95 protein-coding genes, 1 pseudogene and 1 riboswitch (1 of these 97 running past the window's edge) are annotated in these 112,912 nt (G+C 72.1%); of the genes and pseudogenes, 40 read left to right on the top strand and 56 right to left on the bottom strand.

All coding sequences use genetic code 11. The features are described from left to right. Both ACFYYF_RS12245 and ACFYYF_RS12240 read right to left on the bottom strand, forming a co-directional pair. Nucleotides 1–2,222, bottom strand: partial view of an FHA domain-containing protein gene (locus ACFYYF_RS12245; RefSeq protein WP_388774222.1) — the 5' portion only. 121 nt of this gene lie to the left of the window's left edge; only the first 2,222 of its 2,343 coding nucleotides appear in the window; its start codon is at nt 2,220–2,222; its stop codon lies beyond the left edge, outside the window. Between the two features lie 68 nt (nt 2,223–2,290). Beyond that, nucleotides 2,291–2,701 (bottom strand): hypothetical protein, encoded by a 411-nt coding sequence (locus ACFYYF_RS12240; protein WP_361682420.1) that lies wholly within the window; start codon nt 2,699–2,701, stop codon nt 2,291–2,293. Nucleotides 2,702–3,069: 368 nt separating this feature from the next. Here ACFYYF_RS12240 and ACFYYF_RS12235 point away from each other — a divergent pair, with 368 nt between their 5' ends. Further along, the gene (locus tag ACFYYF_RS12235; RefSeq protein WP_388774386.1) at nt 3,070–3,447 is read left to right on the top strand and encodes a nuclear transport factor 2 family protein; all 378 of its coding nucleotides are present in this window, start codon (nt 3,070–3,072) and stop codon (nt 3,445–3,447) included. Between the two features lie 79 nt (nt 3,448–3,526). Here the strand turns inward: ACFYYF_RS12235 and mgrA are convergent, their stop codons facing one another. After that, a complete protein-coding gene (mgrA, locus tag ACFYYF_RS12230; RefSeq protein ID WP_365485062.1) occupies nt 3,527–4,519 on the bottom strand; it encodes an L-glyceraldehyde 3-phosphate reductase in 993 nt (330 codons plus the stop codon). Between the two features lie 146 nt (nt 4,520–4,665). Here mgrA and ACFYYF_RS12225 point away from each other — a divergent pair, with 146 nt between their 5' ends. Further along, the gene (locus ACFYYF_RS12225) at nt 4,666–5,559 is read left to right on the top strand and encodes a LysR family transcriptional regulator (RefSeq protein ID WP_388774219.1); all 894 of its coding nucleotides are present in this window, start codon (nt 4,666–4,668) and stop codon (nt 5,557–5,559) included. A gap of 152 nt (nt 5,560–5,711) precedes the next feature. Next, nucleotides 5,712–6,221, top strand: a complete 510-nt coding sequence (locus ACFYYF_RS12220) for a DUF664 domain-containing protein (RefSeq protein WP_388774217.1) — start codon at nt 5,712–5,714, stop codon at nt 6,219–6,221. On the opposite strand, the gene ACFYYF_RS12215 is transcribed toward ACFYYF_RS12220, so the two are convergent. Together ACFYYF_RS12215 and ACFYYF_RS12210 are read right to left on the bottom strand one after the other, a co-directional pair. Next, nucleotides 6,209–7,273 (bottom strand): adenosine deaminase, encoded by a 1,065-nt coding sequence (locus ACFYYF_RS12215; protein ID WP_388774214.1) that lies wholly within the window; start codon nt 7,271–7,273, stop codon nt 6,209–6,211. The genes ACFYYF_RS12220 and ACFYYF_RS12215 overlap by 13 nt on opposite strands. 122 nt (nt 7,274–7,395) lie before the next feature. Continuing rightward, nucleotides 7,396–7,791 carry a VOC family protein gene (locus ACFYYF_RS12210; protein ID WP_388774211.1) on the bottom strand — a complete coding sequence of 132 codons (396 nt, stop codon included), beginning with the start codon at nt 7,789–7,791 and terminating at the stop codon, nt 7,396–7,398. Between the two features lie 418 nt (nt 7,792–8,209). On the opposite strand from ACFYYF_RS12210, the gene ACFYYF_RS12205 reads away from it, so the two are divergent. Together ACFYYF_RS12205 and ACFYYF_RS12200 are read left to right on the top strand one after the other, a co-directional pair. Then, nucleotides 8,210–8,902 carry a phosphatase PAP2 family protein gene (locus ACFYYF_RS12205; protein ID WP_388774209.1) on the top strand — a complete coding sequence of 231 codons (693 nt, stop codon included), beginning with the start codon at nt 8,210–8,212 and terminating at the stop codon, nt 8,900–8,902. Between the two features lie 8 nt (nt 8,903–8,910). Then, complete coding sequence (locus tag ACFYYF_RS12200) at nt 8,911–9,369, top strand: hypothetical protein (RefSeq protein WP_388774206.1); 459 nt, start codon at nt 8,911–8,913, stop codon at nt 9,367–9,369. A gap of 85 nt (nt 9,370–9,454) precedes the next feature. Here ACFYYF_RS12200 and ACFYYF_RS12195 read toward each other — a convergent pair whose 3' ends face one another. Then, nucleotides 9,455–10,132, bottom strand: a complete 678-nt coding sequence (locus ACFYYF_RS12195; protein WP_388774204.1) for a DUF4232 domain-containing protein — start codon at nt 10,130–10,132, stop codon at nt 9,455–9,457. Nucleotides 10,133–10,370: 238 nt separating this feature from the next. Here ACFYYF_RS12195 and ACFYYF_RS12190 point away from each other — a divergent pair, with 238 nt between their 5' ends. Beyond that, a complete protein-coding gene (locus ACFYYF_RS12190) occupies nt 10,371–10,559 on the top strand; it encodes a hypothetical protein (RefSeq protein WP_388774201.1) in 189 nt (62 codons plus the stop codon). Nucleotides 10,560–10,611: 52 nt separating this feature from the next. Here the strand turns inward: ACFYYF_RS12190 and ACFYYF_RS12185 are convergent, their stop codons facing one another. Continuing rightward, entirely contained in the window at nt 10,612–11,106 is a 495-nt protein-coding gene (locus ACFYYF_RS12185) for a hypothetical protein (protein WP_388774199.1), read from the bottom strand. A gap of 232 nt (nt 11,107–11,338) precedes the next feature. Between ACFYYF_RS12185 and ACFYYF_RS12180 the strand changes: the two genes are divergently transcribed. Further along, complete coding sequence (locus tag ACFYYF_RS12180; protein ID WP_388774197.1) at nt 11,339–11,713, top strand: hypothetical protein; 375 nt, start codon at nt 11,339–11,341, stop codon at nt 11,711–11,713. A gap of 22 nt (nt 11,714–11,735) precedes the next feature. Here ACFYYF_RS12180 and ACFYYF_RS12175 read toward each other — a convergent pair whose 3' ends face one another. The 3 genes from ACFYYF_RS12175 to ACFYYF_RS12165 form a co-directional block, all read right to left on the bottom strand. After that, nucleotides 11,736–12,344 carry a hypothetical protein gene (locus ACFYYF_RS12175; protein WP_388774195.1) on the bottom strand — a complete coding sequence of 203 codons (609 nt, stop codon included), beginning with the start codon at nt 12,342–12,344 and terminating at the stop codon, nt 11,736–11,738. Nucleotides 12,345–12,492: 148 nt separating this feature from the next. Then, nucleotides 12,493–13,860: an RICIN domain-containing protein gene (locus ACFYYF_RS12170; RefSeq protein ID WP_388774193.1), complete on the bottom strand. Its 1,368-nt coding sequence runs from the start codon at nt 13,858–13,860 to the stop codon at nt 12,493–12,495. Between the two features lie 280 nt (nt 13,861–14,140). Continuing rightward, nucleotides 14,141–14,974, bottom strand: coding sequence for an alpha/beta fold hydrolase (locus ACFYYF_RS12165; protein WP_388774191.1), 834 nt, complete (start codon nt 14,972–14,974; stop codon nt 14,141–14,143). Nucleotides 14,975–15,322: 348 nt separating this feature from the next. After that, nucleotides 15,323–15,417, top strand: a riboswitch (TPP riboswitch). On the opposite strand from ACFYYF_RS12165, the gene ACFYYF_RS12160 reads away from it, so the two are divergent. From ACFYYF_RS12160 to gndA, 3 genes are all read left to right on the top strand, one after another. Further along, nucleotides 15,409–16,809: a purine-cytosine permease family protein gene (locus ACFYYF_RS12160; protein WP_388774189.1), complete on the top strand. Its 1,401-nt coding sequence runs from the start codon at nt 15,409–15,411 to the stop codon at nt 16,807–16,809. Its footprint overlaps the riboswitch before it by 9 nt. A gap of 66 nt (nt 16,810–16,875) precedes the next feature. Continuing rightward, the gene (gene thiD / locus ACFYYF_RS12155; RefSeq protein ID WP_388774187.1) at nt 16,876–17,673 is read left to right on the top strand and encodes a bifunctional hydroxymethylpyrimidine kinase/phosphomethylpyrimidine kinase; all 798 of its coding nucleotides are present in this window, start codon (nt 16,876–16,878) and stop codon (nt 17,671–17,673) included. Nucleotides 17,674–17,845: 172 nt separating this feature from the next. Beyond that, nucleotides 17,846–19,288, top strand: coding sequence for an NADP-dependent phosphogluconate dehydrogenase (gndA, locus tag ACFYYF_RS12150; RefSeq protein ID WP_388774185.1), 1,443 nt, complete (start codon nt 17,846–17,848; stop codon nt 19,286–19,288). Nucleotides 19,289–19,383: 95 nt separating this feature from the next. Here the strand turns inward: gndA and ACFYYF_RS12145 are convergent, their stop codons facing one another. The 5 genes from ACFYYF_RS12145 to ACFYYF_RS12125 form a co-directional block, all read right to left on the bottom strand. Next, nucleotides 19,384–20,925: a hypothetical protein gene (locus ACFYYF_RS12145; RefSeq protein WP_388774183.1), complete on the bottom strand. Its 1,542-nt coding sequence runs from the start codon at nt 20,923–20,925 to the stop codon at nt 19,384–19,386. Nucleotides 20,926–20,983: 58 nt separating this feature from the next. After that, entirely contained in the window at nt 20,984–21,721 is a 738-nt protein-coding gene (gene pflA, locus ACFYYF_RS12140) for a pyruvate formate-lyase-activating protein (protein WP_388774180.1), read from the bottom strand. Further along, nucleotides 21,718–23,976, bottom strand: a complete 2,259-nt coding sequence (gene pflB, locus ACFYYF_RS12135; protein WP_388774177.1) for a formate C-acetyltransferase — start codon at nt 23,974–23,976, stop codon at nt 21,718–21,720. Before pflB ends, pflA begins: the two co-directional genes overlap by 4 nt. A gap of 156 nt (nt 23,977–24,132) precedes the next feature. Then, nucleotides 24,133–24,573: a pyridoxamine 5'-phosphate oxidase family protein gene (locus ACFYYF_RS12130; RefSeq protein ID WP_388774175.1), complete on the bottom strand. Its 441-nt coding sequence runs from the start codon at nt 24,571–24,573 to the stop codon at nt 24,133–24,135. A 71-nt stretch (nt 24,574–24,644) separates the two neighbouring features. Further along, the gene (locus tag ACFYYF_RS12125; RefSeq protein ID WP_388774173.1) at nt 24,645–25,337 is read right to left on the bottom strand and encodes a helix-turn-helix domain-containing protein; all 693 of its coding nucleotides are present in this window, start codon (nt 25,335–25,337) and stop codon (nt 24,645–24,647) included. A gap of 276 nt (nt 25,338–25,613) precedes the next feature. Here ACFYYF_RS12125 and ACFYYF_RS12120 point away from each other — a divergent pair, with 276 nt between their 5' ends. Next, nucleotides 25,614–26,198 carry a hypothetical protein gene (locus ACFYYF_RS12120; protein WP_388774171.1) on the top strand — a complete coding sequence of 195 codons (585 nt, stop codon included), beginning with the start codon at nt 25,614–25,616 and terminating at the stop codon, nt 26,196–26,198. A 94-nt stretch (nt 26,199–26,292) separates the two neighbouring features. On the opposite strand, the gene ACFYYF_RS12115 is transcribed toward ACFYYF_RS12120, so the two are convergent. Together ACFYYF_RS12115 and ACFYYF_RS12110 are read right to left on the bottom strand one after the other, a co-directional pair. Beyond that, nucleotides 26,293–27,180 (bottom strand): universal stress protein, encoded by an 888-nt coding sequence (locus tag ACFYYF_RS12115; RefSeq protein ID WP_388774168.1) that lies wholly within the window; start codon nt 27,178–27,180, stop codon nt 26,293–26,295. A gap of 390 nt (nt 27,181–27,570) precedes the next feature. Further along, a complete protein-coding gene (locus ACFYYF_RS12110; protein ID WP_388774166.1) occupies nt 27,571–28,191 on the bottom strand; it encodes a hypothetical protein in 621 nt (206 codons plus the stop codon). A 262-nt stretch (nt 28,192–28,453) separates the two neighbouring features. Between ACFYYF_RS12110 and ACFYYF_RS12105 the strand changes: the two genes are divergently transcribed. Both ACFYYF_RS12105 and ACFYYF_RS12100 read left to right on the top strand, forming a co-directional pair. Further along, a complete protein-coding gene (locus ACFYYF_RS12105; protein WP_388774163.1) occupies nt 28,454–28,918 on the top strand; it encodes a cyclic nucleotide-binding domain-containing protein in 465 nt (154 codons plus the stop codon). Between the two features lie 161 nt (nt 28,919–29,079). Continuing rightward, entirely contained in the window at nt 29,080–29,784 is a 705-nt protein-coding gene (locus tag ACFYYF_RS12100) for a response regulator transcription factor (protein ID WP_361682473.1), read from the top strand. 66 nt (nt 29,785–29,850) lie between these two features. On the opposite strand, the gene ACFYYF_RS12095 is transcribed toward ACFYYF_RS12100, so the two are convergent. Further along, nucleotides 29,851–32,235: a glycoside hydrolase family 65 protein gene (locus tag ACFYYF_RS12095; protein ID WP_388774160.1), complete on the bottom strand. Its 2,385-nt coding sequence runs from the start codon at nt 32,233–32,235 to the stop codon at nt 29,851–29,853. Nucleotides 32,236–32,370: 135 nt separating this feature from the next. Next, nucleotides 32,371–34,755, bottom strand: coding sequence for a phosphoketolase (locus tag ACFYYF_RS12090; protein WP_388774158.1), 2,385 nt, complete (start codon nt 34,753–34,755; stop codon nt 32,371–32,373). A gap of 88 nt (nt 34,756–34,843) precedes the next feature. Here ACFYYF_RS12090 and ppk2 point away from each other — a divergent pair, with 88 nt between their 5' ends. Then, nucleotides 34,844–35,647: a polyphosphate kinase 2 gene (gene ppk2 / locus ACFYYF_RS12085; protein WP_388774156.1), complete on the top strand. Its 804-nt coding sequence runs from the start codon at nt 34,844–34,846 to the stop codon at nt 35,645–35,647. Nucleotides 35,648–35,652: 5 nt separating this feature from the next. Here the strand turns inward: ppk2 and ACFYYF_RS12080 are convergent, their stop codons facing one another. The 4 genes from ACFYYF_RS12080 to ACFYYF_RS12065 all read right to left on the bottom strand — a co-directional run bounded on the left by ACFYYF_RS12080 (nt 35,653) and on the right by ACFYYF_RS12065 (nt 39,661). Then, a complete protein-coding gene (locus ACFYYF_RS12080; RefSeq protein WP_388774153.1) occupies nt 35,653–36,687 on the bottom strand; it encodes a zinc-dependent alcohol dehydrogenase in 1,035 nt (344 codons plus the stop codon). A 64-nt stretch (nt 36,688–36,751) separates the two neighbouring features. Beyond that, complete coding sequence (locus ACFYYF_RS12075) at nt 36,752–37,657, bottom strand: universal stress protein (RefSeq protein ID WP_388774151.1); 906 nt, start codon at nt 37,655–37,657, stop codon at nt 36,752–36,754. 451 nt (nt 37,658–38,108) lie between these two features. Next, the gene (locus tag ACFYYF_RS12070) at nt 38,109–39,308 is read right to left on the bottom strand and encodes an RNA polymerase sigma factor (RefSeq protein WP_388774149.1); all 1,200 of its coding nucleotides are present in this window, start codon (nt 39,306–39,308) and stop codon (nt 38,109–38,111) included. Beyond that, nucleotides 39,308–39,661, bottom strand: coding sequence for a YciI family protein (locus ACFYYF_RS12065; RefSeq protein ID WP_361682487.1), 354 nt, complete (start codon nt 39,659–39,661; stop codon nt 39,308–39,310). Before ACFYYF_RS12065 ends, ACFYYF_RS12070 begins: the two co-directional genes overlap by 1 nt. Nucleotides 39,662–39,762: 101 nt before the next feature. Here ACFYYF_RS12065 and ACFYYF_RS12060 point away from each other — a divergent pair, with 101 nt between their 5' ends. After that, nucleotides 39,763–40,836: an acyl-CoA dehydrogenase family protein gene (locus ACFYYF_RS12060; protein ID WP_388774147.1), complete on the top strand. Its 1,074-nt coding sequence runs from the start codon at nt 39,763–39,765 to the stop codon at nt 40,834–40,836. Here the strand turns inward: ACFYYF_RS12060 and ACFYYF_RS12055 are convergent. From ACFYYF_RS12055 to ACFYYF_RS12045, 3 genes are all read right to left on the bottom strand, one after another. Continuing rightward, the gene (locus ACFYYF_RS12055; protein ID WP_388774145.1) at nt 40,826–41,968 is read right to left on the bottom strand and encodes an LLM class flavin-dependent oxidoreductase; all 1,143 of its coding nucleotides are present in this window, start codon (nt 41,966–41,968) and stop codon (nt 40,826–40,828) included. The genes ACFYYF_RS12060 and ACFYYF_RS12055 overlap by 11 nt on opposite strands. A gap of 139 nt (nt 41,969–42,107) precedes the next feature. After that, complete coding sequence (gene ssuE, locus ACFYYF_RS12050) at nt 42,108–42,662, bottom strand: NADPH-dependent FMN reductase (protein WP_361682493.1); 555 nt, start codon at nt 42,660–42,662, stop codon at nt 42,108–42,110. 688 nt (nt 42,663–43,350) lie between these two features. Beyond that, on the bottom strand, nt 43,351–43,833 hold the full coding sequence (locus tag ACFYYF_RS12045) for a hypothetical protein (protein ID WP_388774143.1): 483 nt from the start codon (nt 43,831–43,833) through the stop codon (nt 43,351–43,353). A 319-nt stretch (nt 43,834–44,152) separates the two neighbouring features. Here ACFYYF_RS12045 and ACFYYF_RS12040 point away from each other — a divergent pair, with 319 nt between their 5' ends. Continuing rightward, nucleotides 44,153–44,320 carry a hypothetical protein gene (locus ACFYYF_RS12040; RefSeq protein ID WP_361682497.1) on the top strand — a complete coding sequence of 56 codons (168 nt, stop codon included), beginning with the start codon at nt 44,153–44,155 and terminating at the stop codon, nt 44,318–44,320. Between the two features lie 79 nt (nt 44,321–44,399). Here the strand turns inward: ACFYYF_RS12040 and ACFYYF_RS12035 are convergent, their stop codons facing one another. Both ACFYYF_RS12035 and ACFYYF_RS12030 read right to left on the bottom strand, forming a co-directional pair. Further along, the gene (locus tag ACFYYF_RS12035) at nt 44,400–46,535 is read right to left on the bottom strand and encodes an MMPL family transporter (RefSeq protein ID WP_388774140.1); all 2,136 of its coding nucleotides are present in this window, start codon (nt 46,533–46,535) and stop codon (nt 44,400–44,402) included. A gap of 168 nt (nt 46,536–46,703) precedes the next feature. Beyond that, nucleotides 46,704–47,225: a MarR family winged helix-turn-helix transcriptional regulator gene (locus ACFYYF_RS12030; RefSeq protein WP_388774137.1), complete on the bottom strand. Its 522-nt coding sequence runs from the start codon at nt 47,223–47,225 to the stop codon at nt 46,704–46,706. 156 nt (nt 47,226–47,381) lie between these two features. Between ACFYYF_RS12030 and ACFYYF_RS12025 the strand changes: the two genes are divergently transcribed. The 3 genes from ACFYYF_RS12025 to ACFYYF_RS12015 all read left to right on the top strand — a co-directional run bounded on the left by ACFYYF_RS12025 (nt 47,382) and on the right by ACFYYF_RS12015 (nt 51,987). Further along, complete coding sequence (locus ACFYYF_RS12025) at nt 47,382–48,908, top strand: SDR family oxidoreductase (RefSeq protein ID WP_388774135.1); 1,527 nt, start codon at nt 47,382–47,384, stop codon at nt 48,906–48,908. 723 nt (nt 48,909–49,631) lie between these two features. After that, nucleotides 49,632–51,005, top strand: a complete 1,374-nt coding sequence (locus tag ACFYYF_RS12020) for a cryptochrome/photolyase family protein (protein ID WP_388774132.1) — start codon at nt 49,632–49,634, stop codon at nt 51,003–51,005. Between the two features lie 211 nt (nt 51,006–51,216). Next, nucleotides 51,217–51,987, top strand: a complete 771-nt coding sequence (locus ACFYYF_RS12015) for a DUF4142 domain-containing protein (protein WP_365494331.1) — start codon at nt 51,217–51,219, stop codon at nt 51,985–51,987. 65 nt (nt 51,988–52,052) lie between these two features. Here the strand turns inward: ACFYYF_RS12015 and ACFYYF_RS12010 are convergent, their stop codons facing one another. Next, nucleotides 52,053–53,051, bottom strand: a complete 999-nt coding sequence (locus ACFYYF_RS12010; protein ID WP_388774128.1) for a MerR family transcriptional regulator — start codon at nt 53,049–53,051, stop codon at nt 52,053–52,055. Between the two features lie 110 nt (nt 53,052–53,161). Here ACFYYF_RS12010 and ACFYYF_RS12005 point away from each other — a divergent pair, with 110 nt between their 5' ends. From ACFYYF_RS12005 to ACFYYF_RS11995, 3 genes are all read left to right on the top strand, one after another. Next, nucleotides 53,162–53,755 carry a sigma-70 family RNA polymerase sigma factor gene (locus ACFYYF_RS12005; protein WP_388774126.1) on the top strand — a complete coding sequence of 198 codons (594 nt, stop codon included), beginning with the start codon at nt 53,162–53,164 and terminating at the stop codon, nt 53,753–53,755. Nucleotides 53,756–53,888: 133 nt separating this feature from the next. Continuing rightward, complete coding sequence (locus tag ACFYYF_RS12000; RefSeq protein ID WP_388774124.1) at nt 53,889–54,473, top strand: sigma-70 family RNA polymerase sigma factor; 585 nt, start codon at nt 53,889–53,891, stop codon at nt 54,471–54,473. Then, entirely contained in the window at nt 54,470–55,222 is a 753-nt protein-coding gene (locus tag ACFYYF_RS11995) for an anti-sigma factor domain-containing protein (RefSeq protein ID WP_388774121.1), read from the top strand. The genes ACFYYF_RS12000 and ACFYYF_RS11995 overlap by 4 nt, the downstream gene beginning before the upstream one ends. Before the next feature lie 85 nt (nt 55,223–55,307). Here ACFYYF_RS11995 and ACFYYF_RS11990 read toward each other — a convergent pair whose 3' ends face one another. The 5 genes from ACFYYF_RS11990 to ACFYYF_RS11970 all read right to left on the bottom strand — a co-directional run bounded on the left by ACFYYF_RS11990 (nt 55,308) and on the right by ACFYYF_RS11970 (nt 61,256). Next, nucleotides 55,308–56,114, bottom strand: coding sequence for a DUF1295 domain-containing protein (locus tag ACFYYF_RS11990; RefSeq protein WP_388774118.1), 807 nt, complete (start codon nt 56,112–56,114; stop codon nt 55,308–55,310). Beyond that, the gene (locus ACFYYF_RS11985) at nt 56,111–57,457 is read right to left on the bottom strand and encodes a class I SAM-dependent methyltransferase (protein ID WP_388774115.1); all 1,347 of its coding nucleotides are present in this window, start codon (nt 57,455–57,457) and stop codon (nt 56,111–56,113) included. Before ACFYYF_RS11985 ends, ACFYYF_RS11990 begins: the two co-directional genes overlap by 4 nt. After that, the gene (locus ACFYYF_RS11980; RefSeq protein ID WP_388774113.1) at nt 57,454–58,185 is read right to left on the bottom strand and encodes a DUF1365 domain-containing protein; all 732 of its coding nucleotides are present in this window, start codon (nt 58,183–58,185) and stop codon (nt 57,454–57,456) included. Before ACFYYF_RS11980 ends, ACFYYF_RS11985 begins: the two co-directional genes overlap by 4 nt. After that, the gene (locus ACFYYF_RS11975; RefSeq protein ID WP_388774110.1) at nt 58,182–59,513 is read right to left on the bottom strand and encodes an NAD(P)/FAD-dependent oxidoreductase; all 1,332 of its coding nucleotides are present in this window, start codon (nt 59,511–59,513) and stop codon (nt 58,182–58,184) included. Before ACFYYF_RS11975 ends, ACFYYF_RS11980 begins: the two co-directional genes overlap by 4 nt. A 207-nt stretch (nt 59,514–59,720) precedes the next feature. Continuing rightward, nucleotides 59,721–61,256 carry an AMP-binding protein gene (locus ACFYYF_RS11970; RefSeq protein WP_388774108.1) on the bottom strand — a complete coding sequence of 512 codons (1,536 nt, stop codon included), beginning with the start codon at nt 61,254–61,256 and terminating at the stop codon, nt 59,721–59,723. Nucleotides 61,257–61,414: 158 nt separating this feature from the next. Here ACFYYF_RS11970 and ACFYYF_RS11965 point away from each other — a divergent pair, with 158 nt between their 5' ends. Next, nucleotides 61,415–61,987 (top strand): GNAT family N-acetyltransferase, encoded by a 573-nt coding sequence (locus tag ACFYYF_RS11965; protein WP_388774105.1) that lies wholly within the window; start codon nt 61,415–61,417, stop codon nt 61,985–61,987. A gap of 111 nt (nt 61,988–62,098) precedes the next feature. On the opposite strand, the gene ACFYYF_RS11960 is transcribed toward ACFYYF_RS11965, so the two are convergent. Beyond that, complete coding sequence (locus ACFYYF_RS11960; RefSeq protein WP_388774102.1) at nt 62,099–63,541, bottom strand: hydrolase; 1,443 nt, start codon at nt 63,539–63,541, stop codon at nt 62,099–62,101. A gap of 254 nt (nt 63,542–63,795) precedes the next feature. On the opposite strand from ACFYYF_RS11960, the gene ACFYYF_RS11955 reads away from it, so the two are divergent. Both ACFYYF_RS11955 and ACFYYF_RS11950 read left to right on the top strand, forming a co-directional pair. Further along, nucleotides 63,796–64,059 carry a GlsB/YeaQ/YmgE family stress response membrane protein gene (locus ACFYYF_RS11955; protein WP_361682528.1) on the top strand — a complete coding sequence of 88 codons (264 nt, stop codon included), beginning with the start codon at nt 63,796–63,798 and terminating at the stop codon, nt 64,057–64,059. A 722-nt stretch (nt 64,060–64,781) separates the two neighbouring features. After that, on the top strand, nt 64,782–65,663 hold the full coding sequence (locus ACFYYF_RS11950) for a GNAT family N-acetyltransferase (protein ID WP_388774100.1): 882 nt from the start codon (nt 64,782–64,784) through the stop codon (nt 65,661–65,663). A 48-nt stretch (nt 65,664–65,711) separates the two neighbouring features. Here the strand turns inward: ACFYYF_RS11950 and ACFYYF_RS11945 are convergent, their stop codons facing one another. The 7 genes from ACFYYF_RS11945 to ACFYYF_RS11915 form a co-directional block, all read right to left on the bottom strand. Further along, nucleotides 65,712–66,488: a GNAT family N-acetyltransferase gene (locus ACFYYF_RS11945; RefSeq protein ID WP_361682532.1), complete on the bottom strand. Its 777-nt coding sequence runs from the start codon at nt 66,486–66,488 to the stop codon at nt 65,712–65,714. Nucleotides 66,489–66,613: 125 nt separating this feature from the next. Next, nucleotides 66,614–67,942, bottom strand: coding sequence for an MFS transporter (locus ACFYYF_RS11940; protein ID WP_388774097.1), 1,329 nt, complete (start codon nt 67,940–67,942; stop codon nt 66,614–66,616). A gap of 300 nt (nt 67,943–68,242) precedes the next feature. Further along, nucleotides 68,243–69,193: a catechol 2,3-dioxygenase gene (locus ACFYYF_RS11935; RefSeq protein WP_388774094.1), complete on the bottom strand. Its 951-nt coding sequence runs from the start codon at nt 69,191–69,193 to the stop codon at nt 68,243–68,245. A gap of 9 nt (nt 69,194–69,202) precedes the next feature. Then, on the bottom strand, nt 69,203–70,264 hold the full coding sequence (locus ACFYYF_RS11930) for a 4-oxalomesaconate tautomerase (protein WP_388774384.1): 1,062 nt from the start codon (nt 70,262–70,264) through the stop codon (nt 69,203–69,205). Between the two features lie 58 nt (nt 70,265–70,322). Next, nucleotides 70,323–71,033: a 4-carboxy-4-hydroxy-2-oxoadipate aldolase/oxaloacetate decarboxylase gene (locus ACFYYF_RS11925; protein ID WP_388774091.1), complete on the bottom strand. Its 711-nt coding sequence runs from the start codon at nt 71,031–71,033 to the stop codon at nt 70,323–70,325. After that, entirely contained in the window at nt 71,030–71,812 is a 783-nt protein-coding gene (locus ACFYYF_RS11920; RefSeq protein ID WP_361682546.1) for a PIG-L deacetylase family protein, read from the bottom strand. The genes ACFYYF_RS11925 and ACFYYF_RS11920 overlap by 4 nt, the downstream gene beginning before the upstream one ends. A 65-nt stretch (nt 71,813–71,877) precedes the next feature. Then, on the bottom strand, nt 71,878–72,528 hold the full coding sequence (locus tag ACFYYF_RS11915; RefSeq protein WP_388774088.1) for a GntR family transcriptional regulator: 651 nt from the start codon (nt 72,526–72,528) through the stop codon (nt 71,878–71,880). 247 nt (nt 72,529–72,775) lie between these two features. Here ACFYYF_RS11915 and ACFYYF_RS11910 point away from each other — a divergent pair, with 247 nt between their 5' ends. After that, nucleotides 72,776–73,210, top strand: coding sequence for a cupin domain-containing protein (locus ACFYYF_RS11910; RefSeq protein WP_388774085.1), 435 nt, complete (start codon nt 72,776–72,778; stop codon nt 73,208–73,210). Between the two features lie 120 nt (nt 73,211–73,330). Here ACFYYF_RS11910 and ACFYYF_RS11905 read toward each other — a convergent pair whose 3' ends face one another. The 4 genes and pseudogenes from ACFYYF_RS11905 to ACFYYF_RS11890 form a co-directional block, all read right to left on the bottom strand. Continuing rightward, entirely contained in the window at nt 73,331–74,404 is a 1,074-nt protein-coding gene (locus tag ACFYYF_RS11905; protein ID WP_388774082.1) for an Ldh family oxidoreductase, read from the bottom strand. Nucleotides 74,405–74,424: 20 nt separating this feature from the next. Further along, the gene (locus ACFYYF_RS11900) at nt 74,425–74,880 is read right to left on the bottom strand and encodes a thiamine pyrophosphate-dependent enzyme (protein WP_388774079.1); all 456 of its coding nucleotides are present in this window, start codon (nt 74,878–74,880) and stop codon (nt 74,425–74,427) included. 353 nt (nt 74,881–75,233) lie between these two features. Continuing rightward, a pseudogene (locus tag ACFYYF_RS11895) lies at nt 75,234–76,286 on the bottom strand (ATP-binding cassette domain-containing protein); the annotation flags it as partial. Nucleotides 76,287–76,384: 98 nt separating this feature from the next. Then, the gene (locus tag ACFYYF_RS11890; protein ID WP_388774382.1) at nt 76,385–76,945 is read right to left on the bottom strand and encodes a carboxymuconolactone decarboxylase family protein; all 561 of its coding nucleotides are present in this window, start codon (nt 76,943–76,945) and stop codon (nt 76,385–76,387) included. Between the two features lie 233 nt (nt 76,946–77,178). Between ACFYYF_RS11890 and ACFYYF_RS11885 the strand changes: the two genes are divergently transcribed. Beyond that, nucleotides 77,179–77,583: a cupin domain-containing protein gene (locus tag ACFYYF_RS11885; RefSeq protein WP_388774077.1), complete on the top strand. Its 405-nt coding sequence runs from the start codon at nt 77,179–77,181 to the stop codon at nt 77,581–77,583. 99 nt (nt 77,584–77,682) lie between these two features. Here the strand turns inward: ACFYYF_RS11885 and fusA are convergent, their stop codons facing one another. Next, nucleotides 77,683–79,785: an elongation factor G gene (fusA, locus tag ACFYYF_RS11880; protein ID WP_388774074.1), complete on the bottom strand. Its 2,103-nt coding sequence runs from the start codon at nt 79,783–79,785 to the stop codon at nt 77,683–77,685. A gap of 498 nt (nt 79,786–80,283) precedes the next feature. Here fusA and ACFYYF_RS11875 point away from each other — a divergent pair, with 498 nt between their 5' ends. Together ACFYYF_RS11875 and galE are read left to right on the top strand one after the other, a co-directional pair. Then, nucleotides 80,284–81,033 carry an MBL fold metallo-hydrolase gene (locus ACFYYF_RS11875; protein ID WP_388774072.1) on the top strand — a complete coding sequence of 250 codons (750 nt, stop codon included), beginning with the start codon at nt 80,284–80,286 and terminating at the stop codon, nt 81,031–81,033. 171 nt (nt 81,034–81,204) lie between these two features. Next, nucleotides 81,205–82,260 (top strand): UDP-glucose 4-epimerase GalE, encoded by a 1,056-nt coding sequence (gene galE / locus ACFYYF_RS11870; RefSeq protein WP_388774068.1) that lies wholly within the window; start codon nt 81,205–81,207, stop codon nt 82,258–82,260. A 171-nt stretch (nt 82,261–82,431) separates the two neighbouring features. On the opposite strand, the gene ACFYYF_RS11865 is transcribed toward galE, so the two are convergent. The 4 genes from ACFYYF_RS11865 to ACFYYF_RS11850 form a co-directional block, all read right to left on the bottom strand. After that, nucleotides 82,432–84,222 (bottom strand): glycoside hydrolase family 15 protein, encoded by a 1,791-nt coding sequence (locus ACFYYF_RS11865; RefSeq protein ID WP_388774065.1) that lies wholly within the window; start codon nt 84,220–84,222, stop codon nt 82,432–82,434. A gap of 78 nt (nt 84,223–84,300) precedes the next feature. Continuing rightward, complete coding sequence (locus ACFYYF_RS11860) at nt 84,301–85,278, bottom strand: UDP-glucuronic acid decarboxylase family protein (protein WP_388774062.1); 978 nt, start codon at nt 85,276–85,278, stop codon at nt 84,301–84,303. Between the two features lie 18 nt (nt 85,279–85,296). After that, nucleotides 85,297–86,628, bottom strand: coding sequence for a UDP-glucose dehydrogenase family protein (locus ACFYYF_RS11855; RefSeq protein ID WP_388774059.1), 1,332 nt, complete (start codon nt 86,626–86,628; stop codon nt 85,297–85,299). A gap of 72 nt (nt 86,629–86,700) precedes the next feature. Then, the gene (locus tag ACFYYF_RS11850) at nt 86,701–88,215 is read right to left on the bottom strand and encodes a glycosyltransferase (RefSeq protein ID WP_388774056.1); all 1,515 of its coding nucleotides are present in this window, start codon (nt 88,213–88,215) and stop codon (nt 86,701–86,703) included. Nucleotides 88,216–88,418: 203 nt separating this feature from the next. Here ACFYYF_RS11850 and ACFYYF_RS11845 point away from each other — a divergent pair, with 203 nt between their 5' ends. The 3 genes from ACFYYF_RS11845 to ACFYYF_RS11835 all read left to right on the top strand — a co-directional run bounded on the left by ACFYYF_RS11845 (nt 88,419) and on the right by ACFYYF_RS11835 (nt 94,596). Then, nucleotides 88,419–89,165 carry a TetR/AcrR family transcriptional regulator gene (locus ACFYYF_RS11845; protein WP_388774053.1) on the top strand — a complete coding sequence of 249 codons (747 nt, stop codon included), beginning with the start codon at nt 88,419–88,421 and terminating at the stop codon, nt 89,163–89,165. Nucleotides 89,166–89,351: 186 nt separating this feature from the next. Continuing rightward, a complete protein-coding gene (locus ACFYYF_RS11840) occupies nt 89,352–93,860 on the top strand; it encodes an aminotransferase class I/II-fold pyridoxal phosphate-dependent enzyme (protein ID WP_388774379.1) in 4,509 nt (1,502 codons plus the stop codon). After that, the gene (locus tag ACFYYF_RS11835; protein WP_388774050.1) at nt 93,844–94,596 is read left to right on the top strand and encodes a class I SAM-dependent methyltransferase; all 753 of its coding nucleotides are present in this window, start codon (nt 93,844–93,846) and stop codon (nt 94,594–94,596) included. The genes ACFYYF_RS11840 and ACFYYF_RS11835 overlap by 17 nt, the downstream gene beginning before the upstream one ends. Here the strand turns inward: ACFYYF_RS11835 and ACFYYF_RS11830 are convergent. Together ACFYYF_RS11830 and ACFYYF_RS11825 are read right to left on the bottom strand one after the other, a co-directional pair. Continuing rightward, nucleotides 94,579–95,436: a GNAT family N-acetyltransferase gene (locus tag ACFYYF_RS11830; protein ID WP_388774047.1), complete on the bottom strand. Its 858-nt coding sequence runs from the start codon at nt 95,434–95,436 to the stop codon at nt 94,579–94,581. The two genes, ACFYYF_RS11835 and ACFYYF_RS11830, sit on opposite strands and share 18 nt — an antisense overlap. A 249-nt stretch (nt 95,437–95,685) precedes the next feature. Next, a complete protein-coding gene (locus ACFYYF_RS11825; protein WP_388774045.1) occupies nt 95,686–96,435 on the bottom strand; it encodes a chaplin family protein in 750 nt (249 codons plus the stop codon). Between the two features lie 265 nt (nt 96,436–96,700). Between ACFYYF_RS11825 and ACFYYF_RS11820 the strand changes: the two genes are divergently transcribed. Beyond that, a complete protein-coding gene (locus tag ACFYYF_RS11820) occupies nt 96,701–98,281 on the top strand; it encodes an alpha/beta hydrolase (protein WP_388774042.1) in 1,581 nt (526 codons plus the stop codon). 92 nt (nt 98,282–98,373) lie between these two features. After that, a complete protein-coding gene (locus tag ACFYYF_RS11815) occupies nt 98,374–99,951 on the top strand; it encodes an FMN-binding glutamate synthase family protein (RefSeq protein ID WP_388774040.1) in 1,578 nt (525 codons plus the stop codon). Nucleotides 99,952–100,021: 70 nt separating this feature from the next. Here ACFYYF_RS11815 and ACFYYF_RS11810 read toward each other — a convergent pair whose 3' ends face one another. Continuing rightward, nucleotides 100,022–101,284 carry an arginine deiminase gene (locus ACFYYF_RS11810; protein WP_388774037.1) on the bottom strand — a complete coding sequence of 421 codons (1,263 nt, stop codon included), beginning with the start codon at nt 101,282–101,284 and terminating at the stop codon, nt 100,022–100,024. Between the two features lie 33 nt (nt 101,285–101,317). Next, nucleotides 101,318–102,736 carry a basic amino acid/polyamine antiporter gene (locus ACFYYF_RS11805; protein ID WP_388774035.1) on the bottom strand — a complete coding sequence of 473 codons (1,419 nt, stop codon included), beginning with the start codon at nt 102,734–102,736 and terminating at the stop codon, nt 101,318–101,320. Between the two features lie 203 nt (nt 102,737–102,939). Between ACFYYF_RS11805 and ACFYYF_RS11800 the strand changes: the two genes are divergently transcribed. From ACFYYF_RS11800 to ACFYYF_RS11790, 3 genes are all read left to right on the top strand, one after another. Beyond that, on the top strand, nt 102,940–103,953 hold the full coding sequence (locus tag ACFYYF_RS11800) for a Gfo/Idh/MocA family protein (protein WP_388774033.1): 1,014 nt from the start codon (nt 102,940–102,942) through the stop codon (nt 103,951–103,953). Nucleotides 103,954–104,172: 219 nt separating this feature from the next. Then, nucleotides 104,173–104,853, top strand: coding sequence for a TetR/AcrR family transcriptional regulator (locus tag ACFYYF_RS11795; protein ID WP_388774030.1), 681 nt, complete (start codon nt 104,173–104,175; stop codon nt 104,851–104,853). A gap of 281 nt (nt 104,854–105,134) precedes the next feature. Next, nucleotides 105,135–106,601, top strand: a complete 1,467-nt coding sequence (locus tag ACFYYF_RS11790) for a PP2C family protein-serine/threonine phosphatase (RefSeq protein ID WP_388774028.1) — start codon at nt 105,135–105,137, stop codon at nt 106,599–106,601. A 202-nt stretch (nt 106,602–106,803) separates the two neighbouring features. On the opposite strand, the gene ACFYYF_RS11785 is transcribed toward ACFYYF_RS11790, so the two are convergent. After that, a complete protein-coding gene (locus ACFYYF_RS11785) occupies nt 106,804–108,306 on the bottom strand; it encodes a hypothetical protein (RefSeq protein ID WP_361682619.1) in 1,503 nt (500 codons plus the stop codon). 230 nt (nt 108,307–108,536) lie between these two features. On the opposite strand from ACFYYF_RS11785, the gene ACFYYF_RS11780 reads away from it, so the two are divergent. The 3 genes from ACFYYF_RS11780 to ACFYYF_RS11770 form a co-directional block, all read left to right on the top strand. Further along, on the top strand, nt 108,537–109,676 hold the full coding sequence (locus tag ACFYYF_RS11780) for an aminoglycoside phosphotransferase family protein (RefSeq protein ID WP_388774026.1): 1,140 nt from the start codon (nt 108,537–108,539) through the stop codon (nt 109,674–109,676). Nucleotides 109,677–109,939: 263 nt separating this feature from the next. Then, nucleotides 109,940–111,910 (top strand): N-acetylmuramoyl-L-alanine amidase, encoded by a 1,971-nt coding sequence (locus tag ACFYYF_RS11775; RefSeq protein ID WP_388774023.1) that lies wholly within the window; start codon nt 109,940–109,942, stop codon nt 111,908–111,910. A gap of 352 nt (nt 111,911–112,262) precedes the next feature. Beyond that, nucleotides 112,263–112,912, top strand: a 650-nt coding sequence (locus ACFYYF_RS11770) for a PAS domain-containing protein (RefSeq protein ID WP_388774021.1), incomplete at its 3' end; no start/stop codon positions are given.

The following is a 112,912-nucleotide window of genomic DNA, read 5'->3' as shown; positions in this document are numbered from 1 at the left end:
AACATCGGGTCGCCGGTCAGTTCGCCGGGCACGATCCGGGCGAGTCCGATGGTCCCGGCCATCGCGCCCAGGGCCCAGCGGGAGGGCACGAGCCAGGAGAGCTGTTCGAGGCCGGGCACGCCGTGCAGCTTCAGCAGGGCGCCGCAGAACACCACCTGGACGATGGCCAGCAGCACCAGCAGCGGCATCGTCACCTCCTCCTTGCGCACCACGGCGGAGACGAGGAGGCCGAGCATCATCGCGGTGAAGGCGAGCAGGGCCACGGCCAGCGTGATCTCGAGCAGCGGTGGCATCAGAACGCCTTCGCCGCCGGGGGCGTTGAGGTCGACGCCGAACAGGGCCACGAGGGTGAGCACGACGGCCTGGAGCACGGTGATGGTGCCGAGGACGACGACCTTGGACATCAGGTACGCCGATCTGGACAGACCGACGGCCCGTTCTCGCTGGTAGATCGTCCGTTCCTTGACGAGTTCGCGCACGGCGTTGGCCGCGCCGGTCAGCACGCCGCCGACGCACAGGATGAGCAGCGCGTTCATCGCCGTCTCCTGGGTCAGCTTGCCGCCGGCCAGCGCCCGCGCCATCACACCCATCACGAACGGCAGGGCGATCATGATGGCGAGGAAGGTCCGGTCGGCCCCGAGCGCGGCGGCGTAGCGGCGGACCAGGGTGCGGAGCTGGGAGCCCCAGCTCTGGGCCTTCGGAGGCGGTCCGACGAGCGCTCCGGTGGCCGTGTCCGGCATGTGCGGCTGCGAGGTCGATTTGTCGATGTACTGACGGTGGAAGGGCGAGTCCTGGTACTCCCCCGCCCAGTCCCGGTCCGTGTCGCGCTCGAAGGCCTCGAACGCCTCGGGCCACTGCCGGTATCCGAAGAAGGGCAGGGTGTCGTCGGGCGGCCCGTAGTAGGCGACCTTGCCGCCGGGCGCGAGGACCAGCAGCCGGTCGCAGACGTCCAGGCTGAGCACGCTGTGGGTGACGACGATGACGGTGCGGCCGTCGTCGGCGAGGCCGCGCAGCATGTGCATCACCGAGCGGTCCATGCCCGGGTCGAGTCCGGAGGTCGGCTCGTCCAGGAAGAGCAGGGACGGCTTGGTGAGCAGTTCCAGGGCCACGCTGACGCGCTTGCGCTGTCCGCCCGACAGGCTGTGGATGGGCTGGTCGACGCGTTGCTCCAGGCCCAGCTCGCCGATCACCTCGTCCACCCGCGCCCGGCGCTCCGCCTTCGCGGTGTCCTGCGGGAAGCGCAGTTCGGCGGCGTAGGTCAGGGCCCGGCGGACGGTGAGCTGGGAGTGCAGGATGTCGTCCTGCGGGACGAGACCGATGCGCTGGCGCAGTTCGGCGTAGTCGCGGTAGAGGTCACGGCCGTCGTAGAGGACCGTGCCGTGGTCGGCGGGCCGCTGTCCGGTGAGCGCGTTCAGGAGGGTGGACTTCCCGGCGCCGCTCGGACCGACGACGGCGAGCAGACATTTCTCGCCGACGGGAAAGGACACCTGGTCCAGCAGCGTCTTGCGGCCACCGTCCACCTGGACGACGAGGTCCTGCACGTCGAGGGAGACCTCGCCGCTGTCGACGTACTCCTGGAGCTGGTCCCCGACGAGGCAGAACGCGGAGTGCCCGATGCCGACGATGTCACCCGGCGTGACCAGGGCCCGCTCGACGGGCTGTCCGTTGAGGAACGTGCCGTTGTGGCTGCCGAGGTCGACGATCTCGTACGTCCCGTCGGGCCGGGCGAGCAGTTCGGCGTGGTTCCGGGAGACGATCAGGTCGTCGATGACGAGGTCGTTGTCGGGGCCGCGGCCGATGCGCACGGTGCGGGAAGGCAGCGGCCGTACGGTGGTCGGCTGTCTGAACGTGCTGGTGGCGGCCGGCATGGAGACGGCCGAGGGGCGCTCCGCGACCGGCGGCGGGCGGCTGACGAGGACGGCGCGCGGGCCGTCGGCGGGACTCCCGAAGCGGATCACGCTGCCGGGTCCGACGCCCCATTCGTGGACGCGGCGGCCGTCGGCGTACGTTCCGTTCGTGCTGTTCTCGTCCTCGAGCGTCCAGTGATCGGCGTGCGGCCGCAGCACCGCGTGGTGCCACGAGACCCGGACGTCGTCGATCACGACGTCGCACAGCGGATCACGCCCGACGTGGTAATCGTGGTTCGGAGTCATCACCGTAGAGCCCGTCTCGGTTTCGAGGACGAGCTCGGGTGCGGTTGCCGCGACAGGCCTCTCTGCCATGCCAGAATTCTAACGATTCGCCCTCGTACGCGCCTGATCAGCGTCCGGCGGCCGGGGCGCCCGGACGGTCAGGCGGCGGAGATCCCGAGCACCGCGGCGGTACGGTGCATGCGCAGCGCGTCCACCGATTCGGCGAGCAGTTCGTATTCGGTGGTGTCGTCGCTGGTGGAGATCCGGACCAGCTTGCCCGCGGCCAACTCCTCGGCGACCAGCTCCTGTTGCTCCGAGTCACCGCACCACGCGCGCAGCATCGTCGGGACGTCGGGGACGCCTTCGCCCACCGGGGCGATCGAGTTGGGCGGAAAGGCGGGGTCCTCGGGCTGCGGATCGAGCCGTTCGGCCATCCAGGCCGCGCGGTCCCGCATCCACCACAGGGCCAGCGCCAGGGTCGGCGCACGATAGGTGCCGAGGGGTACGCCGACTCGCTGACCGCCGCACATGCCGTACGCGGTGACGTGGCACAGGAATTCGTCGTGCACGATCTTCCCCCATTGGCGTCGCTCGTCGCCGGTTCCGGCCTCGCTTTCCGTGCGGCTCTTGGGCGTTGCTCCGTGCAATTGCACGGGCTTGGTTGAATTGCCCTACTGATTGAGTATCGCCACTACTGACACACTGTCACCATGTGAATCCAGCCAGTCTCTTGGCATATTCACCGCCGCGGGTGGCCGAAAGGGCGACGACAGCTTTTCCGGCCTCCGGGAGCACCCCGGCTCCGGCATGACCCGCCAGGTAATCGACGCTTCGCGCGGCGCCCGCCAGGGTTGGCGTATCGCGTCCCGGCGGCCGACACCGGCCCGGGACACGGACCTTGACCATGGATACGTTCCCCGACGGAGGCTGGTTCACCATGTCCGCGAACACCCACCGCTACGAGACCGCCGTCAACCGCTACTTCGAGGCCTGGAACGCGAGCGGGCCGGACGCCCTGTCGAAGGCGGTGGCCGCCGCCTGGATCCCGGACGGCACCTACACCGACCCGCTGGCCGAGGTCCGCGGGCACGAACAGATCACGGCTCTGATCGCCTCGGCGCACGAGCGGTTCCCCGGCTTCGTCTTCCGTCCGCTCGGCGCCGTCGACGGCCACCACGACATCGCCCGCTTCGGCTGGGAGCTGGCCGACGGCACGGACGGCCCGGCGCCCGTCGCCGGCTTCGACGTGATCGTCCTGGACGGCGAGGGCCGGATCCGGAGCGTGCACGGATTCCTGGACCGCGTCCCGGCCTGACACGCGACCGAGGTCCCCGGCGCGGTCGCGCGCCGGGGACCTCGGTGTGCCGTCGTGGCGGCGCCGGGTGCCGTGGACGCTAGGCCTTGACCACCGCGTCGATCCGGGCGAGTTCGTCCTCGGTGAAGTCCAGGTTGCCGATGGCGGCGACGCTGTCCTCCAGCTGCCGCGGGCTGCTGGCGCCGACCAGGGCCGAGGTGACCCGGCCGCGGCGCAGCACCCAGGCCAGCGCGAGCTGGGCCAGCGACTGGCCGCGCGACTTGGCGATCTCGTCGAGGGTCCGCAGCCGGCCCACGAGGTCCTCGGTGACCGTGTCCGCGCTCAGGAACGGGCTGTCGCTCGCTGCCCGGGAGTCCTCCGGGATGCCGTCCAGGTAGCGGCCGGTGAGCAGGCCCTGCTCCAGCGGCGAGTAGGCGATGGAGCCCACCTGGAGCTCGTCCAGCGTGTCCAGCAGACCCTCGTCCTCGGGACGGCGGTCGAGCATCGAGTAGCGCGGCTGGTGGATGAGCAGCGGGGTGCCCAGCTCGGCCAGGATCCGGGCGGCTTCACGGGTCTGCTCGGCGGAGTAGTTCGAGACGCCGACGTACAGCGCCTTGCCCTGCTGGACCGCCGAGTGCAGGGCGCCCATCGTCTCCTCCAGCGGAGTCTCCGGGTCGGGGCGGTGCGAGTAGAAGATGTCGACGTAGTCGAGGCCCAGCCGGCCGAGGCTCTGGTCGAGCGAGGACAGCAGGTACTTCCGCGAGCCCCACTCGCCGTACGGGCCCGGCCACATCAGATAGCCGGCCTTGGTGGAGACGACCAGCTCGTCGCGGTGGTGCGCGAAGTCCGCCTTCAGGGCGTCACCGAGGGCGGACTCGGCGGCGCCGGGCGGCGGGCCGTAGTTGTTCGCCAGATCGAAGTGGGTGACGCCGAGGTCGAAGGCACGGCGCAGGATCGCGCGCTGGACGTCCACGGGCCGGTCAGGGCCGAAGTTGTGCCACAGGCCGAGCGACAGCGCGGGGAGCTTCAGGCCGCTGCGTCCGGTACGCCGGTAGGGCATGTCCGCGTAACGATCGGGGTGCGGGGTGTACAACGCGTACTCCTGTGAGGCCGGGGAAACAGGCTTCCACTCTCGCGCGCCCGGTGGGCGGCGGTCCAACGGGAGGATCGGATGGCATTGAGCGATCCCGCTTCTCAATCGGTCGGGGCGCCGCCGATCGCCCCTTACTCTTGCCTGTCATGGAACTGCGTCATCTTCAGCACTTCGTCGCCGTCGCCGAGGACCGGCACTTCACCCGGGCGGCGGAGCGACTGATGGTGTCGCAGTCGGGCCTCTCCTCGTCGATCCGGGCGCTGGAGCGGGAGCTGCAGGCGCCGCTCTTCGTCCGTACGACCCGCCGGGTGACCCTCACGGAGGCCGGGCGCGCCCTGTTCGTCGAGGCGGAACGAATACTCGCCCAGGTGCGGTCGGCGCACGACGCCGTGGCCGCCGTGCAGGGGGTGCTGCGCGGCACGCTGTCCCTGGGCACCGAACAATGCATCGCCGGCGTGCACTGTGCCACGCTGCTCGCCGCTTTCCGGCGGCGCCATCCGGACGTGGAGATCCGGCTGCGCCAGGCGGGTTCCGAGGCGCTGGCGGAGGAGGTCGCGGCGGGTCGTCTCGACCTGGCCTTCGCGGTGCGGACCCGTGCCGACTCCGAGCATCTGCGGTCGGTGCCGCTGGCCAGTGAGCCGATGACCGTGCTGTGCCACCCGGACCACCCGCTCGCGGCCGCCGCCGTGGTCACGCCCGGGGAACTGGGCGAGGAGGCGTTCGTCGACTTCCACCCCGACTGGGGGCCGCGGCGCACCACCGACGCGGCGTTCGCGGCGGCGGGCGTGCAGCGGACGGTGGCCCTGGAGGTCAACGACGTCCACAGCCTCCTGGAGCTCGTCCACGAGGGGCTGGGGGTCGCCGTCGTACCGCGCCACTTCGGTCACAAGCCGGAGGCCCGCGCTCTCACCGCGCTGCCCTTCAAGGGGGTCTCGGACGGGTCGTACGAGACCGTCGCGATGCTGCCGCCGGAGGAGGCCACGAGCCCGGCCGCACGGGCCCTGATGGCACTGCTCGACGCCTCCCATGACGACGTCTGAGCCGTCGCGGGCGCCTACGGTCCCGGATGCCGGGGCCGGTGGTTCCGCATTGCCGGGGTAGGTGGTTACGCATCGCCGGGGCCAGTGGTTCCGCATGGCCGGCGTAGGTGGTTCCGGACGCAGGGACCGGCGCGATGCGCGATGGTGGTCCCATGCTTGCCAAGGACATCCTCATCGACGGGTTCGGCCGCATCCGGGAAGAAGTCCATGCCGCTGTCGGCGGCCTCGCGCCGGAGGCCCTCAACGCCCGCCCCGCGGAGACGGCGAACTCGGTCTCCTGGCTGGTCTGGCACCTCACCCGGATCCAGGACGACCACGTCGCGGACGCGGCCGGCACGGAGCAGCTGTGGCTCACCGACGACTGGGCGAAGCGCTTCGCGCTCGACCTGCCGCGGGGCGACACCGGGTACGGCCACACGTCCGCGAAGGTCGCCCGGGTCCGGGTGGAGTCGGGCGACCTGCTGCTCGGCTACTACGACGCGGTCCACGCACGGACCCTCGACTACCTCGGCGGGCTGGCCGCCCACGACTTCGAGCGCGTCGTGGACGAACGCTGGGACCCGCCGGTCACGCTGGGCGTCCGCCTGGTCAGCGTCCTGTCCGACGATCTCCAGCACGTCGGACAGGCCGCCTACGTACGCGGGCTGGTTCAGATGTCGTAACCGGGAAGGACGACGTCCTCGATGAGGGCCTTGCGCTCGTCGAAGGGGATGAACGCGCTCTTGACCGCGTTCACCGTCACGGTGCGCAGGTCCTCCACGCCCCAGCCCGCCTCCTCGACGAGCAGAGACATCTCCCGGGTCATCGTCGTCCCCGACACCAGACGGTTGTCGGTGTTGAGGGTGACGCGGAAGCCCAGGTCCCGCAGGGCGGTGATGGGGTGCTCGGCGACGGACGTCGCCGCGCCGGTCTGGAGGTTGGAGGTCGGGCACATCTCCAGGGCGATCCGGCGGTCGCGCACCCAGCCGGCGAGGCGGCCGAGCTTGCCGTCCACGATGTCCTCGGTGATGCGGACGCCGTGACCGATGCGCTGGGCGCCGCACACCTGGAGCGCCTGGTGGATGCTGGGCAGACCGTGGGCCTCGCCGGCGTGGATGGTGAACGGGACGTTCTCGCGGCGCAGGTGCTCGAAGGCGTCCAGGTGGTCGGCGGGCGGGAAGCCGTCCTCGGCGCCCGCGATGTCGAAGCCGACGACCCCGGCGTCCCGGAACGCCACCGCGAGGTCGGCGGTCTCGCGGGTCCGGTCGAACATCCGCATGCCGCACAGCAGGGTGCCGACGCGCACGGGGGTGCCCGCGGCGGCCGCCTTGGCCATACCGGCGGCAAGGCCCTCCTGCACGGCCTCGACGACCTCGGGCAGGGCCAGCCCGCCGTTGACCATGAGCTCGGGCGCGTAGCGCACCTCGCCGTAGACGACACCGTCCTCGGCCAGGTCGAGGACGTACTCCTCGGCCGTGCGCAGCAGGCCCTCGCGGGACTGCATCACGGCGAGGGTGTGCTCGAAGGTGGCTATGTAGCGGACCAGGTCGCCGGAGTTGGCGGCCTCGTAGTACCAGGCGGCCAATTCCTGCGGGTCCGTGGTGGGCAGGGTGTGGCCGACGGTCTCCGCCAGCTCGACCAGGGTGGCCGGGCGGAGGCCGCCGTCGAGGTGGTCGTGCAGGACCGCCTTCGGCAGGCGGCGGATGGTGTCGGCGTCGATGCGGGGCGCGGTCATGTGCGGTGTTCCTCGTGAGGTCGTTCGGAGCGGGAGGGAGCGGAGGAGCGTGGGGGTGTGCCGGTGCGGCGGCGCCCGCGGAGTGCGGGCCCGCCGGGGCACGGGGGGTGCGGGAGGCCGGGTCAGTCCGCGGGCTGGAGAAGGTCCCAGCGGTTGCCGTACAGGTCCTGGAAGACGACGACCGAGCCGTACGCCTCGTGGCGCGGCTCCTCCAGGAAGGTCACGCCGGCCGCGCGCATCCTGGCGTGGTCGCGGGCGAAGTCGTCGGTGTGGAGGAAGAAGCCGACGCGTCCGCCGGTCTGGTCGCCGATCCGGCCGCGCTGTGCCTCGTTCTTGGCCCGGGCGAGCAGCAGTCCGGTTCCGCCGCCGTCCGCGCCGCCCGGCTCGACCACGACCCAGCGGGAGCCGTCGGGCCGCGGGGTGTCCTCGACGAGGCGGAAACCGAGGGCTTCGGTGTAGTGGCGGATGGCCTCGTCGTAGTCGTCGACGACGAGGGTGACCAGGGCGATGCGTCTCATCGGGGCTCTCCAGGGTTATACGTAACACGTAGGGTACGGCATTCCCTGTGGGACGCCAGGGGCCGCCGTCGACGGCCGCCGGGAGCGCGACCCCGTCCGCACCGGAGAGCCGCGGCTCCGCCTGACGGTGGGGGCCGCGCGGTACCCCGCCCCCTTGCCGGACGGCACCCGGCTCTTGCCGGGCGGCGGCAGGGCGCCGGGCACCGCAGGCTGAGAGGAAGCCGATCTCCGCGGGACGATCCGGGAACGATCCCGGGCGCCGTTCGTCTACAGTTATGTAGACGAAATCGCCGAGGGAGAACGGGTGCGGGCGAGGTGTCCTGCCGCGTGCGCGCCCGACGAGGAAAGGGGCCACATCCATGTCCGCCGCCCCGGGCGTCGCAGCCGCGCGCAAGGCCCACGCCGTCCTGGCCCGGCCGTGAAGCGCGAGGACACCGGCAGGCTCGCCGCGGCGACCGCGCTGGGGAGCCTGATCGCCTTCGTGGTGCTGACGCTGGTCGTGTCCTCGCACGAGGGCGCTCCGTTGCCGGGCGACAGAGGGCTCGCCTCCTGGTCGCTCGGGCACCGCCCGTACGTGGCGCTCGCCGTGGCGCGCGGCGTGACGTACACGGGCACCGGGGTCGTCCCGTACGCGCTGGTCGTCCTGGCCGGTCTCCTCCTCGGCCGGACGGCGCGGCAGCGGGTCGCCGCCGTCACGGCCTGCGTGTGCGCTCTGGCGGCCGCGCAGGCCGTGCGGTTCGCGGTGATGTCACTCGTCGCCCGTCCCCGGCCCCCTGTGGCGAACTGGGCCACCCATGCCTCGGGCTGGTCGTTCCCCTCCGGTCACACCACGACCTCGGCCGTCGCGGGCGGAATCCTCGTCCTCGCGGTACTGGCCCGCGCCCCGCAGTCCAGGAGAGTGCTCGTCCTGCTGATCGGCTGCTGGGCCGTACTCGTCGGCCTGTCCCGCGTCTACCTGGGCGTTCACTGGTTCTCCGACATAGTCGGCGGCTGGCTGTTCGCCCTCTGCTGGCTGAGCCTGCTCGTGTACGCGGCCACGCGACTCCTCCCCGACCCGCGAGGACCCGAGGACGGCCGGGCTGTAGGCTGCGCCCCCGCTCGGATCACTTGAGGAAGGTCATGGAGGAGAGGCTGTCGACCCGTAACCGTCTGGCCAACAGTGGGATCGGAGTCGTTCCGGGGGTTGCCGGGGTCGGGTATGCCGTGCAGGCCGACGGCGGGGTGCATCGGGTGCTCGCGGTGTCGGTCGTGGTCGGGTTCGCCGTGCTGGCCGTCCGTGGGTACCGGCTCGGTGTGACGTACGACCACGCGCGGATCACCATTCGCGGCTACCTGCGCACGCGGGTCATCGACCGAGGGGACATCACCGAGGTCACCGACTTCCCGGCCGTGCGGTGGACGTCCCGCAACGGTCGCGGGCGATGGACTCCGTTGACGGTATTCGTCACGAGCGGCGGCGAGTTCTCCTCGACACGGATGCACAAGGAGCGCGCCGTCGTGAAGGTGCGGCAGTGGGCGCGGCGAGGAGGAAGAGGCGGCGGCGAACGCGGTCGTTCGCCGGGCTCCGTTCCTCGTTGACGTACGACGGACGGCCGCCACCGGCGCGGCCGGACGTCGTGCGTCACGACGGGCTGCTGCCGGTGGCGGCCGGATCCGGCGGGGATCAGTACGTCAGCGCGTCCTCGGCGGTACCGAAGAAGCTGGTGACCTGACCGTCGTTGACGGTGACGGGGCCACCGTTGATCGGAACGGTCGTCGGGCTCTCGGCAGCGGTGAGTGCCACCTCCACCTTGTCGGCGCTCTTGCCGCCCGCGGTGTCGGCGCGCGAGAACAGGATCCCGGCGTACGCGCTCTCGCCGGGCTTCAGGATCCAGTCCTTGCCCTCGGGGCCCATGTGCTCGGCGGCGCCGTCGAGCCCCGGAATCGTGATCACCAGCTCGTTGGCCGACAGCAGGCAGGGGTCGCTGCCCTTGTTGCTCGCGGCCAGCAAGGCGTGGTTGACCGGCCTGGACGCGACGGTGACCTTGTAGGTGAGGTCGGCCGTCTCGCACATGCCGACGCCTCCGTCCTGATCGTCGTCGGAGCCGGGCTCCGGCGACGACGCCGGGGTGCTGGGGCTGGGGCTGGCTGAGGACTTCCCGCTGCCGCCGCCGTCGCCCGGTGCGGCCGACGAGGGCGTGTCGGTGCCCTTGCCCTTGCCCGTCGCGGAAGGGCTCGCTTGCTTGCCCGGGGCGGCCACGTCGTTGTCGGCGTCGCCGTTGCATGCGGTCAGGGCGAGCATGCCGATCGACAGAGCGGCGAGCGCGGCGGCGGTACGGCGTGAACGAACTGAGTGAGCCATGAGAAGTCCCCCGGGATTCGGAATGTCCCGGTGATCGTGCCCTATGGAAGGCGCGCTGCCGACTGATCGCACGGAGCGGGAGCGGTCTTCGAACAGGTTCGTGACATTGTGACGGCGGGGATGTCGGTGTCCGTGCCGGTGGCGGGTGGCTGTATCCGTGGCGGTGGCGACCGGGGGCCTTGGCGATGTCGCAGGGGATGCGTCGTCCACGCTGTACGGTCCGCGCGAGGGAGGGTGCATGTCTGACGACGGCTCAGCACGGGGCAGGCTGCGCGAGGCGGTCACCTGGTCGGCGCGGAGACTTGTGACCATCGTGCTGATCATCCTCGTGACGCTTGCCCTGCTCGACCTGCTGGGCGCCACTCTCGGCGCCGCCGAAGCCGCGCTCTTCATCGTGCTGGGGGGCTTCACCAGTGACGTGGTGTGAGGCCCGGCTGCCCTCCGTGTCCTCACCGAAGCCCGCCCCGGCAGAGCGGGCTTCAGTCGTTGAAGCAGCCGAAGTCCTCGTTGTCCCTGTCCTCGTACGACGTTCGTGATTCCTCGTCGCCGTCGCTGAAGACGACCCGGCCGGCGGCCAGTTGGCGCGGCTGGAAGGTCAGGAATCCCGAGACGAGATCGTCCGACGACATGTTGGCGCGCAGCGCGTACGTGGAGGTGGGCTCCAGCTCGACGGCCAGGGGGTGCCGGGTCGTGAAGCCCTGCGGGGCGATCCCGAGGCGTATGCGGTGGAGGGCGACCCCGTCGGATGCCTTGATGTGCCACAGCAGTTCGCCCGGATCGTCGGCGGTGCCGTCGCGATCCCACCGGTACAGGGCGACCTCGGTGATGCCGTCGTACTTCGCGCCCGGGCACTCACGCCAGCCGATCACCGGACCGGAACTCCCGCTCGCGACGAACAGCGGAGTGAACTGCGCACCGCACGCGCTCAGCAGGAGCGCGAGAACGACGACTCCGATGGAACGCCCCCACTTCATCCTGCGGAGTCTAGGAGGAAAGGCGCACGGCGACACCCCGGCGACCGTCTCGACCTGATACCGATGGACAACCGGTGTCCGCTGCCGTCTCGTCGGGCTCCCGCCTCCACGGCCGCCTGAGAGGTGCCGCACGGTCGCTATCATCGGCCCATGACGTCATATGAGGCCGATGCCGCGTAGAGCCCCGCGTGGGCTTCGGGCCGGGATGTCCCGCCGTCAAAGCGATGCCGCGGTGAGCACCCTGCTGATCGGCACGTGCCCCGGGCCGCCGGCCTGCGCCGATGTGCACACGTACCTCTTCGTCGACGGACTCGACCTCGTGACGCGCAGCGACGGCGGCGCGCTCGGCCTGCACCCCCGTCGGCTCCTCCGCCCGGGCGGACCGCTCCACCCGACGGACGCGCCGCGTGAGGTGAGGATCGCGGACCTCGGCGGGCCCGGGCCGGACCGGGCCGGACTCACCATCACCGTGCGGCTCCGGGGCGAGACGGTCGTCTGGTCCGGTCTGATGTACCCGGACCGCGAACACGGGGTCGTCGAGGAAGTTCGCTTCCAACTGGCGCAGTACCTCGGCGAGGTGCAGCGGGTCCACGGAACCTGGCGCTGACCCGGGTCGGGCGACGGTCCGGTCATTCGACACCTGGGGGCAGCCCGTGGACACCGTCGGCCACGGGTGCCCCTTCCGGGATCTCCAGAGGGCAGATTCCCCAGTTCCGGGCGATGGCCATGACGTTCTGCTCGTTCGGCATGGCGGCGTGCCAGTCGTCCCATTCGGCGTTGCCCCAGTTCTCCCGTCCTTCCTCCAGCCCCCTGTGTCCGACGCCGAGCCGGCTCTCGATCTCGGTGGGCTCGCCAAGTCGCAGCGGCACGTCACCGGTGCAGCCGTTGTAGGAGTAGGCCCGGACGACCCGGCCGGCCTCGACTCTCGCCCAGGCGTGACACTCGCCGATGCGGTCCGTCCTGAAGTACTGAAGGTCGCCCAGGCGCCGGCCGAGCGACCCGAGCCAGTCCAGGACGGCGGGACCGTCGTCCTCGCGTCCGTGGTCGAGGTGGATCCGGCCGTGGGCGAACGTCCAGCCGTCCACGGGGGACGCCACGAACACACCCCGCCTGTACGCCGTTTCCGTTCCCGTCTCCCAGTCCATCGCCACGCGCCCGACCAGTCCGAGCGCGTCGGCGACCGCCCCGCTGCCGGCGCCGGGCACGGCGAGCCAGGACGTCTTGTAACCCATACCCATGACTGATCCCCTCTCCTGTCCGGAGGTGGATCCTGCCTCAGGGCACTGACATCCGCCTTCGGGCCGTGCCCCCGTCGCGACCCGCGAGCCCCGCCTCGGCGGTCCCTCCCCGGGCGAGGCCTCCGCGCGGCCCGCGGGTCGCGTGCGGCTACGGATACACGTACGTGTTCAGGGTGTTCACCGCGGAAGCGGGATCGCCCAGGTCGTAACGGTCCACGGCCAGGAAGTTCGGCTTCTTGCGGGCGGCCGGCTCGCAGAAGCGGCGGGCCCGGTCGGCGAGTTTGGTGTTGTCCGTACCGGCGGTCCCCGAGATGGTGACGTCACGGAAGTGGTTCATGACGAAGAGGGGCCGGAACGCAGGCTCGGTGCGGGTGAGCGGGACGTTCGTGTCCGCGCCGTACCAACGGCTGTAGCAGGACCAGTCGGAGGAGCCGAGGCCCGAACCCATGGACCAGTAGTTCTCCACGGTCCACTCGCGCTGGTACATGACACCGAAGCTGTCCCGGGTCAGTCCCGCGGACTCGTCGGACGAACGGCTGTGGTCGGTGAAGATGAGCAGGCGGTGTCCGGCCGCGGTGAGATCGGCGAGCTTCGGCCAGCCGTGCTCGCGCACGCCGGTGAGATCGGGACGGTAGAGGACGTCGGACAGGCCGTTCACCCGGGCGAGTTCGGCGCGCAGGACGCCCGGGTCGACGTAGTCCTCCAGGAACACGGTGACGAACTGGTCGGGGTGCTGCTTGAGGAAGTCGACCATGCGTTGGAGGTCGACCCACAGCGCGACCGGCCGGCTGACGAGGGTGCAGCTGTTGTGACAGAGGATCGCGCCGTCCGGGGTCTGGTGCAGGTCGAGCATGAACCCCCGGACGCCGTCGGCGAGTTGCTGGTTGATGCCGCGCTTCTGATTGGGCACGAGGTTGACGAAGGGCGGGGCGAAGCCGCCGTCGACCCCGTTCGCGTAGGCGTTGTGCGTGGTGAGGAACGTGACCTGGTCCAGGGTGCGTTGGTCCTGGGACGGCATCGGCCGGGTCGCGGGCGAGACCGGGGTGAGGTACCAGGAGGCGAGGGCGCCCGGCGCGCCGACCGCCAACTGGGCCGGGTAGTTGGCGCCCGACGACTTGTCGGTGACGGTCAAGTACCTGTCCGTTCCGGGGGCTTTGAGGGCGTACCGGTCGGTGCCGCTCGGCGTCACCTCCCAGGTGGCGTCCGTGCTCGTACACGCGACGGTCCGGGCCTGGTCGCCCGAGCGGCCCAGGCAGCTTCCGGCCGCGTCGGCGCTTTCGAGCACGAAGGAGGTGCCGGTCTGGCGCAGGGTCCACTGCTGGTGGTCCTCGTTGCCCTTGGGGTTGTGCTGGACGACCGCTCCCGCACTGTCGGCGGCGTTCAGCCCCGTGACGGCACTCTGGACGTAGAAGGAGCCCGCGGTGGGCACTTCGGCGGCGTCCGCGGGCGCGGGGGCGGCGACAACGGATCCCAGTACGGCGGTGGCGGCGAGCAGGGAGCGTCGGCTCGGTCTCATGGCACGTGATCCCTTCCTGTGGGGAGCATGAGCATGCCATGGGGAGACCTGTCGGCGAGGTGGTGACGGTACGGATCGCGTCATGGACGGTGGCCGGGGGCCGGGGATCGCGCTCGTGGCCGCGTACCGACGGATCGCGGTCCCTGCCGTGGGCCGACGGTCCGTGGGCCGACGGAGCGCGGTCGCTGCCAGGGACCGGCGGATCGCGATCGCTGCCAGGGACCGGCGGATCGCGGTCGCCGCGTGGATCGGTGGTGCTGCGTGCGCCCGCCGGCCGGGGTCAGGCGCCGCCCGGTCGCGTGCCGGGGTGCTCGATCCGCGTGACGAACGCGGTGATGTCGGCGACCACGCGTTCGGGCTGTTCCCAGTGGACGGAGTGCCCGGTCCCCGGATAGGCGAGGAAGTCGGCGCCGTGGACGGCGTCCAGGATCGTCTGCTGGTCCTCGCGCGGCAGGAATTCGTCCTGTTCACCCCAGATGACGAGTGTGGGCACGAGGATGCCCCCGAGGGTGGCGCGGAGATCGGCGTCGAGGAGACCGCGGGCGGTGTCCTTCCAGACCTGCGCGGGAAGTTTCAGGTTCTCCTCCACCATCGTCTCGACGAACCCCCGGGCGATCGGGCGGGCCACGGTGCCGGCGAGGAAGTCCTCGACGAACGCCCGCGGCACCGGATCGGCCAGGTCCTCCATGGCCGTCACCATGTCGGTCACCGCCGGTTTGTCCGCGAGGGTGCCGGGGACGCCGAGCAGTACCAGGCCCGCGATGCGGTCGGGGTGGCTGCCGGCGACGATCCGGGCCGGGACGCCGCCGCTGGACGCCCCGACCAGGACGGCCCGGGGGATGTCGACCGCGTTCAGGAAGGCCACCAGGTCGGCGGCGAAGTCGTCGGGGGTGTAGCCCTCCGGGGGCCGGTCGGCGTCGCCGTGCCCGCGCTGTGTGGGGGCGTATCCGTGCAGGGACGCCGGAAGGCGCCTCAGCAGGGGCTCGAAGGACCACCATGAGTCGGCCAGACCGTGCACGAAGACGACCGGCGTACCACTGGGGTAGCCGGCTTCGGCGTACGGGAGGGTGAGACCTTCCCGCAGCTGCGCGGACTTCAGGGAGATCACGGTCACGGCACCCTGCCTCCTTCCGCCCTGCCACCGGGGTCCGGGCACCCGGGCGCGGAGAGCGAGCGGCGATCACCTCCGACAGTACCGAGGGGCGGCACGCGCCGCGCTGCGAACCGGTCCGCCCGCGCCGTTCGAATGAACCGGAGCGCGCGCGGGCGCGTGCCGGCCCCGGCGATTGAACCCCTGGCGAGACGCGAGCGGAGGGGCCCGGGGCTCCTGGCCCCGAGAGGCTTCCGGAGGGTCCGGTGTGTACCCCTCCGGCGGCGCGGACGTCGTACAGCGAGCTGAGCTCGGGTTCTGACGGCGGGACCCACTCCCGCTCCGTCGCCGGGAGCGGTTAGTGTGTCCGTCGTACCGGACACGGGGTGCCCCGTCCGAGGGCTGAGATCACACCCGTCGAACCTGAACCAGTTCATACTGGCGGAGGGATGTCTTCCATGCCATTGGCGCATGTTTCCGGCGGGCTGCCCGCCGACAGCCGGCCCGCCGTCTTCGACGGACGGATGCCGGCCGCACCCGGCGACCTCCGCGTGGAGGGTCACGGCATCGAGCCCGTCCCCGAGGGCAACCGCTACGGCGGGGCGGGGCGCCTGTTCACCGTGTGGTTCGCCCCGAACCTGACGATGACGGGCGTGTTCACCGGCACGATCGGCATCGCGCTCGGCCTGGACTTCACCACCGCGCTCGCCGCGGTCGTCCTCGGGACCGTGCTCGGCGCTCTGCCCACCGCCTATCTGAGCACCTGGGGCGGCCTCACCGGCACCGGCCAACTCCCCCTCGCACGGCTCGCGTTCGGCCGGTCCGTGGTGCTGCCCGGCGCGCTCCAGTGGCTGTCCTCGGTCGCCTGGGACGCGTTGATCGGCCTGTTCGGCGGGGACGCGCTGGCGCGGCTGTGCGGCTGGCCGTTCTGGCTCGGGGTCCTGGTCATGATGGCCGCCCAGGGGGCGCTCGGCGTCCTCGGCTACGAAGCCGTCCACCGCCTCCAGATCGTCATGACGTTCGTGCTCGCCGTGGCCTTCGCGGTGATCGCCTGGCGCATGCTCGACGGCGTCCATCCGGCCGCGACCGGGTCCGCGACCGGCGCCGACCGGGCGGGCGCGTTCGTCCTCACCAGCACCATCGCGCTGAGCCTGTCGCTGTCCTGGGCGCCGTACGCCGGTGACTTCAGCCGCTATCTGCCCCGCACGACGTCCCGCCCGCGCATGTTCTGGTGCACCCTGCTCGGGCTCGTCGCGTCCTTCGTCGCCGTGCAGGTCCTCGGGCTGTGGGGCGCGTCGGTGCTGACCGACCAGACGGCGGCGGGTGTGGACGCGCTGCTGGGCGGCGGCGCGCCGGGCGCGTTCGGGCTGCTGGCCGTGGCAGTGGCGGCGGTGTGCAGCAACGCGATGAACGACTACAGCGGTTCGCTGGCCCTGCAGACCCTGGGCGTGCGGATACCGCGACCGGTCGCCGCCGCCCTGGCCGCGGTGCTCGGTTTCCCGCTGGTGCTCTGGATGCACGCCGCCGACACCACGGCACGCTTCCAGAACGTGCTGCTGTTCGTGGGCTGTTGGATCCCCGGGTTCGTCGCGATCGTCGTCGTCGACTGGATCGCCCGGGGGCGGGAGCGCGCGGGCGCCCCGGTCGACGTCGCCGCCGAGATGTCCCGTCCGCTCCCCGGATGGCCGTCACTGGTGGCCTTCGTCGCGGCGTTCGGCGCGGCCGTGCCGTTCATGGACACGAGCCTGTACGTCGGTCCGGTGGCCGAGGCGCTGCACGGCGCCGATCTCTCCTACTACGTGGCGTTCCTCGTCGCCCTCGCCCTCTACGCCCCGCTGCGGCTGCGCCGCCGCGCCTGAGGGCCGACCGTCGCTCCGCCGGTCCCGGCCTTCGTGCCGGGAGCCGTATCCGAGAGGAACAGCACCATGCCCACCCCGCCCCGCGTCCTGACGATCGCCGGATCCGATTCCGGCGGCGGCGCAGGAATCCAGGCCGACCTCAAGACCATGCTCGCGCTGGGCGCCCACGGGATGAGCGTGCTCACCGCCGTGACCGCGCAGAACTCCGTGGGTGTGCAGGGGGCTTGGGAACTGTCCGAGGAGGCGGTACGGGCCCAGTACCGCAGTGTGGTCGACGACATCGGCGTGCAGGCCGTGAAGACGGGGATGCTCTCCTCGCCCGGACTCGTCGCCACCGTCGCCGAGTTGCTGTCCGACGTGGGCGCGCCAGTCGTCGTGGACCCGGTGAGCGTCTCCAAGCACGGGGACCGGCTGCTGGCCGACGACGCGCTGGACGCCGTACGGACCCGGCTGCTGCCGCGGGCGACCGTGGCCACCCCGAATCTCGACGAGGTCGCGCAGCTCACCGGTGTGAAGGTGGACGGCGAGGCGGACATGCGCCGGGCCGCCGGTCTGCTGCTCGCGTTCGGTCCCCGCTGGGTGCTCGTGAAGGGCGGTCATCTGCCGGGTCAGGCAGTCGATCTGCTCACCGACGGAACGGCCGAGCACTGGCTGCGCGCGCCGCGCCACGACAACCGGCACACGCACGGCACGGGGTGCACGCTCGCCTCGGCCGTCGCGGTGGGCCTGGCCGAGGGCCTCGATGTGCCGGAGGCGGTACGCCGGGCCAAGGCGTACGTGACCGGCGCGATCGAGGCCGGTTTCTCCCTCGGTGCCGGTATCGGACCGGTGGACCACGGATGGCGGCTGCGCAGGGACGGCTGACCTCGGCGCGGCCCGGCACCCCGCGCCCGGCACCCGTTCCGGCGTCCCGGACACGTCCTGCCCCGAAAGGTGAACACCCGGGCTCCTGGCGGCGTACTGATCGGCACAGCGACAGTCGTCTGCCCGCCCGTCAGGTACGCGGACCGGCAGATCCGGATCCAAGGAGCACACCATGAAGGCGACCGCACAGATCGGCGTCACAGGGCTCGCCGTGATGGGCCGCAATCTGGCCCGCAACTTCGCCCGGAACGGCTACACCGTCGCCGTCCACAACCGCACCCCCGCACGCACCAAGGCACTGGTCGAGGAGTTCGGGCACGAGGGCGCCTTCGTGGCGGCCGAGTCGGCCGAGGACTTCGTGGCGGCGCTGGAGCGTCCCCGCCGCCTCATGATCATGGTGCAGGCGGGTGCCGCGACCGACGCCGTCATCGAGGAGTTCGCGCCGCTGCTCGAAACCGGCGACATGATCATCGACGGGGGCAACGCCCACTTCTCCGACACCCGCCGGCGTGAACAGTCGCTGCGCGAGCGCGGCATCCACTTCGTCGGCGCGGGTGTGTCCGGCGGCGAGGAGGGCGCGCTCAACGGGCCGAGCATCATGCCCGGCGGCTCCCCCGAGTCGTACGCCTCGCTGGGCCCGATGTTCGAGTCGATCAGTGCCAAGGTGGACGGCGAGCCCTGCGCCACGCACATCGGCACCGACGGCGCCGGTCACTTCGTCAAGATGGTCCACAACGGCATCGAGTACGCCGACATGCAGCTGATCGGCGAGGCCTACGACCTGCTCCGGCGCGTCGGGGGCTACACCCCGCCGCAGATAGCGGAGATCTTCCGGCGCTGGAACAAGGGCCGCCTCGACTCGTACCTCATCGAGATCACCGCCGAGGTGCTGGCGCACACGGACGCCGCCACCGGGCAGCCGTTCGTCGACGTCGTGGTGGACGCCGCGGGACAGAAGGGCACCGGCCGCTGGACCGTGCAGACCGCCCTGGACCTGGGCTCCCCGGTCACCGCCATCGCGCAGGCCACCTTCGCGCGCGCCGCCTCCAGCCAGGACGGACTGCGCTCCGCCTACCGCGGTCTGCCCGGCGGCACCCATTGGGACCTGTCGGGGACCGAGGCCGAGCGTTTCACCAGCCAGGTCGAACACGCCCTGTACGCATCGAAGCTGATCGCCTACGACCAGGGCTGGAAGATGATCCTGGACGCCGCCGCCGAGTACGGCTGGGACATCGACCTCGGCGAGGTGGCGAAGATCTGGCGCGGCGGCTGCATCATCCGCGCGGCGTTCCTCGACCGTATCCGTGCCGCGTACGCCGTCGACCCGGGCCTGGTGAGCCTGCTGTCCGACGCCGGGTTCGCCACCGAGATCAAGGACGCCCAGGTCCCGTGGCGCGAGGTCGTCTCCATCGCCACCCGCAGAGGCGTCCCGGTACCCGCGTTCTCCGCGGCGCTGTCCTACTACGACACCCTGCGCGCCGACCGGCTGCCGGCCGCCCTCACCCAGGGCCAGCGCGACTTCTTCGGTGCCCACACCTACCGGCGCACCGACCGCAAGGGCAGCTTCCACACGCTGTGGGGCGAGGCGTCCCGCGGTGAGACCGAGATGCTGTGATCTCTGCCCCCTGACGGGCGACGAGTGAGCGCGGGGCGGGCCGCACATCCGTGGTGACGGATGTGCGGCCCGCTTCGTCGTGACGGCCTGGCGTCTCAACCCGCGCTCGTGCGGGACCCGTCGAGCCCGGTGACGAGCCGTGCCATCTCCGCGGCCGGCAGCGAGGGGTCGGCGGCCGCCGCCTCCGCCACCTGCCGGTCGGGGTCGGAGAGCAGTTCCACGATCACCTTCGGCGGGAGGGCCGGGTGAGCAGCTGTCACGCGCCTCGCCCGGTCGTCCGCGAGGCAGGCCGACAGGGCCCGGGCCGTCGCGTTGCGGTGCCCGGCGATCTCCCGGAGGGCCTTCCGCACCGGCGGTGCCTGGCGCGTCAGGTGTTCCAACAACCCGTGAGTCGCACCGGGGTTGGCCGCCACCCGGGCCAGGACCTGACGTCCGTGCCGGTCGACCATGGCCCTCAACTGCCCCTCGGTGAGGCCCGGGTGCGGCGCGACGGCCTTGACCACCCTCGCGTCGGGGTCACTTGCCAGCGCGTCGCGCGTCCCGGGCGGCAGATCACGGCGTTGGGCCGCGAGCACGCGGGCCGCCGGGTCCGGCGACCGGGCCAGGTCCTCGATCTCGGCGGGAGTCGCGGCGGCGACACGGGGAAGCTGCGTGGCCCCGACCTTGGCGGTCCGGGCCAGTTCGGTGAGCACGTCGAGCGGGACACGGGGATGCCGGGCGAGGCTACGGCGCACCGCGATGTCCGGGTCCCGCGCCAGGACGCGGATGACGTCCTCGCCGGTCGCGGGGTTCTCGGCGAGGTCGGCACGGACGCCGGGAACGGGGTCCGCGGCGAGCCGGGCGCACACCTGCGGGGGCAGATCCTCACGGGCGGCGATCGTCCAGCGCAGCAGCGTCGAAGGGTGGTCCGCGAAACGCACGACCGCTTCGACGGGGGTGCCCGGGTTGCCGAGTGCCGCGACCCGCAGCACGTGGACGGTGGACTCGTGGGAGCCGTCGCAGGAGGCGCCCGGTCCCGGATCGCAGTCCGTCCGGGAGCACTCGGGATCGTGGGTGAAGGGGGTCGCCTCGCGGTCGCAGACCAGGCAGTGCCGCGCGGGCGGCAGTCCCTCGCCGGTGATGAGCGCGGCCAGGACGTCCGGGGGTGTCGCCTCGTTGCACGCCACCGCGCGGCGTACCTCGGCGTGCGGATGCACCGCGAGCCTCGCGGCCGTCTCCGGTGTGGTCCACAGGGCGAGTTCCGCGACGACCGTCGGATCCGGGTCCGTGGCGAGCCTGTCCACCACGTCGGCCGGGAGGCCGGGGCAGGCGGCCAGCTTCTCCCGGCGTCGCGCCACCGGGTCCGCCGCGAGGAGGCGCGCCCACTCCGGGCTGCCGGACCCCTCGTCGAGCAGGGCGAGGGCGATGTCCGGCCGCGTCACGGGATCGACGTCCGCGGCTGTCAGCCTCCCGGCGCGGGCGAGCCGCACGCCGCACTCGGGGGCGTGCTGGAGGAGGGCGACCGCCTGCGCGTGGCTGAGGTCCTCCCGGTCCGCGAGGTCATCGGCGAGGTCGGTGTCCGCGACAGCGATCAGCCGGTCGACCAGTTCGGTCGGCAAAGCCGAGTTGGCGGCGAGACCGCTCAGGGCGTGGTTCACAGGAGGCATCCTGCCTCGGGCCGCGGTGGAGCGGCCCGGGGTTTTCCCGGCGCGGGGATCACTGCGCGGCGAGTCCGTGGGCCCTGAACTGGTTGCGGACGCGTTCGGTCAGCGACGGTTCGGGCACGGGGGTGTCGCGCAGGAGGAAGGGGATGCCCAGGGCTTCGTACTTGGGGGCGCCCATCGTGTGGAAGGGGAGGACGTCCACGCGGTCGACGTTCCCGAGCCCGGAGAGGAACCGGGCGAGTCCGTCGATGGGCCCGGGGGCGTCGGTGCGGCCCGGGACGAGGACATAGCGGATCCACACCGGGATGCCGAGCCGGTCGAGCCTGGTGGCGAAGTCGAGCGTCGGGGCGAGTTCGCCGCCGGTGAGCTCGCGGTAGGCGGCGACGTCGAAGGACTTGATGTCGAGCAGCACCAGGTCGGTGTCCGCGAGGAGTTCGTCGTCCGCGCGGGCGCCGAGGAAACCGGAGGTGTCCAGGGCGGTGTGCAGTCCCGCCTCCTTGCAGCGGCGCAGCACCGCACCGGTGAAGGCGGGCTGGAGCAGGGGCTCGCCACCGGTGACGGTCACCCCTCCCCCGGCGGCGGTGACGAACGACCGGTACTTCCCGATCTCCGCCATCACCTCGTCGACGGTGACCTCCCGGCCGTCGCGCAGGTGCCAGGTGTCGGGATTGGCGCAGTAGAGACAGCGCAGCGGGCAGCCGTTGACGAAGAGGACGAACCGGGTCCCTGGGCCGTCCACGCCGGTGGACAGGTCCCAGGAGTGGATGCGGCCCGTGGTGGCGGTCCTCACAGCGTTCCGTGGAAGGTGCGGCTGATCACGTCGAGCTGCTGCTCGCGGGTCAGGCGGACGAAGTTGACGGCGTAGCCGGAGACCCGGATGGTCAGCTCCGGGTACTTCTCCGGGTGCTCCATCGCGTCCTCCAGGGTCGCCCGGTCCAGGACGTTGACGTTCATGTGGAAGCCGCCGGCGGCCGTGTAGGCGTCGAGGATGCCGACCAGATGGCCGGCGCGCTCGCCGGGCACGTGTCCGAGGCCCTCCGGGGTGATCGTCGTCGTCAGCGAGATGCCGTCGCGGGCGTGCTCGTAGGGCAGTTTGGCGACGGAGAGCGCCGAGGCGGCCACCCCGTGCCGGTCACGGCCGTTCATCGGGTTCGCGCCGGGCGCGAAGGGCGCCCCCGCGCGGCGGCCGTCGGGCGTGTTGCCGGTGTGCTTGCCGTAGACGACGTTCGAGGTGATCGTCAGCACCGACTGCGTGTGTTCGGCGTCCCGGTAGGTGGGGTGCTCGCGCACCTTCGTCATGAAGGAGTCCACGAGGGCGACCGCGATGGCGTCGGCGCGGTCGTCGTTGTTGCCGTACGCCGGGTACGCGCCCTCGGTCTCGTAGTCGACGGCGAGACCGCTCTCGTCGCGGATCACCCTGACCCGGGCGTACTTGACGGCCGAGAGGCTGTCGACGGCCACGGAGAGGCCCGCGATGCCGCAGGCCATGAAGCGGTGCACCGGATGGTCGTGGAGCGCCATCTCGACACGCTCGTAGGCGTACTTGTCGTGCATGTAGTGGATGACGTTGAGCGCGTTGACGTAGGTCTCCGCCAGCCAGTCCAGCGTGACGTCGTACGCCTTCCACAGCTCCTCGTACTCCAGGTACTCCCCCGTCAGCGCCGGGGTCTCGGGGGCGATCCGCTCGCCGGTCATCTCGTCCCGGCCGCCATTGACGGCATACAGCAGTGCCTTGGCGAGGTTGACGCGCGCGCCGAAGAACTGCATCTGCCGGCCGACCGTCATCGCGGAGACGCAGCAGGCGATCGCGGTGTCGTCTCCGGTGCGGGGGCGCGTCAGTTCGTCGGACTCGTACTGGACGGCGCTGGTGTCGATCGAGACCTGGGCGCAGAACTCCTTGAACCCGGACGGGAGTCGGGGCGACCAGAGGACGGTGAGGTTGGGCTCGGGGGCCGGTCCCAGGTTGTAGAGGGTCTGCAGGAAGCGGAACGAGGTGCGGGTGACGAGCGGGCGGCCGTCCTCGCCGATGCCGCCGATGGACTCCGTGACCCAGGTCGGGTCGCCGGAAAACAGCGCGTCGTACTCGGGGGTGCGCAGGAACCGTACGATCCGCAGCTTGATCACGAAGTCGTCGATCAGTTCCTGGGCACGGGTCTCGTCCAGGAGCCCGGCGGCCAGGTCGCGCTGGAGGTAGACGTCCAGGAACGTCGAGGTGCGGCCCAGGGACATGGCGGCGCCGTTCTGCTCCTTCACGGCGGCGAGATAGCCCAGGTAGAGCCACTGCACGGCCTCGTGCGCGGTCGCGGCGGGACGCGCGACGTCGCAGCCGTACGTGGCGGCCATCCGGGTCAGTTCGCCCAACGCCCTGATCTGCTCGGCGAGTTCCTCGCGGTCGCGGATGATGTGCTCGGTGGACGGCGCGGCGTCGAGTACGGCACGTTCGGCCCTCTTGGCGGCGATGAGCCGGTCGGTGCCGTACAGCGCCACACGCCGGTAGTCGCCGATGATCCGGCCCCGGCCGTACGCGTCCGGCAGGCCGGTGATGATGCCGGCCTTGCGGGCGGCGCGCATGGCGGGGGTGTACGCGTCGAAGACGCCGTCGTTGTGGGTCTTGCGGTAGGTGCCGAAGACGCGGGTGACGAAGGCGTCGGGCTCGTAGCCGTACGCCTTCAGTCCGTTCTCGACCATGCGCAGACCGCCGTTCGGCATGATGGCGCGCTTCAGCGGCGCGTCGGTCTGGAGGCCGACGATCAACTCCCGCTCGCGGTCGATGTATCCGGGGGCGTGCGAGGTGATCGTGGACGGGGTCGCCGTGTCGACGTCGAGGATTCCCCTGGCACGCTCCTCGGGGAAGAGCGCACCGAGCTTGCCCCAGACCGCCCGGGTGCGCTCCGTCGGCCCGGTCAGGAAGGCCGCGTCGCCCTCGTACGGGGTGTAGTTGGCCTGGATGAAGTCGCGCACGTCGATCCGCTCGCGCCACGGCGTTCCCCCGAAGCCCTGCCAAGCCTCCGCCGTCCGGCTGTCGGCCGTCACCGTTGTGGTCATCGCCGGTCTCCCTCGCACAGTGTCGGATGGTCTGCGCTCTGCGCACGTTCCGCACCTTCGATGCTTGTCCTGCGCGGTGGTTCCGGCGAGGGCCGGAGAGTACCTGCGAGGGCGCCGAAGGCCCCCGGTCCGGGGGCCGTTCGGCCCCCGCTCACCTCAGGTGGGCAGGTCGACGCCGTACAGTGTGCGCCCTGCGACGAGCTCGCGTCCGGTGACGAGTTCGGACGCGATCCGGATGAAGACGTCGTGGGGCGAGGCCGCCCAGGACCGGGGTCCGGTCCGGGTGAGGCGGTCGTGTTCGGCGGGATCGCTCACCACCAGGGCGCGGCCCGTCACGACCACGCTCCAGCCGGAGTGCGCGGCCGCGTCCACCGAGTCGGCCTCGAACGCCACCACGACACCGTCGATGGACCGCGCCAGCTCCGAGTCGGCCGCCGTCCGCAGCACGACGGCGGACTCGCCGTCGAGACGGAAGTTGACCGGCAGGACCGCGGGCAGGGCGTCCCGCGTGTGGACGACCCGTCCGATCGGCGCGCCGCCGAGCCGGTCCAGGCACTCCTGCCGGCCGAGTTCACGAAAGCCGTCGTCGGGATTCATCACCGGAGCCAACTCTCACCCTTCGGAGCGACACAGCAGTACGGCGACCTGCGGTTCAGGGCCGGGCGACGTCAGTGTGCGGCGATCCGGCGGCCGGAGATCCTTTCCTCGTCGACGCGCACCCACAGGTCGCGTTCCGCGCCGCCGGCCCAGGGACGGCTGTAGGCGAGGGCGTCGAGCCGCCGGACGGCGTCGGCATCGATCACGGCACGGGCACGTCCCTGGACGAGGACGCTCCAGCCCTGGCTGAGGGCCTCGTCGACGTGATCCACCTCGAAGGCGACCCGGGCCCCGACCGCCGTGGCGAGTACCGAACCGGGCGCCGTCCGGAACATGACCGACCCGTCGGCGACGCTGTAGTTGACAGGTAGGACGACCAGCCCGTCGGCACCGTGGGCGGCGACCCTTCCGACGCCGTGCGTCGACAGCCGGGCCCGGCACTCCGCGGGATCGAGTTCGATCAGCTCCGAGTGATCCGCCGCCCGGCCGACGCCCGGCGGCAGACCGGCCCCGCCCCCCTGCAGTGCGGCGACGCCGGTGTCGAGGGCGTCCGCGATCCTGATCAGGGCGCTCGTCCCCGGGGCCGCGCTGGGCTGCTGCTCCACGTACTGGAGATAGCCGGCGTCGATGCCCGCGCGGGCGGCCACGTCCTGCCGGGTCATACCGAGTTCCGCGCGCCGCGCGGCGATACGCCTCCCGACATCGCCGGCCCCGGTCGCCCGTCGAGCCTCTTCGGCCATGACGCTTCGTGTCTGCTCGGACATGACCAGCACCATCCTTCCGGCGGGGCGTCCCGGCGGGCGGAGGGCTCCACGCGAGGGTGTCCCGACGAGTGGGGCGTCCCGACGGCCAAGACGGACATCGCCCCGTCAACGGCTTGTTCGGTACACGAATCAACCTCGTACATCCACCCTGACCGGGGAAGACGCTCGGCGCATGGGCCGATCGGGCCCCGTCGACGGACCGAACGACCTCTGCCACCGCTCGCGCGCACAGCGATCCCCTTGCACTGTTGGGGTGTAACGAGGAGGTGCGGTGCCATGCGCGGAGCACAGGGTGCGAGGCAGTGGTGCTGGCGCTGGCGGAGGAATCCGCTGCGTCGCCGTGACGACGTCTTCGAGGCGTGGATCGTGCTGATCGTCTGGACGGTGATGGTGCTGGGCGGCACCCTCGCCGGTCTGGTGACGGCCCACGCCGCCGACGAGTCCTTCACGCGGCTGCGCCACGACCGGCACGCCGTCCCGGCCGTCCTGGTCGGCGCCACGGGATCGGCGGTCCCGGCCGGTGAGGGGGCGGCGTACGACCATGTCCGGGCGACGGTCAGATGGACGGCGGCGGACGGGGCACCGCGCGTCGGCACGGCCCTGGTGGAATCCGGGCACAAGGCCGGAGCGCACGTGGTGATCTGGCTGGACGCGCTCGGCCGCCCCACCACGGAACCGCCGACCACGAGCGCCGCGGCGACCGAGTCCACACTGCTGGGCGTCGGCGCCGCCGTGGCCCTCGGCGGTCTGGTCTTCGGCGTCGGCGGCGTCGTCCGGTGGCGGCTCGACCAGCGGCGCTACAACCGGTGGGAGCGCGAGTGGGAACGGCTCGGACCGCAGTGGGGGCACAAGACGCCCTGACCACCGGTCCACCCGCTCGGCGTCCTGGACGCGGGAACGCCAAGGGCCCCGGGAGATTCCCGGGGCCCTTCGGCAGGTGACGGTGTTCGGACCCTCAGTCGTGCGGGACGACCGCCACCGGTGCCGCGGAGTGGTGCAGGACCGCCTGTGTCACGGGGCCGACGTGGCTGCCCACCGGGGACTGCCGGTTGCGGCGGCCGACCACGACCAGCGCGGCGTTCCGCGATGCCTCCACGAGATGGGGCCCCGCGCTGCCGATCACGGCCTGCCGGCGCACCTCGACGGCCGGGAACTTCTCCAGCCAGGGGGTCAGTGTCTCGGTGAGCCGGCGCTGCGCCTCGGTGAGCAGCTCCGCGTTGACGCCCGCGTCGAAGGCTCCGCCGTAGCCGTAGTACGGCGGCAGGCTCCAGCCGTGGATGACGTGCAGGTCCGTGACCCTGTGGGCCGCCGCCCGGAAGGCGAACCCGATGACGGAGGCGTCCGGGTGCTCCAGGTCGAGCCCGAGTACGACCTCCTCGCGCCCCGGCGCTTCCTCCGCGGGCCGCGCGTCGGCTCGTACGAGAACGATCGGCGTGCGGCTGCGGGCCACCACGGCCTGCGCGACCGACCCGGTGAGGAAGCCGGCGACCTGGCCGAGGCCCCTGGACCCGAGCACCAGCAGTCCGGCGTCCTCGGCGGCGTCCAGCAGCGCGGTGACCGGCTGCTCCGCGACGCGCTCGGCCGTGACGGACAGGCCGGGGTGGTCCGCGACGAGCTTGTCCGCCGTCTCGTGCGGCAGACGTTCGGCCCACTCGCGCTGCGGGTCCTCCGCGGGCGGCGGTACCGCGACGCCGGCCGACGGGCCGTACACGTAGGGATGCCACAACCAGGCGTGCACGAGGTGCAGCCGGGCGTCCGTGCGCCGGGCCTCACCGGCTGCCCACTCGGCTGCGGCGAGGCTTTCGGGCGAGCCGTCGAGACCGACGACGATGGTGCGGGACATCTGGGGACCTCCTTGGGGATGCGGGACGAGTCTCGCGTTCGCGCGGGCTCCGGAGGAGGGGCCGCTGGTCCCTGGCAGGGACCAACCGGCCCCTGTGGCAGGCGACTTCACGCCTCCCGGCCGTCGACGCCGCCGCCGTCCGGCCCCGCGGCCGAGCGGGTGCCCGCCGCCGGTCCGCCGGAACCCCGCACCCACGACGAATCGGCCCGGAACGGTGAAACGGCGGAGCACCCGCGAGGTGGCTAGGAACTTCGCAGTGGGTCGGGGCACTTCGCAGTGCGGGCACGGTGAAGGGGCGGGGCACTTCGAAGGGGGCGCGCGGCGAAGGGGCGGGGCACGGTGCGGCGCCCTCGCGCACTCACGAGGGCGCCGCACCGGATGCGGTCGTGGTCAGCGCAGCCAGGGGCTCCGGCTCACGACGGGAAGCCGCTCCCAGAGCCGGCCCAGACCCCAGGTGGCACCGGCGCCCGCGGCGGCGAGGGCCACGAGGACGACCGCGTAGATCACGTGGTAGTCGACGAAGGGATGGGGCGACATGCTCGGCGAACCGTCGGACAGGTGCCGGGCGGGCGGCCATTCGGCGAGCCACATGAACGCCATCATCACGGTGCCGGCGACCGCGGCGAGCCGCAGGGCGACACCGGCGACGAGGGCGATGCCGACGCCGAGCAGACCCGCCATGAACAGCCAGTCGGCCCAGGCGGCGCCGGCCCAGGAGTGGAACGTCGACTCCATCGGTCCCGCGGCGACTCCGCCGAGGAATCCCTTGGTGGGCGAGCCGCCGTCGATCCAGCCCTTGCCGGACGGGGTGGCGTAGCCGAACCCGAAGGTCTTGTCGAGGAAGGCCCACAGGAAGACGAACCCCGTCAGCAGACGCAGGCCCGCGAAGACGTACGAGCGGAGCGTCGTGGCCGAGACGTTCGCCGCCTCGCCCGATGCCTGTGCCGAACGGGTCCCACGCGAAGCAAGGCGGAACCCGGCGTGCCGGCGCGGTTGCTCGTGGACTGCCATGATGCTGATCCCTCCCAGGGGTGTTCGACATGGTCATGGTCTTGTTCTCGTTGCGCCTTCAATGTCCCGCCGGCGCAAGGGAGTTCGGAGGGGCCGCGAGTCCCCGGCCGCGGGGCCGAAGGTCCCTGTTCGGTGCGGCACGGCGTTGCCGGCCCCGGCCCGTGCCAGGTGGCCCGCGACCGGGGCCGGACGGCCCATGGCGGCCGGCGGACGGCGGGCGGAGATTTGAGGCGGAAGGATCGCGCGCCAGAAGGGCAGGATCATGAGCACTTCCACCACATCCACCATGCTGCGGGCGCTGCCCGCCGCTCACCGGGAGCAGCTGCTGCGGCTGGCCCGCGAGGTGTCGTTCCCCGAGGGCACCCGGCTGTTCGAGGAGGGACGTCACGCGGACCGGTTCTGGATCATCCGGACCGGGACGGTGGCCCTCGACCTGCGGGTCCCCGGCCGCCGCGCGGCGGTCATCGAGATCCTCGGGCACAACGAACTCGTCGGCTGGTCCTGGCTGTTCGCGCCGCACACCTGGCATCTGGGCGCGGAGGCGACGAGCCCCGTGCGCGCCTACGAGTTCGACGCCGAGGACGTCCGGGCGCTGTGCCACGACGATCCCGCGCTGGGCATGGCCGTGACCCAGTGGGTCGGGGAGATCGTCGCCCACCGGCTCCAGTCGGCCCGGACCCGGCTGCTCGACCTGTACGCCCCCTACGGGAGCGGCAGCGCGCGCTGAGATCGGGCGCCGCGCCGACGGCAGCGGAAGGCGCAACGGCACGCGAGGACCTCCGCGGGCCCGGATGGGGCCGGTCGGCCCTAGTGCGCCGGGGCCGCAGGCGTGATGATCGAGGTGAGCGGATCCACGGTCCGTGGTCCGTCACTGAACAAGGGGTCGTCATGGCCGAGGCGCGTACGTTCTCCGAGCGCAACCCGATCAGGGTCTTCCTGCTCGACGACCACGAGGTGGTACGCCGTGGGCTGACCGACCTCCTCGACGCCGAACCGGACATCTCCGTGGTCGGCGACGCGGACAGCGTGGAGCACGCCCTCGTACGCGGCCCCGCGCTGCGCCCCGACGTGGCGGTTCTCGACGTACGCCTCCCGGACGGCGACGGCATCACCGTCTGCCGGGAGCTGCGCAGCCAGATGCCCGAGCTGTCCTGTCTGATGCTGACGTCGTTCGACGACGAGGAAGCGCTGCTCGACGCGATCATGGCCGGGGCCGCGGGCTACGTACTGAAGCAGATCAAGGGTTCCGACCTGATCTCGGCGGTCCGTACCGTCGCGTCCGGCCAGTCGATGCTGGACCCGACGACGACCGCCCGGCTGATGCGCAAGCTGCGCACGGACCCGGCCGAGGAGCCGCCGGTCTCGCAGGAGCTCGCCGGTCTCTCGCCGCGCGAGCGGGACATCCTGGCGCTGATCGGGGACGGGCTCACGAACCGTGAGATCGGCAAGGAGCTGTATCTGTCCGAGAAGACGGTGAAGAACCACATCTCCCGGCTGCTGGCCAAGCTCGGTGTCCAGCGCCGCGTCCAGGCCGCGGTTCTCGCCAACCAGCTCGAACACCCGGAAGCGGCCGGCCACCACTCCTCCCGCTGAGTCCGGCCCCGGTCCGGGCCGGGCGCACCCCCGCAGGTCCCACGTGCCCCCGGTCCCGGTCTCCCGTCACGGGCTCCGGTCCGGCAGGGTGAGGGTGCAGGACTCTCCCGGCGCCACGGTCACCGTGCGGTCCGCCAGGGTGATGTCGACCGGCGGCTCGTCCGACGCCGGGACACTGACGTTCAGCCGTCCCGCGCTCAGGTGCACCTGCACACCGCGGTGACCGCGGTAGCGGATCGAGAGACCGTACTCGGAAAGCTCCGGCAGCGGGACCGGGTCGAACCGGAGCGCCCCGCCGCGGGTCTCCATGCCGGTGAGCCCGCGCTGGACGAGATCGAGGGTGCCCGCCATCGCGCCGAGGTGGATGCCCTCCCCCGTCGTACCGCCCTGGAGGTCGGCGATGTCGCCCTGCAGCGCCTCGTGGATGTACGTCCAGGCCTCGGCGCGCCTGGCCCGGCCCAGCACCCAGCCGTGCACCAGGCTGCTCAGCGTCGACCCGTGGCTCGTACGGCTCAGGTAGTGGTCGACGGTGCGCCGCCAGAGGGTGTCGTCGACCTCGTGGCCGAGCCTGCGGAACAGGGCGCCGAGTTCGGCGGGCGCGAAGAGATAGCCCAGCATCAGCACGTCCGCCTGCTTCGACGCCTGGTAGCGGTTGACGCTGTCGCCCTCCGCCTCCAGGATCCGGTCGAGCCGCCGGATGTCGCCGTACCGCTTCCGGTAGCCCTCCCAGTCGAGTTCCGCGAGGTCTCCGTAACCCTCGAACTGGCTGATGACACCGGCGTGGAAGGGCACGTGCAGTCCGTTCGACACCTCGTGCCAGAGGTCGAGCTCGGCGGGGGCGAGGCCGGTCCGCTCGACGAGGTCCCGGCGCAGCAGCTCGGGCATGTCGCCCAGCACGTCGAGCGTGCGGCAGAGCACCCAGGCGGCGGTGACGTTGGTGTACGCGTTGTCGTCGAGCCCGGGCCGGGCGGCGCCCGGGTAGGCGTCGTGGTACTCGTCGGGGCCGACGACACCGCGGATCCGGTAGCGGCCGAGGGCGGCGTCGTGCACGGCGAAGTCCGCCCAGAAGCGGGAGATCTGCACGAGCATCTCGATGCCCTTGGTGTGCAGGAACTCGGCGTCGCCGCTCGCCTCGCAGTACTGCCACACGTTGTACGCGATCGCCGATCCGACGTGGTGCTGGAGGTGCGAGTGGTCGGGCAGCCAGCGCCCGGAACGCGGGTTCAGGTGCAGCCGCTGGGTCTCCTCGCGTCCGTCGCTGCCGCTCTGCCACGGGTACATCGCGCCGGTGCGGCCGACGTCCCGGGCCGACCGGCAGGCCCGCTCCAGACGGCGGTGGCGGTAGGTGAGCAGGGAGCGGGAGACCTCGGGGAAGTGGAGGTTCAGATACGGCAGCACGAACAGTTCGTCCCAGAAGACGTGCCCCCGGTACGCCTCGCCGTGCAGTCCGCGCGCGGGGACGCCGACGTCGAGCTCGGCGGTGTGCGGGGAGAGCGTCTGGAGCACGTGGAACTGGTGCAGGCGCAGGATCGAGCCCACGCTGTCGCGCACGTCCAGTTCGGCGTTGCGCCACAGTCGCCGCCAGGCGGTGCGGTGGGTGTCCAGGAGCGTCTCGAAGTCCGCGGCCTGGCCGACCCGGTCCAGGGCCGCGCTCAGCGGGTCCTTGATCGCCGGGTCGTGGGAGGTGTGCAGGGCCACGGTCTTGTCCACGGTCACCGTCAGGCCGTCGGTCAGCGTGATCCTGAGCGACTGGACGGCGCGTCCGGGGGTGTGCGCGTCCGTGGTGTCGGCGGGCGCGTCCGTGACGGTCCGGGCGGCCAGTCCGATGCCGACCTCCGAGGTGGTGGTGCGGCAGCGCAGCCAGACCGTGTCCGGTTTCCCGGTGCCGGTCCTGACGTCCGTCAGGTGGCGGGAGGCGAGGGAGCGGTAGCGCTCGACCCCGCTGTTGGTGGCCGTCCCGTCGAGTGCCGATTCGATCTCGACGCGGCCGGACCAGCCCTCGGCCGTCACCTCCGTGCGCAGCAGGGCGAGGTGCGGGTCGGCCATGTGGACGAGGCGGAGCTGGCGCACGGCGAGGCGCCGGCCCTCCTCGTCCTCGTAGCGCACGGTGCGTTCCAGGGTGCCCCCGACGAGGTCCAGGCTCATCCGGTGGTCGAGGAGCCGGTGGGAGTCGGGGGTGAGCCAGGTCCCGGTGGCGGTCCGTAGGCGCAGGGGAAGCCAGTTGGGGAGGTTGACCACGTCCTCGTTCTCGACCTGCTGCCCGGCGATCTGTGAGGTGAGACGGTTGTAGCAGCCCGCCGCGTACGTGCCCGGGTAGTGGACGGAGTCGGCGGCGCACTCCGGGGCCGCTCCCCGGGTCGCGAAGTACCCGTTGCCGAGGGTGCACAGCGATTCACGCAGGCGTTCCTGCGCCGGGTGGTAGCCCTCGTAGTCCCAGGTGAGGTCGTCCATGCCTCCATCCTCCGGTACGGGCGGCCCGCCGTCCTCGCGGCACGCGCGCGGCGACGGCGGGCCTCTCCCGTGAGCGCCGGCCGCCGTCCCTCACGTCCGGACGGCGGCACCGTGCCGCTGACGCGGCCCGGCCCCTCAGCCGGTCCAGGTCCAGTCCGCGACCTCGGGGAGGTCGGTTCCGTGCTCGCGGATCCAGGTGTCGTGGCGGGAGCGGGCGTCGGCCATCCTCTGACGCAGGGCGGCGGCGCGGACGCCGAGGCCGGGGACGCGGTCGATGACGTCCATGACCAGGCGGTAGCGGTCCATGTCGTTGCGGACGACCATGTCGAAGGGGGTCGTGGTGGTGCCCATCTCCTTGTAGCCGCGCACGTGCAGGTTCCGGTGGCCGGCGCGGCGGTAGGCGAGACGGTGGATGAGCCAGGGATAGCCGTGGTAGGCGAAGATCACCGGCTTGTCCGCGGTGAACAGTCCGTCGTACTCGAAGTCGCTCATCCCGTGGGGGTGTTCCTCCCTGGGCAGCAGCCGGGTCATGTCGACGACGTTGACGACCCGGACGGCGAGCCCGGGCAGATGGCGGCGCAGCAGGTCGGAGGCGGCCAGGATCTCCTGGGTGGGGACGTCGCCCGCGCAGGCGAGGACGACGTCGGGTTCGCGGTCTCCGTCGGCCGTTCCCGCCCAGTCCCAGATGCCGGCGCCGCGGGCGCAGTGGGCGCGGGCCTGGTCCATGGACAGCCAGTCGAAGCAGGGCTGTTTGCCGGCGACGACGACGTTGACGTAGTCGCGGCTGCGCAGCGCGTGGTCCATCACGGACAGCAGGGTGTTGGCGTCCGGCGGGAGGTAGACGCGTACGACCTCGGGGCTCTTGTTCAGGACGTGGTCGACGAAGCCGGGGTCCTGGTGCGAGAAGCCGTTGTGGTCCTGGCGCCAGACGTGCGAGGTGAGCAGGTAGTTGAGGGAGGCGATCGGGGCGCGCCAGGGGAGCCGGCGGGCGGTCCTCAGCCATTTGATGTGCTGGTTGACCATGGAGTCGACGATGTGCACGAACGCCTCGTAGCAGGAGAACAGCCCGTGCCGGCCGGTGAGGAGGTAGCCCTCGAGCCAGCCCTGGCAGGTGTGTTCGGAGAGGATCTCCAGCACCCGGCCGTGCCGGTCGAGGTGTTCGTCGACCGGCAGTGTCTCCGCCTGCCATGCCTTGCCGCTGGCGCCGAAGACGGCGTCCAGGCGGTTGGAGGCGGTCTCGTCGGGGCCGACCAGCCTGAAGTCGCGTCGGCCCGAGGTCTCGCGCATGACGTGTTCGAGGAGACCGCCGAGGACCCGGGTCGGTTCGTGCACGGTGGCCCCCGGCTTGTCGACGGGGACGGCGAAGCGGTCCAGCGGCGGGAGCGGCAGATCGCGCAGGAGGAGGCCGCCGTTGGCGTGCGGGGTGGCGCCCAGGCGCCGGGCGCCCTCGGGCACGCAGGCGAGGACGTCGGCGACGGGCCGGCCCTGGTCGTCGAAGAGTTCGCCGGGGCGGTAGGAGCGCAGCCAGGTCTCCAGCTGCCGCAGGTGTTCGGGGTTTTCGCGGACCTGGGCGAGGGGGACCTGGTGGGCGCGCCAGGTTCCCTCGACGGGCTCGCCGTCGACCTCCGCGGGCCCGGTCCAGCCCTTGGGGGTGCGCAGCACGATCATCGGCCAGTGGACGCGCTCGCTCACCCCCTCCTCACGGGCCGTCTGCTGCATGACGGCGATGCGGTCGAGGGCGTCGTCCATCGCGGCGGCCATGGCCCGGTGCACCTGGGCGGGGTCGTCACCGGTGACGTGGATGGGTTCGTGGCCGTATCCGCGCAGCAGGGCGTCGAGTTCGGCCTCCGGGAGCCGGGAGAGCACGGTGGGGTTGGCGATCTTGTAGCCGTTGAGGTGCAGGATCGGCAGGACGGCGCCGTCGTGGACCGGGTCGAGGAACTTGTCGGAGTGCCAGGACGCGGCGAGCGGTCCGGTCTCCGCCTCGCCGTCGCCGATCACGCAGGCGACCAGCAGTCCGGGGTTGTCGAAGGCGGCTCCGTAGGCGTGGGAGAGGGAGTAGCCGAGTTCGCCTCCCTCGTGGATGGAGCCGGGCGTCTCGGGAGCCACGTGGCTGGGGACTCCGCCGGGGAAGGAGAACTGCCGGAACAGCTTCTCCATGCCGTCGAGGTCCCGGGGCACGGAGGGGTACGTCTGGCTGTACGTGCCCTCCAGCCAGGAGTTCGCCAGCACGGCCGGGCCGCCGTGCCCGGGGCCCCAGACGCACAGGGCGTCGAGTCCGCGGGCCTTGATCACCCGGTTGAGGTGGGTGTGGACCAGGTTGAGGCCGGGCGAGGTGCCCCAGTGGCCGAGCAGCCGGGGCTTGATGTGCGCGGGAGTCAGGGGCTCGGTGAGCAGCGGGTTGGACATCAGATAGATCTGGCCCACGGCAAGGTAGTTGGCGGCCCGCCAGTGGGCGTCCAGCGTGCGCAGTTCGTCGTCGGTCAGTACCGTGCTGTCCTGGTGTTCGGCCTTGGGCATGGTGTGACTCCGTAGGTCATCGGGGTATGTCGACGAGGCGGGTCATCGCGGCGCTTCACGGGAGGCGTCATCGGGCGGAGGAGGCCGCATGGCCGGCGGGAAGACGGCGAAGGTGCCGCTCGCGGCGTACGAGCGGGAGCTGCTGCGTCTGCAGACGGAGCTGGTGAAGCTCCAGGAGTGGGTGCGGACCGAGGGTGCCCGTGTGGTGGTGGTCTTCGAGGGCCGGGACGCCGCGGGCAAGGGCGGCACGATCAAGCGGGTTGCGGAACATCTGAACCCGCGTGTGGCGCGGATCGCGGCGCTGCCCAAGCCGACCGAACGTGAGCGCACCCAGTGGTACTTCCAGCGGTACGTGGAGCATCTGCCGGCCGCCGGGGAGATCGTGCTGTTCGACCGGAGCTGGTACAACCGCGCCGGGGTGGAGCACGTCATGGGTTTCTGCACGAAGGAGGAGCACCAGCTGTTCCTGCGGCAGTGCCCGATCTTCGAGCGGATGCTGGTCGAGGCGGGTGTCCTGCTGCGCAAGTACTGGTTCTCGGTGAGCGACGCGGAGCAGCAGAAGCGGTTCCGGCGCCGGCTGAAGGATCCCACGCGGCGCTGGAAGCTGTCCCCCATGGACCTGGAGTCGATCACCCGCTGGGAGGCGTACTCCCGGGCGAAGGACGAGATGCTGGTCCACACGGACATCATCGAGGCGCCGTGGTTCGTGGTCGAGAGCGACGACAAGCGCCGCGCCAGGCTGAACATGATCGCCCATCTGCTGTCCACCGTCCCGTATCACGAGGTGCCGCCGCCGGTGCTGGAGCTGCCCGAGCGGCCGCCGTCGACGGGGTACGTGCGCCCGCCGCGCGATCTGCAGACGTTCGTCCCGGACCACGCGGCGAGCCTCTGAGACCTTCACGCCGGGGGTCGGTTCCCTTCGCCGAAGTCGAAGACGATGCGGGCCTGGACGCGGCCGTGCAGCACCTCGTCGATGGACTCGTTGACCGATGCGAGGGGCCGGGACTCGCGGATGACCCGGGTCCGGCCCGCGGCGTGCAGCTCGAACACCTCGGTCAGGTCCTGCCGGGTGCCGACGATGGAGCCGATCACGGAGGTGCCGTTCAGCACGGTCTCGAAGATCGGGACCTGGATGGTGCCGTGCGCCGGCATCGCGACCATGACGAGCTTCCCGCCGCGCCGCAGCCCGGTGTACGCCGCCGCGAACGCCTCCTCGTTGACGGCGAGCGCGAGCACGGCGTGCGCTCCGCCGTGGCTCCGCAGGACCTCGCCCGGGTCCTCCTTGCGGGCGTCGATCACGATGTCGGCGCCGAGTTCCGCGGCGAGTTCGAGCTTGTCGTCGGTGACGTCGATCGCCGCCACGGTCGCTCCGGCGATCTTCGCGTACTGCACGGCCAGATGGCCGAGTCCGCCCACCCCGGAGATGGCGACGAGCTGGCTGGGCCGGACGTCGGCGACCTTCAGGGCCTTGTACGTGGTGACGCCGGCGCAGGTGAGCGGGGCCGCGTCGAGCGGGGAGATCCCCTCGGGCACGGGCTGCGCGAAGTCGGCCCAGGCGAGCATCTTCTCGGCGTAGCCGCCGTCGTATCCGTAGCCGGTGTTGAGCTGCTGCTCGCACAGGGTCTCCCAGCCGGAGAGGCAGTGCTCGCAGCGTCCGCACGCCCTGCCGAGCCAGGGCACGGCGACGCGCTGTCCCAGGGCGAGATGGGTGACGCCGTCGCCCAGCGCCTCGACCAGGCCGACGCCCTCGTGTCCCGGCACGAACGGCGGGCTCGGCTTGACCGGCCAGTCGCCGTTGGCCGCGTGGATGTCGGTGTGGCACAGTCCCGAGGCCTCCAGCCGGATACGGACCTGGCCGGGTCCCGGCTCGGGGTCGGGGCGCTCCTCGATGACCAGCGGCTCACCGAACGCTCGTACGACTGCTGCTTTCATCAGGTGTCTCTCCTTGCGCGATCGGGCGGGGACGGGCATCGGGCCCGGGTGCGGCCCGTGGCGATCACGGGTGCGGTACGACGGCCACGGGCGCGCCCGCGTGGTGGAGCACGGCGTGCGTGACGGGCCCGATGTGGGCGCCGAGCGCGGCATGGCGGATCCTGCGGCCCACGACCACGAGCGAGGCCTCGCGGGAGGCGTCCACGAGGTGGTTGGCCGGCTTCCCGGACAGGGAGTCCTCGATGATCTCGACGGCCGGGTACTTCTCCCGCCAGGTCCGCAGTGCCGCGGTCATGGCGGCGGCGTCCTCGGCGGCCAGCCGGGCGTTCATCTTCAGGTCCGGCGGCAGCCCGTACGCGATGTAGGGCGGCTCGTTCCAGGAGTGCACGACCCTGAGCGCCGTGTCGCGCAGGAGGGCCGCCTCGAAGGCGAAGCCGATCAGCGCGTCGTCCGGGGCGCCCGTGTCGAGGCCGAGGACGACGGGGCGGAAGGGCGCGACGGCGGACGGGATGCCCGTCGGGTCCGACTCGTGTTCGTCGGCGGCCTGCTCACCGGCCCGTACGAACACCACGGGCCGCTCGGCGTGGGCGACGACGGCCAGCCCGACGGAGCCGACCATGAAGCCGCCGGCCCCGCTGAGCCCGCGCGTGCCGAGGACCAGGAGTTCGGCGTCGTCCGCGGCCTTCAGCAGCGCCTCGGCGGGCCGGCCCGTGAGCTGCTGCGTGACGACCTCGACTCCCGGGTGGCGGGCCCGGACCCCTTCGGCCGCCTCGCGCGGGATCCGCTCGCTCCAGTGCTGCTGGGTCTCGGCTCCGAGCAGCGGAGCCTGGGCCAGCGGGTCCGGGGCCGGTTCCCATACGTTGACCAGCCTGACCGGCACACCGCGCAGCCGCGCCTCGCGGGCGGCCCATTCGGCGGCGGCGAGACTCTCGGGAGAACCGTCGAGGCCCACGGTGACGGTGCGGGGCATGATGTCCACCTCCTGAATCGGCGGCCCGGTCGGGCTCCGATTCCAGCGTCGTGTCGAACGGTCGGGCGGGGGCAGGGGCCGCAGGTCCCCGATGCGGGCCGTTCGGCCCATGCGGACGTACGGCGGCGCGGACCCACCGGGGACGGGGTGGTGGTCGAGAACGGTGTGCCGGCATGCCCGGCGAGCCGTCCGGCCGGTGCCGGGCGCGCCCGCTCGCGGCCCCCGCCGCCCCGTCTTTACGATGCCCGCGACCGCGGACATCCGCAGCGCGACGGCGCCGATCAGGGCGAGCCCGGGCAGGCACGGACCTCCTTGGCCGGCGCGTACGACCTCGCGCACGGCCAGGGCGGTGCTCCTCCGAGGACACCGAGGACACCGAGGACACCGAGGACACCGGGAACACCGGGAACACCGCGCATGGCATGCCGCAGGAGCGGGCTCCGCCGGGCCGTCAGTCCCCCGCGAGGGCGGCCCTGGACCGTTCGAGAAGGGCCCGTTCCGGCGCGCTCGCGGTCAGCGCGACGGCCGCGTCGTACGCCCGCAGCGCCTCGGCGTCGCGTCCGAGCCGGCGCAGCAGTTCGGCCCGTACCGCGTGGAAGGCGTGGTACCCCTCCAGGTCGAGCTCCTCCACGAGAGCGAGGGCGCGCTCCGGTCCCTGCGTCTCGGCCACGGCGACGGCGCGGTTGAGGGCCACGACCGGGCTGGGGGCGATCGCCATGAGCTGGTCGTACAGCGCGAGGATCTGGCCCCAGTCCGTGGCGGCGGCGGTCGGGGCGTCGCTGTGGACGGCGTTGACCGCGGCCTGGATCTGGAAGGGCCCCGGCCGGTCCCGGCGCAGACAGCGGCGTACGAGGGCCTGGCCCTCGGCGATCAGGTCCCGGTCCCACAGGGCCCGGTCCTGTTCGGCGAGGAGCACCAGGTCGCCGTCCGCCGTCGTCCGGGCCGGCCGGCGGGCCTCGACGAGCAGCATCAGCGCGAGCAGACCGAGCGCCTCGGGTTCGTCCGGCATGAGTTCGACGAGGAGGCGTCCGAGGCGCAGTGCCTCGGCGGTGAGGTCCGCGCGGCCCCCGTACCCCTCGTTGAAGACGAGGTAGACGACGGCGAGGACGCCCCTGACACGGTCGGGCAGGTCCGCGTCGCGCGGGACCCGGTAGGGGATGCCCGCGTCGCGGATCTTGGCCTTCGCGCGGACGATCCGCTGGGCCATGGTGGGTTCGGGGACGAGGAAGGCGCGTGCGATCTGCGCGGTGCTCAGGCCGCCGAGGAGGCGCAGCGTGAGGGCTACCTGGGCCTGGGGGGCCAGCGCGGGGTGGCAGCAGGTGAAGATCAGCCGGAGCCGGTCGTCGCGCACGGGGCCCTCCTCCACGGGGTCGTCCGGGACGTGCAGCCGGGCCGCCTCGGCCTGCCGGGCGGCGCGGGTGGACTCGCGGCGCAGCCGGTCGACGGCATGGTTGCGGGCGGTCGTGATGATCCAGCCGGCCGGGCTCGGCGGTACGCCGGTCTCCGGCCACTTCGCCACGGCCGTGGTGAACGCCTCCTGGACCGCTTCCTCGGCGAGGTCGATGTCGCCGAGGAAGCGGATCAGGACGGCGACGGCCCGGCCGTACTCGGCGCGGAAGACGGCCTCGACGTCGTCGGCGCCGACGGTCATCAGTCCTCGGTCTCGTCGGTGAAGGGGCGCACCTCGATCGGGAGTGTCGTCGCGAGGGCCGCCTTGCGCCCCCACGTCAGCGCCGCGTCGAGGTCGGGCGCCTTGATCAGGCAGATCCCGCCCAGGTACTCCTTGCTCTCGGTGTACGGGCCGTCGGTGACCAGGACGTCACCGTCCCGGGCCCGCAGCACGGTGGCGGTGTCCGGCCCGTGCAGTCCCCCGGCGAACACCCAGGCGCCGGCCTCGCGCAGCTCCGTGTTGAACGCCTCCACCCTGTGCATGATCTCTTCCAGGACCTCGGGTGCGGGCGGCTCGCCCTGCGGCTGCATCACGCTCAGCAGGTAGTGCTTCATGGTGTGTCCTCCTCGGTGGTCCCACTCGGCGTCTTTCTCCCTACACGAACGGGAGGGCGCCGGATCGACACACGCCACGACGACAGCGGGAGATTCCTTCGATGACCGTCCCACCGCATCCGCTCCTGACCGCCGCCCGGGACCTGGCGTCCCGGGTCCTGGCACCCCTGGCCGAGGACGTGGACCGGGACGGGGTACCCGCGAGCAGTATCGAGGCCGTGAAGCGGTCGGGGCTGCTCGGGATCGCCGCGCCGGTCGCGGACGGCGGCTCGGCGGCGCCCGCCCCGGTGGTCCGCGAGACGGCGGAGATCCTGGCCGGGGCGTGCTGCTCGACGTGGTTCGTGCAGAGCCAGCACCACACGCCCGTGGCGACCCTGGCGAAGAGCCGCCTTCCGGTACGGGAGCGGCTGCTGGGTCCGCTCGCGCGCGGTGAGATGCTCTCCGGCGTCGCGTACGCCCAGTTGCGGGCCCACCCGCGCGTCCCGGTCCGGGTCACGCGCGAGCGAGGCGGCTGGCGCTTCGACGGGACGGTCCCCTGGTACACCGGCTGGGGCCTGAACGACGTCATGCTGCTGGCCGGGGTGACGGCGGACGACGAGGCGCTGTTCGCCTTCACTCAGGCCCGCGAGCAGCCGGGGCTGCGCCCGTCCCCGCCGATGCGGCTCGCCGCGCTCACCGCGTCCCGGACGGTCTCGCTGGAGCTGGACGGGCTGTGGCTGCCCGACGACGCGGTGGCGCTGCGCACCCCGTACGAGACCTGGGCGGTCACCGACCGGCCCAAGAACACCAATGCCTCACCGGCCGTCTTCGGGATCACGGCGACGGCGATCGGTCTGCTGGAGGACGATCCCTCGGCGCGGGACACGGCGGCCGGACTGCGGGCGCGCCTCGACGAGGTCAGGCGGCAGGCGTACGAACTCGCCGACCACCCGGTCCCGACCGAGCGGATCGAGGAGCGTCTTGTGTGCAAGACACGGGCGTACGAGGTGATGCGTGCGGCCACCACGGCGGCGGTCGTGGCCGGAGGCGGGCGGGCGATGGACCTGCGCAGCCCGGCCCAACGCCTCGCGCGCGAGGGGATGTTCCTGCTGGTGCAGGGGCAGACGGCCCAGGTGCGCGCGGCGCACCTGGGGTCGCTGGGCTCGATCGGGCGGCCCGGTCCGCTCAGCCGGTGAAGGGCACCTGCGTCGCCGGCACCGACGGGCTCGCGAAGGGGTGCCGCCACAGGCCGCGCGCGCCGAGCCGGGGCAGGACGCCCTCGCCGAACCAGTAGGCCTCCTCCAGGTGCGGGTAGCCGGAGAGCACGAACTCGTCGATGCCGAGGGCGTGATACTCCCCGATCCGGTCGGCGACCTCTTCGTGGCTGCCGACCAGCGCGGTGCCCGCTCCGCCGCGCACCAGACCGATGCCGGCCCACAGGTTGGGGTGGATCTCCAGTCCGTCCCGGCCGCCGCCGTGCAGCGCGAGCATCCGCCGCTGGCCCTCGGACTCGCTGCGGCCCAGCCCCTCCTGCACGGAGGCCACCGTCGCCGGGTCGAAGCCGTCGAGGAGCCGGCGGGCCTCGGCCCAGGCCTGCTCGGAGGTGTCGCGGGTGATCACGTGGAGCCGGATGCCGAACCGGAGGGCCCGGCCCTCCTTCGCCGCGAGCCCGCGGATCCAGGCGATCTTCTCGGCGACCTGGGCGGGCGGTTCGCCCCAGGTGAGATAGACGTCCGCGTGACGGGCGGCGACCTCGCCGGCGACGGGTGAGGAGCCGCCGAAGTAGATCTCGGGGACCGGGTCGGGTACCCGGGCGAGCCGGGCGTCCTCCACGCGCAGGTGCTCGCCGGCGAGGTCGACGGTCCTGCCGTCCCACAAGTCCCGGACGATCTCCAGGAATTCGCCGGTACGCCGGTAGCGGGCGTCTTTGTCGAGGAAGTCGCCGTACGCGCGCTGCTCGTGGCTCTCCCCGCCGGTCACCACGTTGAGCAGCAGCCGTCCGCCGCTCTGGCGCTGGAAGGTGGAGGCCATCTGCGCGGCGAGCGTGGGGGACACGAAGCCCGGCCGGAACGCCACGAGGAACTTCAGCCGCTCGGTGTGCCGGCTGACCATCGCGGTCGTCAGCCACGCGTCCTCGCACCAGGCGCCCGTGGGGGTGAGGGCGCCGACGAACCCGAGGTCCTCCGCGGCACGGGCGATCTGGCTCAGGTAGGCGACCGTCGGCGGCCGGTCGCGTCCGGAAACGGTGGCGGGCGAGCCGTGACCACCGCCGACGACATCCCGGCTGTCACCGTTGGTGGGCAGGAACCAGTGGAAGGTGAGGGACACGGCGGCGTTCTCCGATCGTGGGGACCTGGTGGGCGACGGGGCCGTCCGACGGCGGCCGTACAGGCGGCCGCCGTTCAGGCAGCCGTTCAGGCGGCCGTTCAGGCGGCCGTTCAGGCGGCCGTTCAGGCGGCCGTCGGCGTCAGCCCGTGGCGGCGAGCAGGGGCGTACGGCCGAGGGCCGCGGAGAACTGGTCCACCACCTGGGCCAGGGCCTCGGCGCTGCCCGGCGCCACGGTGACGCTGCCGTCCTGGCCGGTGATGATGTCCTTGTCGAGGGTGAACCAGCCCTGCACGATGTGGGCCGCCCCCATGGAGTTGAGGACCGGACGGAGTGCGTAGTCCAGGGCGAGCACGTGGGCGGTGCTGCCGCCCGTCACCAGGGGCAGCACGGTCTTCCCGGTCAGGGCGTACTGCGGGAGCAGATCGAGCAGGGCCTTCAGAACGCCGGAGTAGGCGGCCTTGTAGACGGGGGTCGCGATGACCACTCCGTCGGCACGGGCGAACAGCTCGGCCGCCTCGACTATGGCGGGATGCTGGAAGTCCGCGCCGAGCAACGCCTCGGCGGGGATCGTCCGGACGTCCAGGGGGATCACCTCGTGGCCCTGCGCGGCGAGCCGCGTGTCGAGGTGACGCAGGAGCTTGGCGGTGCGGGAGGAGACCGAGGGGCTTCCGGAGACGGACAGGACGGTGGCCATGGGTCCTCTTTCGTGAACGGTTCCGGTGAAGGGCTGCCGGGTGAGTGCCGCGAGCGGGCTCGCGGGTGGATGCGGTGACCCGGGTGGCGGGTCCGTCGGCTGGAGCGTGGAGGGAAGGCGTGACCGGTGCTCCGGAGCGGTGAACTGCCGGGGCGGCGAGGAGAACGGGGACGACGGGCCAGGCTCGCACCACACAGGCGTGGCACGCTGGAAGGGCACCTGAGTCCCGACGGATTCCCGTCCTCCGTAAGGCGGTTGGTCGTCGGCACACCGCACGGACAGCGGCCCGGCACACCGGGCCGGCGCTGTCCGGACACGTCGCGGTCCGGGAACTCAGCCGGAAGCGGCCGGAGTTCGGGGGCCCGGAGCGAGGGCGGGAGACGAAGGAACGCGCCGGATCACGGTGGGATGAACTCACCGTGGGCGGACGGACCCGCGCGAAGGAGACCCTGCGTCGGGGTCGTCAGACTTCGCGGCGACAGGACGCGCTGCAGACACGCGCGAGGTCGACGTGGCGTCGCCGCGTGAGGTCCAGTCGCATCTTCATGTGGAGATCGTCGCAGCCCAGAGCGAGGACAGTCAAGGAACGGCGGTTCGATCTCGTATCCCGGACGGTGACGTCCACGGGTGCTCCGTGGTGGGCCGCCGTGCCGCCGTGGGCCGCGTCGCGGCCGGGGGTTCCCGGAACTCAGCCACGCACCGGCATGATCCCGTGCCTCCGGCGCGGTTTGGGGGCGTCCAGCAGGGTGACGCCGTTGTAGCGGCGGCCCCGCGCGAAGAGCACCGGAGCGGCGACGAACGTGACGAAGACCGAGACGATGCTGACGGGGAACACGGCCGGGAGCGACTGCCCTTCAGGGAGGGTGCGACCGCCCTCGTGGACGGCGTAGCCGAACGCCGCGACGAAGACGAGGACGCTCAGGGCAGCCAGGACCAGCAGGACGGCGCTCGTCCGGCGGGTACGGGCCTCGGTGCGGACCTCTGCCAGCAGGGAGGCCTCGCACACCGGGCAGATCAGCTCCACGCTCTGCGTGCCGGACGTGGGCCGACGCATCCGGTACAGGCTGTCCTTCCAGGTGATTCTGCGCGTCCTGGTCAGGAAGCCGGTCGTCCGGTCGCTGAGGATGTGGCGCACCGCGACCTCCACGGTGCCAGGTGCGGGTCCGTTCATGTCCCGTCAGTCCCCCTCCGCGCGCGCGTCCCGACATGGACGCGCGGCCACCACAGTGTCAAAGGCGCGAGGGCGGAGATCAACAGCCCGGGGCAGGCTTTGCCTCGGCTATGCCTTCCCGGTGAACGAGCGCCCCGTGACCGGGAGTTGCCGCGGCGGCATCCTCCACCGTCCGGGGCAGGGGACGCCTCCTGACGCAGGCTCAGTGAACGCTCGGCTCGCATCCGCTCCTCCGCTTGAACCGGCGAATGCCGGGCAAGCGGATGCCACGGGACTCGTCGCTCCGGGTCCGACGTCCGAGCTGGAGGTGTCTGCCGCCATGGGCACAAGGGTGCTGGAACGATTTCCCGCCGGGGCTCCGCGTGGATCCTGGACCGCGGAGGAGTACGCGGCACGACGCCGGACCGAGGGACTGCCGGCGACGGTCGTGATGGACCTGAACTCGGACGCGTTCCTCGTCGTCGTTCCGGTCGGCGACGAGGACTGAGCCGGGGCACGGCCCGGCCGCGACGAACGGTCCGCCCGCGCGAGCCGCGCGGGCGGACCGTCGTGTTTCTCCCGCCTCGTCACACCTCGACGCGCTCGTTCCCTCGCGTACCGGTCGCGGGCGTCGGGGCGGGTCCGGCTCCGGGCTCGCGGCTGAGCTTCCCCGGCCACCACGCGCGGCGGCCGATGTCGCGGACCAGGGCGGGCACGAGCAGGGAGCGGACGACCAGGGTGTCGAGCAGGACGCCGAAGGCCACGATGAAGGCGATCTGCACCAGGAACGCCAGCGGGATCACCCCGAGGGCGGCGAAGGTCGCGGCCAGCACCACGCCCGCCGAGGTGATCACCCCGCCGGTGGCGACGAGTCCGCGCAGCACACCCTGGCGTACCCCGTGCCGCACCGACTCCTCGCGGACCCGTGACATCAGGAAGATGTTGTAGTCGACGCCGAGGGCCACCAGGAACACGAACCCGTACAGCGGCACGGACGCGTCGGTGCCGGTGAAACCGAACCCGTGGCGGAACACGAGCGAGGAGATGCCCAGCGTGGCGACGAAGTTGAGCGCCACCGTCGCCACCAGGAGCAAGGGCATGAGCAGCGAGCGGAGCAGGCCGATCAGGATGACCACGATGATGGCGAGGACCACCGGCACGATGAGCGCGCGGTCGCGTTCGGCGGTCTGCCGGGTGTCGTACTGCTGGGCCGCGTAGCCCCCGACGAGCGCGTCGGCGCCCGGTACGGCGTGCACCGCCGTGCGCAGCCGGGCGACCGTGTCCTTGGCCGCGTCGCTGTCCGCGGCCGACCGCAGCGTGACGTCGACACGGACCCGGCCGTCGATGATCCGGGGCGCTCCCCCGCCGGGCCGCCCGGACGCCGTCACCGCGGCGGCCGAGGCGACTCCGTCGGTCGCGCGCGCCACGGACGTGACCCGTTCGACGCGGTCGGCGTTCGCGATGATCACGGCCGGGTTGCCCGAGCCGCCGGGGAAGTGCCGCCCGAGGGTCTCCTGCGCGGCGACCGACGGCGCGTCGTTGACGAAGGTCTCGGCGAGCGGGATGCCCTTCGCGGTCAGGGTGGGCGCGAAGGCCGCGCACGCGATGAGTCCGGCCAGGGCCGTCGCCCAGACCTTGCGCGGCGTGCGGTCGACCAGTGCCGCGACCCGGTTCCAGATGCCGTCGCCGGTGCCCGCCCCGCCCGCCGGCCGGGGCTTGGCGGGCCAGTAGGCGGCGCGGCCGAGGAGCACCAGGACGGCGGGCAGGAAGGTGAGCGAACTCAGCGCGGCGCAGGCCACCCCGATGGCACCCACGGGACCGAGCGACCGGTTGTTGGTCAGGTCGCTGAGCAGCAGGGCCAGCAGTCCGAGGGCGACAGTTCCCGCGCTCGCGACGATGGCGCCCCAGGACTGCCGCAGGGCCGCCCGGACCGCGGTGAACCGGTCGGCGCTCAGGGCCAGTTCCTCCCGGAAGCGGGCGCTGAGCAGGAGGGCGTAGTCGGTCGCGGCGCCGATCACGAGGATCGACAGGATGCCCTGCACCTGGCCGTCGACGCGGACGACGCCGTGGTCCGCGAGGACGTAGACGATCGCGCAGGCCAGGCCCAGCGCGAACACCGATCCGAGGATGATGAGGAAGGGCAGCAGAACACTGCGGTAGACGAGCAGCAGGATCACGAGGACGGTCGCCAGGGCCACCCCGAGGAGCAGTCCGTCGATCCCGGCGAAGGCGTCGCCGAGGTCGGCCTGGCTGGCGGCGGGTCCGGCGATCCACGCGGTCGTACCGGCGACGCCCGCGGCGGCGGTACGGATCCGGTCGACGGCGTCGGGAAGGTCCTTGCCGAGGTCCGGCCTGAGCTGGACGACGCCCTCCAGGGCCTTGCCGTCGTCCGACGGCACGGCGGGGGACGGCCGGCCGACCACGCCCGGGGTTCCGGCGAGGGCGGCGAGCGCGCGGGTCGCGGCGGACTGCCGGGCCGTGGCGGTGCCGCCGTCCACGGTCCACACGACGATCGCGGGCAGCGTGCCGTCCCGCTGGAAGGCACGCTGCTGGGCCACCACCTTCGTGGACTCGGCGCTGCGCGGCAGGAACGCGGCCTGGTCGTTGGTGGAGACCTCGCCGAGCCGGCCGGCGTAGGGGCCGAGGGTGCCTCCGATGCCGAGCCAGGCGACGAGCAGGACGACGGGGATCAGCCACAGGGCCCGTCGCGGGGTGAGGGACATCGCTCTCCAAGTTTCGCCGACAGATGTCTCAGCAAGTTTCTCTCAACAAATGACAATCTTAATCATTGAGATATCTCGCGCCCAGATCGTAGACCATGCCCGGGGTTCCGGCGCCGGGGGCCGTTCGGATGCGGCGGAGGCCTTCGGACACGAACGCCCGTCGCGGGTTCAGCGGCCGGGTGACCGTACGGCCGAGAGCTGTTCGTTCATCGCCGCGAGGAATCTGAGGACCACGGACAGCTCGTCCTCGCTGAAACCGGACCGCACGCTGGCGGTGACGTCGGCGAGCGGCCGGAAATGGGCGCGCGCGGCGGACCGGGCGTCGGGGACGTAGTGGAGGTGGACCACCCTGCGGTCGGGGCTCTCCCGGACGCGCCGGATGTGGCCCGCGCGTTCGAGCCGGTCCAGGCACGCGGTGACCGCGCCCGAGGTCAGTCCGAGGTGTTCGCGCAGCCGGCCCGGCGTGAGCGGCTCGGGGGCGTCGAGGATCGCCGCGAGCGCCAGAACGTCCGTCGCGTGCAGGCCGTGTTCCCCGGCGAAGCCGTGGACCAGCCGGTTGATCTCGCCGTTCAGCCGGCGCAGCTCGACCGCGAAGGAGTGAAGATCCGTCACCCCGGCCCGGTCCCGCTCCGGGCCCGTGCCGGGGTCCGGAACGTCCGTCAGGTCGTCACGGTCGTCTCGTCTGGCCACGTGATCAGCCTATAGAAGTCCGGGCACCTCCCCCGTTCGGGCGTCCGGCTCCCGGCGGCCGCCCCGTCCGGCGCATCCGCGGGCCGTGCCCGCGTGGAAGGGATCAGGGAGGCAGGCGGTCCCCCAGGGGGCCCGGTGGCGACCGACGGAGGACCCATGAGCGACGAGGAGACGGGCACCGGCCCCCGGTGCCTGGTGACCGGTGCGACCGGCTACATCGGCGGCCGGCTGGTGCCCGAACTGCTGGCCGAGGGGTACCGGGTGCGCTGTCTGGCGCGCTCGCCGGACAAGCTGCGCGACTATCCCTGGGCGGGTGAGGCGGAGGTGGTGCGCGGCGACGTCACGGACGCCGGCTCGGTCGGCGAAGCCCTGCGCGGCTGCGAGATCGCGTACTACCTCGTGCACGCCCTCGGCACCGGCCACGACTTCGAGGAGACGGACCGCAAGGCCGCCCGGATCTTCGGCGAGCAGGCCCGTGCGGCGGGCGTGCGGCGGATCGTCTATCTGGGCGGCCTCACCCCCGCGGGCGTTCCGATCGCGGAGCTGTCGCCGCACCTGCGGTCCCGGACCGAGGTGGGAGAGATCCTGCTGGAGTCGGGCGTACCGACCGCCGTGCTGCGCGCCGCGGTGATCATCGGCTCAGGCTCCGCGTCGTTCGAGATGCTGCGCTATCTGACCGAGCGGCTGCCGGTGATGGTGACGCCGAGCTGGGTGCACACCCGGATCCAGCCGATGGGCGTGCGTGACGTCCTGCGCACGCTGGTCGGCAGCGCCGAGATGCCCGCGAAGGTCAACCGCACCTTCGACATCGGCGGTCCCGACGTCCTCACGTACCTGGACATGATGCGCCGGTACGCGGTCATCGCCGGGCTGCCGCGCAGGCTCATCTTCGCGGTACCGGTCCTCACGCCCCGGCTGTCCAGTCACTGGGTCGGACTGGTCACCCCGGTGCCCGCGTCGATCGCGCGCCCGCTCACCGAGTCGCTGCGCCACGAGGTCGTGTGCCGCGAGCACGACATCGTCCGGTACGTTCCCGATCCGCCGGGACGGCCCATCGGTTTCGACGCGGCGGTGACCCTGGCGCTCCAGCGGGTCCGCGACGCCCAGGTGACGACCCGGTGGTCGTCGGCGTCGTACCCCGGGACGGCCAGCGATCCGCTGCCCACCGACCCCGACTGGGCGGGCGGCAGTCTCTACACGGACGAGCGCGAACTGGCCGTGGACGCGTCGCCGAAGAATCTGTGGCGGGTCATCGAGGGCATCGGCGGCGACAACGGCTGGTACTCCTTCCCGCTGGCCTGGGCGGTGCGCGGCTGGATGGACCGGCTGGTGGGCGGGGTGGGGCTGCGCCGCGGACGCCGGGACGCCAGCCGGCTGCGGGTGGGCGACTCCCTCGACTTCTGGCGGGTGGAGGAGATCGAGCCGGGCCGTCTGCTGCGGTTGCGGGCCGAGATGAGACTGCCGGGGCTGGCGTGGCTGGAGATGTACGCCGACGCGACGGACGACGGGCGTACGCGCTACCGGCAGCGGGCGCTGTTCCATCCGCACGGGCTGCTGGGGCACCTGTACTGGTGGAGCGTCTCTCCGTTCCACGCCGTGGTGTTCGGCGGCATGGCCCGCAACATCGCCCTGGCCGCGAAGAACGCCCCCGCCGATGCCGCGGGCCCGGCACTCATCCGCTGACCCACGACACCACCGTGCCGACCCAAGCCCACCCACCACCCCACGGAGGCCCCGCACGCCACCCCCGACCTCCACACCCATCCCGCACGGCACCCTCGGCCACAGCCACAGCCACAGCCACAGCCACAGCCACAGCCACAGCCACAGCCAGCCTGTGCGGGTGCGGCACCCACCCACGGTCCCGCGGAGGTCCTGCACAGCACCCCCGACTCCCACACCCACCCCGCACGGCACCCTCAACCGCGGCCGGCCCGTGCGGCACCCACCCACGGCCCCGCGGAGGCCCCGTGCGGCGCCCCGGACCCCCACAGCCACCCCGCACGGCACCCTCAGCCGCGGCCACCCTGAGCGAAACCACCCCTCGCCCCACGGAGATGCTGTACGCCACCCCCGACACCCACACCCATCCCGCACGGCACCCGCGGCCACGGCCACGGCCACGGCCACGGCCAGCCTGTGCGGGTGCGGCGCTCACCCGTGGTCCCGCGGAGGTCGTCTGTGGCGCCCCGGCCTCGTCCACCCTGCGCTGTGGCCACCCGCCGCGGCCGTCCGCCCCGCGTCGCGCCGCCGGGCGGTGGGACCGGCACGGGGCGGTCGACCGGCGTGCGGGAGTGCCGCCCGTCCGGACCTCCGTACGACCCGCCCGCGCCGCATCCGCATCGCTCGCCCGAGCCGAAGCAGTCCGACGCCGTACCCCTCCCAGCACTGCCCCGGAGCCACCCCATGACCGTCTCGATCGTGCTGTTCACCTCCGACCTGCGCCTGCACGACCATCCGCCGCTGCGGGCCGCCCTCGACGGTTCGGACGCGGTGGTGCCGCTCTTCGTCCGCGACGACGCCGTCGCGGACGCCGGGTTCACCGCCCCCAACCGGATGGCGTTCCTCGCCGACTGTCTGACGGACCTGGACGCCGGGCTCCGCGACCGCGGCGGCCGGCTGATCGTGCGCTCCGGCGACGTGGCGGCCGAGGTGGCCAAGGCCGCCGCCGAGACCGACGCCGACGCGGTGCACGTCGCGGCGGGAGTCAGCGCGTACGCGCACCGCAGGGAGGAGCGGCTGCGCACCGCGCTGGAGGCGGACGGACGCCGTCTGCACGTCCACGACGCCGTGGTCACCGCGCTCGCACCCGGCGCCGTGACCCCGGCCGCCTCCGACCACTTCGCCGTCTTCACGCCGTACCACCGCCAGTGGGACCGGCAGCCGTTGCGGGACCCGGCCGCGGCGCCCCGGGTCGTCCGGGTGCCGGACGGCGTCGGTTCGGAGGCGGTCCCCTCGCGCCCGGACGTGTCCGGGGTGTCCGAGGGGCTGGCCCGGGGCGGTGAGGCGGAGGCCAGAAAGCGGATGAACGCCTGGCTGCGGGGCGGGATCGGGGCGTACGAGGACCGCCACGACGACCTGCCCGGCGACGCCACGTCCCGGCTCTCCCCCCATCTGCACTTCGGCACCCTGTCGCCGGCCGAACTGGTCCGGCGGGCGCGCGACGCGGGCGGTCCGGGCGCCGAGGCGTTCGTACGGCAGGTCGCCTGGCGCGACTTCCACCACCAGGTGCTGGCCGCGCGGCCCGACGCGTCCGCCGCCGACTACCGCACCAAGCACGACCGGTGGCGGACGGAGGCCGAGGCACGGGACGACATCGAGGCGTGGCGGGAGGGACGCACCGGCTATCCGGTGGTGGACGCCGCGATGCGGCAGCTGCGCCACGAGGGCTGGATGCACAACCGGGGGCGCCTGCTCACCGCGAGCTTCCTGGTCAAGACGCTCTACGTGGACTGGCGGGTCGGGGCCCGGCACTTCCTCGACCTGCTGGTGGACGGGGATGTCGCCAACAACCAGCTCAACTGGCAGTGGATGGCGGGGACGGGGACCGACAGCCGGCCCAACCGTGTCCTGAACCCGCTGACCCAGGCGAAGCGTTACGACCCCGACGGGGCATATGTCCGCCGCTGGGTGCCCGAGTTGGCGGAGATCGCCGGGCATGCCGTGCACGAGCCCTGGAAGCTCCAGGGATTGGACCGCGCCGCCTGCGATTATCCGGACCCGATCGTCGACCTCTCCGAGGGGCTGGCCCGCTTCAAGAAGGCCCGTGGCCTGGACTGACGGCAAGGCCCTGGCCGCGTTCACGGGCGATCGGAACCGAATATAAACTGCCGGGGATTTTACCTGTTGTAGAGATTCCCCATCGGTGTGCCGCCGTATTGATGGTCGTCCGAACCACTCGTGCCGGATCCGTGCGCACCGGATCCATCGCGCGGCCACCCCGGAGTCAGCAGCTCCGGCCCCGCCGCACCCGCCCCCAGGAGGCTGTTCAATGCGCATTACACGGAACGTGGGAACCCTCTTCGTGACCGGTGCGTTGACGCTGACCCTGGCCGCGCTCGCCTATCCGGCCATGCTGGGGATCCAGACCACGTCCGCCGCGCCGGTCCGCGTCATAGCCAATCCGTCCTCGGGGCCGCTGACCGAGGCCGACCGCGACTTCGTCGTCAAGGTGCGCGCGGCGGGGCTGTGGGAGTACCCGGTCGGACAACTGGCCCTGCAGAAGGGCACCACCCCCGCGGTGCGCACTGCGGGTGAGCACCTGATCTCGGGCCACGCCGGCCTCGACGCCACCAGCCGCAAGGTCGCCAAGGAACTCGGCATCACGCTGCCCAACAAGCCGTCCCCGCAGCAGCAGGGCTTCGTGGCGACCCTGAGCGGGGACTCCGGCACGAAGTTCGACACCGACTTCGCCAACATCCTGCGCGTGACGCACGGACAGATCTTCTCGACCGTGGCGAAGATCCGCGCGTCGACCGAGAACAGTCTCGTACGGCAGCTCGCCGACCAGGCCAACGACACCGTGCTGGACCACATCACCGTGATGGAGAAGACCGGCCTGGTCAACTTCGACCAGGTGATCATCCAGGAGACCACCATCCCGAAGATGCCAGCGTCCGACATGACGCCGCCCGCGCCGCAGCCCGGCGAGCCGGAGGTCGTCCTGACGCCCCCGGCGGGCGGGGCGTCGCAGAACAACGGCGGGGCGTCCCTGCCCTCGGGAGGGGCCGCGCTGCCCTCGCCGACGCCGACGGTGGGCTGAACGACGCAGGTCCTGTGAACGGCGGCCGCCCGAGCGAGAGTTCGCGAGGGCGGCCGCCGTTCCGCTCAGCCCTCGGCCAGACCCACCAGGGCGGTCAGCGCCTCCCTCAGTCCCGGCGGCCGGAGCATGTCCGGTTCCGGGCGTCCGGCCCAGCCGGGACCGCCGAGGAGGACCGTGGGCCGGCTGCGGGCGCCCTTGACTCCCCAGGTGGTGGCCGCGATGTGCCGGGCCAGCGGGCGGTCCGCGGTGGAACGGGTCTGCGACCACAGCACGACGGCGACCGGCCCCAGCCGCCGCACCGCCGCGGTCAGCGCCTCCGAGGGCACGGCGGGACCGAACATCCGCGTGGGCAGGCCGTGTTCGAGGAGGCCCGCGTGCAACGCCTCCAGCGGTAGGCAGTGTTGCTCGCCGGGCACGCAGGCGAGCAGGATCGGTCCCACTCCGGTGGCCGGTGCCTTGGACTCCGCCGGTCCCGAAGCGCGGTGCAGCGCACGGGAGATGTGCCACGACAGCAGGTGCTCGACCTCCACGTAGCGATCCCCGGCGGACTCCCATTTGCGGCCCACCGCGTGCAGGGTCGGCACCATCACCTCCTCCCAGCCGACGACCACGCCGTGCCGCTGGACGAGCGCGGTCAACTGGTCGTCCACGGAAGGCGCGTCGAGGCGTACGGCGGCGCGCGCGAGACCCTTGCACTCCTGCCGGGGGTCCCCGAGCGGCTCCGCCCCGGCCGCCCGCGCCGGGGCTTCCAGGTCGTCGGCGATGCCCTCGTCCCCGGGCTCCAGGGGGTCCGACCAGCCCTTCGCCGCCCTGGCCGCCTCGGCGGGCGGCACGCCGGCCGAGGTCAGCCGGCACATCTCCTCGAGCATGGCCACGTCCTGTGGCGTCCAGCGGCGGTGCCGCCCGCCGGAACGGACCGCGGGTCCCATTCCGTACCTGCGGTCCCAGGACCGCAGCGTGGTGGGTGACACTCCCAGGCGGCGGGCCAGCGCGCCGGTGGTGACACCGGCTTCGGCGGATCCCTCGCCCGGTTCCCGCACCTGGTCAGACCGGCCATCACCCATACGGCGACTATACGACGCAGAAACGATGCGAGTTGTCGCCTGTGTCCCCTGCTTCACACAATCGGTTTCACGGGGCCCCGCACAGGGTTCCGGAGCAAGGAGCCGTGGCCATGAGCGCAGATCCGACCGCCGAGCAACCGACCGCCGAGTCCGGGCCCGCGATCACGGACGCGGAACTGGCCCGTGGCATCGTCGACGGGGACGAGACCTCCCTGGCCACCGCGTACCGGCGGTGGGCGCCCCTCGTCCAGGCCCTCGCCCGGCGTTCGCTGGGCGACCCGCGCGAGGCCGAGGACGTCACCCAGCAGGTGTTCCTCGCCGTGTGGCGGGGCGCGCGGGGCTACCGGCCCGAACGCGGCCCGGTCGCCGCGTGGCTCGTGGGCATCACGCGGCGCAAGATCGCCGACGCCCTGTCCGCACGGACCCGGCGCACCGAGCTGGTGGGGGCGGCAGGCGCTCTCCTGGCCCTCGCCGACGACAGCCGGGCCCGGCCCGAGGCCACCCTCGACCGTGTCGTCGTCCGGCACGAGCTGGCCAAGCTCCCGACACCGCAGCGCCGGGTTCTGCACCTCGCGTTCTACGAGGACCTCACCCAGACCCAGATCGCCCAGCGCACCGGCTGGCCGCTGGGCACCGTCAAGAGCCACTCCCGACGCGGCATGCACCAGCTGCGCGACAGTCTGCGACCGGTGGCCGAGGTCTGAACCCGGGCCCTCCGCCTCCTCGCCAGGCATGGAAACCGGCCTGTCCGGAACTTTTCGGTCCGCGGGCCAATCCACCGCCCGACCGGCTTCGGATCACATCCGAACCGTCGACACGTCCAGGAGGAACCACACCGTGAAGGAAGCCGTGGAGATCGGGCGACACCCGTCCGCGGAGCCGGACCTGCCGGATCTCATGGCCCGGGTCGCCCGCGGCGACCAGGAGGCGTTCGCCTCGCTCTACGACGTGGTGGCGGGGCCCGTCCTCGGCATCGTGACCAAGGTGCTGCGGGACCGTGCGCAGTCGGAGGAGGTCGCTCAGGAGGTGCTGGTCGAGGTGTGGCGGACCGCCGCCCGCTACCGCCCCGAGCGGGGCTCGGTGATGAACTGGGTCCTCACCCTCACCCATCAGCGGGCCGTGGACCGGGTCCGCTCGGTCGAGGCCTCGGCGGCACGGGAGCACAAGGCCGCCCTGCTCGACCGGACACCCGAGTTCGACGAGGTGGCCGAGCAGGTCGAGGCGCGGCTGGAACGTGAGCAGGTACGGCGCTGCATGCGCACGCTGACGGAACTCCAGCGCCAGTCGGTGACGCTGGCCTACTACCGCGGGCTGACCTATCGGGAGGTGGCGGAGCTGCTGGCGACTCCCCTCGGCACGGTCAAGACGCGGCTGCGCGACGGTCTGATCCGGCTGCGCGACTGCCTGGGGGTGACGGTGTGAACACGGCGGACCTGCACACACTGACCGGCGCGTACGCGCTGCACGCGCTGTCCGACGACGAACGCGAGCGCTTCGAACGGCACGCCGCGGACTGTGAGGACTGCGCGACGGAGGTCCGTGAGCTGAGCGCCACGGCCGCGCGGCTGGGTCTGGCCGTCACCGCCTCACCGGGCCCGGCCCTCAAGGACCGGGTGATACGGCGGATCACCACGGTCCGGCAGGAGCCGCCTCGCACGCTACCCCTCACGGTTCAACACGCCGGGGTCCTGCGCCGCTACCGTCCCGCGCGCTGGGCGCTCGCCGCGGCCCTCGCCGCCGCGGCCTCACTGGGCGGTACGGCGGTGTGGCAGCACGAGCGCGCCCAGGACGCCCAGGAGCAGGCCCGTGCCGCCGAACGTCGTGCCGCCCAGGTGACCGCCGTTCTCACGGCCCCCGACGCGACCTCGCGCACGGCGAAGCTGGCGGACGGGGCGAGCGGCACGGTCGTCGTGTCCCGGAGCCGGGACCGGGCGGTGTTCATCTCCTCGAAGATGGCGAAGCCGCCCGGCGGCAAGGTCTACCAGCTCTGGTACGACGACGCGGGCACCATGCGCTCCGCCGGGCTGATGGACCCGGACCGCACCAGCGAGACCGTCCTGCTGAAGGGCGCCGTCGACGGCGCGTCCGGCATGGGGATCACCGTGGAGCCCGCCGGCGGCTCCCCGGAGCCCACGTCCGCGCCGGTGGCCCTGCTGGGACTGCCCGTCTGAGTGTTCGTCCCCTCGGTTCGGGGGAGGGGACGAACACCCGGCACGTCGGACGCCGGACACCTGGCATGTCGGACGCCGGCACCACTCAGCGGCGCGGTCGTGGCGGCAGCGGGAAGAAGCCGCTGGTGCGCGCGACGTACTCGGCGAAGCCCGGGCGCTGCGCCATGTGGCGTTCCAGCATCGGCTTTCCGCTGCCGTTGATCAGGAGATAGCTCATCACCAGCGGGGACACCAGCGCCACGGCGGCCGACTGCGGGCTGTCGCAGGCGAGCAGGAACAGACCCCACCAGACGCAGAAGTCGCCGAAGTAGTTCGGGTGACGGGTCCAGCTCCACAGGCCGCGGTCCATGACACGGCCGCGGTTGGCCGGATCGGACTTGAAGCGGGCGAGCTGGGCGTCGCCGACCGCCTCGAAGAACAGCCCGACGGCCCACAGAGCGGTGCCCGCCCAGGCGAAGCCCGTGAGCGGCCCCGGAACGTACTGCGCGGCCTGGACCGGCAGCGACACCAGCCACACCAGCGCCCCTTGCAGGAGATACACCATGCGCAGGGCGTAGAGGTCACGGCTGCCGGGCGCCTTGGACAGCATCGCTTCGTAGCGCGGGTCCTCGCCGTGGCCCCGGCCGCGCCGCGCGATGTGCGCGGCCAGCCGCAGTCCCCACACGGAGGTGAGGACGGTGACGAGCACACGGCGTGCCTCGTCGCCCTCGCCGGCGGACGCCAGGAAGGAGACGAGGGCCACCGCGGTGAAGGCGATCCCCCAGGCGACGTCCACGATCCGGTGCAGGTTCCGGCGGACGCCGACGGCGAAGGTGACCAGCATGACGGCGAAGGCCGCGCCGGCCGCGAGGGCGAGGTTCTGGGCGAACGCCGCCCAGGGGAAACCGGTCATGGCGTGGGGGCCTTCCGGACGCCCTGCGCCTCAGCCGTGCTTTCCGGCTCCGCCGCGGCCTCCGACTCCGCCGCGCCCGCCTCCGCCGTGCCCTTCGTGAACAGGTACTGCTGGACGTCCAGATAGCCGGAGCGGAACCCGGCTTCGGAGTACGCGAGGTAGAAGGTCCACATCCGGCGGAAGGTCTCGTCGAAGCCGAGCGCGGCGACCTCGTCGGCCCGCTCGGTGAACCGCTCGCGCCACAGCCGCAGGGTCTCGGCGTAGTGCGCGCCGAAGGCGTCCCTGCGGGAGATGCGCAGGGAGGTGTGGGCTCGGGTCACCTCCTCCACCGCCTCCACGGAGGGCAGCAGGCCGCCGGGGAAGACGTACTTCTGGATCCAGGTGAAGGTGTCGCGGGAGGCGAGCATACGGTCGTGCGGCATGGTGATCGCCTGGAGCGCGACGCGGCCGCCGGGGGCCAGCCGTGCGTCGAGGGTGGCGAAGTAGACCGGCCAGAACTCCTCGCCGACCGCCTCGATCATCTCGACGCTGACGACGGCGTCGTACGTCCCGGTGGCCTCGCGGTAGTCGCACAGCTCGATGCTCACCCTGTCCTCGACTCCCGCCTCGCGCACCCGTTCGCGGGCCAGGGCCTGTTGTTCGCGGGAGAGGGTGAGAGAGGTGACACGGGCACCGCGCGCGGCGGCGCGGATCGCCAGTTCGCCCCAGCCGGTGCCGATTTCGAGGAGTCGTGTTCCGGGTCCGGCCTCGACGAGGTCGAGGAGCCGGTCGATCTTGCGGTGCTGGGCGTCGGCCAGCAGGGGCCAGGAGGCGGGGAAGCCGCGGAAGAGGGCCGACGAATAGCTGAGGGTGTCGTCGAGGAAGAGCGCGAACAGGTTGTTGGACAGGTCGTAGTGGCGGCTGATGTTGTCGCGGGCGCCGGTGGGTGTGTTGCGCTCGACGTCCGGCCGCCGCATCGCCCAGAGACCGCGCAGCCGCTGCAGCGGGGCCGGGATCAGACCGGCCGCGTTGCCCGCGAGGACGGTGAGCGCGGCGACGAGGTCCGGCGCGTCCCACTCCTCGGCCATGTAGGACTCGCCGAAGCCGATGAGGCCTTCGGCGCCGATGCGGCCGTGGAAGGCGGCCGGGTCGTGGATCTCGATGACCGGGCCGCCGAGGCCGGCGCGGGTTCCGTCGGCGAACCGCGCCTGGAGCGGCAGCCGTTCGAGGGCACGGCGGACCACCGCGCGGGTGACGGCCGTACGGGCCCGCGACGACCGGGGCCGGGGCACCGCGTCCGGCCGGCGGAGCGGGTCGGTGTCCTGTCGGGGCGTCTCGACGGGGCAGGACTCGGCTGTCCTCATTGCGCGTTCTCCTGGGTTCGTTGCGGGGTGCGGGGCTGGACGGGCAGTCCGCGAAGGTAGAGGCGGATGCCGTGCAGGCGGATGGCGGCGGACACGGCGAGGGTGGACCACGGGTGGCGCAGCGCCTGACGCAGCAGCGCGCCGACGGTCGCGGCCTGCCGCGTTCCTCGTACGGTGGCGGTGAAGGGTCGTGCTCCCACGCGCTCCAGATGCACCGTCAGGTCGAGCCTGTCGCCGGGCTCGGGCAGGCGCATCCGGTAGGCGCCGTCGACGGGGAAGAACGGCGACACGTAGAACTCCTTGCGGGTCCGCGCGGTGCCGCCGTCGTCGGGGCGCAGCAGGTAGGAGTGCCGTTCGCCGTAGGTGTTGTGGACCTCGGCGACGACGCAGCGGGCGGTGCCGTCGGCGTCGTGGCACCAGTACAGGGTCAGCGGGTTGAAGACGTGGCCGAGGACGCGTGCGTGGCTGAGCATGAGCACCGGTCCGCCGTGCAGGTCGACGCCGTGCGAGGCGAGGAACCGGTCGAGACCCGCACGGATGCTGGGCTGGTCGCCGTCGAAGTGGTCCCGGGGATCGAAGCGGGCCAACGGGCGGAGCGCATAGGGCAGTTCGGGCGGGTGGTCGGGGTCGGTCAGCCACATGTACGTCCGGTGGCGCAGCGCGTACCGGGTGGGCGCGGTCCTTACGTGCGCGACCGTGCAGGGGTAGAGGGCGGGATGGCCGGTCACCAGGTCACCCCCAGGGTCTCGGCCGCCTCGACGCCGGACCGGCAGCCGTCCTCGTGGAAGCCCCAGCCGTGGTAGGCGCCGGCGTAGGCGGTCACCGGGCCGTTCAGGGAGGGCAGTCGGCGCTGGGCGGCCACGGACTCGGGTGTGTAGACGGGGTGTTCGTACTCCATGCGGGCCAGGACCCGGGCCGGGTCGACCCGGTCCTCGCCGCCGAGGGTGACGACGAACGTCTCGGGCGCGTCCAGCCGTTGCAGCCGGTTCATGTCGTAGCTGACCCGGACCCGGTCCGCGTCGGTGCCGCAGTCGGGCATCAGGTAGTTCCAGGAGGCCCGTGCCCCGCGGGCGCTCGGCAGGAGTGTGGTGTCGGTGTGGAGGAGGGTGGTGTTGCGGGAGTAGCGGAACGCCCCGAGCACTTCGCGCTCCTGGGAGGTGGGGTCGGCGAGCAGCCGAAGGGCCTGGTCGGGATGCGCCGCGATGACGACGGATCCGTACGAGTCGGTGGTGCCGTCCTCGGTGGTGATGTCCACTCCGTCGGCGTGGCGGCGCACGGCTCGGACGGGGGTGGAGGTGTGTACCGCGTCGAGTTCCTTGGCGAGCCGGTCGACGTAGGAGCGGGAGCCTCCGGTGACCGTGCGCCAGACGGGCGAGCCGCTCACCGAGAGCATGCCGTGGTGGTCCATGAAGCGGAACAGGTAGGCGGCCGGGTAGCGGCGGGCCGTGGCGGAGTCGCAGGACCAGACTGCGGAGACGAGCGGGGTCATGAAGTGCCGGGTGAAGTAGGGCGAGAAGCCCTGCCGGGTGATGAACTCGCCGAGGGTGAGGGTGTCTTCGCCGCCCTCGGCCAGCAGGCGGCGGGCGGCGCGGTGGAAGGCCGGCACTTCGGTGAGCATCCGCAGGTAGCGGCCGTGCAGCGCGCTGCGCGGCCGGGCGAAGAGACCGGCGGGGCCGCGGGCGCCCGCGTACTGGAGACCGCATCCCTCGCACCGCACCGACATGCTCATCTCGGACTCCTGCGTGGCGACGCCGAGTTCGGCGAACAGCCGCAGCAGGTGGGGATAGGTGCGGTGGTTGTGCACGATGAAGCCCGAGTCGACGCGGTGCAGGCGTCCGTCGGACGAGGTCAGGTCGTGGGTGTGGGCGTGTCCGCCGAGCCGGTCGTCCGCTTCGTAGAGGGTGACGGGCCGCTCACGGCTGAGGACGTAGGCGGCGGTGAGCCCGGCCACTCCCCCGCCGATCACCGCCGTACGTCTGAGTGCGCTCAGGCGTTCCTCGTGGGTGCGCCCGGCGCCGCCGTCCGCCGCGTCGTCGGACCCATGCCTCGTCCTCATCGGATTCCTCCCGCCCGGCTCCTGATCGGGGGATCGGAGCTCTCGGAGTTATTCCGAAGCAGGGGGCCGAACGGATTGGGCTGGGAGCGATCTTCTTCAGCGGATCCAAAAGAAAGTCCGCAGGAAGGTCCGGACCGGCCGGTGCCGGGTCGCCGCGGCGCGGGGGCGACCCCCGCCGCGACGACCCGCCGTCACGTGGAGTGACGGTCAGTTGACGTGCCGTTCATGTCCTTCCCAGTACGGCTCGCGCAGCTTGTACTTCTGGAGTTTGCCGGTGGCCGTGCGGGCCAGGACGTCCCGGAACTCGACCGAGGTCGGCGCCTTGTACCCGGCCAGGCGCTCCTTGCAGTACTGGATCAGCTCGCTCTCCGTCGCCTCCGTGTCCGGGGCGAGGACCACCAGGGCCTTGACGGTCTCGCCCCACTTCTCGTGCGGGACGCCGATGACCGCGACCTCGGCGACCGACGGGTGACTGAAGAGCGTGTCCTCCACCTCGATCGAGGACACGTTCTCCCCGCCCGTGATGATCACGTCCTTCTTGCGGTCGCTGATCGTCAGATAGCCGTCCTCGCCGATGGATCCGCCGTCGCCGGTGTGGAACCAGCCGTCGGCCAAGGCCCGTTCGGTCTCCGCGGGCTGGTCCCAGTAGCCCTCCAGTACGACGTTGGAGCGCGCGAGGATCTCGCCGTCGGCGGCGGTGCGCAGGGTCACGCCCAGCGCGGGGGCACCCGCGCGGACGAGTTTCTCGGCGCGGCCTTGCGGGTCGAGGTCGTCCCATTCGGCGCGGGTGCGGTTGACGGTGAGCAGGGGCGAGGTCTCGGTGAGGCCGTAGATCTGGATGAACTCCCAGCCCAGCAGGGACTCGACCCGTGCGACGGTCCTGGTGGGCGGGGGCGCGCCGGCGACGATGATACGGACCCGGTCGCGGCCGGGGATCTCGCCCTCCCAGGACTCGGCGGCGGCCAGCACGGCGTTGACGACGGCGGGGGCAGCGCACATCACGGTCACGCCGTGCTCGGCGACCCGGCGCAGGATCTCCGCGCCGTCGACCTTGCGCAGTGCGATCTGGCGGACGCCGAGGCCCGCCATCGCGAAGGGCATCCCCCAGCCGTTCGCGTGGAACATGGGCAGGGTGTGCAGATACACATCGCGGTCGGTGATGCCGGCGTGCAGGGCGAAGGTCGTGGCGTTGACCCAGATGTTGCGGTGCGTGATCTGGACGCCCTTGGGCCGGGCCGTCGTGCCGCTGGTGTAGTTGATCGTCGCGGTGGCGTTCTCGTCCGGCTCCCAGGGCCGGGGGCCGGTGCCGAAGCGGTACAGCTCGGCGTCGGCGGCGGCGCCGAGGGTGAAGCGGTGCTTGCAGGCGATCTTGGCGAAGCGGTCGGCCAGTTCGGGGTCGACGAGCAGGACGCTCGCGCCGGAGTGCTCGACGATATAGGTCACCTCGTCGGCCGTCAGACGGAAGTTGACCGGTACGAGCACCCGGCCGTGTCCGCTGACGCCGAAGAAGGAGGTGAGCAGCCGGGCGCTGTTGGGCGAGACGACGGCCACGCGCGCCCCGAGCGGGACGCCCAGCGCGTCGAGCCCGGCGGCCTGCGCTCGGGCCAGCTCCCCGACGCGCCGGTAGGTCAGCCCCTGCCAGGGCTCGGCCGGCTGCTCGGGTTCGTCGACGACGCCGAGGCGGTCGCCGTACACGGTGACGGCGCGGTCCAGGAAATCAAGTGCTCCGAAGGGGACGAGCATCACGGCCTCCCGAAGATCGGACGATGCCCTCTTTCTATCCTGGCCCCGCCCCCGCGCATCCGGAGAACACACCAACCGGTACTCACGGTGATGTCCGCATCCATGTGCGTGTCCCGGCGTCCTTGGCCTCCGCGTGCCCGGCACGTCACGATCGTCCGATGGACAGCCGACCGACGTTCGACTTTCCCCGGCCCCTGCGCATCGGCGGGCTGGGGTTGCATCTGCGCGAGTGGTCCGACGACGACGTCGCGGATCTCGTGGCGCTCTACGACGATCCCGAGATCGACCGGTGGACGCCGGTCGTGTCGCCCTTCGACACCGAGGCGGCGCTCGCGTACCTGGCGGCGGCCGAGCAGAAGAGTGCCGAGAGGCGGGGGGTGCAGCTCGCCATCACGACGGACGGCGAGCTGCCCCGGGGCGAGATCCTGCTGTTCCCCGGTACGGCCGACGACCGTGACGTCGAGCTGGCCTACGGCGTGGGGGCCGCCCACCGGGGCCGGGGGCTCGCGACCCGCGCGGTCCGGCTCGTCGTGGACTTCGCCCACCGCCATGTGGGAGGCCGGCGCGTCGTGCTGTGCATCGAGGGCGGGAACGCCGCCAGCGAGGCGGTCGCCAGGGCGGCGGGTTTCGTCCTCACCGACGACGCGCCCGTGATCCGCACGGCGAAGGGCCGGGACGTCGTCCTGTGGACCTGGAACCACCTCGAAGGTACGGGCCCGCGCCTCGGCTGACGGCTGACGGCCCCTCTCACGGTCCGGAACCCGTCTCTGGGCCCGTGGTGTGCCGGTCACCCGGTGAGGGGCGGACCCGGTGGCGGGCCCGCCCCTCGTTCCGCGGGGTGCTCAGCTCACGTTGAGCGCGGTGTCGTCGAGGACGAACGACGTCTGGAGCGTGGAGCCCTCGACGCCGGTGAACTTGATCGTGACCGTCTGCCCGGCGTAGGTGGAGCCCAGGCTGAAGGTGCGCTGCGTGTACCCGGACGCGGCGTTCAGGTTCGAGTACGTGGCCAGGGTCGACAGCACGGTGCCGCCGCTGTTGAGGACCTGGGCCTTGAGGGTGTCGTACGCGGTGCTCGTGGTCGTCTCGGCCGTGTCCACGTGCAGATAGAAGCTCAGGGTGACCGAGCAGCCCGAGGGGATGGTCACGGACTGGGAGAGCGTGTCGGTGTTGGCCGAGCCGTAGCCGTTGAGCCACGCCTTGTACGAGCCGGTGCGGGCGGCCTCGCCCGAGCTGTTCGTGATGACACCGCTGGTGGCGGTCCAGGACGTGGCCCCTGACTCGAAGCCGGGGTTGGCGAGCAGCTGGGCGGCCGTGCAGGTGCCGCCGCCGCCGCCGCTGGTCGTGCCGGCGAGCCAGTCGGTGGCGTTCAGGGCGAGGACCTTGTTGGTGGCGCCGGTGTCGTTCCAGCCGTCGTACAGGGTATTGCCGGACTGGCCGGTGCCGTCGTCGATCGGGGAACTGTCGCCCCAGAAGGCGACCTTGCCGCTGCCGAAGGTGCTGGTCGCGAAGAACGCGCCGGTGTTCCCGGAGTAACCGGTGCGGTAGACGAGGCCCTTGACGGACGAGTTGTCCGCCGGCTTGAGCGTGGCGGTGGTCCCGTCCGCGATGAGGCTCTTGGTGACGGTGCCGAACGACCCGTGCAGGACCGCGTTCGTGCTGTCGCTGATCGCGCTCGGGTAGTCGGAGCCGACGTCGAGCGTGTCGATCGAGAAGCCGAACGGGTCGGTGCTGTCGACGCTGTTGTTGCTCATCAGGTCGTTGAAGATCTCGACCGCGTCGTAGCCGTCGCTGTTGCGGTCGGCACCGGTGTGGTCGGAGATCATGAAGAGGCCGCCACCGTTCTTGACGAACGTCATGATGGCGGTCTTCTCGGCCGTGGTGAACAGCGTGTTGGGTTCGGGCAGCACCAGCTCGTCGAAGTTCGACAGGTCGGTCGCGGCCGTGCCGCCGTAGGTGAGGCTGGAGCCCGAAGGCAGCGTCTTCAGGCTGTAGTTGCCGGTCTTGTGCAGGGCCACGCCCCAGGAGGACAGGGCTCCCGTCCAGGACGTCTCCGAGGACGGGTTGGAGTTCTGGCCGAGCGGGTCGGGCTGGCTGGTGGAGATGATCCAGTCGGCGTTGCCCGCGGTCTCGGCGTGGCCGTTGTCGAACAGGACGCGGTGGGGGGTGGCCGCGTGGGCGGGAACGGCGGTGGCCGCCTGGAGCGCGGCACCTGTGACGAGCAGTCCGAACAGTCCCAGGGCGGTGGTGAGTCTGTTTCTGTGGCGGGACTTCCTGAATCCGAGCATCCGACGAACCTCCGGTATGAGGGGGGAGAGGCGGTGCGGGCGCCAAGTCTTCGCGCGTAGAACGGAAGCCGGCCGCCTTCCGTTCAACAGATTATTGAACGGTACATGTCCAAACGCGAGTTGCCCAGGGGGCGGGTGGGGGCCTGCCGCGGGTCCTCCGGCGGGTGCGTCAGGGGTGCCCGCCCGGTGGCGGACTGGGCGGGCCCGATGCGGGCAGATACATAACTGCGGGGGACCGACCAGGAGGGGCTGAGATGGAGATCTCGGGCGTCATCAGTGCCGTCGTCATCGGCATCGTCATCGGTGTACTGGGCCGGCTCGCCGTGCCCGGCCGCCAGCGCATCGGCATCCTGTGGACGATCGTGGTGGGCATCGTGGCCGCGTTCATCGGGTCGGGCATCGCCGCCGCGTTCGGCGTCGCCGACACCAAGGGCGTCGACTGGATCGAGTGGCTCATCCAGATCGGCCTCGCCGCGTTCGGTGTGGCGGCACTGGACCGGGCACGGGGGCGCCACTGATAGTCCGGCGACAGGCCGGAACTGCGTGATGGGCCGAACCCGGCGGGCCCGGGCGGGGCCCGCTCGAAGGGTGGTGAAGCCCGGACGCGGGGCGGGGCCGCGCTCCGGGATGCCGGAAGGTGGGGGCCCGCTCGAAGGTTGGCCAAGCCCGGACGAGCCGCGAGGCCAGGGCTGCGGGGCGCCGGAGGCCGAGGGGCGTCGGGGGCCCGCGCACCGGGTGGTGGAGCCCTGACGAGCAGCGGGACCTGCGCTTCGGGACGCCGGAGAGCCGGGGGACGCCGGGGGCCCGCCGGCTCCGGGATGCCGGAGGGTCGTGGGGCACCGGGGACTGCGGGATGCCGGGCTCTGCGGGACTCTGGAGGGCCGAGGGCGCCGGGGGCCGCCCGGCGCTGCGGGACGCCGGAGGGCCGAGGGCCCGAGGGCTCCGGGGCGCGCGAACTCCGGGGGTCCGCGGGCTCCGAAGACCTCCAGGGGCCTGCGTTCCAGGATGCCGGAGGCTCGCGGGACACCAGGGCCCACGGGCTTCGGGATGCCGGAAGGTCAGGAGACGCCGGGGGCCGCAGGGCGCTGTTGAGGCCGCGGCTGCGGGCGGGCTGGTCGGGGGCTGACGACTCGCTGGGCGCCTCCCGGCGAATTGCGTTGCGGAGCCGGTGCCCGCGCGGCTACCTTCCTGCGGGCTTCGACTGCCCGCCCCACCCGCTCCCCCACGCCACGGAGTCACCTTGCCGCCGCGCATCACGCCGTTGACCGATCCGGAATCCTCCCCGTCGAGCCGGCGTCTGGCCTGGCTGGCCTCGGACGCCGAAGGGGTTCCGGTGGGCTCGGCGTTCCTGTGGCTGCCCGGCAAGAAGGGTCAGGACCATCGCGCCGAGCTGGAGATCTCCGTACACCCCGCGGAGCGCCGCGCCGGAGTGGGCGGCGCCCTGCTCACCGCCGCCCTGACCGCCGCGCGGGGCGACGGACGGCGGCCGCTGGTCGCCCGGGTCACGGCCGGCTCCCCCGGCGAACCGTTTCTCGCGGCCCACGGGTTCCGTCGGGTGCTGGCGCTGACCTTCGCCCGCCTCGCACTGCCGGAACTCGACCTCGAAGCGGTGACCGCGATCGCCGAACGCCCGCACCCCGGCTACGCGTTGACGAGCTGGGAGGGTGTCGTACCGGCCGAGCTGGCGCACACCTTCGCCGCCTCGCGGCGGGCCATGGACGACATGCCGATGGAGGACAGCGACCACGGCATCGACGTCTGGGACGTGGAGCGGGTCGTGGCCGTGGCGGAGGCCGTCCTCGAACGGGGCGACGCGCTGCACACGGTGGCCGTGGTGGACCGCTCGGACGGCTCCGTCGCCGGATTCACGGAACTCGTCGTACCGGGTGACGGGCGCGGCGACGCCCAGCACTACGGTACGGGCGTCCTGCCCGAGCACCGCGGTCACGGCCTCGGGTTGTGGATGAAGGCCGAGTCGGTCCGCCGGGCGCGGCTGCGGTACCCGGAACTCGCCGGCCTGCTGACGGACACGGCCGACAGCAACGCGCACATGATCGGCATCAACGACGCGCTCGGCTATCGGCCGACCCACCGGGAGCTGGAGTTCCGGCTGGACCTCTGAAGGGCCGGGACGGGGCCGGCACCGGCGCTCCTCCGGAGGGGGCCGCCGTCAGCCCTCGTACACGTACGGGGTGGTCGTGGTGAGCGGCTGGAAGCCCAGGCGGTTCAGGATGGGGCGGCTCTGGCTGGAGGCGTCGACCTGGACGTAGCGGTAGCCGCGCTCGGCGGCGACACGGGCCCGGTGGGAGACGAGGGCGCGGTAGATGCCCCGGCCCCGCCATGCCTCGACGGTGCCGCCGCCCCACAGCCCGGCGAACCGGGCCCCGGGCACGAGTTCCATGCGGGCCGCGCTGACCGGGACGTCACCGACGAGCGCCACGACGGCGACGACCGTGTTCGCGTCGCCCGTGAGCTGGGCGAGCAGCTGGTGGCGCAGCAGGGTGCTGTCGCCGCCGAAGGCCTTCTCGTGGACGTCGGCGACGAGCGCCACGCCCGCGCGGTCGGTCACCGGCAGCAGCCGGACGCCCTCGGGCGGCTGTACGTCGAGGGCGAGAGCGCTCAGCTCGGCGACCATCAGGGTCTCCTCGGGCTGGGCCGTGAAGCCCGCCGCCCGCAGGCGCTGTCCCAGGTTCTCCGGCCGGTCGTGCCCGTACAGCTTCCACTCGAAGCCGCCCCCGAGGCCGGAGAAGAAGCGCACCTGTTCGGCGATGGCCGCGTCGGCGCTCGCCGCGTCGAGGCCGGACCAGAGCACCCCGTTCCAGCCCTTGTCGGCGCCGACCTGGCGCACCACCTTGCCGACACGCTCGACCCGGGCGCCCGGCGCGTCGGGCCGCGCGCCTTCCCGCATGTCCCGGTCGAACAGCGCCAGTACCGCTGCATGATCCATGGGGCCACTCCAGCATCCCGGGACGAACGGGGCAACGGGAATATCCGCCCGCGAGACACGAGGGTGTCCGGGCGGGTCCTTTCCCAGGAACCGCCCGGACGCTCTCGTGTCTGGTCGTGCTTCGGTCAGCCGGTGGTCGTCAGTTCCTGCTGGGGGGTGGGGGCCGGGGTCGTCGGCCGGAAGCGGCTCAGGCCCGTCAGGCTGACGAAGACCAGGGAGAAGACGCCCGCCAGGGCGAAGGCGGTGAAGCCGGCGGTGGTCGAGCCGGTGGCGAGCAGCTGGCCGCCGAGCCAGGGGCCGAAGACGGCACCGAAGCGGCCCATGCCCGAGGTCCAGCCGACGGCCGTGGCACGGTTGTCGTCCTCGGAGCGGTGCGCCACCGTCGCGTAGATCATGGCCTGCGCGCTGAAGAGGAACAGGCCGGTCAGGAAGACGACGGTGTACGTGAGGGGCAGCGGCATCTTGACGCTGAGGGAGTAGATGCCGACGGCGGTGGCGCCGAACCAGATGGCCGAGATGACCGAGCCGCCGAACCTGTCGGTCAGTCGGCCGCCGACCAGCATGCCGACGATGCCGCCGAGGTTGATGACGATCACGAAGCCGATCGAGGAGCCGAGGTTGTAGCCGTTGGCCTTCATCAGCGAGGGCAGCCACTGCGAGACGCCGTAGACGAGGAGGAGACCGCCGAAGGAGGCGATCCAGAAGAGCAGGGTCTGGACCCACCGGCCGCCGCGGAACAGGGCGGTGACGGCGCTGAAGCGGTCGGCGACGGCCTGGCGGTCCTCGGCGCGGGCGGCCAGGTCGACGCCGTAACGGTCGGCGAGCGCGCGGGCCTCGTCGGTACGTCCCTTGGCCTGGAGGAAGGCCATCGACTCGGGCAGGAACGCGGCCGCCAGCGGAACCCCGATGAACAGCGGTATCACGCAGATCCAGAAGGAGACCCGCCAGTCGCCCGTCCCGAGCGCGACGAATCCGGCGACGATGCCGCCGGCCTGGTGGGCGGTCATCAGCGAGCCCACGATCAGGGCGCGGCGGCCGCGGGGGGCGTACTCGGTGACCATGGTGATCGCGCTCGGCAGCAGGCCGCCGAGGCCGAGGCCGGCCAGGAAGCGGCCGAGGCTGAAGACGCCCAGGCTCCCGGCGGAGGCGCAGACCGCGGAGGCCAGCGAGAACACGGCGGTGGAGGCGATGATCGTCTTCTTGCGGCCGACCCAGTCGCTGACGGTGCCGGAGCACAGGGCGCCGATGAGCATGCCGAAGGTGGCCCAGGAGCCGACGTCGCCGGCCTTGCCGGGGTCGATGCCGAGCGCCTTCGTCTCCAGCATGTGCGGCAGCACGGAGCCGTAGATGAACATGTCGAGGCCGTCGAAGAGGACGACCAGCCAGCAGAGGCCGACGACCAGCGCGGCCAGTCTGCTGCCGCCGCGAGCGGGCAGGGCGAGGGAGGAGGACATCGTTGTTTCCTCTCGTCCAGGAGGTGGGGCCCTGGAAGGGGGTCGTGGGTGCGGGCCGACGCGGCTCGTGCGGCTGACCCGATTGTGCGACAGACGCTAAGGAGTGAACTCCTGGAGTGTCAACGCTTTTGTCAACAATCTGCGAAACGATCCGGCCGGCTCCCGTGACCTTGGTCCGGACGGCTGACAGGCAGGTGACAGCACGTGCGGGCGGCACACGACCGGTGCCGCCCGCACGTGGATACCGGCTGGGATGGTTCGCTCAGCCGTTCGTTGCCCGACAGGGTGCCTCAGGGGCGGTCAGCGGACGGGCGGTGTGCCGTGGGTGTGGAAGGACTCGATGGTCTTCAGACCCCAGGCCTGGCCCTTCTTCCGCTCCTCCTCGGTCCACGTGATCAGCGGCCAGTCGGGCGCCAGGACGAGGCGGGTGAGCGGGTTGCACAACTCGACCCGGTTGCCGCCGGGCTCGTAGACGTAGAGGAAGAACGTCTGCTGGATGGCGTGCTTGTGCGGGCCGGTCTCGATGAACACACCGGTGTCGATGGCGAGGTCGGCGGCGCGCAGGATGTCCTCGCGGGTGTCCGTGGCGAACGCGGTGTGGTGCAGCCGCCCGCTCGAACCCGTCCAGTCCTCCGTGTAGACGACGTCGTACGACTTGTTGCTGAACGTCAGCCACTGGGCGGCGATCCGGCCGCTGTCGAGCCGGATCTGCTCGGTCGGACGGGCCCCGAGCGCGTCGCGGACGAAGTCCCCGTTCGCGGCGACGTCGGAGGCGAGGTAGTTCACGTGGTCGAGGCGCCGTACGCCGACCCCGTGGCCGGGTTTGGCCTGCGGCTGGTTCTTCAGACCGGGCCTCAGGTGCTCCGGCGCCTGATACCACTCGCTCTCCCAGTACAGGGCCAGTTCATGGCCGTCGGGATCGGTGGTCACGTAGAGCGGGCCGATCCCGGGCTCGTCCTCCACCCAGCGGCCCTCGCGGCCGGCGCTCTCGATCTCCTTGACCCGGCGGTGAAGGGCCTCCTCACTGGAGGCGCGCAGGGCCGTGCGGCGGATGCCCGAGGTCGTGTGGGCGGTCAGGGTCAGGCTGTGGTGTTCGTAGTCGTCCCAGGTCCGCAGGTGGACGGAGTCTCCGGAGCGGCCGTTCTCGGTCAGGCCGAGGTACTCCGTGAAGAAGCGGACGCTGGCGTCCAGGTCGGGGGTGAGCAGTTCGACATGCCCGAGGTGGGCGATGTCGCCGAGCGGCGGGGCCATGGGGCCTCCTCAGAGTTGATGTGCGGCGCCGGCCGGCCGGGGGAAGACCGTGCCGTCGAAGATCTTGCGTGCGGTGCGGACGACGGCGGTGCGCCGGGCCACCGGCGGGGCGCCGCCGGGGCCGTGGTCGACACCGGCCTCGATGTCGAGGAATCCGGTGGGATGTTCGATACGCAGCCGGTCGCCCCGGTCGGGCAGGCGCGCCACGGCGTGTCCGACGCCGCCCTCCACGCGCAGCCCGGCGGCGACGCTCGCCGCGCCGAGGACGCCGATGGAGGTGTGGCAGCGCACCGGAATGAAGGTGCGGGTCGTGACGGCTCCGCCCGCGCGGGGCGGAGCGAGCAGGGTCAGTTTGGGCACGGTGGCGTTCTCGACGTCCCCGAGCCCCATCAGCTTGCCCGCCTCCAGCCGGATCCCGCGGAGCCGGCCCGCCAGGGCCCGGTCCCCCTCCAGGTCCTCGGGGGCCTCGTACCCGGTGACACCCAGCGAGGACGCCGCGATCAGCACGGTGGGCATGCCGTTGTCGACGCACGTCACGGGGGTGTCGGCGACGAGGTCCCGGGCATGGCCCGTGGGCAGCAACGGGGCACTCCCCCGCGGGAATTCGATCACCACGGGCGCCGCGGTCCCGGGCACCCCGGAGATCTCGGCGTCGCCCTCGTAGACCACGCGTCCGCCGTCGGTGGGAAAGGTCGCCAGCGCGAGATCCCCCGAGTTGACCATGCGGATACGGACCGACGTGACGCCCTCCCCCGGCTCGACCAGTCCGCGTTCGACGGCGAACGGGCCGATCCCGGCGAGGATGTTGCCGCAGTTCTGACGGTCCGACACCTCCGCCTTGTCGGCGGCGACTTGGAGGAAGAGATAGTCGACGTCCGCGGCGGGGTCGGCGGAGACCGAGACCACGGCCACCTTGCTGGTCAGCGGGTGGGCGCCGCCCAGGCCGTCGATCTGGCGCGGGTCGGGGCTGCCCATCACGCGCAGCAGCAGGCCGTCGCGTTCGGCGGGGCTCTCGGGCAGGTCCCCGGCGAGGAAGTAGGCGCCCTTGGAGGTGCCGCCGCGCAGGAGCATGCAGCGCACCCCCTCGGGGGCGCTCACGGCACGTCTCCGGTCCGGAAGCCGGCGCCCCTCACGGCGCGGCTCCGTCCCGCACGTAGTCGTCGTAGGAGGTGTAGGTCACGCCCAGACGTACGAGGGTTTCGCGCAAACCGTAGCGGTCCAGGCCGAGTTGGCCCTCCAGGAAGGCGGCGCGGGCCAGCGCCTCCTTGCGCTCGCGGGCCGCGGAGGCCTCGGCGACCTCGCGGGCCGCCTCGCGCGGCACGCACACCACACCGTCGTCGTCGGCGAGGATCACGTCACCGGGCCGGACGATCTGACCGCCGACGGCCACGGGCACGTTCACCGAGCCGCCGGTCGCCTTCACGGTGCCCTGCGGGCTGACGGCGGCCGCCCAGGCGGCGAAGCCCATCTCGCGCAGTTCGGCGGTGTCCCGGACACCGGCGTTGATGACCAGACCGCGCACACCGCGCCGGTGCAGCGCGGTGGCGAACAGTTCGCCGAACATGCCGTCGGTGGAGGGGGAGGTGGTGGTGACGACCAGGATGTCGCCCTCGCCGCACTGCTCCACGGCGGCGTGGATCATGAGGTTGTCGCCGGGCCACGACAGCACGGTGACCGCGGTGCCCGCGACGCGGACGCCCTGCTGGATCGGGCGCAGCCCGGTGCCGAGCAGCCCGGTCCGGCCCATCGCCTCGTGCACGGTGGCGGTGCCGTAGCCGGCGATCGCCTCGACGTCCTTCGCGTCCGCCCTGGGCGGGCCGGTGACGATCACGCCGCTCATGCCAGCTCCTTCGCGATCTGCGGGTAGGGACGCATGAACGCCTCGGCCATGGTCTTGTGCGCCAGGCCCAGGTTCGGGCCGGCGTTGCGCTTGAGCTGGACACCCCGGCGTACGGCGAGGTCGGTGTAGTAGTCCCACAGGTGCTGCTGGGCGCCGAGGCATTCCATCGCCTTGCGCTTGGTCTCCCACACCTCGGTGACATCGAGGAGCACTTCGGGCCGGAAGCCGCTCATCTCCGGCTGGTGGGGCTCGAAGTAGAAGACGGGCGGAGCGCCGATGATCTCCCCCTGGCCGGGGTAGCCGATGGCCTGGGCGAGGACCCGGGCCTCCAGCGCCATCCGGTTGGCGGCGGGGTGGTCGCCGTTGTACGGGTCCTCGGTCGGATGGGTGAGCACGACGTCCGGCTGGGTCTCGCGGTACACCGTCACGAGCCGGTCGGTGAGTTCGGCGGTGGCGGTCAGCGGGTAGTCGCCGGCGTCGAAGAAGCGGACGGCGGCGCCGAGCGTGGCGGCGGCCTTCTCGGCCTCCTCACGGCGTATCGCCTTGATCTCGTCGAGCTTCTTGCCCTCGCGCCAGGCCTTCGCCGACTCACCGCGCTCGCCGAAGGTCAGGCACGCGATGGTGACCTTCTCCCCCCGGGAGGCGGCGAGGGCGATGGCGCCACCCGCACGCCACACGAAGTCCCCGGCGTGCGCGGTGACGACCAGCGTCGATCGTGATGGGCGCCCCCCGGGCGGGGCCGAGGGGCCGGGGGCGGCGGGCGCGTAGCCGTGCGTCATTGCAGCAATCTCCTTGATGGACAGGTGGGCGCCCGCCTCGGCTGTCCGTCGCCCCGCGCGGGGCGTCAGTCGCGCAGCGCTTCGATCACACTGCCGAGGTGAGCGCGGACGGCCGCTTCGGCCGCCTGCGGGTCCCGGGCCTCGATCGCCTCGATCATGGCCAGGTGTTCACTCAGGGACTGCTGGGCCCGGCCGGGGCGCAGCGCCAACTGGAAGCGGTGGCGCACCAGTTGGGCGTTGAGCCGTTCCAGGAGTTCGACGGCCGTCCGCTGGCCGGAGAACTCCCTGATCCGGGCGTGCACTTCGTGGTTGAGCTCGGAATAGGTGATGGGTTCGCCGTCGGCGACCGCCTTGACCATCGCGGCGCCCAGGCCGGCCAGCTCGGCGAGCTGGTCGTCGGTGGCCAGGACGGCCGCCTTGGCGGCGCAGAGTCCTTCGAGAGCCATGCGGCACTCGGTGATGGCGACCGCCTCTTCCACGGTCACCACCCGGACGCGCGATCCGCGGTTGCGGATGCGTTCGACCAGTCCCTCCGATTCCAGCTCGATCAGCGCCGCCCGTGCGCTGGCCCGGGTGACACCGAACTGCTCGGCGAGTTCGTTCTCCACCAGCCGCTGGGCCGGTGCCATCTCTCCGCGCAGAATCGCCTGCCGCAGCTGCACCAACGCGTGCTGCTTGGCCTGCTCGCCGGTGCCTGGACGGGCTTCCTTCTGCATTGCGCCCTCCCTGAGTGAGTGCCTGTCGAACGTAAATCTAGACCAACAAGATTGTCAACAATTTTGTTCGGCATGTTGCCGACCGTGCCGCGGCGGAACTCCGCGGTCCGCCGCCGACCCCGCCTCCGTGGAACGCACGGGTCCGGACTTCGTCCGCCCGCGACCGCTTGTGGTGCGGGAGGCACTGCCTCACGATGAACCTCGACCGTCAGGCCCGAAGCGATCGCCGGCCGAAGGGATTCACCGCATGCGTGCCTCGCTCCGCACGGGGGCGGCGGGATTCGCCGCCCTGTGTCTGACCCTCGTCGCCGCTCCCGCCCACGCGACTCCTCCCGGCCCCGGGGTCAGCGGCAGGATCATCGCGCAGACCACCGTCGACGGCACGGACTACACCCTCAGGGAGATCACGATCCCGCCCGGCCAGGCGACCGGCTGGCACTACCACGACGGCCCGCTCCACGCGTACGTCAAGCAGGGCACCCTCAGCCATTTCGACTCGACATGCGCGCGGGACGGCCTCTACCGCAAGGGCGACTCGCTCACCGAGCCGGCCGGTCCGGGCAACGTCCACATCGGACGCAACCTCGGAAGCAGGCCGCTGGTCCTCGACGTCCTCTATGTACTGCCGCACGGCGCCCCCTTCTCGGAGGACGCCCCGAACCCCGGCTGCCCCTTCGCCTAGGCCCGGTCCGCCCACGGACCGTAGGGGCCGTCACGCCGGCACGAGGACGGCCCGGTGCCGCGGCAGGCACCGTTCGCCTGCCGCGGCACCGGGCCACTCGTCGCTACGGACGTCCGGGGACTATCCCAGGACCTGGGGCACGTCGATGTCGAACCCACCCGCGCTCTCGGTCAGTTCGCGCCACACCTTGGCCGCCACGGGCACCCCCTCCCCCGCGCGCGACGCCGCGAGCGAGGCGCTGCGCTCACCCGGGTAGAACACGCCGGGTGCCCCGTCCGCCGTCGGCAGTGCCTTGAGCGTGGCGAGCGTGGCGTCGACGGAGTCGGTGAAGGCTCCGGCGTCGCCGAAGGCCGCCGGGTCGATGGCGACGATCAGCGCGTTCTGCCGGTGCTTGCGGCCCGCCGGGTCCTCGGAGTGGAAGGCGGCGAAGACGGGCGCGCCGACCAGCACGCCGGTCAGCAGCTCGAAGGCGAGCGACATGCCGGACCCCTTGGCGCCGCCCAGCGGCAGCGGCATGACCGCCTGCCGAGGGTCGGTGGTGGGGGTGCCGTCCGCGGTGGCGGCGGCGCCCTCGGGCAGCGGGGTGCCGTTCGCCCTCGCCTGCCGGATACGGCCCAGGGCGATGGTGGCGGTGGCCATGTCCAGGAGCAGCGGGGCATGGCTGTCCGCCGGTACGGCGACGGCGAGCGGGCTGGTCGCGACGGCCGCGCCCTTGACGCCGGTGTAGCCCATGTTGGGCATGCCGGCGACGAACGCGATGCCGATCAGGCCCTGTTCGGCGATCTTCGAGACGTAGTAGCCGATGGCCCCGGTGTGCACGGTGCGGCGTACACCGACGGCCGCCACTCCGCTCGTCCTGGCCCGGGTGACGGCCTCCTCGGCCGCCGCGATGAGGGCCACCGGGCCGGGCGCGCGGTCCGCGTCGAGGACGGCGACGGCGGCGCCGCCCGACTCGACGGTGATCTCGGGACGGGCGTTGGCCACCCCCTTGGCGAGCAGTTCCAGATAGGCGGGGACGCGCGCGGTGCCGTGGGAGTCGATGCCACGGAGCGCGGCCCAGACGAACACGTCGGCGGTGGTACGGGCGTGTTCGGCGCTGAGGCCGCCCTTCTCCAGGAGCGCGGCGGCGAAGCCGCGGAGCTCGTCGGCGGGGACGAGCACCTTGCCCGGCGAGGGTGTCGGTGTGTCGGTCATGGTTGCGGGTGCCTCCTGGATCAGCGGGTGACGAGGACGTCGACGACCGCGGTGGTGCCCTCCGCGACCGCCTTGAGCGCGCGCTCCAGGGCGGGGGCGAGCGCGTCCGGCGCGTCGACGGTCTCGGTGTGCATGCCGAACGGTTCGGCGAAGGCGGCGAGCCGGGGCAGCCGGTGGAGGTCGGTGCCCAGCCATTCGCCGGTCTCGGCCGCCGCGCCCTCGGGGTAGAACCTGCGGTGGTTGAGGTTCATCGACTTGTAGACACGGTTGTTGAAGACCACGATCAGCAGCGGCAGTCCGTACGCGTTCGAGGCGTCGTACGACGGGATGACGGGGTTGTACGTGAAGGCGCCGTCGCCGATCGTGAGCACCACGGGCCGCTCGCGGGCGGCGAGTTTGACGCCGAGGGCGACCGCGATGCCCTGGCCGAGTCCGCCCTGGACGTAGAAGTACGAGTCGGGGGCGGCGGTCTGCACATGGCGCTTGACGACGCGGCTGTGGGTGATCGTCTCGTCGACGACGATCGCGTCCTGGCCCTCCAGGAGCCCGCGCAGGGTCGCTGCGACGTGCACGGGGTCGACGCCCTCGGACCGCGCCGCCTTCGCCTCGGCGGCGGCGATGGCGGCCTGTTCGTCCGCGTGCCGTTCCTCGTGCTCTGCTCGGCGCGCGGTGACGGCGGCCTTGGCCTCGAGGTCGAGGGGACGGGTGGGCGCCCGCTTGGCCAGCTGGCGCAGGGTGTTGGTGACGTTTCCTTCCAGGTAGCGGTCGGCGAAGAGCGGCGGGCGAGTTCGCCCCGGCGGTGCAGCCGTCTGCGGGCGAAGCGGTCCCCGGCCAGCATCAGGTTCTCGTCCAGGGACATGCCGGGGACCAGTCCGAGGGCCCGCCGGTCGCCCGTGACGCAGCGCAGTCCGCCGGCGAGGGAGGCGTGCACCCGGCCGAACGGCACCGGGGCGCCGTCGACGTGGAGTTCGCCGGTGTCCGGGCGGCGACGGCCGGAGAGCAGGTCGAAGAGGCGGGACTGCGCGTCGCCGGCCGGTCCGAGCACCGCGACGATCTCGCCTCTTCGCACCTCGACGTCGAGGCCGCGGACCGCCCGGCCGTCGCCGAGGCCGCGCACCGCGAGACCGATGTCGTCCTTGGGGGCGGGGCGTTCGGAGCGCCGCGAGACGACGTCCCGGCCCACCATGGCCCGTACGAGCGAGTCCGGGTCGAACTCGGCGGCCGGGGCGGAGCGCACGACGGCCCCGTCGCGGAGCACGGTGAGCCGGTCCGCGACGGCCATCACCTCGTCGATGTAGTGCGAGATGTAGACGACGGCGACGCCCTCGTCGCGCAGGGTGCGCACCAACTCCCTTATCTGTCCGGCGGCTTCAGCGCTCAGACAGGCGGTGGGCTCGTCGAGGACCAGGATCCGCCCGCCGCGGCGCACCTCGCGGGCCACCTCGACCATCGTCTGCTCGGCGACGCTCAGCGAACCCGCGGTCCGATCCACGTCGATGGCGATGCCGAGGTCCGAAAGGGCCCGCGCGGCCTCGGACCTGACCGTCTTCCAGTGCACGGCGCCGCGCCGGGCGGGCAGGTCGCCGAGCATGACGTTCTCCGCGACGGTCAGGCCCATCGCCAGCTCGCGGCGCTGGGGCACCGAGGCGATGCCGAGCCGTCGGGCCTTGCGTACGGTCAGTGCGTGCTGGGTGTGTCCGTCGACCTCGATGGTGCCGGAGTCGGCCTGGTGCACCCCGGAGAGGATCTGCACCAGCGTCGACTTGCCGGCTCCGTTCATGCCCATCAGCGCGTGCACCTCGCCGGGGTGGAGGTCGAGGTCGACGTCGGTGAGCGCGGCGGCGCCGCCGAAGCTCTTGGTGACACCTCGGACGCGGAGCACGGGTCCGCGGGCGGTACCGGCGCCGCCGGCTCCCGTCGCGGTCGGAGTCCTCGGGGTCACGGCGGCACCTCCTTGGCCTTCCCGGTCCGTGAGGGTGGTCACGGCCGCGGTCCGTCGTCGTGTGCGGCACGTCCGTATCCGCGGATGTCGGGGAAGGGGGGCTCGCGGTCGGCCTGGAGGTCCACCTGGAAGGTGTTCAGGCACATCCCGAGCATGGTGAAGTTCCCGAGCGCGCCGATCGTGTCCACCAGGCCCCTGGGGCCGAAGTGGCCGAGCGCCCGGGCGAAGGTCTCGTCGCGGACGAAGTGCTCGTCGAGCACTTCCCGGCAGAACTGGTAGAAGGCCTGGTCGGCCTCGTCGTCGAAGACCGCTTCCCGCTTCTCGGCGACGGCCTTGACCGCCGCCTCCGGAACACCCGCCTCGATCGCCCGGTCCACGTGCGCGTTCCAGGAGTACTGCGCGTCCCAGTTCCTCGCGGCCATCAACAGGGTGAGTTCGCACAGGTGTTCGGGCAGACTGCAGTCGAACCGGGCGAAGGCGCCGAGGGATTCGGCGCGCTCGCACATCTCCGGGCTGTGCAGCCAGACCCGGAAGGGACCACGGACCGCGCCGCGCCGGCCGGCGATACGGGCGGCCAGTTCCCGCTGGCGCGGTTCCATGTCCTCATCGGTCAGAACGGGGAGCCTCATGTGGCTGCTACCTGCCTTTTCTTTCCGGCGTGTTTCCGGCATGTACGGGGATGCCGTGCGATGCCAGCCGACGGTGCAGCCGGGTGCGGGAAGCTCACCCTTCCCGGAATGCAAGGTAAAACTGCACGCCGGACGGCACCCGCGGACGCGAACGCGCCCTAACGTCGGTCGACGCAACACCGCCCACGGGAGAGGAACCCCGGATGACCACGATCATCGAAGCCGCGTCCGTGCCCCTGCTGGACCGGGGCGGCGCCGTCGCGACGACACCGCTCATCACCACCCGCTCGGCCGGCGGGGAGAACCGCGTCACCAGCGGGATGAGCGTCTATCCGGTCGGCTCCGGAGCACCTTTGCACTCGCACAACTGCGACGAGCACGTGACGATCCTGGAGGGCGAGGCGGAGGTGGTCGTCGACGGCGCGGTGACGAAGCTGAGGCGGTTCGACACCACGTACGTCCCCTCCCCCGTACCGCATCTGTTCAGGAACATCGGCGACCGGCCGCTGCGCATCCTGTGGGTCTACTCGTCGGGCCATGTCACCCGCACCTTCACCGAGACCGGGAAGACCGTCGAACACCTCTCGGACGAGGATCGGATGGGATGACGCGAGGACGGCCCCGCCCTTCTCGGGGCGGGGCCGTCCCCAGGAGCGGGACCTGCGGGGTCACCGGGCGGGGTCACCCACCAGGATCACCGCACGGGGTCACCGGGCGGGCGCTCCCTGGGCGGGGGCCGGGGCGAGGCCGGCGGGACGGGTCGTGAAGGTGCCACGGCCCTGGGTCCGGCTGCGCAACCGGGTCGCGTAGCCGAAGAGTTCGGCCAGCGGCACGGTGGCGGTGATCACCGACGTACCCCCGCGGACCAGCGAGCCCGAGACCCTGCCGCGCCGGGCCGCGAGGTCGCCGAGCACCGCGCCGACGGCCTCCTCGGGCACGGTGACGGTGACCTCGGCCACCGGCTCCAGCAGGACCATCGCACTGGCGCGCAGCGCCTCACGCAGCCCGAACCGGCCGGCCGCGCGGAACGCCATCTCCGAGGAGTCCTTCGCGTGGGTCGCCCCGTCGGTGAGGGTGACGCGCAGTCCGGTCACCGGGTGACCGCCGAGGGGACCCTCGGCGAGCGCGTCCCGGCAGCCCGCCTCCACGGCGCGGACGTACTCCTGCGGCACCCGGCCGCCGACGACCGCGGAACGGAAGACGAAGCCCGCCACCGAGTCCTCGGCACCGCCGGGACCGGTCCCCAGCGGCTCCACGTCGAGGACGACATGGGCGAACTGCCCGGCGCCACCGTCCTGTTTGACGTGCCGGTACACCAGACCCGAAACCCCGCGGGCCACCGTCTCGCGATAGGACACCCTCGGCCGCCCGACGGCGACGTCGAGTCCGTGGGCGCGCCGGATCTTCTCCACCGCCACCTCCAGATGCAGTTCTCCCATGCCCGACAGCACCGTCTGTCCGGTCTCGGGGTCGGTGCGGACGACCAGCGAGGGGTCCTCCTCGGCCAGTCGCGCCAGCGCCGACACCAGACGGTCGGTCTCGGTGCTGCTGCGCGCCTCGACCGCCACGGACACCACCGGATCGGCGACGACCGGCGGTTCGAGGAGCAGCGGCGCCCCGGGGGCGCACAGCGTGGCCCCGGCCCGGGCGGACTTCGGTCCGATCACGGCGACGATGTCTCCGGCCACCGCGCGCTCCAGCTCCGCGTGGCGGTCGGCCCGTACGCGCAGGATGCGGGCGATCCGCTCGGTGCGTCCCGTGCCCACGTCCAGCACCCCCTGTCCCTTCTCCACCGTGCCCGCGTAGACACGCAGGTACGTCATCCGTCCGGTCGCGGTGGCGTTCACCTTGAACACCAGGGCGGCGAACGGCGCCGCCGGGTCCGCCGCCCGTTCCCGCTCCGCGCCGTCGTGCGTGCCGCGGACGGCGGGCACGTCGAGCGGCGAGGGCAGGTAGGCCACCATGGCGTCCAGCAGCGGTTCGACCCCGCGGTTGCGGTAGGCCGAGCCGCACAGCACCACGACGCCCTCACCGCTGCGGGTGAGGTCGCGCAGCGCGGACGACAGGGTCGGCGCCGAGAGGGTGGAACGGGCGCAGAACTCCTCCAGCGCCGCCGGATGGAGTTCCGCCACCGCCTCCTCCAGGAGCCGGCGCCGGCGCCGGGCCTCCTCCAGCAGGTCCTGCGGCACCGGGATCTCCTGGGCTCCGTCGACGCCGTCGGTCCACACGAACGCGCGCATCCGCAGCAGGTCGACCACGCCGGTGAAGGCGTCCTCCGAGCCGATCGGCAACTGGACGACCAGGGGCGCCGGATGCAGCCGCTCGCGGATCGAGTCGACGGCGGTGTCCAGGTCGGCGCCCGCGCGGTCGAGCTTGTTCACGAAGGCGATCCGCGGGACACCGTGCCGGTCGGCCCGACGCCACACCGACTCGCTCTGCGGTTCGACGCCCGCCACGGCGTCGAACACGGCGACGGCTCCGTCGAGGACGCGCAGCGAGCGCTCCACCTCGTCGGAGAAGTCGACGTGGCCGGGGGTGTCGATCAGGTTGATCCGGTGGCCGTCCCAGGCGCAGGTGACGGCCGCGGCGAAGATGGTGATGCCGCGGTCGCGCTCCTGCGGGTCGAAGTCGGTGACGGTGGTGCCGTCATGGACCTCGCCTCGTTTGTGGATGGTGCCGGTGAGGTAGAGGATCCGCTCGGTCACGGTGGTCTTCCCGGCGTCGACGTGGGCGAGGATGCCCAGGTTGCGGACGGCGGCGAGGGGGCCGGTGACGGAGTCGGTGAGGTGACGGTGCAGGTCGGTACGCACGGCCGGGGCCTTTCGGAAGATCCGGAATCGGGTCGGCGCGATTCCCGGACGACACGCCTGGGTTCAGGCGGTGGCGAAGCTCCGGCGGGCACGGCACACACGACGACCGGGCATGCGGTCGCCGCCGTGCGGGGCGGAGGTCAGTGAGTCGTCGCGGGCGTCCGGTTCCGGCCGCGCAGCCGGTACCGGGCCCCCGAGGACACGAGGATCACCTCGTACTGTGACGGGGGGACGACGACAGCGGTGCGGTAACGCACGGCCCGGCCCCCCTCGTTCGTCACGGCGCACACGGCACCCGGAGTGGTGGTGTGCGGTTCGGTGGCGAGTGTAGGGAACCGGGCGCGGGCCCGGCACCGGGTTTTTCGCGACCGGCTCGGCGAGCGGGCGCGGTGCCCCGGCCGGTCGCGGCTCCTCCCCTGGCCGGATCCGCCGCTCGCGGTACCTTTCGCCCTGTCAGAGCCTTCTGGGCATCAACCGCCTTTGGACGTCAGGATGGTCATGAGCGAGGAAACGATCGTCGAAGCAGCGCCCGGAGTCCATCTGGTGCACGGCAGCAACACGAACTGGGTGGTGCTGTCCGAGGGCGACTCGGTCACCCTGATCGACACCGGATATCCCGGGGACCGGGAGAAGCTCCTGGCGTCGCTGAGAGCCCTCGGCCACGAACCCGAGGCGGTGACGGCCGTGCTCATCACCCACGCCCACAGCGACCACCTGGGCTCCGCCGAATTCCTGAACCGCACCTACGGCACTCCGGTCCAGCTCCACGCGACCGAGGTGCCGCACGCGCGCCGGGAGTTCCTCCACCAGGTGAGCATCGGCCAGGTCGTGCGGCAGGCATGGCGCCCCGGCGTGCTGCCCTGGGCGGTGCACGCCATCCGCTCCGGCGGCACGGCGGACGTGGCCATGACGAAACCCGAGGCCTTCCCGCACGCGGGCCCGCTCGACCTCCCCGGGCGGCCCGTCCCGGTGCACACGCCCGGTCACACGCCCGGCCACTGCGTCTACCACCTGCCGGAGGCCGGCGTACTGATCTCCGGTGACGCCCTGGTGAGCGGTCACCCCACCTCGCGGATACGAGGTCCGCAGCTCCTGCCCCGGATGTTCGACACCGAGCGGGCCGGAGCGCTCGCCTCGCTCGAACGGATCGAGGCCCTGGCCGCCGACGTGCTGCTGCCCGGACACGGGCCCGTGCACCGCGCGCCGGTGGGGCAGGCCGCCCAGCGGGCCCGGGAACTGGCCGGCTGACCGGGCACGGCGGCGGGGGCCGAGCGGCCGACGGGCCCCCGCGGCCGCGGGGGCCCGTCGCCACTTGACGCGAGGGGCAGACAGGTGCAAAGTTGTACATATACGTCGTAAACATACGTCGTTCCCGTTTCACCCGACCGCCGCCCGCGCGCACACGAAGGAGCCGGGCACATGAGCGCCCCCTCGACCATTCTCGTCACGGGCGGCGCAGGATTCATCGGTAGTCACGCCTGCGTCGAACTGCTCGACCACGGTTACGAGTTGATCGTGGTCGACGACTATTCCAACAGCAGTCCCCAGGTCTTCGCCCGCGTGGAACGCATCGCGGGCCGCTTCCTCGGCACCATCTACGAGCTGGACATCCGCGACCGGCGCGCCCTGTCGGCCGTCTTCGACCGGCACTCCGTGGACGCCGTCGTGCACTTCGCCGCGCTCAAGGCGGTCGGCTCGTCGACCCGGATGCCCATCGAGTACTACGACACCAACGTCGGCGGAACGACCGCGCTGCTGAGCACCATGCACGAGCACGGTGTGCGCCAGCTCGTCTTCTCCTCGTCCTGCTCGGTGTACGGCGACGCCGGCCACGGAGCGCTCGACGAGTCGACCCCGGCCCGGCCGACGAATCCGTACGCCGCCTCCAAGGTCATCTGCGAGCAGATCCTCGCCGACGTCTGCCGTCGCCACCCGGAGTACACCGTGCTGTGTCTGCGGTACTTCAACCCGGCGGGCGCCCACCCCAGCGGGCTCCTCGGCGAGGACCCCGGCGACTCCCCGGAGAACCTGCTGCCGAACCTGGCCCAGGTGGCCATCGGGCGACAGGAACGCCTGCGCGTCTTCGGTGACGACTACCCGACGGCGGACGGCACGGCGATCCGCGACTACCTGCACGTCATGGACACCGTCGAGGCCCATCGCGTCGCCCTCGACCACCTCGCCGACGAGCCGGGCATGCACGTGTACAACCTCGGCATCGGCAGGGGCAGTTCGGTCCTCGACGTGATCTCCGCCTTCTCCGCGGAGTGCGGCCGTCCGCTGCCGTACGAGATGGTCAGGCGGCGTCCCGGCGATGTCGCCGAACTCGTGGCGGACGCCTCGGCCGTGGCGCGCGCCTGGGGCTGGCATCCTTCACGCGACCTCGCCGCCATGTGCCGGGACGCGTGGCGGTTCCAGCAGCTCAACCCGCACGGCTACGCGGGTTCCGCCCGGCGCTCCTCCGGCAAGGGCTGACCCCCGAACACCCCCTCCTTACCTCCGCTCGGCCCGTTTCCCGCCGAGCGGAGGCTCCGGCCCGAGCTGCCGCTCCGGGACGGGTCGCTCCGGGAACAGCAGGTACACGACGGCACGAACACGACGGCGGGCACACGGCCGCACGGACCTAGGCTCCCGCTCCGGGGCCGGTCACTCCGACAGCAGGAACGCCGTCTCCACCAGCGCGATGTGGCTGAACGCCTGCGGCGCGTTGCCCAGTTGACGGTCGGCGCCGGGGTCCCACTGCTCCGAGAGCAGGCCGAGGTCGTTGCGGATCTCCAGGACCCGTTCGAACACCTCCGTCGCCTCCTCCCGGCGTCCGCTCGCGGCGAGCGCGTCGGCGTACCAGAGGGAGCACGCGACGAACGCGCCCTCGCTGCCGGGCATCCCGTCCACCCCGTGCACGCCCTTCCCGTTCGGCGCGTACCGGCGCACGAACCCGCCGTCGGTCAGCTCCCCCATCGCCCGCACGGTGCCGCGCACCCTCTCGTCCCCGGCCGGCAGGAAACCCAGCCGGGGGATCAGCAGCGCCGAGGCGTCCAGCGCCGACGAACCGTAGGACTGGACGAAGGACCCCCGTCCCGCGTCCCATCCCTCCCGGCACACCTCCCGGTGCACCTCGTCCCGCAGGGCCCGCCAGACGTCCGAGGACCCGTTCCTGCCGAGCAGTTCACCCATCCGCAGCGCGCGGTCCGCCGCCACCCAGGCCATCACCTTGGAGTGGACGAAGTGCCGCGCGGGGCCGCGCACCTGCCACAGCCCCCGGTCCGGCTCACGCCAGTGCAGGCGGAGCTGGCCCATCATGGCCTCCACCAGGCTCCACACCTGGCGGGGCATGGAGATGCCCGCCCGCAGCGACAGCAGGAGCGCGTCGAGCACTTCGCCGTACACGTCGAGCTGGAACTGGTTCATGGCGGAGTTGCCGAAGCGGACCGGCCGCGAGCCCTCGTAGCCCGGCAGCCACGGCGCCTCCGTCTCCCGGAGCAGCCGCTGTCCGCCGACGCCGTACACGGTCTGGAGATCGGCGGGGTCCCCCGCGACGGCCCGCACGAGCCAGCCCAGCCAGGCCGTCGCCTCGTCGCGGTAGCCGCCGCGCAGCAGGCAGGACAGTGTCAGCGCGGAGTCGCGCAGCCAGCAGAAGCGGTGGTCCCAGTTGCGTTCGCCGCCGATGCAGCCGGGCAGTGAGGTGGTCGGGGCCGCGACGATGCCCCCGGTGGGCGCGTAGGTGAGTGCCTTGAGCGTGATCAGGGACCGTACGACGGCGTCGCGCCAGGGCCCTTGGTAGTGGCACTGGGCGGTCCAGCGCCGCCAGAAGTCGCCGGTCTCCTTGAGCACCGTCTCCGCCGGGACGGACAGCGGAGCGGGCGGCTCGGGCACGTACGAGGGTGCCCACACGAACGTGAGGGTCGTCCTGCGCCCGGCCAGGACGGTGAAGTCGTGGACGGTGGAGGTCTCACTGCCGGGTCGCACCTCCAGGCCCTCGGCGTTCAGCCACACGGCGTCCGGTCCGGCGACCGCGACCGTGCAGGCCTCGCCGGCCTGGATCCAGGGCACCACCCTGCCCTGGTGGAAGCGCAGCCGCAGTTCGCTGCGCATGGTCACGGAGCCCGACAGGCCTTCCACCATGCGCACGATGCAGGGGAGCTGACTGCGCGGCGGCATGAAGTCGATGACCCGCACGGCGCCCGTGGGCGTCTCCCAGCGGGATTCCAGGACGAGTGTGTCCGGCCGGTAGGCGCGGCCCGAGCAGGACGCGCGCACAGCGCGGGAGGCCGGCGCGATGCGCCAGAAGCCGTTGTCCTCCGTGCCGAGCAGCGCGGCCAGGCAGGCCGGGGAGTCGAACCGGGGCAGACACAGCCAGTCGATGGAACCGTCTCTGCCGACCATGGCAGCGGTTTCCAGATCGCTGATGAGGGCGTAGTCCTCGATGGGTGCGTTCATGATCGAAGCCGCGCTGCCGTGTGGGGTGCAGCCCTTTCAGGATATGTCCGTGACACGGGAGTTCGCCTCCTGGACCCGTCACGAAGGCCGTCCCGCGGCGGACGGCTCGGCCGGACGCAGAGGTGCCTGCGACTGCGCCACGAACCAGTCGGCGGTGTGCCGCAGACCGTCCTCCAGGGACACCCGCGGGTACCACCCCAGTGCCTCCCGCGCGCGGGAGACGACGGGCCGCCGGCGGACCGGGTCGTCGACCGGCAGGGGCAGGAAGCGCAGCCCGCTGCGCGATCCGGTGATCGTCACGACGAGTTCGGCGAGCTCCCGCACGGTCCGCTCGTTGGGGTTGCCCAGGTTGAACGGGCCCGGACGGTGTGAGTCGATCATGGCCATCAGACCCCGGACGAGGTCGTCGACGTAGCAGAAGCTGCGGGTCTGGCTGCCGTCCCCGAAGAGGGTCAGGGGCTCGCCGGAGAGCGCCTGCCGGATGAAGCTGGAGACCACCCGGCCGTCATAGGAACGCATGCGGGGGCCGTAGGTGTTGAAGATGCGGACGATCCCCACGTCGACCGCCCGGCTCCGCCGGTACGCCATGGACAGGGCCTCGGCGTACCGCTTGGCCTCGTCGTAGACACTGCGGGGCCCGATGGGGTTGACGTGTCCCCAGTACGCCTCGTCCTGCGGATGGACCTTGGGATCGCCGTAGACCTCGCTGGTGGACGCCAGGACGAACCGGGCCGAGTGGCGGTCGGCGAGCCGGAGCATGTTCTCCGTCCCCCGGCTGCCCGCGGCCAGCGTCTCCAGCGGGAAGCGCTCGTACTCCACGGGCGACGCCAGACTCGCCAGGTGCACCACGGCGTCCACGTCCCCGGAGACGCTGAACGGCTCGGTGACGTCCCACGTCTCGAAGGCGAACCGGGGGTCGTGGCGGAGCGCGGCGACGTTGACCGGTCTGCCCGAGGAGAGATTGTCCAGACAGCAGACGCTGTCACCTCTGTTCAGCAGGGCCTCGCACAGATGCGATCCCAGGAAGCCGCTTCCGCCGGACACGACGACACGCATGGTCTCTCCTCCCGCCGGTCAGGCGGGGCCCGGGCGGCCCAGCGCGTGCAGCGCCCATCCCGCCGAGCTCCACCGTTCCTGGTCCAGGGTGTTGCGGGCGTCCACCAGGACCGGGGACCGCACCACCGTCGCGAGCGCGGCGGGGTCCAGGTCCCGGTACTGGGGCCACTCGGTGAGGTGCAGGACGACATCGGCCCGCTCGCAGGCCTTGGTCACGTCCAGGGCGAACTGAAGACCGGGGTAGGCCACTCGGGCGTTGTCGATCGCCTCGAAGTCGTGCACGCGGACCTGTGCTCCGCGGCGGCGTATCTCGTCGGCGACCACGAGTGCGGGCGAGTCCCGGACGTCGTCGCTGCCGGGCTTGAAGGCGGCTCCGAGCACCGCGACGCTCCGGCCGGCGAAGGAGCCTCCCAGGAGGCGCGCGGCGAGGTCGACGGTGCGCCGGCGCTGCCGTGTGTTGATCTCGTCGACCTCGCGCAGGAAGGTGACGGAGCCGCCGAGACCGAGTTCCTCGGCGCGGGTGGCGAAGGCCCGGATGTCCTTGGGCAGACAGCTGCCGCCGAAGCCGAGTCCGGGAGCGAGGAAGCGGGGCCCGATGCGGGAGTCCCGGCCCATCGCCTCCGCCAGGGTGAGCACGTCGGCGCCGGCAGCCTCACAGATCTCGGCCATGGCGTTGATGAAGGAGATCTTGGTGGCGAGGAAGGAGTTGGAGGCGACCTTCACCAGTTCGGCGGTGGCCGGGTCGGTGGCGATGAGCGGGGCGCCCGCCTCCAGCAGCGGCGCGTAGATCTCCCGGAGCCGCGCCTCGGCCCAGTCCTCGCCCTTCCTGGTGCCGACCACGATGCGTTCGGGCCGCAGGGTGTCCTGGACGGCGCAGCCCTCGCGCAGGAACTCCGGGTTCCAGGCCACGTCGGCCCGCGGAGCGGTGGCGCGCAGCCGTTCGGCGAGGTGGGCCGCGGTGCCGACCGGGACGGTGGACTTGCCGACCACCAGGACCCGTTCGTGACCGCTGTCGCGGATTCCGGGCGCCAGTCCGTCGACGGCGGCCTCCACGTACCGCAGGTCCGCGGCGCCCGTGTCGGGATGCTGGGGCGTGCCGACGCAGACGAAGTGCGTGTCGGCGAAGCGGGCGGCCTCGGCCGGCGAGGTGGTGAAGCGCAGCCGGCCGGAGTCCACGGCTCTCATGAGGGTTTCGGACAGGCCGGGTTCGAAGAACGGGGGCGTGCCCGCGGTCAGGGCGGCGATCCTGTCCTCGTCGACGTCGACGCCGAGCACGTCGTGCCCGATGTCGGCCATGCAGGCGGCGTGCACCGCGCCGACGTATCCGGTGCCGATGACTGTCAGACGCATGTCGTTCTCCGTGGTCGGCGTGTGGTCGGCCCGTGGCCGCCAGGCGCGTGGGTGTCGGGGGAGTCGAAGAGGTCAGTGGCGGGGGACGCCTTCCGGGACCCGCCCGGTGGCGGGCCGGTCCGGCAGCCCGCGGCGGCGGGCGACGACGGCCCCGCGCAGGAGCCCGGGCGCGAGGGCGGTCCCGTGGGTGAAGGAAGCCTCGGGCGCGAAACGGGTCCCGGTCGTGACGGAGGTCTCGGACGTGCAAGCAGTCCCGGTCGTGGCGGAAGCCTCGGGCGTGAAAGCAGTCCCGGTCGCGCAGGAAGTCTCGGGCCTGAAAGGCGTCCCGGTCGTGCAGGAGGCCTCGGGCCTGAAGGGGGTTTCGGACGTGGCAGGGGTCCCGGTCGTGCAGGCGGTCTCGGGTGTGAAGGGCGCGCGGACCCGGCGGCCGCCCTGACGGCCCATCTCCGCGGCCTCGCGCGGATGGTCGAGGAGCCAGCCGACCGCGCGTGCGGCGGATCCCGGGTCGGCCGGTGCCACGAGCAGTCCCGTGGCTCCGTGCTCGACCAGGTCGGGCACTCCGTGCACGGCCGTCGCGACGACGGGCCGGGCGGTGGCCAGCGCCTCGGTGAGCGCCCGGCCCGGGCCCTCGTGGAGAGAGGTGGTCACGAAGACGTCCAGTCCAGCGACGAGCCGGCCGGCGTCCGGACACGGTCCGGTGATCCTCACCTCGACACCGAGGTCCGCGGCGAGCCGTCGGACCTCCCCCGCCAGCGGACCGTCCCCGATCATGACGAACGCGGTGTCCGGGTGTTGCGCCCGGATCGCGGCCGCCATGCGGACGAAGGCGAGGGGGGTGTTCCGGGTGTCGACGCGACCGACGGTGCCGACGAGTGCCGTCGTCCCGGGGACGCCGAGCAGGGCGCGGGCGGACGGGTCGAACGTCTCGGGGAGGTCGTGCAGCCGTACGGCGGAGGGCGGGACCTCGCCGCGGTGCGGCGGGGCCGCGAGCTCCCCGGCCGCCGACCGCGTCACGCGCGGGGCGACCGCGGGGAACCGGCGGGCCAGCCGCCGTGCCACGCGCTCCAGACCGCGGTGCACCGGGTGTCCGGGGCGGGCCGTGTACGGGTGGAAGCTCAGTCCGTGGAGCGTGTGCGCCACGACGGGGGTGCGGCACAGCCGCGCGGCGATCCGGCCGAGTGAGCCGCCCTTCGCGGAATGGGTGTACACGACCGTGAACCGCTCGCGGCGGATGAGCCGCACGAGGCGTCCCAGCACGAGGACGTCGGCGGGGCCCAGGGCATGCCGGAACCCCGGTGTCTCCAGGGTGCGCACGCCCGCGGCCCGCGCCGGTTCCCACAGCTCGCCGCCCGGGACGCCGGCGACCCACACCTCGTAACGGTCGGGGTCCGTGCCCTCGGCGGCCAGCAGGGTGCCGTCACTGGTGCCCGCCCAGAAGCGGGTGATGACGTGCAGGACCTTGATCCGCGGCAGGAGCGGTGCGGGGGGCAGCACCTCGACGGGTGCCACCCGCGGGAGCGCCGCGGTCCTGCTGCCGGCCGTGCCGTCCGGCCGCCCCGGACGGGGGGCGAGAGTCCCGTACAGCATCAACGATCACCACCGATGGACACCTGTGCAAATACGTATATTTACGACGTATACGTACATCATCACCCTTCACGCCGTTCTGGTCAATCCAGAACATTCACCCTCATACGCCGTATACGTACATCTCTGCCCCATAGGCGCATAGAGTCGAGAAGAGCGGGATTCTCGGGTGGCCGGGCGGTCGGGCCGTACGGAGGCGGGACATGGCCAGGGAACGGGCACGGGACAGCAGCGGCGAGGCCGCCAAACCGGCGCGGCGCGCCAGCGACCGGGGCCACTACGGCCGGCTGAGCCGGCAACGCGTGCTCGCCGCCGCTCTGGAACTCGTGGACGAGGAAGGGCTCTCGGCCCTGAGCATGCGCCGGCTCGGCGCCCGGCTCGGCGTCGAGGCCATGGCCCTCTACCGGTACGCGGAGGGCAAGGACGCGCTGCTGGACGGACTCGTCGAGGCCCTCCACCTCGAACTGGACGAGCGCCTGTCGGCCGGTGCCCCCGAGGGCTCCGCGGCGCCCGGCCCGGACGCGTGGCGCGACGAACTCCACCGCATCGCGCGGGCGATGTACGAGGTCTGCCTCGCCCATCCGCAGGCCGTACCGCTGCTCGCCACCCGCATGCTCGCCGTTCCGCTGGCCCGCAGACCGCTCGCCGTGCTCAAGGAACACGAGCGGGTGCTCGCGCTGCTCCACGACGCGGGGCTCGGCCCCGCCCGCACCGTGGCCGTCTTCCGTGCCTTCACGGGCTGGGTCCTCGGCTACGTGTCCGTGGAACTGCGCGCCATGGTGGACAACCCCGAGGAGGAGGACCCCGCCTTCCGGCTGGGCCTGCACCGGATGCCGCCCCAGGAACTGCCCCGGCTCCGCGAGATCACCGCGACCCTCGCCGGACACGGCGGACCGGAGGGGCTGGACGCCGGACTCGACGCTCTGCTGGACCGCTTCACGCAGGACTGAAGATGCACCCGCCCGCCCCCCGTGCCTACGATCAAGATGCCCCGTAACCCGGCGAACGGTCCAGTGCCGTCCGACGTAGGGAGGCGGTTCGGCTTGCGGCGGGCACATCGCCTCTCGGGCGGCTTCCTGCGGTCACGACGCCTCGGCGTGTACGCCCTCCTGGTCGCGGCCACCACCGTCATCTACATGGCCGTTCCCGCGACCCGGACCCCGTTGTGGGCCGTCATCGGACTCGGCGGCGTCGCCGCCATGATCACGGGAATCGTCGTCAACCGCCCCGGCCACCGCTGGCCGTGGGTCCTGCTGGCCGCGGGCCTGCTGGCGTTCGCCGCGGGCGACTCGTCGTACAACGTGATGGAGTCCTACTTCCACTTCAACAACCCGTTCCCCTCCGTCGCGGACGCCTGCTACCTCGCCGTCTATCCCCTGTTCGCCGGCGGTCTCTACGGCCTCGTCCGCTACCGCTGGCCCGGACACGACCTGCCCAGCCTGCTCGACGCGCTGATCTTCGCGCTGGGGCTCGCGCTGCCGGTCTGGGTCTTCCTCGTGCAGCCGCTCACCCATGTGCCGGGCATGACGTGGCAGCAGCGCGCCATCAGCATCGCCTACCCGATCGGCGACGTCCTCGTCCTCGCGATGCTGGCCCGCCTGCTGGCCGCGAGCCCCGGCTCCGGCCGCATCCGCTCGGTGCAGCTCCTCGTTCTGGGCACCGCGACGCTGCTCACGTTCGACATCGCGTACGGGATTCTCCAGCTCAACGACCTGTGGCAGACCGGGACCCTGCTGGACTCCGGCTGGATCGTGTTCTACACCGCCTGGGGACTCGCCGGGCTGCATCCCTCCATGGTGGAGCTGACCCGGCCCGTGGAGCGGCAGGAGTCCCTGCGTCCGACGCGCCGCCGGCTGTTCATGCTCGCCGCGGCCACCCTCGTGGCACCCGGGATCCTGCTGTACGAGGGACGGCGCGGAAGCGCCCAGGACGCCGCCGTGATCGCGGTCTTCTCCGCCGCCCTCTTCCTGCTGGTGATCCTGCGGCTCTCCGGGATGGTGGTGGCCCACCGCAGTGCCGTGGCACGTGAACTGGCACTGCGCACCGCGGCCACGGCCCTCGTCGCGGCGGTCCGACCGAACGACGTGGCGCGGGCCTGCGACACCGCCATCAGCACGTTGTTCGGGCCCAAGGTCGAGCACCGGAGTCTGGTGCTGTCGGCCGAGTACGCGAGCGGGCTGGCGACCCGCCGCTCGCACCTGGTGCCGACCGCGGAGCTCGGAGCGGACATCGCGGGCCGGCTCGACGGTCTGCCGACCACTCTGGTCTGCCCCATGATCCCGCCCGACGAGCCGACCGGGGAGCTGCCGGGCGTGCTGATGGCGGCCGGCCCCGAGCAGCAACTCCGCGAGATCCAGAGCTCGCTGGAGATCCTGGCCTCGCACGCCGGTCTGGCCGTGGAACGCATCGCGCTGCGCCAGGAGATCATCCGCAAGGAGAGCGAGGCGTACTTCCGCACCCTGGTGCGCAACGCCTCGGACGTCATCCTGATCGTCGAGGACGACAACACGGTCCGGTACGCGAGCCCTTCCGCGCGGGCCGTCTTCGGCCAGGTGGAGCTGACCGGGGTACCGCTGCCCGAACTGGTGGACTCCAGCGACCGGACACGGGTGGTCAGGGGACTCGGCGCCCTGCGCAACGGCGGGTCCCCCGAGACCCACGACCACTGGTGGGTGCTGCGCGACGGCAACCGCATCGAGGTCGAGGTGCGCTGCAGCGACCTCCGCAAGGACCCCACGGTCGCCGGTCTGGTCATCACCCTGCGGGACGTGACCGAGCAGCGTCGCCTGGAACACGAGCTGACGGAACGGGCGTTCCACGATCCGCTGACCGGACTGCCGAACCGGACCCTGCTCCTGGAACGGATCGAGCGCGCCCTGCTGCGCAGCCGCCGCGGGACGACGCTCACCTGTCTTCTCTTCATCGACCTCGACGACTTCAAGATGGTCAACGACACGATGGGGCACTCCACCGGCGACCATCTGCTGACCGCCGTCGGCGAACGGCTCTCCGGAGCGCTGCGCCGCACGGACACCGCGGCCCGGCTCGGGGGCGACGAGTTCGCGGTGCTGATGGAGGACGCGAAGAAGCCGCTGGACGCCGAACTCCTGGCCGCCCAGGTGATCCAGGCGCTGAGCAGGCCGTTCAGTCTCCGCGAGGGCTCGGTGAGCGTGTCCGCGAGCGTCGGCGTGGCCACCGCCAGGGACAGCACGGACGCGGAGGAACTGCTCGGCCACGCCGACCTCGCCCTCTACGCGGCCAAGGCCGCGGGCAAGCGGCAGTGGCGCAGGTTCCTGCCGCGGCTGCGGGTGCGGATGGTGGAGCGGCACGATCTCCAGGCACGCCTGGACGGCGCGGTCGCCCGGTCCGAGTTCACCCTGCGCTACCAGCCGGTCGTCGACATCAACGCGGGCGAGGTCGTCGGTTTCGAGGCGCTGGCCCGCTGGCCGCATCCGCAGCACGATCCGGTTCCACCCGACCAGTTCATCGCCCTCGCCGAGGAGACGGGGCACATCACCCCCCTCGGCGCGTGGGTCCTGTCGAACGCCACCACCGACATCGCCGGACTCCAGCGCACGGCCGACGGGGCGGACCCGCCGTACGTCAGCGTGAACGTCTCCCCCCGCCAGTTCCGCGACAGCGGGTTCCTGGGCGAGGTGCGCAGGGCGCTGGAGACCCCGGGACTCGCCCCGGGTTCGCTCCAGCTCGAACTGACCGAGACGGTACTGATGCGCCGGGACGCGCAGATTCAGGCTGTCCTGTATTCGCTGAAGGACCTCGGGGTACACATAGCCGTAGACGACTTCGGCAGCGGCTACTCCTCACTGCGGTACCTGCGTGACTTCCCCGTCGACGTACTGAAGATCGACAAGACGTTCATCGACGACATCGCGCTGGACACCCGGCAGGTCGCCCTCGTCGAGGGCATCGTCGGCCTGGCCGACACCCTGGGCATCCAGGTGATCGCCGAGGGGATCGAGGATCCGGCGCAGCGGGATCTCCTGGCCGGCATGGGGTGCCGGTTCGGACAGGGTTTCCTCTTCGCCCGGCCGATGACGGTGCAGCAGAGCGAGTTCCTGCTGCGCCAGCGCGACGGGGTTCGCAGCCCGGTACGGTCCGCCGCCAGGGCGGCGGAAACGAGGTACTCCATGGCACAGACGGATCCGGATTCCGCCGGCCCCGGCACGACCCCGCCCGCCCTGCCCGCGGCGACGGGCGGTGACGGCGACGGCGGGCGGCCGAACGGCTCACGGACGGACGGCGGGCGGACGACCGACGGCAAGGCGACCGACGGCGAGCGGACGGACGGCAACCAGGCGGACAGCAACCCGGCGGACGGCAAGCAGACCGGGAGCACGGAGTCCGACGGCGTGCGACCCGACGGCACCCAGACGGACAACACCCGCCGCTCCAGGCGCTGGCGAGACCTGGAGCACCTGCGGCAGACCAGCCCCATGAGCGACGCCGTGCTGGACGAGGTGCGGGGCCGGCACATCCGCAGCGGCGACCACTGGCTGATCGACTTCGCCTCTTGCAACTACCTCGGCTTCGACTGCGATCCGGAGATCATCCAGGCGATCGAGCCGGCCGTGCACCGCTGGGGCACCCACCCGAGCTGGTCCCGGCTGATCGGCAGCCCGCGCCTGTACCCCGACATCGAGGAGCGGCTCGCCGACCTGCTCGGCGCTCCGGACACGCTGCTGCTGCCGACGCTGACCCTGATCCACGCCTCGGTGATCCCCGCCCTGGCGGGCCAGGGCCATGTCTTCGTCGAGGCCACGGCGCACCGGACCGTGTTCGACGGCTGCGTGGGGGCCCGCGGGCAGGGCGCGACGCTGCACCGGTTCCACGCCGGACGCCCCGACGAACTGGCCGCCATGCTGGACGCCGTACCCGCCGAACTGCCCCGTCTCGTCTGTCTGGACGGCGTGAACAGCATGACCGGGAACATCCCCGACCTGCCGCGGCTCACCGAGGTGTGCAGGCCGCGGAACGCCCTGCTGTACATCGACGACGCGCACGGCTTCGGCGTCATCGGAGAGCGTGGCCCGAACGAGTCGTGTCCGTACGGGGACCGCGGCAACAGCATCGTGCGGCACTCGGGGGAGTCGTACGAGGGGATCGTGCTCGTCGGCGGGTTCTCCAAGGCGTACTCGTCGCTGCTGGCGTTCGTGGCGCTTCCCAGCGCTCTCAAGGACCGCCTCAAGACCGCGGCGGGCCCCTACCTCTACTCGGGCCCCTCCCCCACCGCCTCCCTCGCCACGGCGATGGCGGGTCTCGACGTCAACGACAGCCGCGGGGACGAGATCCGGGCCGATCTGTACCGCAAGACCGGGCGGGTGCTCGACCATCTGGAGGAACTCGGGGTGGGCACGCTCAACACGGACCGTCTGCCGATCATCGAGATCCCTCTCGCCGACGCCGACGACCTGGACGTGGTCGGCGGGTTCCTGTGGGACAACGGCATCTACGTGACCCTCGCGGCCTATCCCCTCGTACCACGCGACCGGGTCGGTTTCCGGCTGCAGCTCACCGCGCTCAACTCCGACGAAGACGTCGACCGGCTCAACGACACACTCACCCGGCTCACCGAGCGTTATCGGCTGCGGCCGAGGGACGGAGTCAGCGATGGCGGTTCTGAATGACGACGTGAACTGGGACAGTTGGCCCGTCGAGGACTATCTGTCCGAGAACTACCGCGAGTTGCATCCCGCGGACGCGGCGGTCATCAGCCACCACAGCGCGTTCTACCGCGAGTTGGCCCCGGGCAGTGTGAGCCGGTCCGTGGAGGTCGGGGCGGGTCCCAACCTCTATCCGCTGATCCTGGCGTCCGCCGCGAGCCGCCGGATCGACGCCGTGGAGGCGGGCGCCTCCAACGCCGCATATCTGGCCCGGCAGTTGAGCGGACCACCGGAGGAGAGCTGGCTGCCGTTCCACGCGTTGTGCCGCAGCCTCAACCCGGACGTCCCCGACACGCTGGAGGGGGCCCTGTCCCCGGTGCGTCTGGTGCACGGCGACCTCAGGTCCATCGAACCGGGCGGTTACGGCCTCGCCTCCATGCACTTCGTGGCCGAGGGGGCCACCGAGGACTTCGAGGAGTTCAAGGACTTCTGCCGCCGGTTCGTCCGGTGCGTGGTGCCGGGCGGGCATCTGGTCGCCGCCTTCATGGAGAACATGCCGACCTACCGGATCGGGGCCGAATCCCGCTGGCCCGGCTGTCCGGTGGACACGGACGTGATCACCGAGGTGTTCACCCCGCTCACCGACCGGCTCACGGTCAGCCGCATCCAGTCGGACCCGACCCTGCCGGACTACGGGGACTCCGGGATGGTCCTGCTCACCGGGGTCGCGGCCGCCGGGGACTCAGCCGAGTTCCAGTGACGTCACCCCGAACACGCGCTCGCCGGCGAACTCCCTGACAGGACCGGTGTACATGCGGGCCGTCTCGAAGGAGGGGCCCAGACCGAGCTTCCCGACCAGGGCGACGGCCTCCGCGTTCGCCTGGGGCACGTCGACGGCGAGGGTCCTGCCGTCCGCGTCGGCGGCCAGCGCGGCGAACAGGGCACGGGCGTCGGCGGCGGTGTCGGCGAACAGGGGGCCGACCCGCAGGGAGTCGCGCGCCGGACGGAGCACGGCGTACCCGCAGAGCCGGCCGCCGTCGGCGTGCCGGACGAAGGTGCGGTGTCCGGGGGCGGTCAGCCACGACTCCAGGAACACCGGCCGGTCGGCCGGGTAGCAGGCGGCGTCGTACGCCGTGATCGCCGCGTGGTCCGCGGGACCGGCCGCGCGCACGCCCGCCGGCCGCTCCCCCGCCGGCACCACACCGGTGAACCGGGCGGTCCGGTAGGCGAGTTCGAAGCCGGACTTGCGGTAGTTGTCCTGCTGCGCGACCACGCCGTCGAGGCCGACGGTCCGGTCGCCCGCGTGGGCGAGGGCCGTCTCCCAGGTGGCGAGGCCGTAGCCCCTCCCGCGCAGATCGGGGCGCACGAGATAGAAGCCCAGGAAGGCGTAGTCGGCGCTGTAGTTGACCACCGAGACCGCCGAGACCGGCTCCCCGTCGAGGCGTCCGACGAAGAAGCCCTCGGGATCCTGTGCGAAGAAGCTCGCTCCGTCGGACAGGCCGGGATTCCATCCCTCGTCCGCGGCCCAGCCGACGACGACCTTCCAGTCCTCGAGCGTGGCCTGGCTGACGACGAGGCCGTCGGGTCCCGGAGAGGTCATGGGGCACTCCAATGCGTACAGGTCGAAAGGCGCGCCGGCGGACGGACGCGCGGTGCGCCGGCCGGTCGCTCGCGCAGCATCCTTGCCGATCTCCGTGCCGATCGCAGCGACGGGCACCGCGCACCGGAACGGATTCGGCCACCTCACCGCAGCCTCCCGGAACGCCGGGTCCGCGAACGGAGGCCGGGCGTGAAGGAGGCTCCACCGGTCACCCGTCCGATGGAGCCTCCTGCTCGTGACCGCCGCGGGTCAGCGCACCGCGCCGGGCCGGAACCGGCGGAACAGCACGGCGCCGCCGAGCAGCATCGCGGCGCTTCCCGCGATGGCCGGCAGCACGTCGTCCGCACCCGTGTGGGCGAGGGAGGCCATGGCCCCGTCCCGCTCCGTGGCCCGCTCCACGGTCGTGGGGGCGGGAACCGCCGCCGCCGGCGTGGACGGCTTCGGGGCGGGCTTCACGCCGTGGTGGGGCTGCACCGGCTTGGCGCCCGAGGTGTTGACGGACTCGTTCCCGACAGCCGGGTTGCCGAGGCCGACGACCGTCACGGAGTTTCCGCTGAAGTTGACCGGGAGATCCACCGGAAGCTGCAGGCCGTTGCCCGAGAGCACACCCGGCGAATCCTTTCCGCGGCCGTGCGCGACCGCGCCCCCGCCGTCACGGCTGTCGCCGGCGACCGTGCCGCCACGGCCGTTGGCGGCACCGTGCGCTCCGGCTCCCCCGTGCCGTACGCCGCCGCCGGTCGCGGCGGAACCGCCTCCGGAGCCCTGATTGGCGCAGCGGTTGCCCGCGGCGGGGTTGAGCAGCCCGACCACGTTCACCGTGTTCCCGCACAGGTTCACGGGCACGTGCACGGGGAGCTGGACGGTGTTGCCGGAGATCACGCCGGGCGAACCCGCCGCCGCGCCGTCCGCCGCGGAGTCGGCGTGCGCCGGCACCACCGCGGCCAGCGCGCCCGAGGCGGCGGCCGCGGCGATCAGACCATTTCGGGTCACCCGTTTCATTCGTTCACTGCCTTCCTGACAACGACGTGGGCGGTCGCCCACATTGCCAAGAACGTCTGCGAACGATCCGGGTTATGGCTTGTCGACCTTTCACCCCTTCGAGCGGCACCCCTTTCGAACGGCCGCCGCACCCCCTACGGGGGACGCCGGCGCGGGTCGGGGGGCGGCGGCCGGTTCCGCCCGCCCGGAGGCGTGCCCCAAAAGCCGCGTCTATCGTGATCCGGGAGGTATCGCCGGTCCACCGCAGGCGACCCTGGAGGCAGGCATGCTGTCCGTGCACCAACGCTTCGCGGTCGTGGGAGCCGCCACCGCGACGCTGACCCTGCTGGCGGCCGGTCTGCCGGCGGCGGCGAGCGCCGCCGACGGGCCCGACCTGTCCCGCTTCTACCACCAGAAGGTCACGTGGGCGGCCTGCAGGGGCGAGGGCATGCCCAAGGACCTGCAGTGCGGCAAGATCACCGTCCCGCTGGACTACGCGCGGCCGGACCGGGGCACGCTGGACCTGGCGCTGGCCCGCTACCGGGCGACGGGCCGTTCGCGGGGTTCGGTGCTGCTGAACTTCGGCGGTCCGGGCGGCGCGGGCGTTCCCGGGCTCGCGGCGAGCGGCAAGGACTTCATGGGGCTGACGAACGGCTACGACGTGGTGACCTTCGACCCGCGCGGAGTCGGTCGTTCCTCGCCCGTGAGCTGCGGCGACGGCGCGGACGAGATCTTCGGGGCCGCGGCGGCCGGCACCGACGTGCAGGCGGCGCTCAAGGCGGTCAAGAAGGCGGCCGACATCTGTGCCCGGCACTCGGGGGCGGTCCTGCCCCACATCGGCACGGTCGACGCCGCCCGCGACCTGGACGTGATGCGCCAGGCCCTCGGCGACAAGAAGCTCAACTACCTCGGATTCTCGTACGGCACGCGGCTCGGCGCGGTGTACGCGGCCCAGTTCCCCAAGAAGACGGGACGGATGGTGCTCGACGGGGTCGACACCCTCACCGAGCCGATCACCGAGCAGGGCCGCATAGGCGCGGAGGGGCAGCAGACCGCGCTCGACGGCTTCATCACCTGGTGCGCGAAGAACCTGGCCTGCCCGTTCGGCCAGGACCCGCGCAGCGCCGGCGAGCAGATGGTCCAGCTCGTCAAGTCGCTGGACGAGGACCCGGTGCCCTCGGAATTCGGCCAGGACTTCACCGGACAGGACCTGGTGGGGGCGATGAGCCAGGCGCTCTACAGCAAGGAGATGTGGCCCGTCCTCGAACAGGCGCTCAGTCTGCTGATCCAGGACGGCGACACCCACGGACTCCTCCAGCTCTACGGCGGCATCTCCCTTCCCGCCACCTCCACGCCCGTCCGGCAGGGTCCGCCGCGAAACGGCGGGCTCGTGGACGAGGAGGACGTCCCCCTCGACAACCTCCCCGCCGCCCTGATGGCGATCAACTGCGCCGACGACCCCGACCGGCCCGGCGCCGGTGAGGTCGCCCGGCAGGTCGCCGCCCTGCGTGCCGCCTACCAGGAGGCGTCGCCGGTCTTCGGGCAGTACCGGCTCGCCCAGGTGCTGATGTGCTACGGCCGCCCGAAGGGCACCGACTACATACGCGAGAAGGTCCGCGACGTACCCGCCTCGAAGATGCTGCTCGTCGGCACCCGCGGGGACCCGGCGACCCCGTACCGCTGGACGCTGGAGACCGCCAGGCGCCTCGGTTCCTCCGCCGTGGTGCTCGACAACAAGGGCGAGGGGCACACCGGGTACACGTCCTCGAAGTGCGTGCACCGCAAGGTCGACGACTATCTGCTGTACGGGTCGCTGCCGGCCAGCGGCAGCTCCTGCGGCCCGGAGGACGACACGGACGGCTACTGACGGACACCCCCGCGGGGTGAGAGTCGCTCCCCGCGCGGACGCCCCGGTCTGCGGCTTTCGTCCCGATGGGTTTGACTCGGGGTGTGCGCCGGATGCTCCCACTGCTGCTCGTCGCCCTCGGTGCGGCCGGGGCGCTGCTTCTGGCGGGCACCGTCTCGGCGTGGTGGTGGTGCGCGGCGGGCCCGCTGCTCGCGCTGACCGGGCTCGGCGCCCGCGACCTGGCGCAGCGCCGCCACTCGCTCCTGCGCAACTATCCGCTGGTCGGCCGACTGCCCTTCCTGCTGGAGGCCGCGCGTCCGAAGGTCCGGGAGTCCGTGCCCGGGCGCGAGGCCGGCGGGCGGCCTCACGACCGGAGCGTCCGCGCCCTCGTGTACGAGCGCGCCGAGGGGACCGACGGAGACGGGGCGAAGGCGTTCCACGGCACGGAGCACGACGTGTACCGGGACGGTCACGAGTTCCTGGAGCCGTCGTTGCGCCCGGTCGAGGTGCCGGACGAGCCGCCCGTCGTCCGGGTGGGTGGCCCCGACTGCACGCAGCCCTACGACATGGCGCTCCTGAACGTCTCCGCGCTGAGTTTCGGGGCCCTGTCGTCCAACGCCGTCCTGGCGCTCAACAGGGCCGCCGCGCTGGGGGGTTTCGCGCACGACACCGGCGAGGGCGGCCTCTCGGACCACCATCTGCGGGGCGGCGGTGACCTCGTCTGGGAGATCGGCACGGGGTACTTCGGGTGCCGCACCCCCGAAGGGGACTTCGAGGCACGGGAGTTCGCCGACAAGGCGGCGCTGCCCGAGGTCAAGTGCGTGTCGCTGAAGGTCTCCCAGGGGGCGAGTCCCGGGTCCGGCGGTGTGCTGCCCGGGGTGAAGGTGAGCGCGGAGATCGCCCGGGAGCGCGGTGTTCCGAAGGGCGTGAGCGTGGTGTCGCCTCCGTGTCACCGGGTGTTCTCGACACCTAGGGAGCTGGTGCTGTTCGTCGCGCGGATGCGGGAGCTCGCGGGCGGCAAGCCGACGGGCTTCAAGCTGTGCGTCGGCTCGCGGCGCGAGTTCCTGGCGGTCTGCAAGGCGATGCTCGCCGAGGGGGTGACCCCCGACTTCGTCGTCGTGGACGGCTCGGAGGGCGGCACGGGGGCCGCGCCCGCGGAGTTCGCCGCCGGTCTCGGCACGCCGCTGACCGAGGGGCTGATCACCGTGCACAACGCGCTGGTCGGCACCGGACTGCGCGACCGGGTCCGCATCGGCGCGAGCGGCGGGGTCGCCACCGGCTCGGACATCGTCGGACGGCTTCTCCAGGGCGCCGACTACACCAACGCGGCCCGCGCGATGATGCTCGCCCTCGGCTGCGTCCGGGCCCGGCGCTGCCACACGAACACCTGCCCGACGGGAGTGGCGACCCAGGATCCGTACCGGGTCCGCGCGCTGGACGTGGCCGACAAGTCGGAGCGGGTGCGGCGTTACCAGCGGGCCACCGTGCTCGGCGCGGGCCGGATCATGGCCGCGATGGGCGTACGGGAGCCCGGCGGCCTCACCCCGGACCGGCTGCTGCGGCGCGTCGGGCCTTCCGCGGTGCGGTCGTACGCGGAGCTCTACGAGTGGCTGGCGCCCGGGGTGCTGCTCGCGGAGCCGCCCCCGTCCTGGGCGGCGGACTGGGCCGCCGCCGATCCGGACGTCTTCTGAGCCCCGGAGCGGCGGCGGCCCCGGCCGGCGACATCCGGTCCCCCGCACCGCACCGGACCTGCGCGAGGCGTCAGAAGTCGACGGGGTCCCGCACGATGGGGCAGGTCATGCAGTGGCCGCCGCCGCGTCCTCGTCCCAGTTCGGACCCGACGATGGTGATGACCTCGATCCCGGCCTTGCGCAGCAGGGTGTTGGTCTGGGTGTTGCGGTCGTAGGTGAACACCACACCGGGCTCCAGGGCGACGGCGTTGTTGCCGCTGTCCCACTGCTGGCGCTCGGAGGCGTACACGTCGCCGCCGGTCTCGACGATCCGCAGTTCCGGCAGCCCCAGCGCCTCGGCGACGACGTCCGTGAAGGCGCGGGATCCCTCGTCGGTGAGTTCGACGCCGGGCGCCTTGTCGCTCGGCCGCAGGGAGAACGTGTGCACCGAGTCCATGATGGCCGGATACAGGGTGACGAGGTCGCGGTCGGCGAAGGTGAAGACGGTGTCGAGGTGCATCGCGGAGCGCAGTTTCGGCATGCCCGCGACGACGATGCGTTCGGCCGCTCCGCCCTGGAACAGGGCCGCGGCGACCTGGCTGATGGCCTGCCGGGAGGTGCGCTCGCTCATGCCCATGAGGACGACCCCGTTGCCGACCGGCATGATGTCGCCGCCCTCGAACGTGGCCTGGCCCCAGGAGAGTTCGGGGTCGCCCCACCACACCTTGGAGCCCGCGAAGTCCGGGTGGAAGGAGTAGACGGCCTTCATCAGGAGCGTCTCGTCGTGCCGGGCCGGCCAGTAGAGCGGGTTGAGGGTCAGCCCCCCGTAGAGCCAGCACGTGGTGTCGCGGGTGTAGAGGGTGTTGGGCAGCGGCGGCATGAGGTACTCGCGCACGCCGGTCGATTCGCGGGCCAGGGACAGGTAGCCGGTGCGGAACTCGTCGGGCAGGTCGGCGGTGGACAGTCCGCCGATCAGGAACTCGGCGAGGGCGGCGGGTTCGAGGGTTTCCAGGAAGGCCCGTGTGCCGTCGACGAGTCCGAGTCCGACCTCGTTGGCGGTGATCTTCCGGTCGAGGAGCCAGTCCTTCGCGGCGGGCAGGGCGACGGTCTGGGCGAGCAGGTCGTGCAGTTCCACGACCTCCACCCCGCGCCCGCGCAGCTTGTTGACGAAGTCGGCGTGGTCGCGCTGGGCGTTCTCCACCCACATCACGTCGTCGAAGAGCAGGTCGTCGGCGTTGGTGGGGGTGAGTCTGCGGTGGGCGAGACCCGGCGCGCAGACCAGGACCTTGCGCAGCCTGCCGACCTCGGAGTGGACGCCGTACGGCGGACGGCTCGTGGTGTCTTGACTGGTCACGGTGTGCCTTTCTCCCGGGTGGAGGCCGACGGGTCACAGACTGATCCAGCCCAGCGCCAGGGCGACGATCCCCAGGACGGCACCGGCGACCGAGACGACGAGGATGACCAGTTCACGGGGCGAGAACGGCGTCCTGCCCTGTTCGCGGCGCGCCATCACGAACAGCACGGTGGCGGGCGCGTAGATGATGAAGGAGACGAGGAGGTACTTCAGCCCGGCCGCGTACAGCAGGAAGGCGGTGTAGAGGGTGGCCAGCGCGGCGACGACGAGATCGCCGCCGAACCGGCGCCGGGCGATCTTCAGGGCGAAGGCCGCCGCCAGCAGGAACGGGATCAGCGTCAGGGCACTGGTCAGGTCGAGCGCGAAGTTGAAGGCGTCGTCCGAGAAGAGGGTGACGACCAGGACCACCTGGGTGAGCAGGGTGGTCAGCAGCAGTGCGGGCACCGGCACGTCGGCCCGTGTGGAGCGGGCCAGGAAGCGGGGCATGTCCTCGTCCTTGGCCGCGACGAAGAGCACTTCGGCCGCCATCAGCGTCCAGGCGAGGTAGGCGCCGAGCACCGAGACGATGAGGCCGACGCTGACGAAGACCTCGCCCCAGTTGCCGACCGCGCTCTCCAGCACCCCGGCCATCGACGGCTGCCTGAGCTCGGCGATCTCCGCCATGGGCAGCAGCCCGTACGACACGATCGTGACCGAGGCGAAGACGGCGAACACGCTGAGGAAGCCGAGGACGGTGGCCCGGCCGACGTCCTCGCGGCGCTTGGCGTGCCGGGAGTAGACGCTCGCACCCTCGACGCCGAGGAACACGAAGACGGTGGCCAGCATGGTGCCCCTGACCTGCTCGAAGAGTGAGCCGGCGTAGGCGGCGCCGCCCCAGTTCTCGGCGAAGACACGGGGCTTGAGATAGAAGAGCGCCAGGACGACGAAGACGAGGATCGGGACGATCTTGGCCACGGTGACGATCCGGTTGATGGCCGCCGCCTCCTTCACCCCGCGCCGGATGAGGAAGAAGAAGGCCCACAGGCCGACCGAGGAGAGCACGACGGAAAGGACGGTGTCCCCGTCGCCGAGCGCGGGGGCGATGGCCCCGATCGTCGACATGATGAGCACCCAGTAGGTCACGTTGCCCACGCAGGCGCTGGCCCAGTAGCCGAAGGCCGAGAAGAATCCGAGGTATTCGCCGAAGCCGGCCTTGGCATAGGCGTAGACGCCCGCGTCCAGGTCGGGTCTGCTGACGGCGAGCCGCTGGAAGACGAAGGCGAGCATCAGCATGCCGGTGCCGGCGACGGCCCAGGCGATGAGCGCTCCCGCGACACCCGTCTCCTGGGCGAACCGCCTGGGGAGGGAGAACACCCCGGCGCCGACCATGGAGCCGACCACCATCATGGAGAGCGTGACCAGGGTCAGCTTGGCGGAAGGCGCCGCCTCGGATTCCGTGTCGACCTGCGTCATGGGTGTCCTGCGGGGAGGGCATCGTCGTGCTCGACCACGATGCGGGCAACGTCAATCTGGCGACCTGAGCGACATTAACAACCAATTGCCCGGAATGTGCACCGAAGACCGGCGTCAGGGTGCTGCGCCATCGATCTCCGCGGCCGACAATCGGATCACCGGGCCGCTGTGGTCCCGGCAGTCGTCGGAGAGGTGCGCACCGCGTGAGTGAGCTGTTGGGTGTGGCGGTACTGGGTGCCGGACACATGGGAGCCGACCATGTACGCCGCCTGGACCGGGTGGTGAGCGGTGCCAGGGTCGTCGCCGTGGCGGATCCCGACACCGGTCGCGCCGAGGAGGCGGTCGCCGGGATCGACGGCGCCTCGGTCCACCCCGAGGCGGAGGCCGCGCTCGACGCGCCCGGGGTGGAGGCCGTCCTGGTCGCCTCCCCCGGCCCCGCGCACGAGGAGGCCCTGCTCGCGGCGTTCGCCCGAGGCCTCCCGGTCCTGTGCGAGAAGCCGCTGGTGCCGGAGTCGGCGGGGGCGCTGCGGGTGATGGAGGCGGAGATACGGCTGGGGCGCCGGCTGGCGCAGGTCGGGTTCATGCGCCGCTACGACGCCGAGTACCGGCGCCTGAAGTCCCTGCTGGACAGCGGCCGGCTGGGCCGCCCGCTGATGCTGCACTGCACCCACCGCAACGTCTCCTCGCCGCCCGGCTTCACCTCGGAGATGCTGGTCAACAGCTCCGTCTCGCACGAGATCGACGCGGCACGCTGGCTGCTGGGGCAGGAGCTCACCGCGGTGACCGTGCTGCGCCCCCGGCCCTCCGCGACCGCACCCGAGGGGCTGATCGACCCTCAGTTCGTCCTGTTCGAGACCGCCGGCGGCGCCCTGGTCGACGTCGAGGTCTTCGTGAACTGCGGGTTCGGCTACCAGGTGGCGTGCGAGGCGGTGGGCGAGGCGGGGAGCGCGCGGATCGGGGACGAGCGCTCCCTGGCCGTGACGACGGCGGGCGGCCGGCGCGAGGAGGTGGCGCAGGACTATCTCGTGCGCTTCGCCGACGCCTACGACCGTGAGGTGCAGGCCTGGGTGGACGCCACCCGCGCCGGCCGGGTCACCGGCCCCGGGGTCTGGGACGGGTACGCGGCGTCCGCCGTCGCCGAGGCGGGGGTCCGGGCGCTGGAGAGCGGGAGCCGGGTGGCCGTCGAACTCGTCCCGCGCCCGGACCTCTACGCCTGACCTCCACGCCTGACCTCCACGCCCGACCGCTCCGCCGGCGGACGGAGGTCGGACGCATTCCGGCGGGCCGCCCCGAGGGTGTCGGCCCGCCTCTTCGCGTCGACGCGCGCGGGGCGGTGACGGCGGCGGTCCGGCCACGCCGGATGGTTACTGACTATCGCATTCGTGATAGGCTCTAACAGTACCGACTTCCGCAACCCGACACGAAGAGGCGACGACGTGGCCGCAGACACCCGGAGCGGGACCGGTCCGCGCGACCGGTTCCGCGCGCAGGTACGCCAGGAAGTGAAGACCGCGGCGCTGCGCCAGCTCGCCGAGGGCGGCCCGGAGGCGCTGTCGCTCAACGCGATCGCCAAGCAGCTCGGCATGACGGGCCCCGCGCTCTACCGCTACTTCGCCAACCGCGACAGCCTGTTGACCGACCTCGTGGTCGACGCCTACGGAGACCTGGCGTCGGCCCTCGCCCGGGCGGCCGGGACCGGTCCGGCCGACCCGGCCGAACGGCTGACCGGGCTGGTGCACGCCTACCGGGCCTGGGCACTGGCGGAACCGCACCGCTACCGCCTGCTCTTCCGGGCCCCGCTCCAGGGTTACGACGCCCAGGCCGCGGACCTGGTCGACGCCTCGCAGCCGGCCATGCGCGTACTCCTCGACACGGTGAGCGCCCTGGCCGAGCCGAAGCCGGAGGCCGCGGGAGGCACGGCGGCGCAGTTCCTTCAGTGGCGCGAGCGGCACGGTTTCCAGGGCGTTCCGGAGGCGGTCGCCGCGCGCTCCACCCTCCTGTGGGCCCATCTGCACGGCATGGTCGCCCTGGAGATCGAGGGCAACTTCGCGTCGATGGGCATCGATCCGTCCTATCTGTACGAGGCCGAGGTGACGGATTTCGTGCGTTCGCTCTGAACTGGCCCGAGCACTCGCACAAACGCCCTTCGAACAGCAGAATGAAAGCCGCGCACAGGACCGACCGCCACCCTCAAGTCACGTACGGTGTCTACGACTTGACCTCGTCCGGCGACTACCTCATCAGGACCGGTCACCCACTCCGGGAGGACTGCGGCATATGCCAGAAGCATGACCGTATCGGGTGTTGCCAAACCACTTACAGTGCGTCGCGGGCTGTGCGACAGTCGTAGCGGTCCTTCCGTCACCGAGGTCGTACCGTCCCCGCATCGGAGTACGTCATGCCACCCCATCTCTCTGCGGACCGCCCCGCCGCCCAGCCGCCCAGCCGCGGCACGGTCGATGCGCTCATCTCGCAGACCCGCGCCCTGCGCGGCGAGGTGGACGCGGTACGGCGTGAGGCTCCCGCCGACGAGGAGGACGCGCAAGGACGCTGGCAGCGCGCGCTGTGCAATCTGGCGCTGCACCAGCTCAACGACCTGGACGCGCACCTGGCCCAGCTCCGGGACGGACCGACGGAGCTGCCCGTCCTCCCCGAGGCCACCGCCGCCGCCCGGACCACGCCGGCCCCACCCGCGCACGGCTCACTGCTGAGCCGGGTGGGCAGCGCCGAGTGGAACCTGCTGACGGACGAGGCGAGTTGGTCCGGCGAGCTCTACCAGATCCTGGGCCGTGACGCCGCCGCACCCCCGCTCACCCTCGACGAACTGCCCTCGCTGGTCCTCGACGAGGACCGGCCGATGCTGACGGCGATGGTCACCGACTGCCTCATCGACGCCAAACCCATCGACGGGGAGTTCCGCATCGTGCGCCCCGACGGCGGCGTACGGACCGTGCACATGATGGGCGAGCCCATGCTCGACGCCGGCGGCAGCACCGCCTCGATGTGGGCCGTGCTGCGCGATGTCAGCGAACTGCGCCGCAGTCAGCGGACGGTGGGCGAGACCCGGGAATCCCTCCAGCGCCAGCGGCATGTCGCACGGACCGAGCACCGGCTCGCGGTCGAACTCCAGGAGGCCGTGCTGCCGCCCTGGCGCGGCTCCCTGCGCTTCCCCCGCCAGGGGCCCCGGGCGCTGGACGTGGCGGCCCACTATCTGCCGTCGTCGAGCAGCGCGCTGATCGGCGGCAACTGGTACGACGCCCTCGAACTCCCCGACGGGGAGACCCTGTTGAGCGTGGGCGACCTGACCGGCCACGGAGTCACCGTGACGTCGGGCATGGCGATGCTGCTCGGCGCCCTGCGCGGCATGGCGGTCGCCGGCACCCGGCCCGGCCAACTCCTCTCCTGGCTGAACCAGTTGCTCGACGCCACCGTGCAGCCCGCCCTGGGCAGCGCCGTCTGCTGCCGCTACCTCCCCGCCACCCGCACCCTGAGCTGGGCGCAGGCAGGGCACCCCGCCCCGCTGCTGTACCGCGACGGGACGGGGCGCGCGCTGTCCGCACCGGACGGCGTCCTGCTAGGCGCCACCTCGGGCGCCGTCTACGGGCAGGCCGAGGAAAGCCTCCAGGTGGGCGACCTGCTGCTCCTGCACACCGAGGGACTGGTCCCCCGGCGACCGGAGGGCCCGCACCCGGACGGGACCGGGGGTCAGGAAGGAGCGAGGGCCGTCCAGAGGCTGCTCGACCTGGCCCCACGCTTCGGCGAGGCCCGTACGGCTCAGGACTGTATGCGGATGGTTGTCGAGGAGTTCGGCGGAACCGAGCGCGAGGACGACGCCTGCGTGCTCATCGCCCGGATCGGATCCTGACGCCGGGGACGTCGAGGACGTCGAAGACGACAGGGATGCGGGGACGCCGCGAACACCGAAGCCCGAAGGCACCGGATCCGGACGGAACGAAGAGACGGCCGGGACGGGCATCCCCCCGGACATCCTCCCCTGGCGGCGGCTGACGTCGTTGTCAGCCGGGCCGCCGCGGCGCAACCGGCGCGACCTGTGCGACCGGTGCGCTCTAGACGCGCGTGCTGTCGCCGCGCCTGGGCTTGAGCGAACCCTTCGGCAGCGCGAGTTTGATCTCCTCACGCAGATCGCTGATCTTCGGATAGCTGGAGTACTGCCCGGTCAGCCGGTACATCTCGCGCAGCCGGTCCCAGGTGCGATGGGAGGAGTTGGCGCCCATCGACGTGAGGGCAAGTCGCGCGTAACGGTCCGCCTGTTCGGGGTCGTCGGCGATGAAACAGGCCGACGCGAGCGAGATGTGGTCGAAGATCTTCGACCGGTCCCGCCCCGACTCCCGCAGTTTCAGGGCCTCCTTGGCGTGCCGCTGCGCGATCACCGCGGCGGCCGGCTCGTGTTCGGCGAGCGTGCGGTAGGCGAGCGCCTGCATGCCGTGCATGTCGGCCTCGTCGAACAACTGCATCCAGCTGGGCGGGGGTACGTCACCGCGATCGGAGACGAACAGGTCCTCCGCCACACCCAGGGTGCGCCGCATGGCCTGACCCTTGCCCATGGACGCCTGCGCCCAGGCCTCGATGGTGTGCAGCATCGCCTGGGTGCGGGGCAGTACCTCGTCACCCGAACCGGACTTGGCGAGCTTCATGAGGTCCAGTGCGTCGTCCGGCCGGCCCAGGTGCACCATCTGGCGGGCCGCCCGTGAGAGCGCCTCCCCCGCACGGGGCCGGTCGCCGCCCTCACGGGCCGCGTGGGCGGCGATGACGAAGTACTTCTGAGCCGTGGGCTCCAGGCCGACGTCGTGCGACATCCAGCCCGCGAGGACGGCGAGGTTGGCGGCGACGCCCCACAGGCGCCGCTGGAGATGGTCGGGGTGATGGTAGGAGAGCATGCCTCCCACTTCGTTGAGCTGGCCCACCACGGCCTTGCGTTGCAGCCCGCCTCCGCGGGCCGCGTCCCAGGCCCGGAACACCTCGACGGAGCGCTCCAGTTCCTCAACCTCCTGCGACCCGATGGGGGCGGCCTCATAGCGGTCGAACCCGGCGGGGTCGGCGTGCAGGGGGTCTTCGAACTTCGGAGCGTCGGCCGTCAGGGCCGGATCGGTGTGCAGCCAGTCGTGCATGGCAGTGCTGAGTGCGGATCCCGCGGCGAGCGCGGCACCCGCGCCCACCAAGCCGCGTCGGTTGAGCATGAGGTCCATTCCCGTGAATTCGGTGAGGACCGTGGCAGTCCGCTCGGGCGCCCACGGCACTCCGTCGGGATGTTCCACACTCCCGGCGGCACCTTGCCGTTTCCCCGCACGCCCGTGCCTGACCAGACCGAGGTCCTCGATGGTCACGACACGGCCGAGACGCTCGGTGAACAGAGCCGCCAGCACCCGCGGCACCGGATCGCGCGGGATCTCTCCCATGTCGATCCACCGCCGCACCCGCGAGGTGTCGGTCGCCAGCTGGGGGTGGCCCATGGCCGCCGCCTGCCGGTTGACCAGCCTCGCGAGTTCACCCTTGGACCAGCCGGCCAGGCCGAACAGGTCCGACAGACGAGTGTTGGGTTGTCCGTTCACGTCAAGCCCCCAGGTTCTCGGCTGATTTCGACAGTAACCGTCTGTCAGTTGCTGAGCGACTATTCGCCAGGGTTCGCCAGGGTGCGCCAGATGGTGTGCCAGTGGACGTCGGGTGTCAGGTAGGAACGCGCCACCCCGACCCGGTTGCCAGGGACATTCCCCAGGATGAACCAGGCGGCCGGGGCGGGAGCGCGGCAACTCGCAGGCACACGAAGGGATCTGTTTCGCCCATGTACACAGCATCGTCCTCCGTGTCCGCTCCGCCCCGGTCGTTTCACGCCCGCCCGGTGGGCAGCGGCCCTTACCTCGACCCCACGCGTCAGCCGGCCCCCGTGCTCGGTGCCGCCCGGACACGGCGCGCTCCGGGGCTCGGCACCCAACCGCTCAGCGGGAGACTCGACTTGTCCGGCCCCCAGGGGGCCCAGCTACGCACGGCGATCGCGTCGGTGCACCGGATCTGTCCGGAGTTCGCTCCGGTCCAGGTGCTGCGCCGCAGCGGACGCTCCGTGCTCCTCGTCGGCACGACAGGACGCAGTACGGCCGTCGCCAAGTGCTTACTGGACCACTCCCCCGCCTGGGCCGAGCGGATCCGGCACGAAATAGCTGCATACCGTCTGTTCGTCCGGCACCGCCCGCCTGTGCGGGTGCCCCGGCTGATCGCGGCGGATCCGGACAACTGCACACTGGTGATCGAGCGCATGCCGGGCCGGGTGGCCGCGCTCCAGCGCCACCCGGTCGAGGCCCCGCCCCGCGCGGACATCCGCGCCGCGCTGAGCGCCATCTGCCGGCTGAACGCCTGGCGCCCCCCGGCCGGGACCTTCAACGCCCCGCTGGACTACGCGGAACGCATCTCCCGCTTCCACGAGCTGGGCCTGCTCACCGACCGGGACATGGGCGACCTGCAGAAGCTGGTGCACGGTATCGCCACGACCTCCGGCCGCCAGGGCATGGGCCAGTTCTGCCACGGCGACGCCCTCCTGTCGAACATCCTTCTCTCACCGGCCGGTCCAGTGCTGGTGGATTGGGAGCACGCGGGCTGGTACCTGCCGGGCTACGACCTGGCGACGCTGTGGGCGGTCCTCGGCGACGCTCCCGTGGCACGCCGTCAGATCAGCCAGCTGGCGCAGACGGCGGGCCCGGCGGCACGGGACGCCTTCCTCGTGAACCTGATGATCGTCCTGACCCGCGAGATCCGTACGTACGAGATGGCCGTGCAGCGTTCCCTGCACGACGCGGCCCCGGCGGCAGCGGGACCCACCCACCCGGCTGCTGCGCCGTCCGGCGAGGAACAGCGGCTGCTGCTGAGGCGGCTGCACGACGACTGCCAGCTCGCCCGGCGAGCCGTGCGAGCGGCCGTCGGTACTCGCTGAAGGGGGACGGAGGTCCGCGGTCACGCCGACACACCGGCGCGCCGCGGACCTCCTTCGTGCACGACCAGCCGTTCGGGGCAATGGTCCACTCCACTGACGCCCCGCAGGCCGGGAGGCCGTCCGCCACGAAACCCCCTCCGCCCTCCCTGACATGGGAAATCGCCTCCTGCTGCGCATGATTGACGGATCGTCGGAGAGCCGGTAGCACTGACGCGTTCGGCTCTCGCACGCCCCACAGCGCTCGACCGTCCCAGGAGGCTGCTTTGCACCGGTCCGCCACCGAACCCCAGGGCACCACCAGGCACAGACGTGCGCGCAGAACCGCGGGAGCCGTCGCCTCGGCGGCGCTGCTGCTGCCGCTGCTCGGCGCGGCCCCTTCGGGCTCCGCCGTGGAGGCACCCTCGAACGGGTTGCAGGGGGCCTTCACCGCCGCGGCCGCCGAGTACCACGTCCCGTCGAGCGTGCTGCTCGCCGTTTCGTATCTGCAGTCCCGCTGGGACACGCACGCCGGCGCCCCGAGCGTCACCGGCGGCTACGGTCCCATGCACCTGACCGACGCCCGTACGGCGATCACCGCGACCGCGCATCACGGCGACGGCACGGAGGACGCCCGCGGCGACAGCTCGCGCTCCGCCCTCCTGCCGGACGTGCGCGTGCCGGAGGACTCCCAGCTCCCGGACCGGCTCAAGACCCTGACGAAGGCCGCCGACCTCACCGGTCTGCCGGCACAGCGGCTGCGCACCGACGCGGCGGCGAACGTCGCGGGCGGCGCCGCCCTCCTGGCCGCCGCGCAGCGGGACCTCGGCGAGCCGCTGAGCGAGAACCCCGCCGACTGGTACGGAGCGGTGGCACGCTTCTCGGGGGCGGACGACAGCTCCACCGCGGCGGCCTACGCCGACGACGCGTACGACGTGATGCGCACCGGTGAGCGGCGCACCACGGACACCGGCCAGCAGGTGACGCTCGCCGCCCGGCCCGGCCTCAGCCCCGACACCGCGCAGCTGCGCCGTGCGGGACTGCGGACGGCCTCCGCCGACGGCACCGAGTGCCCGAGGACCGTGTCCTGCGAGTGGATCCCCGCCCCCTACGAGGAGTTCGGCGAGGGCGACTACGGCAACCACGACCTGGGTGACCGGCCCGCCGCGCAGAGCATCAGGTACATCGTCATCCACGACACGGAAGGCACCTGGGACGGGGTGCTCAACCTCGTCCAGGACCCGACCTATGTGTCGTGGAACTACACCCTGCGGTCGACCGACGGGCACATCGCCCAGCACGTGAAGGCCAAGGACGTGGCCTGGCACGCGGGCAACTGGTACATCAACGCGAAGTCGATCGGACTGGAGCACGAGGGCTTTCTGACCGCGCCCGACACCTGGTACACGGAGGAGATGTACCGGGCCTCCGCCCGCCTGGTGCGGTATCTCGCCCGGAAGTACGACATCCCGCTGGACCGGCAGCACATCCTCGGGCACGACAACGTCCCCGGCCCCACGGCCTCCACCATCCCGGGCATGCACACGGACCCGGGCCCGTACTGGGACTGGCAGCACTACTTCACGCTCCTGGGCCACCCCTTCCACCCCGCGTACGGCAAGGGCGCCGAGCTGGTGACCGTCCTGCCCGACTTCGACGCGAACCAGCCGGTGTACACGGGCTGCGTCACCAAGGGCGAGCCGTGCGCAGCGCACGGCTCCAGCGAGGTGCGCCTGTACTCCCAGCCGGACGAGAACTCCCCGCTGATCCAGGACATCGGTCTGTACCCGAAGGGCGACGCCTCGACGACCGGCGTGAACGACGTCGGCTCGCGCGTCTCCACCGGACAGCGGTACGCGGTCGCCGGACGGGACGGCGACTGGACGGCGATCTGGTACCTGGGCCAGAAGGCCTGGTTCAAGAACCCGCACAAGCAGCCGACCGCGGTCAGGGCGTCGGGGCCGGCCGTCACACCCAAGGCGGGCCTGGCGGAGATCCCCGTGTACGGCAGGGCGTACCCGGAGAAGGAGGCGTACCCGGCGGGCGTGCCCGTCCAGGCGGTCTCGCCCCTGCCGTACAAGATCCTCGCGGGCCAGCGCTACGCGGCCGGTGACAAGGTGCCCGGAGAGTACTTCTACTCGCCGACCTTCGACACCACACCGCACCGGGTCGTGATCGGTACGGACATGTACTACGAGATCCAGTTCGGGCACCGGGTGCAGTTCGTCCGGGCGGCGGACGTGGACCTGGTTCCGTAGACGGTCCGGCGTTCCGGGGCCGGGCCCGTGCCGAGCGGGCGCGGCCCCGGAGCGCCGAAGACAATGACACCGGCAACCGACCAGGGAAAGTGCCGTCCAGGACAGGTTCGGCCGCGGTCGGGTCAGTTAACGACATGTAACCGCACGCCTGCTCTCCGTACGCTCTGATGGGCCGTTCACGAACACGGCACACCCTGGGGCAGGCATGGGCAACTTCGTCAATGAGACTTCAGCGCGGCCCGCCGGTGCGGCGGTCCCCCGGCGATGCGCGTGCGGTGGCGAACCGCGCAACGACGCTCCGGCGGGGGCCGAGGAAAGGTTTCGGGGTCTGCTGGAGGCGGCACCCGATGCCATGGTCATCGTCGACGACACGGGCACCATCAAACTCGTCAACGCCCAGACCGAGGCCCTCTTCGGCTACACCCGCGAGGAACTGCTCGAGCGCCCCGTGGAACTCCTCGTACCGGGCCGCTTCCGCGCCCACCACACCTTCCACCGCGACGGATACGCCGACAACCGCCAGGTCCGCCCGATGGGCGCGGAACTCGAACTGCACGGCCTGCGCAAGGACGGCACCGAGTTCCCCGTCGAGATCAGCCTCAGCCCGCTGGAGACCACCGACGGACTCCTCGTCTCCGCCGCCGTCCGCGACGTCAGCGACCGCAAGGCGGCCGAGGAAAGGTTTCGGGGTCTGCTGGAGGCGGCACCCGATGCCATGGTCATCGTCGACGACACCGGCACCATCAAACTCGTCAACGCCCAGACCGAGGCCCTCTTCGGCTACCGGCGCGAGGAACTGCTCGGCCATTCCGTCGACCTCCTCGTTCCCGGCAGGTTCCGCGGCCACCACCACCGGCACCGCAACGGCTACACCGACAACCGCCAGGTGCGCCCGATGGGCGCCGGACTCGAACTGCACGGCCTGCGCAAGGACGGCACCGAGTTCCCCGTCGAGATCAGCCTCAGCCCGCTGGAGACCACCGACGGACTCCTCGTCTCCGC

It is taken from the genome of Streptomyces sp. NPDC001914 (assembly GCF_042891215.1).
In the GTDB taxonomy this organism is placed as follows: Bacteria; Actinomycetota; Actinomycetes; order Streptomycetales; family Streptomycetaceae; genus Streptomyces.
This window is presented reverse-complemented; position numbering and strand designations above follow the sequence as displayed.

What these genes read in the sequence shown, in the direction of transcription:
- ACFYYF_RS12235 (WP_388774386.1), top strand. Translation starts at nt 3,070, where the DNA reads ATGTCCGCGAACACCCACCGCTACGAGACCGCCGTCAACCGCTACTTC.
- ACFYYF_RS12225 (WP_388774219.1), top strand. Translation starts at nt 4,666, where the DNA reads ATGGAACTGCGTCATCTTCAGCACTTCGTCGCCGTCGCCGAGGACCGG.
- ACFYYF_RS12220 (WP_388774217.1), top strand. Translation starts at nt 5,712, where the DNA reads ATGCTTGCCAAGGACATCCTCATCGACGGGTTCGGCCGCATCCGGGAA.
- ACFYYF_RS12215 (WP_388774214.1), bottom strand. Translation starts at nt 7,273, where the DNA reads ATGACCGCGCCCCGCATCGACGCCGACACCATCCGCCGCCTGCCGAAG.
- ACFYYF_RS12210 (WP_388774211.1), bottom strand. Translation starts at nt 7,791, where the DNA reads ATGAGACGCATCGCCCTGGTCACCCTCGTCGTCGACGACTACGACGAG.
- ACFYYF_RS12200 (WP_388774206.1), top strand. Translation starts at nt 8,911, where the DNA reads ATGGAGGAGAGGCTGTCGACCCGTAACCGTCTGGCCAACAGTGGGATC.
- ACFYYF_RS12195 (WP_388774204.1), bottom strand. Translation starts at nt 10,132, where the DNA reads ATGGCTCACTCAGTTCGTTCACGCCGTACCGCCGCCGCGCTCGCCGCT.
- ACFYYF_RS12190 (WP_388774201.1), top strand. Translation starts at nt 10,371, where the DNA reads ATGTCTGACGACGGCTCAGCACGGGGCAGGCTGCGCGAGGCGGTCACC.
- ACFYYF_RS12185 (WP_388774199.1), bottom strand. Translation starts at nt 11,106, where the DNA reads ATGAAGTGGGGGCGTTCCATCGGAGTCGTCGTTCTCGCGCTCCTGCTG.
- ACFYYF_RS12175 (WP_388774195.1), bottom strand. Translation starts at nt 12,344, where the DNA reads ATGGGTATGGGTTACAAGACGTCCTGGCTCGCCGTGCCCGGCGCCGGC.
- ACFYYF_RS12170 (WP_388774193.1), bottom strand. Translation starts at nt 13,860, where the DNA reads ATGAGACCGAGCCGACGCTCCCTGCTCGCCGCCACCGCCGTACTGGGA.
- ACFYYF_RS12160 (WP_388774189.1), top strand. Translation starts at nt 15,409, where the DNA reads ATGCCATTGGCGCATGTTTCCGGCGGGCTGCCCGCCGACAGCCGGCCC.
- thiD (WP_388774187.1), top strand. Translation starts at nt 16,876, where the DNA reads ATGCCCACCCCGCCCCGCGTCCTGACGATCGCCGGATCCGATTCCGGC.
- gndA (WP_388774185.1), top strand. Translation starts at nt 17,846, where the DNA reads ATGAAGGCGACCGCACAGATCGGCGTCACAGGGCTCGCCGTGATGGGC.
- pflB (WP_388774177.1), bottom strand. Translation starts at nt 23,976, where the DNA reads ATGACCACAACGGTGACGGCCGACAGCCGGACGGCGGAGGCTTGGCAG.
- ACFYYF_RS12130 (WP_388774175.1), bottom strand. Translation starts at nt 24,573, where the DNA reads ATGAATCCCGACGACGGCTTTCGTGAACTCGGCCGGCAGGAGTGCCTG.
- ACFYYF_RS12125 (WP_388774173.1), bottom strand. Translation starts at nt 25,337, where the DNA reads ATGTCCGAGCAGACACGAAGCGTCATGGCCGAAGAGGCTCGACGGGCG.
- ACFYYF_RS12120 (WP_388774171.1), top strand. Translation starts at nt 25,614, where the DNA reads ATGCGCGGAGCACAGGGTGCGAGGCAGTGGTGCTGGCGCTGGCGGAGG.
- ACFYYF_RS12115 (WP_388774168.1), bottom strand. Translation starts at nt 27,180, where the DNA reads ATGTCCCGCACCATCGTCGTCGGTCTCGACGGCTCGCCCGAAAGCCTC.
- ACFYYF_RS12110 (WP_388774166.1), bottom strand. Translation starts at nt 28,191, where the DNA reads ATGGCAGTCCACGAGCAACCGCGCCGGCACGCCGGGTTCCGCCTTGCT.
- ACFYYF_RS12105 (WP_388774163.1), top strand. Translation starts at nt 28,454, where the DNA reads ATGAGCACTTCCACCACATCCACCATGCTGCGGGCGCTGCCCGCCGCT.
- ACFYYF_RS12100 (WP_361682473.1), top strand. Translation starts at nt 29,080, where the DNA reads ATGGCCGAGGCGCGTACGTTCTCCGAGCGCAACCCGATCAGGGTCTTC.
- ACFYYF_RS12095 (WP_388774160.1), bottom strand. Translation starts at nt 32,235, where the DNA reads ATGGACGACCTCACCTGGGACTACGAGGGCTACCACCCGGCGCAGGAA.
- ACFYYF_RS12090 (WP_388774158.1), bottom strand. Translation starts at nt 34,755, where the DNA reads ATGCCCAAGGCCGAACACCAGGACAGCACGGTACTGACCGACGACGAA.
- ppk2 (WP_388774156.1), top strand. Translation starts at nt 34,844, where the DNA reads ATGGCCGGCGGGAAGACGGCGAAGGTGCCGCTCGCGGCGTACGAGCGG.
- ACFYYF_RS12080 (WP_388774153.1), bottom strand. Translation starts at nt 36,687, where the DNA reads ATGAAAGCAGCAGTCGTACGAGCGTTCGGTGAGCCGCTGGTCATCGAG.
- ACFYYF_RS12075 (WP_388774151.1), bottom strand. Translation starts at nt 37,657, where the DNA reads ATGCCCCGCACCGTCACCGTGGGCCTCGACGGTTCTCCCGAGAGTCTC.
- ACFYYF_RS12070 (WP_388774149.1), bottom strand. Translation starts at nt 39,308, where the DNA reads ATGACCGTCGGCGCCGACGACGTCGAGGCCGTCTTCCGCGCCGAGTAC.
- ACFYYF_RS12065 (WP_361682487.1), bottom strand. Translation starts at nt 39,661, where the DNA reads ATGAAGCACTACCTGCTGAGCGTGATGCAGCCGCAGGGCGAGCCGCCC.
- ACFYYF_RS12060 (WP_388774147.1), top strand. Translation starts at nt 39,763, where the DNA reads ATGACCGTCCCACCGCATCCGCTCCTGACCGCCGCCCGGGACCTGGCG.
- ssuE (WP_361682493.1), bottom strand. Translation starts at nt 42,662, where the DNA reads ATGGCCACCGTCCTGTCCGTCTCCGGAAGCCCCTCGGTCTCCTCCCGC.
- ACFYYF_RS12045 (WP_388774143.1), bottom strand. Translation starts at nt 43,833, where the DNA reads ATGAACGGACCCGCACCTGGCACCGTGGAGGTCGCGGTGCGCCACATC.
- ACFYYF_RS12040 (WP_361682497.1), top strand. Translation starts at nt 44,153, where the DNA reads ATGGGCACAAGGGTGCTGGAACGATTTCCCGCCGGGGCTCCGCGTGGA.
- ACFYYF_RS12035 (WP_388774140.1), bottom strand. Translation starts at nt 46,535, where the DNA reads ATGTCCCTCACCCCGCGACGGGCCCTGTGGCTGATCCCCGTCGTCCTG.
- ACFYYF_RS12025 (WP_388774135.1), top strand. Translation starts at nt 47,382, where the DNA reads ATGAGCGACGAGGAGACGGGCACCGGCCCCCGGTGCCTGGTGACCGGT.
- ACFYYF_RS12020 (WP_388774132.1), top strand. Translation starts at nt 49,632, where the DNA reads ATGACCGTCTCGATCGTGCTGTTCACCTCCGACCTGCGCCTGCACGAC.
- ACFYYF_RS12015 (WP_365494331.1), top strand. Translation starts at nt 51,217, where the DNA reads ATGCGCATTACACGGAACGTGGGAACCCTCTTCGTGACCGGTGCGTTG.
- ACFYYF_RS12010 (WP_388774128.1), bottom strand. Translation starts at nt 53,051, where the DNA reads ATGGGTGATGGCCGGTCTGACCAGGTGCGGGAACCGGGCGAGGGATCC.
- ACFYYF_RS12005 (WP_388774126.1), top strand. Translation starts at nt 53,162, where the DNA reads ATGAGCGCAGATCCGACCGCCGAGCAACCGACCGCCGAGTCCGGGCCC.
- ACFYYF_RS11990 (WP_388774118.1), bottom strand. Translation starts at nt 56,114, where the DNA reads ATGACCGGTTTCCCCTGGGCGGCGTTCGCCCAGAACCTCGCCCTCGCG.
- ACFYYF_RS11985 (WP_388774115.1), bottom strand. Translation starts at nt 57,457, where the DNA reads ATGAGGACAGCCGAGTCCTGCCCCGTCGAGACGCCCCGACAGGACACC.
- ACFYYF_RS11975 (WP_388774110.1), bottom strand. Translation starts at nt 59,513, where the DNA reads ATGAGGACGAGGCATGGGTCCGACGACGCGGCGGACGGCGGCGCCGGG.
- ACFYYF_RS11970 (WP_388774108.1), bottom strand. Translation starts at nt 61,256, where the DNA reads ATGCTCGTCCCCTTCGGAGCACTTGATTTCCTGGACCGCGCCGTCACC.
- ACFYYF_RS11965 (WP_388774105.1), top strand. Translation starts at nt 61,415, where the DNA reads ATGGACAGCCGACCGACGTTCGACTTTCCCCGGCCCCTGCGCATCGGC.
- ACFYYF_RS11960 (WP_388774102.1), bottom strand. Translation starts at nt 63,541, where the DNA reads ATGCTCGGATTCAGGAAGTCCCGCCACAGAAACAGACTCACCACCGCC.
- ACFYYF_RS11955 (WP_361682528.1), top strand. Translation starts at nt 63,796, where the DNA reads ATGGAGATCTCGGGCGTCATCAGTGCCGTCGTCATCGGCATCGTCATC.
- ACFYYF_RS11945 (WP_361682532.1), bottom strand. Translation starts at nt 66,488, where the DNA reads ATGGATCATGCAGCGGTACTGGCGCTGTTCGACCGGGACATGCGGGAA.
- ACFYYF_RS11940 (WP_388774097.1), bottom strand. Translation starts at nt 67,942, where the DNA reads ATGTCCTCCTCCCTCGCCCTGCCCGCTCGCGGCGGCAGCAGACTGGCC.
- ACFYYF_RS11935 (WP_388774094.1), bottom strand. Translation starts at nt 69,193, where the DNA reads ATGGCCCCGCCGCTCGGCGACATCGCCCACCTCGGGCATGTCGAACTG.
- ACFYYF_RS11930 (WP_388774384.1), bottom strand. Translation starts at nt 70,264, where the DNA reads ATGCTCCTGCGCGGCGGCACCTCCAAGGGCGCCTACTTCCTCGCCGGG.
- ACFYYF_RS11925 (WP_388774091.1), bottom strand. Translation starts at nt 71,033, where the DNA reads ATGAGCGGCGTGATCGTCACCGGCCCGCCCAGGGCGGACGCGAAGGAC.
- ACFYYF_RS11920 (WP_361682546.1), bottom strand. Translation starts at nt 71,812, where the DNA reads ATGACGCACGGCTACGCGCCCGCCGCCCCCGGCCCCTCGGCCCCGCCC.
- ACFYYF_RS11915 (WP_388774088.1), bottom strand. Translation starts at nt 72,528, where the DNA reads ATGCAGAAGGAAGCCCGTCCAGGCACCGGCGAGCAGGCCAAGCAGCAC.
- ACFYYF_RS11910 (WP_388774085.1), top strand. Translation starts at nt 72,776, where the DNA reads ATGCGTGCCTCGCTCCGCACGGGGGCGGCGGGATTCGCCGCCCTGTGT.
- ACFYYF_RS11905 (WP_388774082.1), bottom strand. Translation starts at nt 74,404, where the DNA reads ATGACCGACACACCGACACCCTCGCCGGGCAAGGTGCTCGTCCCCGCC.
- ACFYYF_RS11890 (WP_388774382.1), bottom strand. Translation starts at nt 76,945, where the DNA reads ATGGAACCGCGCCAGCGGGAACTGGCCGCCCGTATCGCCGGCCGGCGC.
- ACFYYF_RS11885 (WP_388774077.1), top strand. Translation starts at nt 77,179, where the DNA reads ATGACCACGATCATCGAAGCCGCGTCCGTGCCCCTGCTGGACCGGGGC.
- ACFYYF_RS11875 (WP_388774072.1), top strand. Translation starts at nt 80,284, where the DNA reads ATGAGCGAGGAAACGATCGTCGAAGCAGCGCCCGGAGTCCATCTGGTG.
- galE (WP_388774068.1), top strand. Translation starts at nt 81,205, where the DNA reads ATGAGCGCCCCCTCGACCATTCTCGTCACGGGCGGCGCAGGATTCATC.
- ACFYYF_RS11865 (WP_388774065.1), bottom strand. Translation starts at nt 84,222, where the DNA reads ATGAACGCACCCATCGAGGACTACGCCCTCATCAGCGATCTGGAAACC.
- ACFYYF_RS11860 (WP_388774062.1), bottom strand. Translation starts at nt 85,278, where the DNA reads ATGCGTGTCGTCGTGTCCGGCGGAAGCGGCTTCCTGGGATCGCATCTG.
- ACFYYF_RS11855 (WP_388774059.1), bottom strand. Translation starts at nt 86,628, where the DNA reads ATGCGTCTGACAGTCATCGGCACCGGATACGTCGGCGCGGTGCACGCC.
- ACFYYF_RS11850 (WP_388774056.1), bottom strand. Translation starts at nt 88,215, where the DNA reads ATGCTGTACGGGACTCTCGCCCCCCGTCCGGGGCGGCCGGACGGCACG.
- ACFYYF_RS11845 (WP_388774053.1), top strand. Translation starts at nt 88,419, where the DNA reads ATGGCCAGGGAACGGGCACGGGACAGCAGCGGCGAGGCCGCCAAACCG.
- ACFYYF_RS11840 (WP_388774379.1), top strand. Translation starts at nt 89,352, where the DNA reads ATGGCCGTTCCCGCGACCCGGACCCCGTTGTGGGCCGTCATCGGACTC.
- ACFYYF_RS11835 (WP_388774050.1), top strand. Translation starts at nt 93,844, where the DNA reads ATGGCGGTTCTGAATGACGACGTGAACTGGGACAGTTGGCCCGTCGAG.
- ACFYYF_RS11830 (WP_388774047.1), bottom strand. Translation starts at nt 95,436, where the DNA reads ATGACCTCTCCGGGACCCGACGGCCTCGTCGTCAGCCAGGCCACGCTC.
- ACFYYF_RS11825 (WP_388774045.1), bottom strand. Translation starts at nt 96,435, where the DNA reads ATGAAACGGGTGACCCGAAATGGTCTGATCGCCGCGGCCGCCGCCTCG.
- ACFYYF_RS11820 (WP_388774042.1), top strand. Translation starts at nt 96,701, where the DNA reads ATGCTGTCCGTGCACCAACGCTTCGCGGTCGTGGGAGCCGCCACCGCG.
- ACFYYF_RS11815 (WP_388774040.1), top strand. Translation starts at nt 98,374, where the DNA reads ATGCTCCCACTGCTGCTCGTCGCCCTCGGTGCGGCCGGGGCGCTGCTT.
- ACFYYF_RS11805 (WP_388774035.1), bottom strand. Translation starts at nt 102,736, where the DNA reads ATGACGCAGGTCGACACGGAATCCGAGGCGGCGCCTTCCGCCAAGCTG.
- ACFYYF_RS11790 (WP_388774028.1), top strand. Translation starts at nt 105,135, where the DNA reads ATGCCACCCCATCTCTCTGCGGACCGCCCCGCCGCCCAGCCGCCCAGC.
- ACFYYF_RS11780 (WP_388774026.1), top strand. Translation starts at nt 108,537, where the DNA reads ATGTACACAGCATCGTCCTCCGTGTCCGCTCCGCCCCGGTCGTTTCAC.